The sequence below is a fragment of the Streptococcus sp. 596553 genome (assembly GCF_900411395.1).
Classification (GTDB): domain Bacteria; phylum Bacillota; class Bacilli; order Lactobacillales; family Streptococcaceae; genus Streptococcus; species Streptococcus mitis_BA.
The window spans coordinates 1-115,343 of sequence record NZ_OXCQ01000006.1 but is presented as its reverse complement, the minus strand read 5'-3'; the positions used below and the strand labels follow the sequence as shown (position 1 = coordinate 115,343).

At 39.0% G+C, this 115,343-nt stretch carries 77 protein-coding genes and 6 pseudogenes (1 of these 83 running past the window's edge); 7 read left to right on the top strand and 76 right to left on the bottom strand.

The window, feature by feature from the left end; all coding sequences use genetic code 11:
- The 10 genes and pseudogenes from DSY56_RS07365 to DSY56_RS07320 all read right to left on the bottom strand — a co-directional run.
- Positions 1 to 365, bottom strand: a pseudogene (locus DSY56_RS07365) (YSIRK-type signal peptide-containing protein); its annotated part reaches 2,450 nt to the left of the window's first position; the annotation flags it as partial.
- A gap of 595 nt (positions 366 to 960) precedes the next feature.
- Positions 961 to 1,395: a protein-export chaperone SecB gene (locus DSY56_RS07360; RefSeq protein ID WP_023937337.1), complete on the bottom strand. Its 435-nt coding sequence runs from the start codon at positions 1,393 to 1,395 to the stop codon at positions 961 to 963.
- The gene (locus DSY56_RS07355; RefSeq protein ID WP_112444764.1) at positions 1,395 to 1,739 is read right to left on the bottom strand and encodes a hypothetical protein; all 345 of its coding nucleotides are present in this window, start codon (positions 1,737 to 1,739) and stop codon (positions 1,395 to 1,397) included. Before DSY56_RS07355 ends, DSY56_RS07360 begins: the two co-directional genes overlap by 1 nt.
- A gap of 14 nt (positions 1,740 to 1,753) precedes the next feature.
- On the bottom strand, positions 1,754 to 2,341 hold the full coding sequence (locus DSY56_RS07350; protein ID WP_112444762.1) for a hypothetical protein: 588 nt from the start codon (positions 2,339 to 2,341) through the stop codon (positions 1,754 to 1,756).
- Positions 2,342 to 2,682: 341 nt separating this feature from the next.
- Positions 2,683 to 3,198, bottom strand: coding sequence for a hypothetical protein (locus DSY56_RS07345; protein WP_050242789.1), 516 nt, complete (start codon positions 3,196 to 3,198; stop codon positions 2,683 to 2,685).
- 728 nt (positions 3,199 to 3,926) lie between these two features.
- Positions 3,927 to 4,142, bottom strand: coding sequence for a hypothetical protein (locus DSY56_RS07340; protein WP_234990560.1), 216 nt, complete (start codon positions 4,140 to 4,142; stop codon positions 3,927 to 3,929).
- Positions 4,143 to 4,491: 349 nt separating this feature from the next.
- A complete protein-coding gene (locus DSY56_RS07335; RefSeq protein ID WP_112444758.1) occupies positions 4,492 to 6,372 on the bottom strand; it encodes a beta-N-acetylhexosaminidase in 1,881 nt (626 codons plus the stop codon).
- Entirely contained in the window at positions 6,366 to 7,235 is an 870-nt protein-coding gene (locus DSY56_RS07330; RefSeq protein WP_200832396.1) for an ROK family protein, read from the bottom strand. Before DSY56_RS07330 ends, DSY56_RS07335 begins: the two co-directional genes overlap by 7 nt.
- 83 nt (positions 7,236 to 7,318) lie before the next feature.
- Positions 7,319 to 9,964 (bottom strand): alpha-mannosidase, encoded by a 2,646-nt coding sequence (locus DSY56_RS07325; protein ID WP_112444754.1) that lies wholly within the window; start codon positions 9,962 to 9,964, stop codon positions 7,319 to 7,321.
- Positions 9,965 to 10,168: 204 nt separating this feature from the next.
- Positions 10,169 to 11,449, bottom strand: a complete 1,281-nt coding sequence (locus DSY56_RS07320; RefSeq protein ID WP_112444752.1) for a glycoside hydrolase family 125 protein — start codon at positions 11,447 to 11,449, stop codon at positions 10,169 to 10,171.
- Positions 11,450 to 11,619: 170 nt separating this feature from the next.
- Here DSY56_RS07320 and DSY56_RS07315 point away from each other — a divergent pair, with 170 nt between their 5' ends.
- Positions 11,620 to 13,716 carry a GH92 family glycosyl hydrolase gene (locus DSY56_RS07315; RefSeq protein ID WP_112444750.1) on the top strand — a complete coding sequence of 699 codons (2,097 nt, stop codon included), beginning with the start codon at positions 11,620 to 11,622 and terminating at the stop codon, positions 13,714 to 13,716.
- A 113-nt stretch (positions 13,717 to 13,829) separates the two neighbouring features.
- On the opposite strand, the gene DSY56_RS12035 is transcribed toward DSY56_RS07315, so the two are convergent.
- From DSY56_RS12035 to DSY56_RS07210, 20 genes and pseudogenes are all read right to left on the bottom strand, one after another.
- Positions 13,830 to 25,154: a DUF1542 domain-containing protein gene (locus tag DSY56_RS12035; RefSeq protein WP_200832390.1), complete on the bottom strand. Its 11,325-nt coding sequence runs from the start codon at positions 25,152 to 25,154 to the stop codon at positions 13,830 to 13,832.
- A gap of 704 nt (positions 25,155 to 25,858) precedes the next feature.
- Positions 25,859 to 26,203: pseudogene (locus DSY56_RS12385) on the bottom strand (hypothetical protein); the annotation flags it as partial.
- Positions 26,204 to 26,210: 7 nt separating this feature from the next.
- A pseudogene (locus tag DSY56_RS07295) lies at positions 26,211 to 26,585 on the bottom strand (hypothetical protein); the annotation flags it as partial.
- A 5-nt stretch (positions 26,586 to 26,590) separates the two neighbouring features.
- A pseudogene (locus DSY56_RS07290) lies at positions 26,591 to 26,938 on the bottom strand (hypothetical protein); the annotation flags it as partial.
- A 7-nt stretch (positions 26,939 to 26,945) separates the two neighbouring features.
- Positions 26,946 to 27,836, bottom strand: a complete 891-nt coding sequence (locus tag DSY56_RS07285) for an Rpn family recombination-promoting nuclease/putative transposase (RefSeq protein WP_112444740.1) — start codon at positions 27,834 to 27,836, stop codon at positions 26,946 to 26,948.
- 100 nt (positions 27,837 to 27,936) lie between these two features.
- The gene (locus tag DSY56_RS07280) at positions 27,937 to 29,625 is read right to left on the bottom strand and encodes an alpha-L-fucosidase (protein ID WP_112444738.1); all 1,689 of its coding nucleotides are present in this window, start codon (positions 29,623 to 29,625) and stop codon (positions 27,937 to 27,939) included.
- A gap of 1 nt (position 29,626) precedes the next feature.
- Positions 29,627 to 33,415 carry a sugar-binding domain-containing protein gene (locus DSY56_RS07275; protein WP_112444736.1) on the bottom strand — a complete coding sequence of 1,263 codons (3,789 nt, stop codon included), beginning with the start codon at positions 33,413 to 33,415 and terminating at the stop codon, positions 29,627 to 29,629.
- Between the two features lie 239 nt (positions 33,416 to 33,654).
- Positions 33,655 to 38,652 carry a ZmpA/ZmpB/ZmpC family metallo-endopeptidase gene (locus DSY56_RS07270; RefSeq protein ID WP_112444734.1) on the bottom strand — a complete coding sequence of 1,666 codons (4,998 nt, stop codon included), beginning with the start codon at positions 38,650 to 38,652 and terminating at the stop codon, positions 33,655 to 33,657.
- A gap of 201 nt (positions 38,653 to 38,853) precedes the next feature.
- Entirely contained in the window at positions 38,854 to 39,738 is an 885-nt protein-coding gene (locus DSY56_RS07265; RefSeq protein WP_049491234.1) for an SPFH domain-containing protein, read from the bottom strand.
- Between the two features lie 149 nt (positions 39,739 to 39,887).
- The gene (locus tag DSY56_RS07260) at positions 39,888 to 41,039 is read right to left on the bottom strand and encodes an iron-containing alcohol dehydrogenase (RefSeq protein ID WP_112444732.1); all 1,152 of its coding nucleotides are present in this window, start codon (positions 41,037 to 41,039) and stop codon (positions 39,888 to 39,890) included.
- A gap of 145 nt (positions 41,040 to 41,184) precedes the next feature.
- The gene (locus tag DSY56_RS07255; RefSeq protein WP_112444730.1) at positions 41,185 to 42,951 is read right to left on the bottom strand and encodes an L-fucose isomerase; all 1,767 of its coding nucleotides are present in this window, start codon (positions 42,949 to 42,951) and stop codon (positions 41,185 to 41,187) included.
- A 12-nt stretch (positions 42,952 to 42,963) separates the two neighbouring features.
- Complete coding sequence (locus DSY56_RS07250; protein WP_000076086.1) at positions 42,964 to 43,692, bottom strand: class II aldolase/adducin family protein; 729 nt, start codon at positions 43,690 to 43,692, stop codon at positions 42,964 to 42,966.
- 14 nt (positions 43,693 to 43,706) lie between these two features.
- Complete coding sequence (locus tag DSY56_RS07245; protein ID WP_112444728.1) at positions 43,707 to 46,724, bottom strand: glycoside hydrolase family 98 domain-containing protein; 3,018 nt, start codon at positions 46,722 to 46,724, stop codon at positions 43,707 to 43,709.
- A gap of 13 nt (positions 46,725 to 46,737) precedes the next feature.
- The gene (locus DSY56_RS07240) at positions 46,738 to 48,951 is read right to left on the bottom strand and encodes an alpha-galactosidase (RefSeq protein ID WP_112444726.1); all 2,214 of its coding nucleotides are present in this window, start codon (positions 48,949 to 48,951) and stop codon (positions 46,738 to 46,740) included.
- 21 nt (positions 48,952 to 48,972) lie between these two features.
- Positions 48,973 to 50,844: an alpha-N-acetylgalactosaminidase gene (locus tag DSY56_RS07235; RefSeq protein ID WP_112444724.1), complete on the bottom strand. Its 1,872-nt coding sequence runs from the start codon at positions 50,842 to 50,844 to the stop codon at positions 48,973 to 48,975.
- A 5-nt stretch (positions 50,845 to 50,849) separates the two neighbouring features.
- Complete coding sequence (locus DSY56_RS07230) at positions 50,850 to 52,169, bottom strand: alpha-L-fucosidase (RefSeq protein ID WP_049522237.1); 1,320 nt, start codon at positions 52,167 to 52,169, stop codon at positions 50,850 to 50,852.
- Entirely contained in the window at positions 52,166 to 53,005 is an 840-nt protein-coding gene (locus DSY56_RS07225) for a carbohydrate ABC transporter permease (protein ID WP_049522255.1), read from the bottom strand. Before DSY56_RS07225 ends, DSY56_RS07230 begins: the two co-directional genes overlap by 4 nt.
- Before the next feature lie 2 nt (positions 53,006 to 53,007).
- Positions 53,008 to 53,937 carry a carbohydrate ABC transporter permease gene (locus DSY56_RS07220; protein ID WP_078140508.1) on the bottom strand — a complete coding sequence of 310 codons (930 nt, stop codon included), beginning with the start codon at positions 53,935 to 53,937 and terminating at the stop codon, positions 53,008 to 53,010.
- 86 nt (positions 53,938 to 54,023) lie between these two features.
- Positions 54,024 to 55,316, bottom strand: coding sequence for an ABC transporter substrate-binding protein (locus tag DSY56_RS07215; RefSeq protein WP_050220529.1), 1,293 nt, complete (start codon positions 55,314 to 55,316; stop codon positions 54,024 to 54,026).
- A gap of 28 nt (positions 55,317 to 55,344) precedes the next feature.
- On the bottom strand, positions 55,345 to 56,748 hold the full coding sequence (locus DSY56_RS07210) for a rhamnulokinase (protein WP_200832388.1): 1,404 nt from the start codon (positions 56,746 to 56,748) through the stop codon (positions 55,345 to 55,347).
- A 175-nt stretch (positions 56,749 to 56,923) separates the two neighbouring features.
- On the opposite strand from DSY56_RS07210, the gene DSY56_RS07205 reads away from it, so the two are divergent.
- Positions 56,924 to 57,697 (top strand): DeoR/GlpR family DNA-binding transcription regulator, encoded by a 774-nt coding sequence (locus DSY56_RS07205; protein ID WP_112444720.1) that lies wholly within the window; start codon positions 56,924 to 56,926, stop codon positions 57,695 to 57,697.
- A 1,873-nt stretch (positions 57,698 to 59,570) separates the two neighbouring features.
- Here the strand turns inward: DSY56_RS07205 and adcA are convergent.
- The 16 genes and pseudogenes from adcA to DSY56_RS07115 form a co-directional block, all read right to left on the bottom strand.
- Positions 59,571 to 61,077, bottom strand: a pseudogene (gene adcA, locus DSY56_RS07195) (zinc ABC transporter substrate-binding lipoprotein AdcA).
- A gap of 9 nt (positions 61,078 to 61,086) precedes the next feature.
- Complete coding sequence (locus tag DSY56_RS07190) at positions 61,087 to 61,893, bottom strand: metal ABC transporter permease (RefSeq protein ID WP_000950030.1); 807 nt, start codon at positions 61,891 to 61,893, stop codon at positions 61,087 to 61,089.
- The gene (locus tag DSY56_RS07185; protein ID WP_001269496.1) at positions 61,886 to 62,590 is read right to left on the bottom strand and encodes a metal ABC transporter ATP-binding protein; all 705 of its coding nucleotides are present in this window, start codon (positions 62,588 to 62,590) and stop codon (positions 61,886 to 61,888) included. Before DSY56_RS07185 ends, DSY56_RS07190 begins: the two co-directional genes overlap by 8 nt.
- On the bottom strand, positions 62,590 to 63,030 hold the full coding sequence (gene adcR / locus DSY56_RS07180) for a zinc-dependent transcriptional regulator AdcR (RefSeq protein ID WP_001249314.1): 441 nt from the start codon (positions 63,028 to 63,030) through the stop codon (positions 62,590 to 62,592). The genes DSY56_RS07185 and adcR overlap by 1 nt, the downstream gene beginning before the upstream one ends.
- Positions 63,031 to 63,182: 152 nt before the next feature.
- Complete coding sequence (gene dltD, locus DSY56_RS07175; protein ID WP_112444716.1) at positions 63,183 to 64,451, bottom strand: D-alanyl-lipoteichoic acid biosynthesis protein DltD; 1,269 nt, start codon at positions 64,449 to 64,451, stop codon at positions 63,183 to 63,185.
- Entirely contained in the window at positions 64,444 to 64,683 is a 240-nt protein-coding gene (gene dltC / locus DSY56_RS07170) for a D-alanine--poly(phosphoribitol) ligase subunit DltC (RefSeq protein ID WP_050197725.1), read from the bottom strand. The genes dltD and dltC overlap by 8 nt, the downstream gene beginning before the upstream one ends.
- A 13-nt stretch (positions 64,684 to 64,696) precedes the next feature.
- Positions 64,697 to 65,941, bottom strand: coding sequence for a D-alanyl-lipoteichoic acid biosynthesis protein DltB (gene dltB / locus DSY56_RS07165; RefSeq protein WP_112444714.1), 1,245 nt, complete (start codon positions 65,939 to 65,941; stop codon positions 64,697 to 64,699).
- Positions 65,938 to 67,488 (bottom strand): D-alanine--poly(phosphoribitol) ligase subunit DltA, encoded by a 1,551-nt coding sequence (dltA, locus tag DSY56_RS07160; protein WP_112444712.1) that lies wholly within the window; start codon positions 67,486 to 67,488, stop codon positions 65,938 to 65,940. Before dltA ends, dltB begins: the two co-directional genes overlap by 4 nt.
- Positions 67,489 to 67,508: 20 nt before the next feature.
- On the bottom strand, positions 67,509 to 67,640 hold the full coding sequence (locus tag DSY56_RS07155) for a teichoic acid D-Ala incorporation-associated protein DltX (protein ID WP_000813667.1): 132 nt from the start codon (positions 67,638 to 67,640) through the stop codon (positions 67,509 to 67,511).
- A gap of 309 nt (positions 67,641 to 67,949) precedes the next feature.
- Positions 67,950 to 69,128: a ryptide export MFS transporter gene (locus DSY56_RS07145; protein WP_112444708.1), complete on the bottom strand. Its 1,179-nt coding sequence runs from the start codon at positions 69,126 to 69,128 to the stop codon at positions 67,950 to 67,952.
- A gap of 211 nt (positions 69,129 to 69,339) precedes the next feature.
- Complete coding sequence (locus DSY56_RS07140; protein ID WP_050073592.1) at positions 69,340 to 70,917, bottom strand: ATP-binding cassette domain-containing protein; 1,578 nt, start codon at positions 70,915 to 70,917, stop codon at positions 69,340 to 69,342.
- Positions 70,918 to 71,274: 357 nt separating this feature from the next.
- Positions 71,275 to 72,138, bottom strand: a complete 864-nt coding sequence (locus DSY56_RS07135) for a helix-turn-helix domain-containing protein (RefSeq protein WP_112444706.1) — start codon at positions 72,136 to 72,138, stop codon at positions 71,275 to 71,277.
- A gap of 362 nt (positions 72,139 to 72,500) precedes the next feature.
- Positions 72,501 to 73,205, bottom strand: coding sequence for an MIP/aquaporin family protein (locus DSY56_RS07130; RefSeq protein ID WP_112444704.1), 705 nt, complete (start codon positions 73,203 to 73,205; stop codon positions 72,501 to 72,503).
- Between the two features lie 69 nt (positions 73,206 to 73,274).
- Positions 73,275 to 75,101: a type 1 glycerol-3-phosphate oxidase gene (gene glpO, locus DSY56_RS07125; protein WP_112444702.1), complete on the bottom strand. Its 1,827-nt coding sequence runs from the start codon at positions 75,099 to 75,101 to the stop codon at positions 73,275 to 73,277.
- Positions 75,102 to 75,142: 41 nt separating this feature from the next.
- Positions 75,143 to 76,651, bottom strand: a complete 1,509-nt coding sequence (gene glpK / locus DSY56_RS07120; RefSeq protein ID WP_050256796.1) for a glycerol kinase GlpK — start codon at positions 76,649 to 76,651, stop codon at positions 75,143 to 75,145.
- A gap of 157 nt (positions 76,652 to 76,808) precedes the next feature.
- A complete protein-coding gene (locus DSY56_RS07115; protein WP_112444700.1) occupies positions 76,809 to 78,236 on the bottom strand; it encodes a helix-turn-helix domain-containing protein in 1,428 nt (475 codons plus the stop codon).
- Positions 78,237 to 78,400: 164 nt separating this feature from the next.
- Between DSY56_RS07115 and hslO the strand changes: the two genes are divergently transcribed.
- Both hslO and dusB read left to right on the top strand, forming a co-directional pair.
- Positions 78,401 to 79,273 (top strand): Hsp33 family molecular chaperone HslO, encoded by an 873-nt coding sequence (gene hslO, locus DSY56_RS07110; RefSeq protein ID WP_112444698.1) that lies wholly within the window; start codon positions 78,401 to 78,403, stop codon positions 79,271 to 79,273.
- Entirely contained in the window at positions 79,260 to 80,240 is a 981-nt protein-coding gene (dusB, locus tag DSY56_RS07105; RefSeq protein WP_000183308.1) for a tRNA dihydrouridine synthase DusB, read from the top strand. Before hslO ends, dusB begins: the two co-directional genes overlap by 14 nt.
- Positions 80,241 to 80,317: 77 nt before the next feature.
- Here the strand turns inward: dusB and DSY56_RS07100 are convergent, their stop codons facing one another.
- From DSY56_RS07100 to DSY56_RS06955, 28 genes are all read right to left on the bottom strand, one after another.
- The gene (locus DSY56_RS07100) at positions 80,318 to 82,762 is read right to left on the bottom strand and encodes an RICH domain-containing protein (RefSeq protein WP_112444696.1); all 2,445 of its coding nucleotides are present in this window, start codon (positions 82,760 to 82,762) and stop codon (positions 80,318 to 80,320) included.
- Between the two features lie 76 nt (positions 82,763 to 82,838).
- Positions 82,839 to 83,366: an isoprenylcysteine carboxyl methyltransferase family protein gene (locus tag DSY56_RS07095; protein WP_112444694.1), complete on the bottom strand. Its 528-nt coding sequence runs from the start codon at positions 83,364 to 83,366 to the stop codon at positions 82,839 to 82,841.
- Positions 83,367 to 83,533: 167 nt separating this feature from the next.
- Positions 83,534 to 84,877 carry a HAMP domain-containing sensor histidine kinase gene (locus DSY56_RS07090; RefSeq protein WP_112444692.1) on the bottom strand — a complete coding sequence of 448 codons (1,344 nt, stop codon included), beginning with the start codon at positions 84,875 to 84,877 and terminating at the stop codon, positions 83,534 to 83,536.
- Complete coding sequence (gene rr06 / locus DSY56_RS07085) at positions 84,874 to 85,527, bottom strand: two-component system response regulator RR06 (protein WP_050112022.1); 654 nt, start codon at positions 85,525 to 85,527, stop codon at positions 84,874 to 84,876. Before rr06 ends, DSY56_RS07090 begins: the two co-directional genes overlap by 4 nt.
- 523 nt (positions 85,528 to 86,050) lie before the next feature.
- Positions 86,051 to 88,483: an ATP-dependent Clp protease ATP-binding subunit gene (locus tag DSY56_RS07070; RefSeq protein ID WP_112444686.1), complete on the bottom strand. Its 2,433-nt coding sequence runs from the start codon at positions 88,481 to 88,483 to the stop codon at positions 86,051 to 86,053.
- Between the two features lies 1 nt (position 88,484).
- The gene (locus DSY56_RS07065) at positions 88,485 to 88,943 is read right to left on the bottom strand and encodes a CtsR family transcriptional regulator (RefSeq protein WP_112444684.1); all 459 of its coding nucleotides are present in this window, start codon (positions 88,941 to 88,943) and stop codon (positions 88,485 to 88,487) included.
- A 118-nt stretch (positions 88,944 to 89,061) separates the two neighbouring features.
- Positions 89,062 to 89,790 (bottom strand): ABC transporter ATP-binding protein, encoded by a 729-nt coding sequence (locus DSY56_RS07060; RefSeq protein ID WP_000136220.1) that lies wholly within the window; start codon positions 89,788 to 89,790, stop codon positions 89,062 to 89,064.
- Positions 89,790 to 90,797 carry an ABC transporter substrate-binding protein gene (locus DSY56_RS07055; RefSeq protein ID WP_112444682.1) on the bottom strand — a complete coding sequence of 336 codons (1,008 nt, stop codon included), beginning with the start codon at positions 90,795 to 90,797 and terminating at the stop codon, positions 89,790 to 89,792. The genes DSY56_RS07060 and DSY56_RS07055 overlap by 1 nt, the downstream gene beginning before the upstream one ends.
- A gap of 38 nt (positions 90,798 to 90,835) precedes the next feature.
- Positions 90,836 to 91,594 (bottom strand): ABC transporter permease, encoded by a 759-nt coding sequence (locus DSY56_RS07050; RefSeq protein ID WP_166736901.1) that lies wholly within the window; start codon positions 91,592 to 91,594, stop codon positions 90,836 to 90,838.
- On the bottom strand, positions 91,557 to 91,847 hold the full coding sequence (locus DSY56_RS07045) for a thiamine-binding protein (RefSeq protein ID WP_049513323.1): 291 nt from the start codon (positions 91,845 to 91,847) through the stop codon (positions 91,557 to 91,559). Before DSY56_RS07045 ends, DSY56_RS07050 begins: the two co-directional genes overlap by 38 nt.
- Before the next feature lie 253 nt (positions 91,848 to 92,100).
- Positions 92,101 to 93,219 carry a choline binding-anchored murein hydrolase CbpD gene (cbpD, locus tag DSY56_RS07040; protein WP_112444678.1) on the bottom strand — a complete coding sequence of 373 codons (1,119 nt, stop codon included), beginning with the start codon at positions 93,217 to 93,219 and terminating at the stop codon, positions 92,101 to 92,103.
- An 87-nt stretch (positions 93,220 to 93,306) separates the two neighbouring features.
- Entirely contained in the window at positions 93,307 to 93,573 is a 267-nt protein-coding gene (locus DSY56_RS07035; RefSeq protein WP_000128619.1) for a Veg family protein, read from the bottom strand.
- A gap of 1 nt (position 93,574) precedes the next feature.
- Complete coding sequence (gene dnaB / locus DSY56_RS07030; protein WP_112444677.1) at positions 93,575 to 94,927, bottom strand: replicative DNA helicase; 1,353 nt, start codon at positions 94,925 to 94,927, stop codon at positions 93,575 to 93,577.
- 43 nt (positions 94,928 to 94,970) lie between these two features.
- Entirely contained in the window at positions 94,971 to 95,423 is a 453-nt protein-coding gene (gene rplI / locus DSY56_RS07025; RefSeq protein WP_000864214.1) for a 50S ribosomal protein L9, read from the bottom strand.
- On the bottom strand, positions 95,420 to 97,393 hold the full coding sequence (locus DSY56_RS07020) for a DHH family phosphoesterase (RefSeq protein WP_112444676.1): 1,974 nt from the start codon (positions 97,391 to 97,393) through the stop codon (positions 95,420 to 95,422). Before DSY56_RS07020 ends, rplI begins: the two co-directional genes overlap by 4 nt.
- 203 nt (positions 97,394 to 97,596) lie before the next feature.
- Entirely contained in the window at positions 97,597 to 98,535 is a 939-nt protein-coding gene (locus tag DSY56_RS07015) for a DUF561 domain-containing protein (protein WP_050242825.1), read from the bottom strand.
- Positions 98,536 to 98,640: 105 nt separating this feature from the next.
- A complete protein-coding gene (locus tag DSY56_RS07010; protein ID WP_050242826.1) occupies positions 98,641 to 99,558 on the bottom strand; it encodes an MBL fold metallo-hydrolase in 918 nt (305 codons plus the stop codon).
- A 3-nt stretch (positions 99,559 to 99,561) separates the two neighbouring features.
- Positions 99,562 to 100,662, bottom strand: a complete 1,101-nt coding sequence (locus DSY56_RS07005) for an acyl-CoA dehydrogenase family protein (protein WP_112444674.1) — start codon at positions 100,660 to 100,662, stop codon at positions 99,562 to 99,564.
- Between the two features lie 35 nt (positions 100,663 to 100,697).
- Complete coding sequence (locus DSY56_RS07000) at positions 100,698 to 101,606, bottom strand: LysR family transcriptional regulator (protein WP_160109916.1); 909 nt, start codon at positions 101,604 to 101,606, stop codon at positions 100,698 to 100,700.
- Positions 101,607 to 101,903: 297 nt separating this feature from the next.
- Positions 101,904 to 102,557, bottom strand: coding sequence for a 3-oxoacid CoA-transferase subunit B (locus DSY56_RS06995; RefSeq protein WP_050242829.1), 654 nt, complete (start codon positions 102,555 to 102,557; stop codon positions 101,904 to 101,906).
- 1 nt (position 102,558) lies between these two features.
- A complete protein-coding gene (locus DSY56_RS06990) occupies positions 102,559 to 103,281 on the bottom strand; it encodes a CoA transferase subunit A (RefSeq protein WP_050242830.1) in 723 nt (240 codons plus the stop codon).
- Positions 103,282 to 103,297: 16 nt separating this feature from the next.
- Positions 103,298 to 104,077, bottom strand: coding sequence for an enoyl-CoA hydratase/isomerase family protein (locus tag DSY56_RS06985; protein ID WP_050242831.1), 780 nt, complete (start codon positions 104,075 to 104,077; stop codon positions 103,298 to 103,300).
- A 605-nt stretch (positions 104,078 to 104,682) separates the two neighbouring features.
- Complete coding sequence (locus DSY56_RS06980) at positions 104,683 to 105,861, bottom strand: acetyl-CoA C-acetyltransferase (RefSeq protein WP_050252602.1); 1,179 nt, start codon at positions 105,859 to 105,861, stop codon at positions 104,683 to 104,685.
- A gap of 17 nt (positions 105,862 to 105,878) precedes the next feature.
- On the bottom strand, positions 105,879 to 106,724 hold the full coding sequence (locus DSY56_RS06975) for a 3-hydroxybutyryl-CoA dehydrogenase (RefSeq protein ID WP_050242833.1): 846 nt from the start codon (positions 106,722 to 106,724) through the stop codon (positions 105,879 to 105,881).
- 81 nt (positions 106,725 to 106,805) lie between these two features.
- Positions 106,806 to 108,014, bottom strand: a complete 1,209-nt coding sequence (gene fadE, locus DSY56_RS06970) for an acyl-CoA dehydrogenase FadE (RefSeq protein WP_050242834.1) — start codon at positions 108,012 to 108,014, stop codon at positions 106,806 to 106,808.
- A gap of 524 nt (positions 108,015 to 108,538) precedes the next feature.
- Positions 108,539 to 109,087, bottom strand: coding sequence for a ribosome hibernation-promoting factor, HPF/YfiA family (gene hpf, locus DSY56_RS06965; protein WP_050073478.1), 549 nt, complete (start codon positions 109,085 to 109,087; stop codon positions 108,539 to 108,541).
- A gap of 79 nt (positions 109,088 to 109,166) precedes the next feature.
- Positions 109,167 to 109,829 carry a ComF family protein gene (locus DSY56_RS06960; RefSeq protein WP_112444672.1) on the bottom strand — a complete coding sequence of 221 codons (663 nt, stop codon included), beginning with the start codon at positions 109,827 to 109,829 and terminating at the stop codon, positions 109,167 to 109,169.
- Positions 109,826 to 111,124: a DEAD/DEAH box helicase gene (locus DSY56_RS06955; protein WP_112444670.1), complete on the bottom strand. Its 1,299-nt coding sequence runs from the start codon at positions 111,122 to 111,124 to the stop codon at positions 109,826 to 109,828. Before DSY56_RS06955 ends, DSY56_RS06960 begins: the two co-directional genes overlap by 4 nt.
- Before the next feature lie 56 nt (positions 111,125 to 111,180).
- Here DSY56_RS06955 and DSY56_RS06950 point away from each other — a divergent pair, with 56 nt between their 5' ends.
- The 3 genes and pseudogenes from DSY56_RS06950 (at position 111,181) to cysK (ending at position 113,028) form a co-directional block, all read left to right on the top strand.
- Entirely contained in the window at positions 111,181 to 111,816 is a 636-nt protein-coding gene (locus tag DSY56_RS06950; protein WP_112444668.1) for a YigZ family protein, read from the top strand.
- Positions 111,817 to 111,909: 93 nt separating this feature from the next.
- Positions 111,910 to 112,005 (top strand): annotated as a pseudogene (locus tag DSY56_RS12380) (PH domain-containing protein); the annotation flags it as partial.
- Positions 112,006 to 112,101: 96 nt separating this feature from the next.
- Positions 112,102 to 113,028, top strand: a complete 927-nt coding sequence (gene cysK, locus DSY56_RS06940; RefSeq protein ID WP_112444666.1) for a cysteine synthase A — start codon at positions 112,102 to 112,104, stop codon at positions 113,026 to 113,028.
- Positions 113,029 to 113,149: 121 nt separating this feature from the next.
- Here the strand turns inward: cysK and tsf are convergent, their stop codons facing one another.
- Positions 113,150 to 114,190 (bottom strand): translation elongation factor Ts, encoded by a 1,041-nt coding sequence (tsf, locus tag DSY56_RS06935; RefSeq protein ID WP_000808091.1) that lies wholly within the window; start codon positions 114,188 to 114,190, stop codon positions 113,150 to 113,152.
- Positions 114,191 to 114,269: 79 nt separating this feature from the next.
- The gene (gene rpsB / locus DSY56_RS06930) at positions 114,270 to 115,049 is read right to left on the bottom strand and encodes a 30S ribosomal protein S2 (RefSeq protein ID WP_014017378.1); all 780 of its coding nucleotides are present in this window, start codon (positions 115,047 to 115,049) and stop codon (positions 114,270 to 114,272) included.
- Positions 115,050 to 115,343: the final 294 nt, after the last annotated feature.

Genomic DNA, 115,343 nt, shown 5'->3' with positions numbered 1-115,343 from the left:
TCTACTTCTTCTGTTGCTGAAGCAGTAGCTGACTCCACTGATGTTGAGCTTGAGTCAGCAGGTGTTGGAGTAGTTGTTTCTTCTTGACCTTCCGGAGCAGTAGTCTCACTGCTACCAGAATTTCCATCCAACTGACTGACTACTGGAGTCGCCCCGTAGGTTCCATTCTGGACATCTGGGTCTTTCAGTGGTGAGCCTTGTCTTCCCTCATTAGTTGGGGTTACACCTTGCTCTGTGGCAGACACTGTCCCATTTCCTGGAAACATGAACAAGGCTGCTACTGCAACACTAGCAGCACCAAAACTAACCTTACGAATCGAAAACCGCAAGCGCTTTTCTCTATCTTCATTACCTTTATAAAACATATATCATTTTGCTCCTTTTCCGATAATTATCGGTTAATATATAATGGAAGGACAAATAAAAAGCCCCCCCCTAAAATATTTATGCATATTTTAGATTGGCTTAATTTATTATACTCTTTTTTATTTTATAAATCAAATGTTATTACCTAAGCTTGATATGATGCATCTTATCCAATTCTTCTGTTTCACGCGAAACACCCTGCGCCAGGCAAGGTGTTCTTGTTTTTATACTCAATGAAAATCAAAGAGCAAACTAAGAAGCTAGCCGCAGGTTACTCAAAACACTGTTTTGAGGTTGCAGATGGAAGCTGACGTGGTTTGAAGAGATTTTCGAAGAATATTAAACCCCAAATTATTCATATCTCACACTAACCAAACAATTCAAAAACCACCAGAAGAGCCTTAAAATACTGCCCTTCTGGTGATTTTCATTGATAGCTGAGTCTCGAAGAAGGTAGAGTTTAAATTGAAACTACTATCATACAAAACTCTTTGATCCTATTTATTTTTATCACAATTTTGATTTATAGTTCTCCGAATACCTTTTAAATGTGAAAGCATTTCATTGGAGCTTTGAAAAATACATACACTGTTTTTATTCGTATGTTAACTTGATAGAATCTTTGTCTTCAAGCATTTTTTTAATGTTAACGACAGGCAATATGAAGTTGGGGAACTCATTACCCCGAGTAATCATATCAGATACGATAGGCCGAATATAGGACCAAAGAATTGCTAAGCCATTCTCTTTAAGAAAAGTTTCAAAATCAATATCAAATTCTGTCTCATCATATATAAATGAAAATTCTCCAACAATATCTACAATAAGCTCAAAAGCAGAATCATCTGAATCTATATTTCCTTGCTTTGTTATCAAGTTAACATAAGCAAGGTTTTCAGATTTTCTTATTAAAATCTGTGCAGACAATTCAGGATGTAAATTAATAGTACTATTTGTTTGGTCAAAACTAGGATTTCTTCGGTATGATACTTCATTTAAAAAATAATCTTTAAATTGTAAAGAGGACATTAAGCTGCCACCTCACTATTTTCTTTTGTTGTAATTAAGTTTTCAGAATCTATTGGTAAATATGAAAAACATGACTTCTTGTTCTTTATATTATATTCAGGCATTGCATTTACTTTAGTTACAGAATTCAAATCATAAAACTCTTTTTGATTATTTAATTGAGAAGTAAAATGGATTTCATCTTTATATTTTTTAAGACTTCCTGATATATTCAAATCATAATCAAATTCATTGTTTACTGAATAAATTTTGTTGGCCTTAATATTTTCAACTAATTCTTGGAACATTGGAGAATCCATCAAAGAAAATTCTTCAGTTCCTAAAAAGTTTGACAATAAACTCATAAAAGCCTCCTTATTTATAAAATGTTTGTAATACAATTTAAATCACGGATACAAATTTCCTCTCCATTCTTTCCGTCAATTACTGGTAAAGATGGAATAGCAGTATATGTTTTGGACTGCACTGCTTCATAATTCTTCCCATGCTGAGACGCTAAATCAAGCAACAGCTCAATAATTAATCCTTGATTTTGGTTAAGAAGAGTAGCTCTATTTTTGGCTCCGCTACCTGAAATACCTGCAATCTCACGTTCAATTTGAATAGATGCCGCTTGTCGATATTCCTCTAATAACCTTTGGTTTTTTGGGTTATCTAAAATAAAAATCTTATCTATAGATTTTAGGGTGATTTCAGCATGAATTAACTCAGGCCTAACCCCAGGTTTGCTTAGTTCAAATGACTTATACTTTGCGACATAAGCAGAAGCAATCGTTTTACCAGTATCTTTGTCAAAAGGTAGAAAAAAGTAAATACCATTACCCAAGTCGTTCGGATGTCTCTGTTTATGAATACCAGGTTTATATTTCTCATAAGAAAACCCAGCAGATAGAATCTTTTCTTTTATTTTATTGGTGGTGCCGTGCCACCCACTATATTGTAGCATAGAACCTCCTGATGAAGCTACTAGCTTAATTATACTGTTAAAGCTTAGATAATTCAACTATTACGGGGTTTTTTGAAAAAATTCTAGCGATTTCCAGAATGTAACTGAGCATTAAGACAATAACTACCTCACCTTATCATGCCGAAATTATCGGATTTTATCAGAATTAAAACCCCATAAAATCGGGCTTTTTTGAAGAATAGAGTGAATTGGAACTAGAACAGTACACTTCGACTACTAAAACATTGCTAGAAATTAATTTGACTTTCCTAATCAATTTGTTCAAATCTTATTTCAATCTACTATAAAAAAACACAAGCCTAAGCCTGCGGAAACATTATCTATTCTAAATAGTCTTTTTCTGTTATGACTCTTAATCTAGTAGAATAATTCTGGAATGTTGAGAATTTAAAGCGTTTAGGATCTTCAAGTTTGTTTCTATCGTTCATTTCTAAAGCACGGTTATAGTCTATAATAGCTTTCACTAACTTATTGATTATAGCTTTATCATTATCCATTACTTTATAATAATCTTCGACTTTCCGAAGGCGAAAAGTGGTATTTAGTAAATAACTTTTATCTTCTAAAATCAATGTTTTACCAATATCTAATCCTTCAACATATCCTTCTTTTGCTGAATTTCTAAGCTTATACTTCAATTGATACTTTTTAGGAATGTAACTTCTAAATGGAATCAAGAAAGTTAGCCCCTGTATTTTGACAACAGTTACCGCAAATCCCCTTCCTTTATTCATTACTTCCTTCGTCTTAAAGTCATAGTCCATCGCTTGAATAAGGTCGTAATCCTTGCACATTTTTAAATCAATTTGACCTAATTTTAACTTTTTGCTTTTCATTTCTATTCCCTAGATAAAAAGCTCACTAAAAAGTGAGCAACATTTCCAATGAGATACTTCTGTTGACGAGCGCGTCTCTCCGCCCCCTCATTGCCTCACGAAAAGGCTAGACGAATCGAAAGGAGGTGAGTTTTCCTGTTTTCAATTCTACTTATTCTTACACATTTTTTTAATTTTGTCAAACAAAAAAACGCAAGCCTAAGCCTGCGGTGAGTGTAATCTATTTTGAAATTTTTAAATAAAAAAGGAGCATTTAAGCCCCTCCTTTGAAATAACGGATCCTTTGGCTGGTCGGTGTACCCAGCATCTCAGATACCCTTTTGCAAGGTGCGGCAGGAACCTTTCTGCCCTCAAATGTCTTTCGTTAATGTTATTCTAGCACTATCTAATTTTTTGTCAGGTTTTCTCAATCTACCAGACTTGATACGTATTAGCTACACGCTCAACAAATTTATACTCTTCGAAAATCTCTTCAAACCTCCTCAGCTTCCATCTGAAACCTCAAAACAGTGTTTTGAGCAACCTACAGCTAGCTTCCTAGTTTGCTCTTTGATTTTCATTGAGTATTAAAAAACTCTCTTATCTGAAACCATCACAAAAAACAATTGAGATACTAAGCCTACACAGACTGATTCCAATTGTTTTTTTAGATTGTTTAACAATCAATTTTACCATTCTTCATAGTCAAAACCATCATAATCTGGATATTGTTCTGGCGGCGTTCCAACTTAACGTACGAGATAAGCTTCTTCGCCCTCTGTCTCGATTTCTCTCAGCACTTGGCATTCAAAACGCCATTCATTACCGAAGTCGAAAATAAACTTAAATTTTTGTTTGACACTTAGGGTATCCAGATAGACATTTTCTGTGTAACGTTCTTCAACATCGTCACTAACAAAGCTAAGAAAGTAAGAATCTGCATGACTCCACGCAACATTATCCATGAAAAATGCATGAGCATGATCATTTGCAAAATCAAAACTCCATAAAATCACATCTGCTAGTTATGCTAACGTTTTTGTTTTTGGAATTTGTATATGTCGGTAGCAACCTTTTTAAAATTTGACGAAAATGACCCAGGCTTCTACAGATGCTGGCTTTTCAGCTTCTATTTCTTGTTTTACTAATTTTAAGTGTACCACAATACCTCCAATAGCTAATCGATAGGGGTGCTCCTAAGAGACATTCCCTCTCAGTCATTTTAACATAAGTTTGTCTAACTGTAGTATTTGAAACTAGATAATCCCTCTGTTTCACGCGAAACACCCTACGCCAAGCAAGGTGTTCTTATTTTTAAGTTGTATAAATGGTTGAAGCTGTCGCAATAGTATGCCATTGGTTGGCTGTTGTGGCTGCGAAGCCCTTGTCTGCGTAGAAGTCGTTAAATGGCAGAATTTCTACTTCCAGCTCGTCTATGCGGTCAAGCTGACCAGCCAGATAAGCCTCGATACGGCTTTCTGCTCGTTTGATGCGTTGCAAGAGTCCGCCCATACGGATATCGACCGTATCCAAGCCAAAGACCTTGTTTTCCTTCAGCCATTGATGGCTAAAGAGGGAATGGAAGTCTTCAATTTGGCTTCTGAGTTCTGGTAATTCTTGTCTTGCGATTTCTTGCAGACTTTCCTTATCGTTTACTTGATAGGCCTGACGAATGCGTCTTCCCACATCCACTTTGCTACTTAAAATAGCATTCAACTGGGCCTGAGTTTCAAAGAGGTAGGCATAGTTGCCAGCTTTTTCTTTAATATCAGCAAGCATCTCAGCAGCCTGAGCAAAGTGTGGTTTGTCCTGTTCAGGTGTCATGTGCCGGTCAAGGATCGGACAGAGAACATCCTGATAAAAGACATAGCGGTTGGGATTGATGCCACTGAGATTGCCTGGTAGGTCTGGCAAGAGGTTGGCTAGGTCAATCTGCATGAAATCCTCAACTGATAGACCTGTATTGGTCTGGAAGTGTGCAGACAAACAGTCTAGGTCATTGCGGTAGCTTAGTTCTGCCCAGATTTGCAAGCTTGGGAGAATAGAAAACTGGGCTGTTTCACCACCATTGTCCCCCCAACCAGTCACGATGACTTCTTTGATTTCATTGGCACGGCAGGCTTTATTGGCCTCAATAGCTACTAGACGGCTAAAATGGTTGTGAGGTGTAAAGCCAATCCACTTCCAAGCTCCCCCTGCAAAGGCAAGGTCATGACTAATCTTATGATGGTTGCGGAAATTGCGATTGTATTTTTCCTCGCTATCCTGGTAATAATCCCAGTAAACCAAAGTCACTCGGTCTTTGAGACGGTCTAGGTAGACACGCGTTTCCTCTGGAATTTCCACATCACGGTCGTACTGGCCATCTGCTGACATAAGTTTAAAGAACATATCGCTCCACATCTGGCAGTGGAAACCATATTTGTCAGCAATATCCAGCACGCGCTCCAAGTGTTGGCACATGAGGAGACTACGATCCACAACACCGTTCAATATCAAGTAACGTCCCAAGCCAACCAAGTGTGCTTCGTCCATCCCAATATTGACCTTGCGAGTTTGTAGTTTAGATAGAGTAGCAAACATGCCATCAATCAGGTTATAAACCTTTTCTTCGCCAATGAGGAGAATGTCCTCTACATCACGGAGCTCCTGGACTTCTTTGACACCCCATTTGACGAAGGCTGACAAGTGAGCCAAGGTCTGGATACATGGCACAAAGGTCATGTCAAACTGCTGGGCATAGGCTTCGATTTCCTGCAACTCCTCAGCCGAATAAGCTCCACGGAAATAGCCAAAGTAAGGCTGCCCTTCAATCTGGTAGGTATCTTCCATGTAGAGTTCAAAGGTTGAGTAGCCCATGAGAGCCAAGACCTCAATCATCTGCTTGGCAGAAGCCACATTCAGCACCGCATTTCGCGAACAGTCAGCCATATAAGCCAACTCTTCATAAGCCGCCTGCTCCTCAATTTCTACTTTGTCACCTTCTGCTAGAGCTGTTACCAACAAGGACAAGGCACGATAAAGTTGGTGGGGGTTGCGATAAGTTAATTGATAGCGACCACCCTCACCCTTGATAGAGATAGAGGCTTGGTCAGATTGAGCGACTGCTACCTCTACATCTGGTAGCGAAATGTGCTTTTGAAGCAACTCTATAGCTTGATGTTGTTTACTGCTAATTCCTGTAAATCTTACCATTGGTTTTCCTCCTGTAGCCAGTTGACAAGGGCACCGTAGAGATTGGCATCTGCATGATAGGTGCAGGCTTGGATAACGGGTGCGACCGTGTATTCTTCGTAGGTCTCAACAAAGTCATCTACAGCTTTTTTGACACCTTGGATAAAATCTGGATTTTGACTGATAGAGCCTCCCAGACTAATGACATCTGGGTCGATCAGATACTGGATATTAAGCAAACCTTGCGCCAGATTACGGTTCATGCGCTCAATGGCTTCTTGACAAAGGGTATTACCAGCTGCAGCCTCTTGGTAAATCTTGCGGCCGTCCCAGTCAGTCTGACCAGATTTTTCAATCACGTATCGCACCATATTTCCAGTTGATGCTAGTTGCGACCAGTTGTTGAGTTTTTCAGCAGGGGCAAGGGTGGTCATGTAGCCAAATTCTCCACCCAGGCCGTGGCGACCTCGATGAAGTCTACCATTGATAATCATGGCTCCGCCAATCCCTGTCCCAATCACGACACAGGCTGCATTTTCAAGCTCTGGATGAGCTAGTAGTTCACTGAGTCCAACGCAGTTGGCATCATTTTCCAGATGGACAGGAATCTGATAAGAACTAAGTGCTTCATACCAAGAAAATCCGTGGATGTAGGGCACCGCACTGAAGCCATCAATCACACCTGTCTCTTGATTGACCGCACCTGGAACGCTCATAGCAATCCCACTATAATCCTGTTCTGACAAGCGCTGGTCTAACCAAGTTAGTAAATCCTCCAAGTTTTCAGGCGTTGGAATGCTTGTCTTATTCAGTATTTTCCCATCAGGAGTCAGACTGGCAAACTTAATTCCAGTCCCTCCGATATCAATTGTTGCAATGGTCATTGTTTTTACCATAAAAAGGGGCGAATCAGCAGTTAGTTTTTACTTTTTCGCCCCTCCTTTCTTTTTATGTTTACTTTTTGAAATTAAATTTCTTCTTTTTTGATGAATTCTGTACGAATTTCTTGTGGAGCCAATAGTCCTGAATGAACTGGATATGGTCGTTCAAGTAGGTCAAGGAAGAGATGTTGACTTTCCGGTACACGTACATTTTCACTACACATATTGTAGTAACGAAGAACATAGCCTTCTTCATTTTCAGCTACCTTAAAGGCTGTTGGACAGATTTGCGGTATGCTGAGAACAGAATGGCTCAAGAGGCTACCAGTCGCAGCCACGCTCCCTTCCTGTCTAGCAAGCTGAAGGCTGGTAAACGGTGTCTGCAAGGCTTTAGCACGACGATAGGCTGAGAAGCGTTCTTGGGCTTGGTGGCATTCCAGCGCAAATTCGACTTCAAACTCACGCAAGCATTGTGCTTCTGGTGTTGGGAAGTAACCCCAGTCACCTAGCTCACCTGATGCACGCAAAATAGTCACTGCAATGGTGTCGTCTCCAAGGATTTCGTATTCATTCAATCCCTTGTTGGATACAGTCACACCTTTTTCATCATCATACAGACTAACAAAGGCTTGTTGGTGTTGAGGATTTTCAGGATTTTCCCATGAAGCAGCTGGTTTGTTTGGTCGTGTCACCACCTCATAGATGCTTTCAGAATCATTGCTTGGACGCGTGTTGTGAGTCTTGACCAAGAGACGGATACGGTGGTCTTTGGCAGTGTTAGTAAAGCGAGTCTTGAAGCGGATTTGTGGATTATCAACAAAGACAGTCAACTCAGTTTCAAGAGGAATGCTTGTCAATTCTTCTGAACGACCAGCTTCACGCTTCATAAACTCGATGATGCCTTTTTGCTCTTCTTCTAGTTTTTCATCGGCACTGACAGGCACGGTCAATTCATGTTTGAGCAAAATCTTAGCATAGCGAGCTGTGTTTTCCAAGACCTCGTAGCCCTTAAGCTCTGCATAGATTGGCTCTGTTCCTTTTGGTTGGAAATAGATATACTCGTTTCCGATGTCACCACGGTCTTCGAAGCGGATAAAATCTTCATAGGCTTCGTGAGTTGTCTTATCATAGACTGTGATGTTGTCATCCACACTCACCGTTACAAATGGCGTATCAATCACTCCGTTTTGGTAAATACCCTCACGGTGTTCTTGTTTTCCTTCCAGCAATTGGAAAGTTGTCCAAGAAAGTGGCGCTAGGTGAACTGGAATGGTCACGCGCACTTGTCGAGCAATACGAGCTTGGCGGAACTTGTCTTTTGGTAAATCGTACTCAAAATTAGCCCCAAGATCCTCGATTTTAGCCTCTACAGGACGACCATCCAAGTCCTCCACACGGTAGCTTGGCAAGGTAAGAGCAGCCATCTTCTTGTAGCCTTCCGTTGGGTGTAATTCCTTGAAATCACAAGTCGCCACATCAATCACTGTGCTGACAGTATCAACCTTATCATGCAAGCCTGTGTTAATAACCGTAAAGAGATAGTCACTCTGAGCTTCGTGAGTTGCAATTTTGCCCTTCCATTCGTTAAGAAGATTGGTCTTGACAAAGGTTCCGACTTGGTTGACCTTGGCAAAACGAGTTTCCATCTCACGGTGAACTTCGTCCACGCTACAGCCACAGATACTATCATGCGGCGCATTTTGCAAAAGAGTTTTCCAAGCATAGGTCAACTGGTCCTTGTGGTTATGACCCCCAGTGATAATCGTCAAGGGTTCTACAACTTGCTCTAGGAGGTTGCTATTTTCTTGGAAGGCTTGTTTGAGATAAATACGAGATGAAGAAGTGTTGGCAAGTGTGTACCAACCATCTGTTTCCTGACTAGTCAACTCACCTGTAACCGTTGATAAGTGTTCAGGAAGCGCACCTTCCACAGCTTGAACATATTCATCAAAAGAACTGTGAACAAAGGTCACATCTGGGAAGAGTTCATTTGCCACACGAATAGCTTCGCTCAGATTTCGCTGTACAGGCTGGTGGTCACATCCGTTCATCATCAACCATTGGTTGGTCGAAGCGTAATCACACACATCTGACAATTTTTGTTTCCAGAAGGTCAAGGCCTCGTCTTTATCAACTGGAATTTCATTCCCGTTACTGTACCAGTTGGCAAAGAGGATACCGAGGACACGACTTCCGTCCGCACCCTGCCAGTACATTTCTGAAAACTGTGATGTAAACTGCTCATCTTCGAGAACTTGGTTGTCAAATCCAATCGGCTTCACACCACGCCCAAAGGCTGCCACGCGAATGCCTGATTTTTGAAGGATTTGAGGTGCTTGCCCCATATTTCCAAAGGTATCTGGGAAGTAACCAATCTGGGTTGATTTGCCCCATTTTGCACATTCTGCTTGACCAATCAAGGTATTGCGGACGTTGGCTTCACTTGAAATCAAGTAGTCATCCTGCAAGATGTAAAATGGACCAATCTTCAATTTTCCTTCGTCAATGTAGCGTTGGACCTTGTCGCGATTTTCAGGGCGAATCTCCAAGTAGTCGTCAAGGACAATAGTTTGTCCATCCAAGTGGAAACTCTTGAACTCAGGGTCATTTTCAAAGAGATCAAAAAGATTGTCAAACAATTCCACCAACTGCATACGGTGGCTTTCAAAAGGCAAGTACCACTCACGGTCCCAGTGACTATGTGAGATGATATGTACGACAACATTTTCCATGAAGTAAAACCTCATTCTAAATTAAATTTTTAATGTTTTAAATGTAAATTTGTGATTCTGACAAGAATCGGTTGCACTAATACTCAATGAAAATCAAAGTGCAAACTAGGAAGCTAGCCACAGGCTGCTCAAAGCACAGCTTTGAGGTTGCAGATAAAGCTGACGTAGTTTGAAGAGATTTTCGAAGAATATAAATCACGCTCCTTAGCGAATATCTAGGTAATCCAAGACCAATTCACAGAACATCATGTTAGCCCAAGAGAACCATTCACGAGAGTAGAGAGTTGGGTCATCTACATGGAAGCTTTCATGCATCACACCTGTACCACCATCGCAAGCAACCAGCTGATCCAGCAAGAATTTCTTCTCTGCCTTATCTCTTGTTGTCAAACCTTGGATAGAAAGGGCGATTGGCCAGATATAGCGATAGAAGGTATGAGAACTTCCGAGACCACTAGCGTATTCTCCTTGGTAGAAGTAGGGATTTTCAGGGCTCAGAATGGTACGACGAGTTGCTTGATAAACCTCATCGTTGACATCGCAGTAGCCCAGATAAGGCGAAGCCAACAAACTTGGAACGTTTGGATCATCCATGATGCTAGCATTTCCTAGGCCATCCACTTCAAAAGCGTAAATCTTTTCACCCTTGCTGTTGGTGGTGTAGGCGTAGCTTTCTATTCCTTCTTGAATCTCAGTCTGGAGACGCTTGGCATTAGCAATAACACTCTCGCTATCAGCTAGGACTAGTTCTGCAAAGATTTCTTGCACATACCCCAAGACAACTACAGCAAACATATTTGACGGAATCAAGTAGCTATATTGACAACAATCATCACTTGGACGAAAAGCTGACCAGGTCATGCCTGTCACTGCAAAATCAGGGCCAAATCCATCATTTACCAGTGTATCTTCCTTACGATCGGTATCACGAACAAAACGATAAGGTGAGTTCTTGTGGTCTTGTTCTACCGTCCAAAGATGGAGAATTTCCTTAGTCGCTACGACAAAAGTCTCATCAAACTGACTAGTTTCGCCAGTCTCTTTCCAGAGGAGATAAGCCAACTGCAAAGGATAGCAAAGCGAGTCCACCTCGTACTTGCGTTCCCAAATCCAGCCATTAAGGTCTGTGTGGTCAGTCTCATGGTGCCCCTTCCAGTTTTCCTCAATGTTGAAGGAATTGGCATAAGGATCCTTGAGTACCAAGGTCATCTGACGTTTGACCAAACCTGCAATGGTCTGACGCAGGAGCGAATCTCTTTTAGCCACATGCAGGTAGGGTCTGAGTTGGGCTGTCGAATCTCGAAGCCACATAGCAGGAATATCCCCAGTCAAGACAAAGGTTGAACCATCTTCTAGGATTTCAACCGTATTGTCCAAGGTGTCGGTGTAGCAACGCTCGAAAACATCCACCCACTCTGGATGGTCCTTAGCCCGCTCTGCCACTTCATCTAGCCATTCTCTAACAATTTCTTTTGAATAAATCATCGTGCAGTATCCTCTTTCAAACAAGTTTCATTTTCAGTATATAGCTTTTGAGACAGAAAATACATACACAAATGATAGTCATTTTTCTACAAAATAGTTATCTTTGAAACTCCTTTTCTAAAGGCCCTCTTTTTCTGATATAATGTAGAAAAACAGCTAAAGGAAAGACTATGAAACCACTACTTGAAACCATCGATACCCGCTTTGGGACTGCCAGCAAGCATGCCTTTTCTCGGGGAAATACCCTGCCATACACAGGCGTTCCTTTTGGGATGAATTACTTTGTGCCCCAGACCAGTGACCAGGAGGGCTCTTGGTTTTTTGATCCACATCTGCCTATCTTTCAGGGGATTCGATTGACCCATCAACCAAGTCCTTGGATTGGGGACTACTCTTGGCTCCTTCTGACACCTGTCACCGGTCAACTGGGTGGAGACAGCCTCTTTCACCGCCAATCTTCCTATGACATAGATAAGGCCTCTTTCCAACCTCATTATCTGAAAATTTTCTCCCTGCGCTATCAGATTGAAACCCAGCTCACACCGACTTGCTATGGTGCTTCTATTCGTTTGGAGCAAAAACAAGGCAAAGCCCTCTCCCTCTATCTTCACGCAGGAGATGAACTGACCGTGGAGCAGGTAGATAAGCGAACTCTGGCCTTGAGACAAGAAGGAAAAACTGATACTAACAAAAATCCGCTAAAACTATTCACTGCCCTGCAAATGAATACGGATATTCTTGCTGTCAGCCAAGAAGGGGGAGACTGGCGAATTGACCTGGAAGATAGCCATGCAGAGATTCAACTAGGCACTTCTTTCATCTCCCCTTCTCAAGCACTGCTTAATCTACCTCAAGTAGATTTTGATAACTGTAAAGCAAATGCACAAGCGGACTGGGAAAATCTCCTCCATCGTTTTGACATTATAGAGACAGGAGAGGCTGACCGAACCTTCTTTGATCACTGCCTTTACAGACTCTTCCTCTTCCCACAGACTTTTTATGAGGTTAATGAATCAGGGCAAGCCAGCCACATAGATCTGGCTACTGGTTCTGTCAAGCCCGGTGTCCTCTTTAGCAACAATGGTTTCTGGGATACCTTCCGTACCACCTTCCCCCTCTTTGCCCTTGTCATACCGGAACACTATCGTCTCTTTTTAGAAGGTTTTCTCAATAGCTACCGCGATACTGGATTCCTTCCAAAATGGCTGGCCCCAGATGAACGTGGCATGATGCCAGGTACCCTGCTAGATGGCATTATCGCAGATAGCGCCTGCAAGAACATGGCTCCCGACTTGGAAGCAGAACTCCTCCAAGCCATGCTTGAAACAGCCAGCAAATCTGACCCTCTCGGCATCAATGGTCGCCACGGACTAACCCAATACCAAGAACTAGGCTACCTCTCTACTGACCACCACGAAAGCGTCAGCCATACTCTAGACTATGCCTATAGTGACTTTTGTATCGCCAGCTGTGCCGAAAAACTCGGAAAAACAAACATCGCAGAAACTTATAGAACTGCGTCACAAAATTACCGCCATCTATTTGATGCTGAGACAGGTTATATGCGAGCGCGAGACAATCGAGGCAACTTCCGCCCTGACTTCTCTCCTTATAGTTGGGGACGTGATTATGCCGAATGTTCAGCCATCCAAGCAACTTTAGGCGTTCTCCACGACATCCCAGACTTAAGCCAACTTATGGGTGGAAAAGAAGCCTTCAGCAACTATCTTTTGAAAACCTGTCAGGAGGCTCCCCTCTTTGAGACAATAGGCTATGGTTACGAGATTCACGAAATGAGCGAGATGGCTACTGCTCCTTTTGGGCAACTCGCCATTTCCAACCAGCCGAGCTTCCACATTCCTTATCTCTTCCGTTACAGCAACTACCCTGACTACACTGCCCTTCTTATCAAGACGCTCCGTCAGAAAGCTTTTCACCCAAGCTGGCAAGCCTATCCTGGCGATGAAGACAATGGTAGTCTCTCGGCCTGGTACATCTGGTCGGCCCTCGGATTTTATCCGACCTGTCCAGGCAAACCAAGCTATGACCTCGGAATTCCTCTCTTTGACCACCTCCGTATCTACCTAGCTAAAGAAAATAAATGGCTAGATATTCATACTGAGCAAAACCACAGCCATTTTAACTTTGTCAAAGAGTGCCGACTGGATAAGGTGCCCGTATCTAGCATTCAACACCGAGACCTCTTGAAAGCTGAGCAACTGACCTTCACCCTCAGCTGGTTGCCAAGTCATCCGTCCACTTCCTGAAATACAAAAATCTCCTAGCAGACTTTCCTGCTAGGAGATTTTCTTATGAGAGGTACTTATTTAAGCTTTGAAAATCGGATTTATTATTTGATGTTTATCAAACAATCTACCAATTAAGCTTCTTCGTCTTCTTTACGACGACGGCCTGCAAGACCAAGACCAAGTAATGCACTTGCGGCTGCTGCTACCATAGCTACAGTAGAATCTGCTGTACCTGTATTTGGCAATTCTTTAGCTGCTTTACGCGTGTTTGTTGCTGCTTCTTGGCTAGCATTAGCTGCTGCTTGAGTAGTAGCTGGAGCTGATGTTTGAGCAGCTTGGTCCTTAGCTGGAGTTGCATGATCAGTTGCTGGAGCAACTTTCGCCATGAAGTCTTCAATACGTTTAACCATTGCATCCACTTCATCTTGGTTTGCTTTCGGATCTGCAAATACTTTCTTAGCGTCTGCCAATAAGTCAGTCGCTTCTTTTGCAGTTTCTGCATCAAGCTTAGCTGATTCTTGGATGAACAATTCATCTAATTGATGGATAGCACCTTCTAACTTAGCTTTATCCACTTTTGCGTCAGTGTTAGCAGCTCCGTTATTACCTCCACCATTTGATGGTACATATGAACGTTGTTTGAATGCGTCATCTCTTGGAATTGCTAATACTTGGCCTTCTTTTGTAACGATTGTTACATTTCCAGCTTTATCAATGTTAATAGCTAATTCTTTCTTACCATCTTTTTCGACTGTTGCATTACCATCTTTGTCGATTGTAATTTTCACTTTAGAATCTTTAGATGTGTAAACTGTGTTTCCATCTTTATCTGTTGATTTAATGTAAGCATCAAGATCGAATTCTTCTACATTTGTGATAGCACCTAGAACCTTGAATTGGAATTTCGCTTTTTCTTCTGGAGTAATATTAGCAAGGTTTGCTACCGTTACTTTACTCAAGTCGAAATCAAGATTATTACCACCGTTTTTAGCTTTCGCTTCTTCTGCATTCTTCACTAGTTGTTCTTTAGAAATTGTTGCTATCGAACCGTCTGGTAATGTTACTGTTGCATTTCCTTGGTCGTCCACTACTACAGTTGATCCTGGGTTGACTGCTTCAATTGATTTCTTAACAGCGTCTTTTTCGTCTTTTGTTAAGTTTTCTTTATTTCCAACTAATGTACGGATAGCTGGTGTTTTCACTTTAGCAGTCTTAGCTTCATCAGCTAATTTTTCTGCTGGGATGACTAAATCTGAAGCTGGAATGTTAAGAACTGTTCCGTCACCTTTGGTTACTGTTGCGTTTCCTTCGTCATCTACGACTACGGTTGAACCTGGGTTGACTGCTTCAACAGCTTTCTTAACAGCTTCTTTCTCTTTGTCTGTAAGTTTAGTTGAATCTGCTACTACAGTCTTAGCTGCTGGTGTGTTCGCATCGTTACCGCCATTAGCTTTGTTAGCATCGTCTTCAACTTTAACTAAGTCTGTTGATGGGATAACTGAAACATTGCCATCTTTGACTACTGTTGCATTTCCTTTATCATCTACTACAACTTCAGCACCTGAATTTGCTGCTTTAACTTTGTCTGCGATTGCTTTCTTCTCAGCTTCAGTTAAGGCATTTGGATTTGCGACTTTTGTCTTAGAGGCTGGTGTAACTGCATTGTCTTTAGCTTTTCCATCGTTCACATCTTTTGCAGATTTTGTTAAATCTGATGCTGGAATAACTGCTGTATTTCCGTTTGGAAGAGTTACTGTTGCGTTTCCTTGGTCGTCTACGACTACAGTTGAACCTGGATTGACGGCTGCTACTTTAGCTGCAATTGCATCTTTCTCATCTTTTGTTAATGAGTCTGGATTTGCGACTTTTGTCTTAGAAGCTGGTTTAACAATGTCATTTCCTGCTTTTGGTGCCTTTTCTGCATCTGACGACTTAGTTAAGTCCGCCGCTGGAATAACCGCTGTCTTACCATTTACTGTTACTGTTGCGTTTCCTTGGTCGTCCACTACAACTTCAGCACCTGGATTTACTGCTTTAACTTTAGCAACAATTGCTTCTTTCTCATCTTTTGTTAATGAGTCTGGATTTGCTACTACAGTCTTATCGGCTGGTTTAACGATGTCGTTTCCTGCGTTTGGTTTAGCTGCGTCTGCTGCTGATTTAGTTAAGTCTGATGCTGGAATGACAACTGGTTTTCCATCTTTAGGTGTAACTGTTGCATTTCCTTGGTCGTCTACTACTACAGTCGCATCTGGATTTACTGCTTTAACTTTAGCTGCAATTGCATCTTTCTCATCTTTTGTTAATGAGTCTGGATTTGCTACTACAGTCTTATCTGCTGGTTTAACTACGTCGTTTCCTGCGTTTGGCTCTTTAGCTGAATCTGCTGTCTTAGTTAAGTCTGATGCTGGAATGACTGCTACTTTACCATCTTTAGTTGTTACTGTTGCGTTTCCTTGGTCGTCTACTACTACAGTTGCTCCTGGATTTACAGCTTTAACTTTGTCTTCGATTGCTTTCTTAGATGCTTCTAAGTCATTTGGATCCAAGACTGTCTTATCTGCTGGTGTGTTGACATCGTTTCCTGCGTTTGGCTTAGCGGCTTCTGCTGCTGTTTTCACCAAATCTTTCGCTGGGATAACCACTGTCTTACCATCTTTAGTTGTTACAGTTGCATTTCCTTGGTCATCAACAACTACAGTTTTAGCTTCTGGATTTACTTCTGCTACTTTAGCTATGATTGCATCTTGCTCGTCTTTTGTTAATGATTCTGGATCTTCTACAACTGTCTTGTCAGCTGGTTTAACTACGTCGTTACCTGCGTTTGGTTCTTTAGCTGAATCTGCTGTCTTAGTTAATGCCGCCGCTGGAATGACCGCTGTCTTACCATTTACTGTTACTGTTGCGTTTCCTTGGTCATCTACTGCTACAGTTGCACCCGGGTTAACTTCTGCTACTTTAGCTGCGATTGCTTTTTTCTCATCTTCCGTTAATGGTTTAGTAGAATCAACCGCTACTTTATCAGCTGGTGTATTGACATTGTTTCCTGCATTTGGTTTAGCTGCTTCTTCTGCTGTTTTCACTAAATCAGTAGCTGGAATTGTTGCAACTTCTCCATCTTTAGTTGTTACCGTTGCATTTCCTTTATCGTCAAATGCCACCTTAGCTTCTGGATTTACTGCTTTGATTGCTTCTGTAATCTTAGCTTTATCTTCGTCTGATAAATGATCTGGATCGCTTACAACTACTTTGTCAGCTGGTGTGTTAACTTTGTTTCCTGCATTTGGTTGTTTAGCTTCTTCTTGACTTGTTACTAAATCTGCCGCTGGAATTGTTGCTGTAGCTGTATTACCATCTTTATCTACTACAGTTACTGTAACATTTCCTTTATCATCTACGAAAATCGCTTTCGCATCTGGATTTACTGCTTTAATCTTAGCTTCAATCGCTTTTTTCTCTTCTGGAGATAATGGTTTAGTTGGATCTGCTACTACTACTTTATCCGCTGGTTTGTTAATGTTATTTCCAGCTTTTGCATTTTTAGCTTCTTCTGCTGTTTTCACTAAATCTTTTGCTGGAATTACAAAGCTTCTACCATCTTCTGTAGTTATCGTTGCATTTCCATTGTCATCAACAACCACCGTTGAACCTGGATTCACTTCCTCAACAGCTTTCTTAATAGCTTCTTTATCCAAGTTAGCTGGATCTGTTACTAACACTTTGTCAACAGGTTTCTTAATTAAATCTTGTTTCTCAGGTTTTAATAGATCTGCTTTTGGTTTCGCTAAGGCTTCTACAGGGATTGTTGCGATGTCTCCATTTGCATTCTTAACAGTCGCATTTCCTTTTGCATCAAATACTACTGTTGCTCCTGGGTTTACTTCTAAGATATTTTTCTCAATTTCTTGAATATCTTCCGCTGTTAATTTATCTCTATCTTTCACTAACACTCTGTCTGCTGGTGAATTGATTTTATTTCCTGCATTCACTTTAGCTTTATCAGCGTCAGTCTTCGTTAAATCAGCTACTGGAATTGTTGCAGTCTTACCGTCTGGTGTTGTTACTGTCGCATTTCCATTTTCATCTACGAATATTGTTGCTCCTGGATTTATACGTTGAACTTTAGCAGCGATTTTTGCTTTAACATCATCCGTAATTTGTCCATCTTTAACAAACACTCGATCTGCTGGTTTGTTGATAAGGTTACCTGCTTTTGCATCGCTTAATACTTCATCATTAGTTTTCACTAAATCATCCGCTGCGATTACAGCTGTCTTACCATCTTTAGTTGTTACTGTCGCATTTCCTTTTTCATCAACTACTACAGTTGCATCTGGGTTAACTTCTTCAACTTTAGCTTTAATAGCTTTACGGTCTTCATCAGTTAATGCATCTTTATCAGCAACTACTGTTTGATCGATAGGTTTCTTAACTGGGTTTTGTTTAGCTGGATCCAATAGATCTTTTTCAGCATTTGATTTCACTAAGTCACTTACAGGGATTGTCGCTGTAGCCATAGTACCGTCTTGATTTGGTACTGTTACTGTTGCGTTTCCTGCTTCGTCAAATACGACTTTAGTTCCTTCAGGATTTACCGCCTGAATTGCTGCAGTAATCTTAGCTTTTTCAGCATCAGTTAATTCAGCTGGATTTGCTACTACTGTTCTTTCAGCTGGAGTATTTACTTTGTTTCCTGCTGATGGAGTTTCTTTAGCTGCTGGATCTTTCAATAAGTCTTCAACTGGGATTGTTGCTGTCTTACCGTCTGGTGTTGTTACTGTTGCGTTTCCTTGGTCATCAACAAAGACAGTCGCACCTGGGTTTACTGCTTCAACCGCTTTTTGGATTTTAGCTTTAACTTCATCTTTATTCGGTCCAACTAAATCTGCCGCCGCTGCCGCTACTTTATCCGCTGGCTTGTTGATGTTATTTCCTGCTTTTGCACCATCAACTTCTTGTGGAGATTTCACTAAGTCTTCTTTGGCGATTACTACAGTTTTTCCTTCTGGAGTTGTAACTGTTGCATTTCCTTCGTCATCAACTACGATAGTTGTCTTCGGATCTCTATTTACCTTAGCGATTTCTGCTTTGATTGCATCTTTTTCAGCTGGAGTTAATTTACCTGCTTTCTTAACAAGTGTTTTATCTGCTGGTTTCTTAACTTCATCTTGCTTGTCTGGCTTAGTTAAGTCAGCTGCATCTTTTGCTAAATCAGATGCTGGAATTGTTGCTACAGCTCCATCTTTCGTTGTTACTGTTGCGTTTCCTTTGTCGTCAAATGCAACTGTTGCACCTGGGTTAACTTTAAGAATTTCTGCTCTAATCTTATCTTCATCAGCCTTGATATTAGCAGGATCTGTTACAACCACTTTCGTTGCTGGAGTGTTTACTTTGTTTCCTGCATTTGGTTGAGTTGTATCTTTGATAAGATCTTCAACAGGGATTGTCGCTGTTTTACCATCTGGAGTTGTTACAGTCACATTTCCTTGGTCGTCTACGAATACTTTTGAACCTTCTGGGTTCACTGCTTCTACAGCCGCTTTGATTTTAGCTTTAACGTCTGCTTTCTTCGCATCATCAGCTAAATCAGCTTTTGTTGCTGCTACTTTATCTGCTGGTTTGTTGACGTTGTTTCCTGCTTTTTCATCTTTAGCTTCTTCTGGAGATTTCACTAAGTCAGTTACTGGAATTGTTGCTGTTTGACCGTCTGGTGTAACTACTGTTGCATTTCCTTTTGCATCAACTACTACTGTTGCATCTGGGTTTACTGCTTGAACTTTAGCCTTGATTGCTGCGATATTTTCAGGAGTTAAGGCATCTTTAGCAGCAACTACTTTGTCTACTGGTTTGTTGATGTTATTTCCTGCTTTAGCAGTTTCTTTGTCAGCTTCTTTCTTCACTAAGTCAGCTTTTGGAATCACTACAGTTTTACCTTCTGGTGTTGTTACTGTTGCGTTTCCTTTGTCATCAACTACTACAGTAGAATCTGGATTTACTGCTTCTACAGCTGCTTTAATAGCATCTTTAGCGGCACTTAAATCTGCATTTGGATCATCTACTAAAGCTGGATCCACTACTACTTTGTCTGCTGGTTTGTTGACAGCATCTTGTTTCGCTGGGTCAGCTAAGTCAGCTTTAGCTTTTACTAAATCGCTCGCTGGGATTGTTGCCACAGCTCCGTCTTTCGTTGTTACTGTTGCATTTCCTTTTTCATCTACAACAACTGTTGCATCTGGATTTACTGCTTGAATTTTAGCTTTAATAGCGTCTGTAACTTCTTGTGGTAATGGTGCATCTGTACTGTCCACCACTACTCTATCAGCTGGAGTGTTTACTTGGTTTCCACCGTTAACATTCTCTTTATCCGCATCTGATTTGACTAAATCTGCCACTGGAATTGTTGCAGTTTTACCATCTTTAGTTGTTACAGTCGCATTTCCTTGGTCATCGACTACTACTGTAGCATCTGGGTTCACTGCTTCAACTGCTGCTTTAATTCTAGCAAGTTCAGGGTCTGTTAATTGCTTACTGTTATCAACACGTACTCTGTCAGCTGGGTTGTTGATGTTGTTACCAGCTTTGGCAGTTGATGTTTCATTAGGTTTTTTAATTAAATCATCTGCGTCAATAACTGCTGTTTTACCTTCTGGTGTTGTTACAACTGCGTTTCCTTGGTCGTCAACTACTACAACTGCACCTGGATTTACAGCTTCAACTTTTGCTTTAATTTCAGCTTTTACTTTATCAAGTTTTTCTTTATTTGCTTCACCTTGTAATGCTGCAATATCTTCTACAACTGTTTGAGCATTCGGTTTATTGATGTCATCGCCACCGTTTGCTTTCTTAGCATCTTCTTCTGTCTTGAATAAGTCACCTGCTGGAATTGTCGCAATTGTTCCGTCTTTAAGAACTACTGTTGCATTTCCTTCATCGTCATATTTAACAGCTTTAACTTTTTCGTCGCCACCATTTAATTTTTTCAGTTTTTCAGTTACTTCAGCTTGTGCTGCCGGGTCTGTCGCTAGTCCAACTTTTTTATCTGCTGGCTTACGAACACCTGCATTACCTGAATCAGGATTTGCTGCATCAGCTAAAGTACGCACCAATTCTTTGGCTGTAAATCCTGCTGTATTTCCTTCTGGTGTTGAAACCGTTACTGTACCATTGTCATCAATTGTCACAACAGCATTAGGATTTACTTCACGAACAGCTTTTTTGATGTTTTCTTTATCTGCATCTGTCAAACTTTCAGGATTTCCAACAATCACTTTATCCGTTGGACGGTTGATGTTGTTGCCACCACCTGCAGTATCTAAAGCATTTACATCTTTTGTTAGGTCTGTTTGTTTTAATGTTTCAGGTGCTTGCTTCCCTGGTAAGGTTACTTCAGCACTTCCATCATCCTTAACAACTACCGTCGTTCCAGGAGGGTTTACTGCTTTAATAGCATCTTCTAGTTTTTTCCGTTCATCCTCATTTAAGGCTGTTGGATTTTCAGCAATTACCTTGTTCGCTGGTAAACGAGCAGAGTTGATGGCTTTAATCGCTGCTTCTGCTGATTTCTTAGCGTTATCAACATCGGCATTTTTCTTAGCACCATCGATTGCCTCTTCCGAAGCTTTCTTAACAGCATCTACCTCAGCTTGAAGTTTTGCTCTAGCTTCTTCAGTCAAGGCTGCGTCTTGAGCAATTTCTTGCTTTTTAGCAGCGGCTGTAGTTTCTACCGCTGTTTTAGCTGCTGGTTTTTTAGCAGCAGGTTTAGTAACACCCTCTACCTGTGTTTTTCCAGTATCGCCTGCTGTATCGATTTTACCTTGCTCTTGTGTAGCTGCTTCAGGCGTTTCTGCATTATCATTTTTCGCCTTAATTTCAGCTTTTTTAGCATCAGCAAGTTTTTTAGCTTCTGCCTTCGCTTCTGCCTTTTCTTCCTCTGTTAGGTCAGTTCGGGCATCCATTTCTGCTTCTTTAGCTTTTAAGGCTTCATCGATTTTGTCTAATGCTGCTTGTTTACCGATTGGGTTGATTTTAGCAACTTCTTTGGTTCCTTCAGCTTGTTTATCGTTTACAGCTTGTTGCGCTGCTGTTGCCGCATCTGCTGTTTCTGCTGTTGCTGGTTGTTTTTCGATTTCATCAAGGGCTGCTGCTGCCTTGTCTTCAGCAGCTTTTTTAGCTTTTTCCTTCTCGGCTTGTGTTAAGCTATCATTGTTCTCAATAGCATCCTTCTTAGCTTCCAAAGTCTTAGCGATTTCTTCTTTAGCTTTTTCTTTACCGATTGGATTTACTTTTGCTACAGCACCAGTACCTTCATCTTTACCTGCAGTTACATCTGTTGCATTTGTAGCATCAGCGATTTTGTCTAATGCTGCTGCTTTATCTTTTTCTACATCAGCAATAGCTTTATCTTGTTCAGCTTTTGATAATGCAGTATTTTCCTTAATAGCTTTGATTTTATTAGCAGCTTCAGTTGTTACCGCATCAATAGCTGGTTGTTTATCTAATTTCACAACTTTCTCTACAGGAATTGTATCTTTAGAATCATCTTGATAAGTTACTACTAAGTTCGTACCCTCTTGAACAAGATCTTTTACAACCTTCTTAGCATTTTCAGCTTCTACTGCTTTTCCTTTTTTATCTTCTAAGTTCTTATCTTCATTTTTCTTAGAGTATTCTAATGGAAGATTTTCTTTAATATTAGCTAACTCATCTGCTGGAATATTATCAATGTTTGATACCACCGGTTTCTCAGCATCAGCCAACTCTCTAATGTCATATTTTTTCGTTTGAGATTTTAATACAATACTGAATGAACCTGGGTCAGTTTCATATGAAGAACCTTTAGCAACATTACGAATTTCTTTTCCATCTGTGTCAGTTGCAGTTGCATAACGAGTTACTAGACGATATTCATCATTATCACCTTTAGGGAATTTAGCCGCGTCAAGTTTAGGTGTCTCTTTCGTTACCTTACCACCAATTTTCACAATTGCAGGATTTTCAGCTGTCGCTACTGTTTCTGCAGTAATTGGCGTTAAAGTCATATCATATTCGTTATCTAAAACTGCAGGATTCGCAGTTGCACTTAAATCATTGTTTCCACCTTTTTTAACTGTTGCAGATTTAATCTTACCTAAATCATCTGTATATTTAATATCGATATTGATATCTTCATTAGCATAAATATAGACATCTTTTTTACCATTTGCAGTTGTAGAGTAAGGGATTGTTACTTCTGGAGCATTGTTCGTACGTGCAAAATCAGTCAATGGTCTAGTATCTGTTGAACCATCTTTATAAGTTACAACTAGATTGTTATCAACTTTTTTAATGCTTGTGATACGTTCTTCTTGATTTTCTACAGCTTGACCTTTTTTATCAGCTAGACGAGCATCGATGTTATTTTTAGAGTATTCAATCTTAATCTTATCTTTGATTTTATTAAATTCTGCTTCACTCACATCTGACGCGTCATCCACTGCTACTTTATCAGCTTCTGCTGGTGTTTGAATGTCATACTTTTGAGTTTGTGGTTTCAATACAACTTCAAATGCTCCTGGGTCTGTTTGGAACGAATTACCTCGAGCAGTATTTTTAATTATTGCATTATCTAAGTCAGCCGCTGTTGCATATCGCTTACCTAACACTAAACCTTTAGTTCTGGCTGTTTCTAATTGTTTATTTGTTAGCTTACCTCCAGGCATTCCTGAATAACTAATAATTGCCGGTGAATCTTCTGTTGCTGTTGTTTCAGCATCGATAAAGTTCGCAGTGTATCCCCACTCAACATCTACTTTATTTTCTTCACCTTCTACTCTATTAAATGCATTATTCCCGCCTTGAACTACTGCAGCACTCTTGATCTTACCTGAGTCATCTTTGAATTTAATATCAAATGAATTTTCTTCTCCTCCATAAACATAAACCTGCTTTGTTGCAGCATCAGAGAATGGAATTTCGACTGTTGGTGCGTTATTGGTACGTGCCACATCAGAAATTGAAGCTGTGTCTGTTGAATCATCGTTATAGGTTACAGTGATAGTTTGTCCATTTACGTCAATACTTTTCACTACAGAAGCTTGATTATCTAAATCTTGACCTTTTTTAGATTCAAATCTAGCATCTTGGCTTGTTTTAGAATATCCAATTTTGATTTGGTCTTTAATTTTCTGAATATCAGTTTCCGTTAAGTTGTTAATATCTGAAACAGCAATTTTATTCGCATTGTTTTCTGGTTGTTGGATGTTGTATTTATATGTTTGAGATTTAACAACCATTTTGAAGTAACCTGGATTAGATGAGTTTGTACCACCTGATATTTTGTCTCCATCTTCATCAACAATATGTAAATATCTATCCCCTAATACTGCATTTTGATTTTCTTGTTTAGTATATCCAACTTTCGGATTTGTTTTAAATGTCTCATTTGGTTTTCCTGTTACACGTACTGTTACTGGTCCTGTTGTTGGACTTGTAATTGAACTGTACGACCATCCGAAACCATCTGTTTCTACTGGTTTAATAGGCGAAGATATAGGTCTTCCATCTAAATACTGACCACTTCCTTTTTTAACTGTCACTTCTTTTAGTTTTTTACCAGTTGTTGAATTTACAGAAATCTCAATGTCTGTATCTTCTTCGTTATAAGCATAGACTTCTTTTGTCTTATCATTAGAAAATTCTATAGTATAACTTAAATTCCCTGAAGTTACCGTTGTAGGTGCATGAGTTGTAGCTGTCGCTTCTGTACGGAAAGCATTCTCTTTATCAATCTCTTTATCGTTACGTGGGTCGTTTAAACCTGTGTTTTCGATTGCGTTAGATTCTGATTTTTTCTCAGTGTTTTCTGCTTTTTTACCTACAGTTGGTTGTCCGTTAGTAGTATCTACTTTCGGAGCGTCTTTTGAATCTTTTGGTTTGTTTTTTAATTTTGAGCTTACTGTAGTGACAAGGTTTCTGTAAGCTACGTTCAATTCATCTTGACTAGTTGCAGAAGCGAGTACAGACTCAGCAGAAGCCAATTCACCATTCAAAAGAGCAAGGCTCTCCTCTGTTTTATTAGCATACGTACCTGCAGAAAGTTTTGATTTAACTTCTGAAATGTAGTTTTCAAGTTGCTTTTTGTCCAAAGCTGGAGTTGTTACTTCTGGTGCAGCTGGTTTTGCTGGTTCTTCTACGACTGGTTGTGCTGCTGGAGTTGATTGGGCATCAGAAGCTGGTGCTACTACCGAAGCACTTTCTGCTTCTTGTGGTCCCTCATGTTCAGAGGCTAGCCCTGGAGCTGCTAGAGATGTCTCTTGTTTGCTTAACTCATTAGCTGATACAGCTCCATTTCCCAAGAACATGAACAGGGCAGCAACTGCTACACTGGCTGCTCCAAAACTATATTTACGGATTGAGTAACGTGTGACTTTTTCACGGTGCGAGCGTTCAACACGACTCATAGGCGATTTCTTCTCCACTTATTGTGTTCTCCTTAAAAATATTTTTTATGTCCATATCTACATGCAAAGATTCCTCGCCATGGACGAGGTTTTGCATGTGATACTTTACTTCTTCATTGTACATGATAAGTGATATATATGCAAACTAAATGCTCATCAAATTTACTTAAAAAAAAAAACATTTTCAGACAATTTTTACAATTCGTTCGTTTTTATAACCAAAATTATGAATTTTTTAACTTTAAAATCAGGAAAATGCTTTAATTTTCTATATATTGTTATATTTCCTTGAAAACTAAAATTCGGAAATGAATTTGGATAAAATCTTTTTATTTTGAAAAGCAGATAACTTTGATACCTAAAAGGAACTATTCTACTATTTTTAAACAAAACATTCGTAAAATAAATATACAAAAATTTTTAGGTTTTTAGCTTTTTTTCTTCCAAAAAAGAGAACCTATCAGTTAAATGCCCAGATTCTCTAATAGCTTTCTAGCAGAGCCCAACAGAACCAGACCCTATCTCTCATATGCACTATTCTCTTAAAATTCAAAGGCTAAACACGCCAGAGTCGCCTCACCGTAGAAATATGACTGACTTCCACATCCTAATTACGACCTAAAAGTGTTAGCATTCTCTGGCTGGTCTGCCTGTTGCAACTAACAACTAAAGCTAAAATAAAACATGCTACCTCATTCTGGCAACATGTCATCTGTTCCTATTTACAGCAATGCCTCAAACTCAGCGACAGTCATGCCTAATTGCTGACTGGCAATCTCAGGTGTCAGAAGACCTTGACGAACTAGATTTGCTAACATCGCGAAACCACCTTCAGCTCGACCACGCTCCTCCGCTTGTTCCAAGGCATAGTCCTGTGCTAACAAGGCTTGTTCTTCACGCATACGTAGTTGACTAAACATTTTCCTGTCCTCCTCGGACCAGCTCTTGTAGTCTAGCAGTTGGTCTGCTTGGCTGATAGCTCGCTCAGGTTGTTGGGTAAAGGGCTTGTTGCCGAAAAACTCTAACCACGGCTTGCGAACCTCATCTTTGCTGGTTTCTCTGTATTTTTAGGTCTTATTTATTACGGTCTTTCAGCAACGCTTCAAACTCCGCGACTGACATACCCAGTTGCTGACTCGCAACCTCCGAAGTCAGAAGACCTTGACGAACCATATCTAGGAAAGCAAAGACTCTTCCTTCAACTTTCCCACGCTCCAATCCTCTTTCTTCAGCTTGTTCCAAGGCATAGTCGTGTGCTAACAAGGCTTGTTCTTCGCGCATACGTAGTTGACTAAACATTTTCCTGTCCTCCTCGGACCAGCTTTTATAGTCTAGCAGTTGGTCTGCTTGGCTGATGGCTCGCTCGGGTTCCTGAGTAAAGGGTTTATTACCGAAAAACTCCAACCATGGCTTGCGAATGCTATCCTTGCTGGTTTCTCTGTATTTTTTAGGTCTTATTTATGATGGTTCTTCAATAGCGCTTCAAACTCTGCTACTGACATACCCAGTTGCTGACTCGCAACCTCCGAAGTCAGAAGACCTTGACGAACTAGATTTGCTAACATAACAAAACCACCTTCCGCCCTAGCTGTTTCTAAGGCATAGTCCTGCGCTAACAAGGCTTGTTCTTCGCGCATACGTAGTTGACTAAACATCTTCCTATCCTCCTCGGACCAGCTCTTGTAGTCCAGCAGTTGGTCTGCCTGGCTGATGGCTCGCTCGGGTTCCTGAGTAAAGGGCTTATTACCAAAAAACTCCAACCATGGTTTACAAACCTCGTCTTTGCTGGTTTCTCTATATTTTTAGGTCTTATTTATTACGGTCTTTCAATAGTGACTCAAACTCAGCAACTGACATACCTAATTGCTCACTCGCAAATTCGGAAGTTAAAACATGTTGATGTACTAAATCAAGAAAGGTAGATATTTTCCCACGTTCTAAGCCTTTTTCTTCAGCTTGTTCCAAGGCATAGTCATGAGCCAATAATGCTTGTTCTTCACGCCTGCGTTGTTCACTAAACATTCTCCTGTCCTCCTCGGACCAGCTTTTGTAGTCCAGCAGTTGATCTGCTTGGCTGATGGCTCGCTCAGGTTGCTGGGTAAAGGGCTTATTCCCGAAAAACTCCAACCACGGCTTGCGAATCTTGTCTTTGCTGGTTTCTCTATATTTTTTTAATTCCAAGAATGCCATCTTGACCAGATGGTTTTCTTGACCGTTATTAGTGATGGTTAAAACCTCACCTGTCGTGTCCTCTCGCATACTAAAACTGTGAAAAGCCAGGTCATCTGAGAAATAATTACTATCCACGATAGCAATAGCATATACTGGTGCAATATGTTTATAACTCTGGTGGGTGTCACCTTCACGCTGGCGAATTTTTTCTAGGTTTTGATTGACCTGACTGCATAGGTAAGCCCACAGGCGATTGATGAAAAAATTCTGATGATGTACTTGTATTTCGATGATAACTTGAGTGCCATTATCTAGTTCAGCTAAAACATCTATACTGGTGTAGAAATCCTGCGCTGAATAAGGCAGGGAAGGCAAGACGTGAATGTTGCTTCCCTCCAAAATGGTCACATTTTTTGCTGGTAAATCCAACATATCGCGAATAAATTGACAAGTGATTTCTGGGTTGCTAAAGATTTTCTTAGCAACCAAGTCATTGGTTGGGCTGATGCCCGGATGTCTTAAAGTCATCTATTTCCTCCTTCTATTATACCATATTTTTAAATCTAATTTTGCTAGATTCGATGGTTCTATCTATTTATTCGGAAAAGAAATGAATTGTAAAGATATTTTATCTCGTTTCAACTAAAATATGAGCTTGATCAACCAACTGTCCATCAACAGTCAGATTCAGATAGAAATCCAAGGTCTTATCAGCAGCAAAATACAGGGTTGGTAGGCACAAATCTTTTTTGCTTTCCCCTGTTTGGAATTGAAGGGTCTGAATCTCGTCCTGATAGGCGACACCATGGACACCTGTCCCCGGTTGAATCGAAATCTTAGCCTCTAAAGGAGTATTACTTTCGCTACGTTCAATCCTAAAATGAAGAGTCTCTCCCTTTGCTACAGCTAGACTTTTTTCTGCAAATGCTAGCCCCTGAACAACTTCTTTTTTTGATAATCCAGGAGTTTTATAGAGGGAAATCTTGGTCAATACAGGCATAGATTGTGCCTCGGTAATTATCACGCGCACCTTCTGTGCCTCTACTAGCGGACCTCGCAAGAGACGCTTATGACCAACGGTAAAGCCCATGCCAAATTCTTGCCAGACACCATCCACCTCTACTTGCACATGAAAAGCAGCGATTCGTTGCCCCAGCTTCAAATCTTCTCTTAACTCAAGCACATCGAAAGTTTTAGGCGCCCCTAAGTCTAGTTCTAGCTGGATGGGCAAGTCTGCAGCGCTTGCCCAAGAGCTAGTTTCAAGGCCGTCTGTCAAATGGCGACAAGCAAAGTCTGCGGAAAGAGCAGGACCAGATACCTCAGCTCCCAGAGCCAAATCTTCTTTATAGAGCTCATTGCGATAGGCCGCAAATTCATAGAGGCGTTCAATATCCTTTGCATCAAAGAGCCCATCTTTATTCGGCGGAATATTAAGCAAGAGTGGAGTTCCCCGACCCACCGAGTGAAAGTAGATTTCGATCAACTCCTCAAGTGACTTAGGATCCTGCTCTTCATGGTAAAACCACCCCGGCCGGATGGAAACATCTGCCTCACCGATTGAAAAAATAGTGCCTGAAGAATCTCCATGCTGAAGATAATCCAGCTCTGCTTCTGTTCCTAGTTTGTCAGGATTCACCTTTTGCCACAGTGGATCACCTGCATACCCTCGTTCATTGCCAATCCAGCGGATACTAGTGCCTTCTGTTGAAAAAATTAAGCAATCTCCCTGCAGTTCACGAATGGTTTCAAACCATTTTTCAAATTCATAATTGACCTTTTGAGCGCCCTCTCCTCTGGCACCATCCATCCAGACCTCAGCAAATTTTCCTGCATTACCATAAGCAGGATTTGATAAAATCTCCTTCAGCTGAGCCAGATAATAGGCATTATAGTCCGCTTCTCGGTCCACATGATAGAGGGGGCTTTGGGCGTCCCACGGCGATAGGTAGACCCCCATATCCATATCAAACTCTGTGGCAGCTTGGGATACTTCAAGGAGCAAGTCCCCCTCTCCATTCCTCCAAGGACTGGCCTTGATCGAATAATCTGTGTGAGCTGTCGGATAGAGGACAAAGCCATCGTGGTGCTTGACCACCAAAATCAACTTCTTAAAGCCCGTTTCCTTGAGCACTCGAACCCACTCACGCGCATCTAACTGTGTCGGGTTAAAGCGTTCAGGATCCTCCTGACCTGTCCCCCATTCCTGATCATAAAAGGTATTTGGGCCAAAATGGATAAAGGCTGCTAGTTCATCCTCTAAATAAGCTAGCTGGGCTTGACTAGGCAAGGGCCCATGCGGTTTTATTTCTCTTACCATACTACTTCCTATCTACACTTTTCTTTACTTTTTTGGCATGTACTTGCAATTCTGTTAGCGCTAGGGGACTGGTCAAACCTTCAAATCGAAGACGAAGGGCGTAAGTTTCCACCTTATCAAATTCAAAACGAAGCTCTTCATCCTTGTCGCTTGACACTTTTCGGATGCCTGATACAGGTTGCCAATTCTCCTCTTGCTTGAGCAGTGAATCCTTATCCAAATGATTTGGAGTCCGAGGCAAGCTAGGCTCATTCCCTACATAATAATCGATAAAGGTCGGCTCAACGGCCACATATTCTTGATTTTCAACATAATACAAGGTCAGGTTATCCACAAATCGCGGTTTTAAAATGCCTGCGTCTCCAAAAAGAATGCCCACGCTGGCTTGCTCTGACTTGGCAATCCAAGTATTGGCTGTCGATTTTTTCCGAGCAATGACCTTGTCATTGAGGTAAGAGGCTGGGTGATTTGGCTCTGAGTGGGAAGCAAAGACCAGAGGCAGGTTAGATCCTGTCCACTGATTGGAAATAACTTCTCCATCTACACTGGCATCTGTCACATGAATAGTGACTGTTGCTGGCAACTCACAGCCCGCTACTTGTCCTGTGAGTACACATTCTCCTACCTGAGCATAGATTTGAGGCTTGAGTTCATCCCAAGTAACCTTGGCCGTATCTCGTCTGCCATCTGATAAGACTAGCTTGACCCGGTCTGGTAAGTGTGGAGCTTCCTTGACAAGCGTCCAGACCCTTTCAGGCTCAATAGCACAGATCCCTTGGACACAAATCTGAGCAGAAGCCTTTATATCCAGCCCCTCAAGATGACCAGATACCGTAAATTCATGAAAGTTTTCCAGATCTTTTTCCGAGATTGCCTCCCAAACAACCTTTACTCGTTTTGCACCGCCAAACTCATAGTCCACCAAAACTGAAGATGGAAGCTGTGGATAAGTTCCCTTATTTGTATACAAGCGAAGTGGTCGTACAGAAACTGCTTGCCCTAGTGAGGTATGTTCTGCCACCTGCAAATGAGTTTGATAGGCCTTCCCTTGATAAAAGGCGCGAATAGCCAAGTCCCCTGCAGACAAGCAATGAAGCACTCCCTGCTTGATAATGGCGTGGGCACTGCCACTCGTCTCCCAAATCACTTCACTATTCCCCACCTTGTTCACAGGGTTATCCACAGTTTGTGGATAAAGTCCAATAGCTGAGGAATCCCCTTCTTGTAATCCTGCCTGCTTGTCCACTCGAATCTCAAATAAGCGCTGGTTTTTCACTGGCTGGCAATCAAAAGCCTCTCCCACTAAGAGATCAAAACTTGCTGTCTCTAGTCCTCTGGCACTAGCCTTTACTCTCACTAGACCCACCTGCTCCAAGCTCTGAACTAAAACAACACCCCTGCCATGAAAGGCTTTCCTCTTAAACCGACCATTTTTCTGAGCCTTGTAACGTTCACGACTGGCCTGCCTACCATTATCCACACCTACAATGCGAGCAGGGCCTTCAATTTCAAAATGAAGTTGATTGGAAGCAGTCGGCACCCAATTTCCATCCTTGTCCAATACATCAAAATAGAGATAGAGGAGGTCTTGCCCATCTGGCTCCAGTTGTGATTTCTCGGCATGTAACCCGATTTTGGTTGGCTTACCTGCAGTCACCACCCTATCTTCTGCCACAAGCTGACCTTGACGGTCATAGGCCACAGCACGCAATTCTCCCAGTTGATAAGGCAAACGCCATTCGAGATAGAGCTGGTCAGAACTTGCTCCCTCTTGGTATTTTCTGCCATCTGAAGTCCATTTTTCCTGAAAAGTCTTTCTGCCTTGGGATTTTCCATTAAGAAATAGCTCTACATAACGGGCATTTGAATACACTCTAACAGGGATACCCCCATACTTATCCACAACTTGTTGATAACTCTTGTGGATTTCCCAATTCCAGTGAGGTAAGATATGAACCATGGGATGCTGATTTACGTCCAACCACTGACTTTGGTAGAGATAATAGTCATTTTTAGGAATCCCTGCTGTGTCCACAATCCCAAAATAGGAACTCTTGACAGGCGTGTCATTTTGATTGTGCCAAGGAGTCGGCTCACCTATATAATCCACTCCTGTCCAGATAAACTGACCTGCGTAGTCTAGCCGATTTCTATCTTCTATCCAAGAAGCCGTCGCTGTCTTCCCCCAAGGGACTCGATCATTGCCATAGTCTGACTGTTCAAAATTCCGCACGCGACGATTATCCCCAACCCATTCCTTACCTGGGCGAAAATAGCTGTCACGCGTCCTTGTAGCCGATGAGGTTTCAGATCCGTAAAGTCGCCACTTGGGATGTCTTTTGCGAATCCCATCAATATTGTCTTCCGAGTAATTCAAGCCTACCACATCCAGCAAATCAGCAATCTTTTCATGACCTCCAGAACCATCGCCAAATCGGAACTGGTCCATTCCCATGGTTACAAAACGGCTATCATCAACCTCCTTGACCCTTTCTAGCAAGCGTTTAATAGTTTTCAATGAATGGGCATCGCCATTTGCTTCGCTGACTTCATTTCCCAAGGACCACATAAAAATCGCTGGATTGTTCTTGCCACGCTCAATCATAGTGCGCAAGTCGTAATCTGACCAGAAATCGCCTGCTTTCGCTTCTGGATGAGTCGCTTCTTCCTCAAAAAAGCGACCATAGTCATATTCTTTCTTGCCTCCATACCAGGTATCAAATGCTTCTTCTTGAATAAGTAGCCCCATTTTAGCAGCCACATCTAGCAAGATACTACTAGCTGGATTATGGGTGATTCGAATCGCATTGACGCCCATTTCCTTCATCTGGCGCAATCGTCTCTCGGCAGCTGACCTGTTTTCCACAGCTCCCAGAGATCCATAGTCATGGTGCAGACAAACTCCATGAATCTTCAACCAGCGACCATTTAGAAAGAAGCCCTTATCCGCTTGCCAATCTATATAGCGGTAACCAAAGCTCTCCTCTTCTTCATCAACCAAAATGCCATTTTTATAAAGGCGAGTCTTCAACTGATAGAGATGAGGATGGTCAATATCCCAAAGCAAAGGTTGGAAAATTGATATGGCTTGTTGGAAAGAATATTTGTCCCCAGACTCAATCACTACAGAGTCTGTCGCCTGCCAGTCTGACAGTTGCTGTCCATCATACCAAATACTCTGTTCCAAATATACTGACACAAACTGAGGCCCAGCATTTGAAACCTTGCTTTCAAGCTGGGTTTCCACCCAAGATTGCCTTTGCTCCTTTAGCTTAGGACTTGCTATCGTAATCCCATACAAATCCAGATGAACTGCATCTGTAATCAACAATTTTACTTCTCGGTAGATACCACTACCCGAATACCAACGACTGCTAGGTTGCTGATTTTCCACAAAAACCGCAAGCTGGTTGGCAGTCCCATCGTTTCTTAGATAAGGCGTGATGTCATAAGAAAAAGGTGTATAGCCATTGGGATAATAGCCCAGCACTTGCCCGTTGATATAGACTTGGGCATTCATGTAAACTCCATCAAAGAGCAAACGCACCGAAACAAGGCTAGCATCTTCCTCCAAGTAAAACTGCGTCCGGTACCATGCCTGACCCCCATTTAGCTGGCCACCCTCATTCTGCGCTGGCGAATAATGGTCAAAATCATTGTAAATACTCCAGTCATGTGGTACTTGAATCGCCTGCCAATTTTTCCTCTGAAAATCCAGTGCCAAGGCCTCTTCTTTCCCCACCTCCTGGCTAAAATACCAGTGATTTCGTAAAACTTCTTCTCTTCTCATACAAGCATTCCTCTTTAAACGATTCAATTTACTTGACTATAGCACAAAACAAAAGCGCTTTCAAGTTTTCCTCCATCACTCCCTAAATACTCAGAAAAGATTCTATAATTTGTGGAGAAGTCTGAAAATCACTCCATGTTCATATAAACTGTCATTTTCAAGAAACAAGGTCAAATCTGACAGGAATCCCAAAAAAACACCCCTCTGAATATTCATTCCAGAGAGATGTTCCTTTTGTCTTAGCTATTGTAAATCGATTGTCTAAAGTCATCTGAATCTTTGAGATAAGCTTTATAAATCGCTTTTTTCAGTTTTTGAACGGGTGTTTCGATAAAGCTATAGGTGCGAGCAGTTGTATTGCCTGCTTTTATTTGAGCAAGTTCAGCTAAAACAGCTTTATTCATAAGCTCTTGTAATTTTTCTTTACTATCAATCACTTCTTCTTTTCCGTTGTAATTTATAGTAATTGGTTTTAACTTACCTAATTTCTCAACACGCTCAGTTATTTGCTCTTTTTTGAAAGCTGCGTAAGATTTTCCTAAAATGTTATCGAAAATATATTTATCAGATAGCGGTTTGCCTTCTTCTTCAGCTTCTTCTTTAAACTGATTTGATACATAAGGTACAAATCCCTCATAATATCCTAGAGCACCCATAAGTTCAAAGGCTTGTTTTCTGAATGTAATATCCCCACTCATACCTTTAGGATTTTCACTAACTCCGAAAATAGTATCAAACATGTTTACTAAATAATATCCATTAGCTGAAACATTACCTGTTGCTTTGAATCCATTGATAATATAACGATTAACTAAAATATTATTATCGATTAGACTATTAATATCCGTTAATTGTTTTGCTTCATCTAAAGTGATTTCTGAGATTTTTTCACTGTTGTGCGTAGCTTGAACTGCTGGATTTGCATATGTTACAGGCGTTCTAGTCCCCGTTGACGGAATCGGTGTTATCTTTTTGAAATATTTAGTTTTATCTTCTGCTGAAAGCTTCCTTGTTGCTTCCGCTTCTAAATAATCTAGACTATATAGTACATCAAAACTTCCATGCATATAAGATTTTAAATCTGCATCCGTCTTAAATCTATCTGGCGTTTTGTTGTAGAAACCATTTTTATTAGTTTCATCGTAAACAAAGTTTAAGTTAAAATATGTATCTTTTTCTGGTGTATAAGAATTCTCAAAGATTCCTCGAGCATAAAACTCCGCAGCTGTACCATCTCGACGACCATGATTATTGAATAACACTGTCCCATCTAACAAGTGGGTCATTTCGTGAGAATAAGTAGCTGCACCTCTATCGTCTAACACCCTATCTGTAAAGTAACGTACACCTACACCATTTGCCTCTGCTCCTACTCTTTGAGATGGTGAATACATTCCTAGAGGCGTCATAAAATCTTTAACACCTTTATCAGCTGTTGATCCAAATTCTTCAGACCAAGTAGTTGTTATATCTGCATTTGTATTTGATGTATATTTTTTCATCGTATCTACAATCACTCTACTTGTAACTAATTTAGAACGATTTTCTTCTTTTGTAATTCTGTATAAAGTATCAACGTATGTAGCCTGTCTTGTTGCAGCTAATTCCATCAATTCTTTAACCTTTTCTAATTCTTTTTTATACTTATCTTTATCTGTTTTTTCTAATGAAGTATCCATATATGTTCCGATATTACCATAAGTTACCGTTGCTATATTAGTTAAAACATAGACACTTGGCTCTTTAATATTTACCAAACCTAATAATGTTGCTACATTTTGTTGTCTTCTACTTTCAATTTTGCGTTCTTCAGCCCCATATTTTTTAGGATCAGTAGTTAATTTTGTATATAAGTCTACCTTTTCATCAGGTTTTTCTTTCGATGATTTTTCAACTATGATAGCTTTAGTCGCTTTCTTCAACCACGTATCCCCATCCATATCAGTAAATGTCATTCTATTGTAGTCTAAGAAATCTAATAGCGTAGTCTTATTTGTTATTTTACTAAAGTATTTCGCAAATGTTTTTGGACTATTAGTTAATCTTAATTCATCATAACTCATAGAACCAAGGTGTTTTAACCAATCTAGAGAAGTAACCTCTTTCTTACCAAATGAACTTGGATTATAAGCTAGAATATCACGAATATTAGTATCTCCAAAATCAATATTATAAAATCTATTTATATAAGATAGTCCTAATAATATTTTTTCTTTATTAGCTTCAATATCTTGTTCTATTTTTTCTTTATTTTCTTGTGTATTACCCATTATACTTAATGTGTGTGCCGCAACTTTTTTCAAACTAGCTTCTAAATCTGTTTTAGTTTCCTCTAATGTTTCCTTAATTGATAACTTTTCAAGATATTCTTTTCGTAGAATTTCTTTTACTTCATCATCACTTATCTGCGGCTTAGTTTTTTGTAATTCTTTTCGTTTTAAAAATAAATCTCGATTTATTTCTATATCTGATGGAGCTAACTGCGCTTTTAACTTCTCATTTGTCAACAAGTCTACAGACTTCATTTCTCTACTAGCTTCCGTCACATCCACTGCATTTTCTAACTCGCTATTTTCTGGGAGTAAATGAGGTTTCTCTTCTTTAGTACCAACCAAGATTACTTTTTGTCGCATAGCTTTAGTTGTTTCAGTTTTCTCAGTTGGATTTGTTAACTCTCCTGTCTCCGGATTAACTTCATAAGTTTTAGTGACGGTTGTTTCCCCTTGTTCACCTGCATCCTCAACCTCTTCTTTTCCTTTTGGAAGTTTAGGGTTATCTTTTCTCAACTCAGTGATTTCTATCGGTGACACTATCTTTTCTACATTTCCAACTTTTACTATTTTGTCTTTAGCTGGAGTGTTTTCTGTTGTAGTTGCTTCTGAGATAGCTCCTGTTTCTTGATTTACTGTGTATTTTGTAGTTGATACTGAGCTACCATTCTCCCCTGGTGTTTCTTCTTTTTGATTATAGTTCAACGTTGAATCTGCTTTATAAACTGTCTTAAAAGGAATTTCTTGTGATTGAACTGTTGGTTTTGTTCCTACTGCCGTTATTTTCGCTTGCATTGGCTTAGCGACTTTTGTCGTTACATCTGGCTCCGTCAAGTCTCCTGTTTGTTCATTTACTTTGTAAACTTTTATTGTTGTCGTTTCTTCATCTTGACCTTGTTCTCTAACTACTTTAACCCCTTTATCAAGTGACTCATCCGCAACAAACTGTTCACCTCTTTTGGTTGTTGAGGTTGTTTCTTCTACATTTCCAACCTTAACAACTCTATCTACTGGATGTTTTTCTATCTTTGTTGAAGTATTTTCTACTATTTTCCCAGTACTTTCATCAAAACTGTAAGAAGTAGTTGTCACTTCCTTACCATTTTCACCTGCTACTTCTACTCGTTGCTCTTTGTAATTTAAAGCTGGTGAAGCTTTATATGTTGTATTATATTCCAATACTTTTTCTTTAGTTACTGGACTTGAGACAGTTGGTTTCTTCTGAGAATCTGACTGATCTTGAGGAGCTAAGGGGTCAGGCTGAACAGCTGATTCTGGTTCGTTTCCTTGACTTGGCTTGACCTCTGGAGATGAAGGCGTTTGTTCTGCTTGTTTTTGGGTTTCTTGTGGGGCAGACTCACCAACATCTTTTACCCCCTCAACTGGATTCTCCAGCTGGTTCTCCTCACCCTTTTGTTCCGCAGGAGATTGATCTTCTTCGCGTCCTGATTCCACGGCTGGGCTTGCTGGTTCAGAATCTTTGGTCTCAGCAGTTTCTTTAGATGGTTGCTTAGACTCAGTACCTTGTGGGGCATGAGTTTGATTTTCCTCACCCCCTGATTCCACGGCTGGGCTTGCTGGCTCAGAATCTTTTCTCTCAGCAGTTTCTTTAGATGGTGGCTGGGACTCAGTACCTTGTTGGACAAGAGTTTGATTTTCCTCACCCCCTGATTCCACGGCTGGGGTTGCTGGTTCTGGTTGCTTCGGCTCGGCTTCGGGTTTGTCAGGTGTTTGTTTCTCGCCCAGTGTTGCTTCGGCTCCTGGTCTTGGTTGTCCTATTCCATCAGCTGGTTTTGTCTCTGTTTCATTCTCTACTATTGGAGTTTTTTCAGGTTGAACTGGTCTACCTTCCTCAGATTTTGGTGCAACTTCTTCCTTAGTCCCAACTGCAACCACCTTGTCCACCGGCTCTTTTGTAACTATATTTTCTATAACTTTACTAGATTTTTCCCCGTTAACGATAGTGACTTCCGTATAGATGGTGCGTTCACCAACAACACCTTCTTGAACAACTTTAGTTTGCCCTTTAGCTAAGGTTGCATCTTCTTGTTCTATCGTTTGGAAAGCAACCTCCTCTGTAGTGACTAGCAATTCTGGTTTCTCTACTGTGGCATTTAACACACCTTCCTCAGGACTTGTTTTATAATCACTATTATCTTCTGCTTTCGGTTGTTCTACTTGGGGATTTCCTGCAACTTCTTCCTTAGTCCCTATAGACACAACTTCATCAGGAGCTTCAACAATTTTCTCAACTGCGTAGGATGGTTGAGGAGATTGCACAAGGTCTTCAGTCGAGCTAAAATGAGATGAAGTCTGTGGTACAATCTTCTTAGATTGAGGTTCTGACCTGTCCTCCTTTTGAGATAATGCTGCCGACTCTACCTTATCAACAGAAAATTCCTTGTTACTACTATCTCTTACCAAATAATATCCCGTAAATTCGTATCCTTGGACTCTTTCAGGGCTTGGTAGAAACTGACCTTCTACCCTTTTAACAAGGACTGGTTGCAATTCTACCAGATTTTCGAAAGCAGAGATGGATGCTCCCCAGCCACCAACAGCAAAGACTGTCACAAGGAAGTAAGACGCTCCCCTTTTTCTCTTGATTAAAGTGAAGGAAAGCAATAATAATCCTGCTCCCAAGATAAACATCCCATCATTAGAAAAAAGACCTGTTTCTGGTAATCTTGCAGCTAATTTTCGATAGATAAAGTAGTATTCTTTTCCCTCTTTTACCTCAATCTTATTTTCTTCAAACCATTGCAACTCAGATTTCAGCTTTTCAGATAAATCCTGCTCATCCAAATAATGACTTGAAATTAGTGTTGAAGTCGTTTCGGTAGCCTGTGCAGATTGAGCACCCATACCAGCAAAAAATAAACTCGTTCCTAGCAAGACCGAACAAGCTCCTATTGTATATTTCCTCAAAGAAAAACGCTGCTTTCTCTCAAATTGAAATTCTTTCATCCCATATCCTATCATTCATTATTACTGTATATTTAGTATATCAGAAATAGTTTGTATTCACAAATCTTTCTAGTTATTCCCTTATCATTCCAAATTAAGGGGGACAACATACAATAATTTTAGTTAAATGTATATCAATGTTCTTTGCTTTTCTTAACAAAAGTAATGTAAAAAGAGCCTGTTACCAAGCTCTTTAATCTATTATTTCTTCTCAGCACGGAGGGCTGACAAGATTTGTGTACGGATATCATCCACACCATTTGGCGTATTTGGTAAAAAGATAGTTTGATTTCCTTTAGAAGCAAAGGTATTCAAGGTGTCCAAATACTGGTTGGTCAAGAGGATGGACATGATTTGCTCTTCTGTCATGCCAACATTAGCTTCCTTGAGTTCGGTGATAGACTCTGCCAACCCATCCACAATCGCCTTACGTTGTTGGGCAATCCCCACACCATGAAGGCGATCCTTTTCTGCTTCGGCTTCAGCTGCAGTGACAATTTTAATCTTGTCAGCTTCCGCCAATTCTTGCGCTGCGACCCGCTTGCGTTGCGCCGCATTGATTTCATTCATGGATTGCTTAACTTCTGCATCTGGTTCAACCTTGGTTATCAAGGTTTTCACGATAATATAACCATAAGTAGTCATTTCTTCTGCTACTTGGTGTTGGACTTCAAGGGCAATCTCATCTTTTTTCTCAAATAATTCATCCAAAGTTAATTTTGGAACAGAAGAGCGAAGGGCGTCTTCGATATAAGATTTAATCTGAGATTCTGGACGCATGAGTTTATAGTAGGCATCTGTCACGCTCTGCTCATTGACACGGTACTGAGTCGCCACATTCATCATAACAAACACATTGTCCTTGGTCTTAGTCTCAACCACAATATCACTTTGCAATAAGCGCAACTGAATCCGCGCTGCAATCGAGTCAATCCCAAAAGGCAATCGAATATGAATACCGCTATTGGCAACCTTTTGGTATTTCCCAAAGCGTTCAATAATCGCCACCGACTGCTGACGAACCACATAAATTGTACTCAGTGTAACTATCAGCAATAGGAGCACACAAACCACTACAAAAATCATCAAAAATGTTGTTATCATCGCGACGACCTCCATCATTATTTTTTCCTGTATTATAGCACATTTAAAGAAGGCTGTGCAGTTTTTACTGCGATTTTTCCTGAAATGTCAATAATTAGAGGTGAATTGTCACATTGTCGTCTAATCTCTTGCTAAAACAACTCTTTATAAAAGGCAATCGTTTCTTCTAAGGTTGGCATAAATGGATTTCCTGGTGCGCAGGCATCAATCAAGGCATTCTTAGAAAGGTATTCAAAGTCGAAATCTTTTTCTTCAATACCAAGTTCAGTTAATTTCTTAGGAATACCTACTGTCTCAGAAAGCTTCTCAATCTCAGCAATTGCGTAATCGGCACACTCTTCATCTGATTTACCTTCTACATGAAGTCCCAAGGCTTTAGCAACATTGCGGAAAGCTTCTGGTACACGTTTAGCATTTTCACGTTCTATAACTGGTAGCAACATGGCACAGCAAACACCGTGTGGCAAATTATATACTGCGCCGAGTTGGTGAGCCATTGAGTGAACATAGCCAAGACCAGCATTATTAAAGCTCATACCACCAAGGAAGATGGCATTGACCATACCTTCACGCGCTTCAATATCGTGTCCATTTGCTACGGCACGAGGAAGATATTCTTTGATAAGCTCAATTGCTCCGATAGATAATTTCTTGGTCACATCATAAGCACCAGGTGTTACCAAAGCTTCAACAGCGTGAGTCAGAGCATCCATACCAGTAGCTGCAGTCAAGCCTTTAGGTTTGGAAAGCATCAATTCAGGGTCATTAACAGAGATAAGGGCAAGGCTATTCTTGTCAACCATTACCATCTTAACCTTGCGTTCTTCGTCGGTAATCACATAGTTAATGGTAATTTCTGCTGATGTACCTGCAGTAGTATTGATTGCCACAACTGGCAAGCCTTTTTTAGCAGACTTATGAAGCCCTTCATAATCCTGTGGTTTTCCACCATTTGTAGCCATGATAGAGATACAACTAGCTGCATCCTGTGGAGAACCCCCACCAAGACTGATGATAAAATCACATCCATGTTCTTCCAAAGCAGCTACCCCATCTGTGACATTCTTACAAGTAGGGTTTGGCTCTACATCGCTAAAGATGACATATTCGATTCCTTCTGTATCCAGTGGTTTTAAAACCTTAGGTAAAATATCACTGCCTTCAATGAACTTGTCTGTCACCAAAAGCGCCTTTTTATAGCCAAGTTCCTTGATATAAGGACCCACTTCATTTACAACACCTTTACCAATAAGGTTGACTGCCGGAACATAAAATGTAGCCATATAATTTTCCTCCTGCGCCTTTGCGCTATCTATTCAACATCATTATATTACTTTTTGTATTCGTTTTCAATTATTTGTGAATTATTTAACAAATCTTTTTAAAAGGATAGGAGGGACGCAAGCTCACCTCCTATATAAGCAAGTTTTATTTATGTAGTGGTCCCAACAACTGACATGCACGATAGTCTGCTGATTCTAGATCCTCTGTTCCAAATAAGGACCAATTTTTAGGTCTAAAGATATCTTCCTCAGGTACATTATGCATATTGACAGGAATTCTCAACATAGAAGCCAAGGTAATCAAGTCTGCTCCAATGTGTCCATATGTTATGGCTCCGTGATTAGCTCCCCAATTATTCATGACGTCATAGACAGACTTGAAAGCACCTTTTCCTGTCAAACGTGGAGCAAACCAAGTAGTTGGCCATCCTGGATCTGTACGATTATCTAAAGTATGGTGAACATCTTCAGGAAGTTCAAGTGTGTAACCTTCTGCAATTTGTAGCACTGGACCAACCCCTTTTAGAAGATTGAGACGTACCATTGTTACTGGCATATCCCCCTTCGTCAAGAAACGAGTTGAGAATCCTCCTCCACGGAAGTATTCGCGGTTTGCTGGTGGGAAGTCTGTATTTTCAAGCATAGCCTGCACTTCACTTTCATCCAACTCCCAGAATGGTTTCATAACAGGTTTGCCATCTCGAGTAGCTTGACCTGTACCATCTAATGTACAAGAGCCAGAGTTAATCAAATGTAAGAAACCATCTGCGGCATTACCTTCTAGAGTATGCCCTGTTACACGTTTAACAGCCTCTGGACTCCAATAAGTACGCACATCAGCAAAGATTTGTGGAGTATTTGTTAATAGATAATTAAAGAGCATAGACACACCATTTAGTGAATCATTCTCTGTCGCAAATACAAATGGTTTTCGAATACCATTCCAGTCAAACTGAGTATTGAGGAAAGTTTCCATAAAGTCCCCATTGGGGAAATGGTCTGTCCACTGGCGTTGACCTTGGAAACCAGCTACTAAAGCATGGTGACCAACTGCTTCTTCCTCAAAACCAAGCTCTGCTAAACGAGGATTTCCCTGCATAAGATCTCGACCAATCATGAACATTTTTACAACAAATTCCCATTGTTTTTCTTTTTCTTCTTTAGAAAGAATCAAATCTTCACGATTTCGGTCAACTCCTTCTTTGATATGTTCTTTTACCCAAACCATAGCACGTTCAAACTCTTCAGGGTCATAAATACCACGGTCAATACGGCGCGTGAACTCCGTCATATCTACCGATTCATTTCGCATTCCTAAGTATTCTTGGAAGAAATCTGGATTCACAATAGAACCACCAATCCCCATTGATACACTACCCATTGATAGGTAAGCAGTGTCTCGCATCAAGCCAGTTGCAAGAGCTGCACGCGCATAACGTAAAAGTTTTTCTTTGACATCTCCTGGAATATCTGTATCATTAGCTTCCTGAACATCTCTTCCATAAATCCCAAACGCTGGAATACCTTTTTGAGCATGTGAAGCTAGAACAGCTGCAAGATAGACAGCCCCTGGACGTTCTGTCCCATTAAATCCCCAAATAGCATGAGGAATATCTGGAGACATATCCATAGTTTCACTACCATAACACCAGCATGGTGTGACTGTAATTGTTGCACAAACATTTGATTTTTTGAACAATTCATGTGAAGCTGCAGCCTCTGGAACACGACCAATAGTAGATGGAGAAATCACGCATTCCACAGGTTCTCCATCTGGATATTTCAATGTACTTGAAATAAGATCTGCCACACTTTTAGCCATGTTCATTGTTTGCACTTCAAGTGATTCGCGTACACCTTGACGACGACCATCAATAGTCGGACGAATACCAATACGTGGATGTTGAATCATAATACTTTCCTCTTATTTTTCTGTTTCTTTTATACTACCATCGCCATTATATTTACGGTAGCCTGGGTGACGACCTGTAACCTTATAATTTTCTCGCATTGAGAATAGACGTTCTAAAGTCGGACGAGCAATTTCTTGTTCTTCAATACCTTTTGTAGACAGTAACATTCTTCCGTGGAAGGTTGTTTTTGCTACTAATTCTAAAGTTTCCATACGGTAGTATGCTGTAATGACATCGCTTCCGACAGTCAGAGCTCCATGATTTTCTAATAGCATGACATCATGATCTGGTAGATAAGGTGTAATTGCTTCTGGCACTTCCATTGTAGACGGAACTCCAAATGGAGTTATAGGAATTGCCCCAACCACAATCGCGCTCTCAATTAGTGAATAAGTATCTAAAGGAATATGTGCAAGAGCAAATCCTGTTGCAATCGGTGGATGCGCGTGAACAACCGCACGGACATCCTCACGTTCTTCGTAACAACGAATATGCATTTTAATTTCACTAGAAGGGCGGTAATTACCTTCTGCTTCTAAAATCTCTCCTTTGAGATTTAACTTCACCAGCTTTTCTGGAGTAATGAAACTTTTGCTGATGCCAGTAGGAGTTGCAATAATGATATCCTCATCTAATCGAACAGATACATTCCCATCGTTTGCAGCAACCCAACCAAGTTGCCACATCTTATGACAAACATCACAAATCTGTTCACGAATTAATTTTTCATCTTGAGACATAAACTCACTCCTTTCTAAAAATGAAGTTCGAATTCAAGATTTCCGTTACTGTTAATGGTAATAGTAACTGTATGATTTTCCTGATCAAAATTGAGAGATGGCTGATCATAGGAATTATTTGTTCCTGTTAATGAATGAATAGTAGGAAGTTTATCTATACCTCTTAATACTATCTTTGTAACCCTTTTCTCTCCAAACTGAGTATCTTTGATATAATGTTCATCAATCCACTTAATCGCACCTTTTTTGGTCAATTGTGGTAGTTTCCTTGCCTGATTTGCATCTTGAGCATTAGACCAAAGTGAATCTTTATTTGTTCTAAAATTATTTAAATTCACTTTCAAGCCATTATTTATTTTCTCAAAAATACCATAAGTATGAGGCTCAAATTCAACATCCATTTCCAAAGAATTAAATTTTAATTTTCCAGTCTGTTTAACATTCTCATTTACCTTATAATTATAGACAAACCATCTATTATCTAATTTCTGAGCAAAGATATCTCCTTCATAATTCGTAGGATACAGCTTATTCAAGTATTCTTTTCTAGCCTGAGTAGAGCTAAATTCTGGGGAAGTGATCTCCTTAATCTGAATACGATTACCAGAAACAGACTCTTTCAATTTATCTGTTTTTAAAATACCTGGAATAGCTGGAATAACATTATAACGACCAGTCATGTATAATGGAGTTTGTTCTCTATCAGTATTTACGTTTACAAAGAACTTACCATTTCCTTTATTTGAATAGTCTCCATGTATGAATACTTTTGTATCCTCAAGTACCTTTTCTTTAGATGGTGCTGGATGTGCTATTACATATCTAAAAAATTCTTTTATTACTTCGCTAAAGAGTAAGCTTTCTTTATTATTTACACCATAGGTATAAGCTGGATGTTCAAAATTATAAACTACACCTCCATTAAGGTAAACCCCTAAAGCCTCTTCTCCTAGCATAGACTCTGGTTCAGTCAACCATTGTCTATCTCCTTGACTTTTTCCGATATTACCAGTTGCAAACAGTTTCCATTTACCTGTCTCATACCACTTCCAAGTATCCATCAAACCACCCCATTGATAAGTATGATTTGATAGCCAAAGTCCCTTCATATAACTTTCTGTAGTTGAATCATTTCCCTCGGCAGCAGGTGTATTTTTGAACATGAAAATAAGGTTCTTCCAGTACTTATCAACAGATTTCTGAAATGCTATCTTACCGTTTTTTCCAAATGCTTTTTCTATTGCAGAACCATTATTTTGTTCAGCCCATATAAAATATCCTCCATTTTTAGCTGATACTTTTAAGTAATCTGCCGCCTTATTTTCAATATCATTTGCCCAAATCCAATAATTCTCTGTACTGAAAATACCATGCAAATTTGGATATTTTTGATACATTTTATCAATCCAGCTGGTACTTAACCAATGTGCCGAAGTATAATAAGGCATATTACCAGCAGTGTAAACCGTCAGAATAACTGGAATTGGTTCATTTTTTCCAGTCTTAGGATTTACATATTTCGCTGCTTCTTCTAACATATGTTCATAAAAATCTCTAGCAGCTCCATCTCTTTTAGGAAGATCATCTGGATGTAACTGTATAACAGTATATGGTTTTAAGTCATCTGGTATATTCTCCCACTTCCCTGTTAATGTATCTCCTCCCCAAAAAGTATATTTCCCTTGGTTAAACTCTTCTCCGTTAGCATATAAAGGCATCATAAGTAACGGATGTTCATTATTAATTTCACGACGTTTATCAACTTCTGACCAATCATTAGGATTCTTAAATTTACCATTTGCCATAAACATGGCTCCACCTAAAACCAATTCGTCAGCCCATGTATGTTTTCCTGAATATGATTTAAGTTCTATCGTCTGTGTATCTTTTGGAATTTCAACATCAACCAGAAATGCCGATGTATCATACTTAATTCCTTTCGGATATTTTGAATCTGATGAGTAAATGACTTTACCATCCGCAACAACTTCAAACTTTTGAATATCTGCGTAATCTGAATTTAAATGATTGGCGCTCCTATCAATTCCGACATAGGAAATAAATCTTGTAACATTAGCACCCGAAACATCATATTTTATACTAGACGGGTTACTTGCTACAGTTCCCAATCCTTTATTAAATTCTATTTCCTTCCCGTCAATTAATAATTTTATTTTATTATTTGCACCGTTATTACCAGGTGTAAACGGTTTATCTTTCTGAACTGTTTTTGATTTATCGTCATCACCATGAGTAGCATCAACCCATTCTAAATCAGAAAGATATACTCCTCCATTAATTCCTTTATTAAGAAGATCTGGAGTTATAGTTTGAGTACTAACAGTTTTAATAAGTTTAGCATCAGCAAATACAACTTCATCACCCCATGTATGTTCTCCTGAGAATGATTTTAAGGATATTTTTTTAGCGTTTTGTGGAATTGTCACACTAATAAATTGTGCCTGGGTATTATATCTGAATCCATCTGGATTAGTTACATTACTGGAATAAACTACTTCTCCATCTATTTCTATTTCTATTTTATCCACTACTGCGTGGTCTGCTCTAGAACTATTAGCACTTTGATCAATTCCTATATAAGTTTCAAATTTTTCAAATCCTTGACCACTAATATCATAGCTGATTACAGACGGAGAATCTGCGACTGTCCCTATTCCTTTATCAAAATACTTAACTTTATTGTCAGAAGTAAGCAATGAAATTTTAGTATGTTCTCCTTTATTTCCTGTTGTAAATGGAGCATCTTTTTGTACTGTTTTTGTTTTATCTACATCACCATGAGTTGCAGAAGACCAATCCATATCTGAAAGATATGTCATCTCCGTATCAGTTTCTTGATCTTTAGTAATTGGTTTTCTTAAGTTATTCACTGTTACTCTAGCAGTTTCAGTACTAGCTCTGTCATTAGAATTACTTTGGACTACATCTGCATAAACCAATTTACTTCCTAAAAAACTTGTTAAAACAGCCGTAGCTATTAAAATCTGTTTTGCTATTTTTTTATTTTCCATTTTTATTTCCTCATTATTTACATACAACTTCCTCAATAACAAATAATTTTGTAAGATATTCTGGAACACATAGTGCTAAATTACTTAAACTGAATTTTATTCCAGCATTCATTAATTCATCTCCATAAAAGAACTCATCAAATCCAGAGACGGAATAGCATTTATCTTTATCTAAACCACTAAAATAAACTCTTGTATAACCTGGGTTCAACTTACTATTCAATTGAGCATACAGTAAAATCGACTGGCATTTATTCTTTGAAACAACTTGCCAACTAGCAGAATCACAACTAAAAGGACTGTTTATCCTATAAAAATCCCCATATTGAAACAATGAACGATATTTTTTATAAAACTGAATTTGTTCTCTCACTTGTTCTTTTTCTTCTACCGACAATCTCGTAACATCTAATTCATAACCGAAAGAACTAAAATAAGCTACATTTGTCCTAGTGTCCAAACTCGTTTGTCTTCCACTTTGTTCATTTGGAGAAATAGAAACATGGGCTGTCATCATTGATGGAGAATATCCATAAGAAGTTCCATGCTGAATTTTCAATCTTTCTATCGGGTCCGTATCATCACTCGTCCACGCTTGCGGTGCATAATACATAAGTCCTAAATCAAAACGTCCACCACCTGAAGAACAAGATTCAAATAGAACTGAAGGGAACTTAGTTATTAAACGATCTAACAACTGATAAAGACCTAAGATATATCGATGACCAAATTCCATCTGCTGTTCAGAATCAAGTTCAATACTATAAATATCTGTTATATGACGATTCATATCCCATTTGATATAATCCAGATTTGTTTCGATTATGATTTTAGAAATAGAATCAAAAAGGTAATCAACAACTTCCTGTCTCGTCAAATCCAACACATATTGATTTCTTCCTACTGACTTCTCTCTGTCTAACAAATGGATAGTCCAATCGGCATGATTCTTGTACAAATCACTATCAATAGAAATCATTTCAGGCTCAAACCACAAACCAAATTGTAAACCTATTTTGTGAATTTCATCTGCAAGAAATCCAATACCTTCAGGAAGGCGACTTCTATCTGTTACCCAGTCACCCAGAGAACTTTTGTCATCTTTCCTATGACCAAACCAACCATCATCCAGTACAAATAATTCTATCCCTAAATCTTTAGCAGCCTTTGCTAAATCTAAAATTTTTTCTGTACTCAAGTCAAAATAAAATGTTTCCCAACTATTGAGTATTATAGGACGACTAGCTTGAGAAAAATTAGGATTAACTAAATGATGTCGATAAAAATCTGATAGTTGTTGGCTCATCTGATTCATCCCTTGATCAGAATAGGTCACAATTGCTTCTGGTGTCACAAAACTTTCGGCAGGATTTAATAAAAAACGAAATTCTACTGGATTTATTCCTACCGTTACTCTAGCTGTGTCAAAATGGTCAACTTCAATCATATTTTGAAAATTTCCAGAATAGATAAAGTTAAAACCATAAACCTCACCACTATGCTCGGTAGTTTCCCTCCTTGATAGCATAAAGAAAGGATTTTGCTGAGGACTTGATGAGTATCTCAAGCTATCTATTGCTTGAATACCTGGTCTAAGCGAAGTTCTATATAACTGACGTTCCCTCAGCCATGCTCCAGAAAATTGAATAAAGTCATATTGACTATCAGGTAGATCTAGCTGTAAGCTCATTGCTTTCAAAAGAGTCAACTTATTATTGCTATTATTTAAAAATTCCGTATTTCTAACTAAGACATTGTATTCCGGAAAAATTGTGTAATTTAGTCTAACAGTTAAATCTAATATGGAATCTGTTAAAATAATCGTTAATGTTTCCGCACACTGACCAATATCATCAAATGTTGAAGGTAGAGAGTTAAGACGATTTTTCCCTTTTTCAAGTTCAAAACCTTGATATTTTAGTGTCGTTATCCTACTACCATTCATTCCTTGAACTTGAAAGGCTGGATGCCGAAAATCTCCTTTCCCGTATGAAGAATATTCATTTTGTATCATAGACTGTTGAATATCCTCAAATTCTTCAGAAAAAGATACTTCAAATCCTCTTTTTTCATAGGCCATCAATTGGTTATAATTTTCCTTGACATGAATCTTTTTCCCAAAATATAGATGTTGAAGTTCCCCATTTTCTAAAATTCTAAAAATATAACTACTATCTTTCATTTCCAAATGAAAAACGGTCTCGTCCTTATTAATATAAATCGTCATCTCTACCTCACAATTTTTTCTTTACTTCTTCAGTATCACGATAGAGTACGGTGCCAATTCTATCTCATCTTCTTGAATAGTAAAATCTCCAATTACTCTGGTAAAATTCTCTATCGAAAGATTCTCTATTTTTATTTTTTGTTTAATCTGAGCAGGATTTCTCAGAGAGAGAATTTCAGTAGAAGTCTTCTGATTGTGACACTTATAACCATAAATTTCAAATTTTTCAGGACTTCCTCCTATTTTTTTACTATATTTTAGTGTTTGATAATTCTCCTCTATCCATTTGACGGCACGAGCATTGGCTTTCCAGCGTTCTTCATCAAACATATCAAAAGAATAGTGAAACTCCCAAAAAGCGTTCCCTCTTGTTGAAATAAATAATAGATAAGCTTCAAAATCTGGTATTGATGCAAACATTTGATGATCCATGTACCAGGTATTTGCACTGACAGCATAGATTGGTTCATGATTATAAAGCGACCACATAGGTAACTGTATCTCACGTTTTTCCAAAAATTCTTGATACTGACTATCTCGGTAAGTAATCATACGATTGATATCATTACCTGCATTCTCTGTAAACCCTACATCTTGAGATATTTGAATCCATAAACTATTGACCCACTGTAAAAACCATGGACTAGGATTTACATAAGAAGTCAAGTTTAACCAACAATCTTTTCCTCCTCGCTCCTTTCTTAGATCTATCAACAGTTGAATTAAGAACTCATAAACCGCTGTCATGGTATACATACCATGCGACCCACTCTTATCAGGTTTGTCAGGTTGAAGTAACCAGCCATCAATTTTCCAATAGCTGATATCGAATTCTTTTTGATATTCCAACATCTTTTTCTTCATTTGATTGAGATAGTTAAAATCAGCGACGTTTACATCATTTGAAGTATAATTTTTAGAGCCAATCCTTAACTCTGGATGTGCTTCCAACCAATCACTCATAATGATTTCCGTCCCATTATAACCACCTCTGGGACCAATCCATAATCCTAGGCTTGAACCAAATCCATTTACAAGATGTTTAATATTTCTCAAACCATTTGGGAATTTATGATTGAATTCCCAAACTGATTGATAGTTTGTCCAACCATCATCAACAACATAAGCATCTAAATGGACTCCATGATTTTCAAATCCATCTCTAATCTCAGAAAAACTTTTTAGAATACCTGCTTCTGTAATGTCGGTCATATGGTCATACCAGGAATTATACTGTTTACGGAAATAACTAGGTTGAGCTATTCCTTCCACATATTCAAAAAATGCCTCTTGAATCTCTTCTTTTTTATAGGAACCTGCTCCCCCAACAATACAAGGCCACAAAATTTTCTCTTGATTAATAACCGTTCCTAAGTAATACCTTGATACATAATGTCTACAATCTACCTTGTTTTCAGACATGGGAAATTCCATTCCTAAGAATAAAGAATTAGCATAAACAGGTTGTCCCAATTCTACATAATAACCGGAAAAATTTGCCATTTCCTTAATACAATCTTGTCTTTTAGGATAGAAAATATGGTCTTCTGTTTCAAACTCAAAACTCTCTACCTCTACAGATTTAATAACTTCAGTAGAAGATTCTAAAACTAATTGTTTCGAAAGAACATCATCCCTCGATTCAAAGATTAAACGTAAACGAATGGAAGGATAAACAAAAGAAACCTCAATCCGCTTATCTCCCTCTTCCCTAACGATTGCTGAAAAATGATTTGAAGAAAGTTTTATACCATTCTCCAATGTAATGGTAAATTCCTCTTTCGAAACATTTTTTATCATTACTCCTGCCCGTTTGTTTACGATATCAGTAGTATAAAATCGACCATCTACCCAAAAGAAATTACGTCTTACATTTTTATTTTCAATTTTCATATAAACTACTCTCTCAACTCAATTTTTATTACGCTATCAATCAAGTCTGGTAATGGATAGGTAAAATGAGGAACTTCTCCAAACTGTGCAAAACAAATTCCTTTATAGGCATTGGTCGTCCAGCTTTCTGAAATTTTCACCTCACTTCCATCATGAAGAAAGCTCATTCTTTTTACGTTTTCTTTACTAATACCAAGAAGAGCTAACGGACCTATAGGTTGTTCAAATACATGAGCATAAACCGTATTTCCGTTACGAGTATAGTATCCCCAATCTGGTTTTGGTAAATTTTCATCTCCACTACATCCATAAATTGCCTCACCATTTCGAGACATCCATTGATGAAAATCATCTAATATTTTCTTACTTGGATCATTAATTCTTCCCAAAGCATCTGGGCCTACATTAAGAATCATATTCCCGTTTTTACTAACACATTCAACTAACTTTCTTATCAAAGTTTGACTAGACTTATATAGATAATCAGTAGGATTATAAGCCCAATTGTTATTCATAGTTAGACAAAGTTCCCAAGGAACAGGCTCACCTTTAAAGTTTCGAATACCTTCGTGAGGAACAATTTGCTCTGGACTAACAAAATCTCCAGCATAAGAGGTAATTTCATCTGTAACAATACTTCCGAATCCTTCACCTGATGTTTCTAATCTATTATCTACGATAACGTTTGGCTGATAATGACGAACCATGTCTATTAATTTTGAAGCTCCCCATTTTTCACCTACCATGTCTTCATAAGAATAATCAAACCATAATATGTCAATCTGACCATAACCAGTTACAATTTCTTTAACTTGATTGTGCAAATACTCCAAATAACGGTCAAAGTTAATTTTCTCATCTCGATAGGCTTCATTTCCTCTCATTGGATGATTTAGATCAGCATATTTAGGAAAATCAGGATGATACCAGTCAATCAAACTAAAATATAACCCTACTTTTAAACCTTCAGCTCGAACGGCATCTACAAATTCTTTAACTAAATCTCTACCTGCAGGTGTATTTGTTGATTTATAATCTGTAAATTTTGAATCAAACAAACAAAATCCATCATGATGTTTAGCTGTTAAAACCATATATTTCATCCCTGCAGCTTTTGCTTGTTTAGCCCATTCTCTAGGGTTATATTCCTTAGGATCAAAAGCTCGAAAATATGGTTCATAATCTTCAATAGATAATTTCTGATGACTACGAATCCATTCTCCTTTTCCTGGAATAGAATATAAACCCCAATGAATGAACATCCCAAATCTTGCTTCTCTAAACCACTGAGTTCTACTATTGATAGTTTCAAGTGTATGTTTCATCCTTTTACTGCTCCTCCTCCTAAAGCTTCAATAAAGTATTTACTTGTAAATGCAAATAGAATGATTGGTGGTAATACGATTACAACAATCGCTGAAAAGAGACCATTATAATTAGTATTAAAACTTGTAGTAAATTGACCTAGTAATGCTGGTACTGTTAATTCATTTTTATCAATCACCAACATAGATGCCCAATAATATTCATTCCAGTTATTAATAAAGGCAAGTACTGCTGCTGTTAAAATTCCAGGTCTAGCAATTGGCAACATCACTTTCCAAAAAGTTTGAGCATATGTCGCACCATCAATCTCTGCCGCCTCCTCCAATTCTTTTGGAATAATTTCAAAATAGTTCTTTATAATGAAGAAACTCATAGCAATTCCACTACAAGAGTAGACTAGAATTAGAGCAACTGGGGTATTATAGATCCCCAACGCATTTACTAATCTATAAACTGGAAAAGTCATAGCTGTTGCTGGAATAAATAGAGTAGAATACAGCATAGAAGTCACTAACTTCTTCCCTCTAAATTCCATCCTAGCAATAACATATGAAGACATGGAAATCATAACAATGCTAATAATAACTGATATAGACACTACTTTAAAGCTATTCCAAAAGTAAGTGAAAACATGAAGTTTTGTAAAAACATTTATATAACCATCAAGAGTAAAGTCAGTTGGTAAACTAATACCTGGATTTTTCATAGGATCTGCTTTTAATGATGATAAAAATATCCACGCAATAGGGAAAATGGAAATTAAAATGGTAAGGAGCATATAACCATATATAAGAACTTTACCTTTTTTACTAATACCATTTATATGTGTATTCATAATCATTTCCCACCTTTCAGTCTTTTTCTTTCTCTGAATAAAATATTAATACAAACGATAATCAACATTCCACCTAAGATTTGTATAACTCCAATTGTATTTGCACGAGCATACTGAGTTCGTGAGCTAGCCACCGCTAATTCTCTAATAACAAAACTGATACTTTTTGTTCCTGCAGCACCATTTGTCAAAAAGAATACTTCGTTATAGAGCAAAAATCCTGAAGTTGCAGCCATAATTGAAACAGTTTTAATTGTCCCCTTAATCATCGGAATCGTAATATACCACTCTTTCCTCCAACCAGTAATATTGTCTAAAATAGCAGCTTCTTGAACTTCTTCTGGAATAGCAAAAATTTGCCCAAGAATCATAATGGTTGATGCTCCTGCAAAGAAGATATAAGCGCCAGTCATAGCTGCTATATTTAATCCTGGAGTCAACAGTACTGAATCTTTAAACGATGGATTAAATAAATGAATAATTTGGTTAACAACGCCATAGTTTGGATTATAGATTTGAAGAAAAATCAATCCCATAGCAGCACTAGAAATGATACTAGGTACAATATAAAGATTTCTAGATATCTTCCATCCTTTTAATTTCTTAGATAATGTAATTGCAACAGATAAAGCTAAAGGAACTTGAATAATAACACCAATTACAGCCCAACGAACAGAATTAATTAGAGCTTCTGTAAAAAATGGGTATTCTTTAAAAACATACCTATAATTTTCAAATAATTTATCAAATCCAAGAAACTCAGGGGTGTTTAAATTTGTATAATCCCATTTAGCAAATGAAGTTAAAAAGATTGTTACTACAGAATAAAAATAAAATAGAAAGAAACAAATCAACGTTGGCAAAAGAAATAAAAAGATAAATCGTCTTTTTTGATTCTTCCTATTTTGTAGGCTCATAACTTTTTGTGCCATAAACAAACTCCTTTTTTCAACTATATGAGTAAAATCAAGCTCAGTTGGCAGTGCCAACTGAGCTTCGTTTCCACTCCCTAAAACAATTAACCAATCAATGATTTCAACACATCTTGAGTAGATTTCACTTTTTGATCAACATCTACATTTTCAGCAGCACTTTCTGTCAATGCATTAATAATAGCTGTGTGTACATCGCCACCCCAAACATCACTTACAGTTGGAACAACTACTTTTGCATTCTTAACTTGAGTGATTGCTTGTCCTAAAATTTTAGTAGTAGCTTCTGAACTCTTTTCTGAAAGTTCTTTTACATTTACATTTTCATCAGAAGGATTTGCTCCTACTTTTTCAAAAATTACTTTTTGTACATCATCGCTAGTCATATATTTCAAAAACTCAAGAGCTAGTTTTTGTTTAGCTTCAGACATCTTACTTGAGATAGTGATACCACCTCCAGAAGAACTAATTGCTACACCTGCAGGATAGATTCCAGGTGCAAGACTTGGGTTCTTAGACATCTCACCAGAAGCCCACACACCATTAAAGAAGACTGCAGATTTACCTTCTTGGAAGTCTTTAGAATAAGCATTAGCATCGCCACCAGCATTCTTAGAACCATTAGCTTGAATTTCTTTCATAACCATTTTCAAAGCATCTGCAAATTCTTTAGATTCGATTCCTTCTTTTGTTAATGGTTTGTCTAATAATTTACGCCCATTTTCTGTGGTTCCTAAGACTGTATTAAACAAGCGAATAGATGGTTCTCCAGCACCAAATGCATACACTCCATCTTGCTTTCTCACAGTAGCCATTGCTTGTGTAAAATCTTCCCAAGTATTCCACTGATCAGGTGTTTTAGCACCTGCTTTTGCAAATATATCCTTGTTGTACCATAAGCCCATTGTAAATAACTGTTCGTGAACTGTATAAATTTTTCCATCTTTTTGGTTTTGTTTATAGTTCAAACCAACATTTTTTTCAAGCTTATTTGAATCGATATATGGTTTCAAATCTAAAACAAGTTTTTGTTCAATTGCAGCTAATGATACTGCATTACCTGCTAGGTCAATCACATCTGGAAATTCACCACTAGCAACCTTGTTATTCATTACATCCTTCAAATCACCATTTATAGGAATTGGTTTAAATTCTACACCACTATCTTTATGTTCTTCTGCAAATTTATCATATAAATCTCGCATAGTTTTAGCTACAGGCCATTCATCTTCACTATGATGATACCCATGATAAAATTCTAATACTTCTTTACCAGAAGAACTTCCACCGCTTGCATCCTTAGATGTTCCACAAGCTGCTAAACCAAGGGTAGCTACTAACCCGATAACAGCGCATTTCAAAAGACTTTTTTTGTTCATGACAAAACCTCCGTTTTTTTATTTTTGTTTATGATAGCTGAGGATAATAATATTGTGTATCAGCAATATTTGTCATAATATCCTTTAACCCTGTATCCTCGTTTATTTTACCTTGACTTAATAGCTGTATACAAATATTCCCTACAGCTGTAGCTTCAGTCGAACCTGTAAGAACCTCTTTACCAGTTCTATCAGCAATCATTTGATTAAAGTAACTGGCTCTAGCGCCTCCTCCAATCACATATATCCTCTTATAAACCTTATGAGTTAGTTTCTCTAGTAACTCTATTGTTTCCTTATACGTTTCAGCTAGGCTTTCATAAACTATCTTAAATAGTTGTCCATCTGTCCACTCTCTAGTCTCATGATGATAAGCTAGATATTCTGTTAAAGTTTTGTACATATCAGATTCTGTTGCAAATTTAGTTGATTCAGTATCAATCAAAGGAAGATCTTCTTTTTCTTTCTCCACCATTGTTTTTATATCACCAAAAGAATATGCTTTCCCTCTTCGTTCAAATGAACGTCTTAGCTCCTCTATGATCCACAACCCTGTACAATTCTTCAAAAAAGTAATCACTCCATCTTTGCCTACCTCATTTGTAAATCCATAGCTGAAAGATTCGGTATTAAGAATCGGTGAAGTAAGTTCCACTCCAACTAAAGACCAAGTACCTGATGAAATAAATAAACTACCTTCTGTCTTAGGAACTGAGACAATCGCACTGGCTGTATCATGGCTACAAACATTCACAACAGGAATATCTCCTAAACCATACTCCTCTTTTATCCTTCCAAGGACATTTCCCTCTGAAACAATTTCAGGAAGTAAAGATGAATCCAATTCAAATAGTTTTAAGATATTCTGATTCCAATTTTGACTCCTCGGATCAAAGAGTTGCGTTGTTGAAGCAATACTTTTTTCTGTAGCAAACTTACCTGTCAAGAGATAATTAAACAAATCTGGCATTAAAAGAATCTTATTGGTCTTATAGAAAGAGTCAGGAAATTCTTGTCGTACCTTAAAAAGTTGGAACAAGGTGTTAATCTCCATAAGCTGATTTCCTGTCTCTGAATACAGTTTTTCTAATTCAGTAATTTCAGATATTTCCTTTAACACTCCCTTTGTTCTTTCATCACGATAATGAACAGGTTGTGATAACAGCTTACCTTCATTATCAATAAGTCCAAAATCAACACCCCATGTATCAATACCGATAGATAAAATCTTGTAACTAGTATTAGCCAAGTGGATGCTTTCAAGAATTTTAGCTAGTAGAAAGTCAACATCCCAAGATAAATGCCCTTTTACTCTAATAGGTAGATTAGAAAAGCGATTTATTTCTTCCATTACTAGTTTATTTTCAGAAAGGTAACCAACTATTGCTCTTCCAGAAGTCGCACCTAAATCTATTGCTAAAACCGCTTCCATTTTTCTTCTCTCTTCGTCCTTGATTAACTTTATTATAATCCCCACATTTTATTTTTTCAATATGTGAACGCTTACTTGAATAATGTTCATATATTTACTCCATAAACATAAAAATAATTCAAATTCCTCCAATTTGTGCTATAATATAGTTGAAATGATAAATTAGGAGGAGCTTATGATAAAAGATGAACGTGTACTTGAATTGATTGAAATTATCAAAAAGAAAAAAAGAATTGCCGTAAAAGAGCTGGCAGAAATCACTTTCTCCAGCACAAGTACCTTACGTCGTGATTTAATTTTCTTAGAAAATCAAGGTCTTATCAAAAGAAAACACGGATACGTGACCCTGTCCTCTATGAACACAATTGAACTTTCTCATCAAATACGTGAAGGAGAAAGTACTAGGCAAAAAAGACTAATCGCTAGTCTCGCTAAAGACTTTATTCGGTCAGGCATGTGTATTTATCTTGATTCCAGTACGACTGTCTACGAACTCTGTCCTCATCTCGCCGAACTAGATAATCTAATTATTTTTACAAATGGTTTGCATACTGCACAAACCTTATCTGAAACTGTTAGAGATAGTTCTAAAATTTTTATTACTTCTGGAGAAGTAAAACATCAATCTTGTTCAGTTATTAACTATGATAAAGAAAATTCTTTATTAGATCACTTTAATATCGATTTAGCATTTTGTTCAGCAAGAGGTATTGATGACCAATATGTTTATGAAGCTTCTCTCAGCCAAGCTATTTCAAAAAAGAATATTATTGACAAAGCCCATGAAACCATCTTACTGATTGATAGTTCTAAATTTTACAAGACTGGATTTTTTAAAATTAATCCCTTCTCCAAATACACAACCTTTATTTCTGACACCTTGCCAGATCAAAAATTATTAGACGCAGTAGAATTATTTGATGGAGAATGGGTTTCTGATATTCAATGAAAATCAAATAGGAAACTAGTCTCAGCTTGCTCAAAGTACAGATTTGAAAATTGATCAAGTCAGCTCGAAACACTGTTTTGATGTTGTAGATAGAACTGATGAAGTCAGTCACATATATACGGAAAGACGAAGCTGACATGATGTGAAGAGATTTTCGAAGAATATTCGTTCTGTCTGCTGACTGATTTACAAATACTCACCACATGACATTATTTTCTCAGCAACCCTAAAAACAGAAGCTGGGCAAAAACTCAATTTCAGGAGAAAATGGAGTAAACCTTCTCACAATAAAACGCATAAAATCAAGGTTTTGCACACCTGATATTATGCGTTTTTCTGATTTTAAAGACTTTGTCGCTTAGACCCTATATTTCAAGAATTAAGTGACCTTGATGATCTAAATTTGTTGTGGTATACTATTTTTGTCATCGGTTACCGATTACGTTCCTATGGGTTCGTGAGAGGAGGTGAAACTAATGAGCCTTATCATAGAGCTCGCTCTTACTATTATAGCGGACGTCATCGCAGGAATTATCTTGTATTTCGTCTGCAGATGGCTAGATAGTAAGGACTAGACCGAGTGACTAGCCTATCAACACCCGTTAAATCACTAAGATACGTCAAAAAAGCCCTTAACTACGGCAATAGTTAAGGGCTTTGGTGTTCTAATGAACCTTATCAATTAACTATATTCTAGCATATAATCTACAATAGTTCAAGCATTAAGTGAGGTTGATGATCTAAATTTAGTGTGGTATAATACTTTTGTCATCGGTTACCGATTACGTTCCTATGGGTTCGTGAGAGGAGGTGAAACTAATGAGCCTTATACCAGAGCTTGCTCTTACTATTATAGCAGATGTTATAGCTGGAATTATCTTGTATTTCGTCTGCAAATGGCTAGATGGTAAGAAGTAGACCGACTGACTAGCCTATAAACACCCGTTAAATCTCTAAGATACGTCAAAAAAGCCCTTAACTATGGCAGTAGTTAGGGGCTTTGGTGTTCTAATGAACCTTATACACTAACTACATTCTAGCATATAAGTCCTAATATTTCAAGCATTAAGCAATGTTGATGATCTAAATTTAATGTGATATACTATTTTTGTCATCGGTTACCGATTACGTTCCTTACGGTTCGTGAGAGGAGGTGAAACTAATGAACCTTGCCCCAGAGCTCGTTCTTACTATTGTAACGGACGTCATAGCAGGAATTATCTTGTATTTCGTCTGCAAATGGCTAGATGGTAAGAAGTAGACCGAATGACTAGCCTGTAAACACCCGTTAAATCGCTAAGATACGTCAAAAAATCCCTTAACTACGGCCATAGTTAAGGGATTTGGTGTTCTAATGAACCTTACCCGATAAAATTATTCTAACACACAAGCGCTAAGATTTCAAGAGTTTTATTTATTATTTAAAGTTCCTTAGTTCTGAAAGGTATTTGATTTTTCATCAATTCATTTAAAAATACTATACAAATTTCTTACATTTTCCATAAGTGTGATATAATGGACTCAATAAGATAACTTGTGAAGGATAAACGCTGGGTCCCAGAATGGGGTAGACTGAAAGGTTGAGCATTCCTATGTGCCTGGGGTTATCTTTTTATTTTGATTTTTTAAGGCTCTCTACAAAGTTTAGAGGGTCTTTTTCTATTCCTGTAGAATATACCAAAACACCCCTTAACTATGGCAGTAGTTAGGGGGTAGTATTCTAATGAACCTTATCCGATAAAATCATTCTAACATATAAGCCCAGATATTTCAAGAGCTTTATTTATTGTTTAAAATTCTGAAAGGTCTATAATGAAGTTAGCCATCTAGTATCAAAAAACCGACTAGCTCCTATGAACTAATCGGTTTCTCATCAATGCGCCAACATTTCTTGGGCGATTTCTTGTCCAGATAGGTTATCTGGGTAATAGGTTGGCCAGTTATCCATTTCTTCAAAGAGGGCTTCTTGGCTTGTGCCTCCAAAGAAAATATGGAAATGTTCTGCCTTAACTGGGGCGATATTGTGGTCACTAAACTGAACATACTTGAACTGTCCAGCGTCCGCATCTGTGGCTTCAAAGAGGAAGCGCACGCCACGATTTCCTTTCTTATAAGTCAAGATTTTCTTTCCAACATACTTATAAGTGTATTTCTTACTTTGTCCACCTTGAACAAATTCCATAGTATTATCAGTAATGTTGATCTTAGTGACATCTGTCTGATAGCCTTTTGTATAGTAAGCCTTGTACTCAGCCTGAGTCATCTTACCAGTCAACTTAGCCTTGTAGTCAAAGACTTGATCAAACGTGCCATCTTCAAGGAAAGGATAAACTGATTGCCAGTTACCTGCATAGTCACTCAAGGTGCGGTCCTTGACAGCTGCATCCTCAAAGTAACCATTTTGAACTGTCTTAGTATCCTCTGCCTTTTCAGGTTCGATAGCTGGACCTTCTTGGTCTGTTGTTTGTTTCAAAGCCTTGAGGTTTTTCTCCATGATAGAGATGTAATTTTCTCCAGCCTTGGTGTCCTCTTCTGTCAGACTTTCTAAAGGATTAAGGACATCTGTTTTGACACCTGCCTCTTTTGAAAGTGTATTAGCAAGGGCTTGTGAAGCATTTTCCTCAAAGTAGATATAAGCAATTTTATTTTTCTTGACGTACTCTGTCAATTCTGCCAGACGTGCAGCTGATGGCTCTGCATCTGGAGAAAGTCCTGAGATAGCGACTTGTTTGAGCCCATAGTCTAAAGCGAGATAGTTAAAGGCTGCGTGTTGCGTTACAAAGCTCTTTTGTTTGGCTTGAGACAAGCCTTCTGCATAAGCCTTATCCAAGGCTTGTAATTTTTCGATATAGGCAGATGCGTTCTTTTCAAAGGTCTCTTTTTTATCAGGATAATCTGCTGACAAGCTATCACGGATGTGCTCTACAAGTTTAATGGCACGAACTGGTGATAACCAAACATGGGGATCGTACTCATGGTGATGGCCTTCTTCTCCATGGTCATGGTCTCCCTCTTCTTCCTCACCACCTGGCAAAAGCAACATATCACCTGTCGCCTTGATGGTTTTGACTTTTTTCTTATCCAAGGTATCTAGCAATTTAGGAACCCATGTTTCCATGTTTTCATTTTCATAAACGAAGGTATCTGCATCTTGGATTTTGGCAACTGCCTTGGCAGACGGTTCATATTCATGGGGTTCTGTCCCAGCACCGATGAGGAGTTCTACATTAGCAGTATCTCCTGCGACTTGCTTAGTAAATTCATAGACAGGGTAAAAGGTTGTCACAATATTTAGTTTGCCATCTGCCTGCTTTTGATTGGAACAAGCCACTAAAAAACAAGGCACATAGACTGGCTAGCAATAAGCTAATTTTTTTCACATTAGTCTCCTATTTGATAAAACGTCTTACTAAACTAATCAGTAAGAAGACAGTTACAAAAATAATAGTAATACTTGCGCTTGCAGGTGTTTCTGCATAGTAGGAAATGTAGAGTCCTGCCACCATTCCCAAAAATCCAATAGCACTGGCTAGCAGCATAACCGATTTAAAGTTTTTCCCCAGACGCAGGGCAATACTAGCTGGCAAGACCATAATGGTCGATACCAGAAGAGCTCCCGCAGCAGGAATCATAAGGGCAATGGCCACCCCCGTCACCATGTTAAAAAGAATGGACATGGTACGAACTGGCAAGCCATCCACAAAGGCCGTATCCTCATCAAAGGTCAAGATATACATAGGACGAAGGAAGAGGAAGGTCAAAATCAAAACAACCGCCGCAATGACAAAGAGGGAAATGACCTGCTCCTCACTAATAGTCACAATCGAACCAAAAAGATACTGGTCCAAACTCATTGAGCTAGAGCTTTTACCCTTGCTCATGACAATCAGAGAAACAGCCAGTCCTGTTGACATGAGGATAGCTGTCCCGATTTCCATAAAGCTCTTGTAAACCGTACGGAGATACTCCAGAAAGACCGCCGCAATCAAGACAATAGCAATAGTTGAAATAGTCGGAGAAATCCCTAGTACCAGACCAAAAGCTACACCCGAAAGCGAGACGTGGCTGAGGGTATCACTCATCAAACTCTGACGGCGCAAGATAAGGAAGGTTCCCAATACTGGCGAGAAAAGACTCATAGCAATAACCGCCAGAAAGGCACGCTGCATAAAGTCATAAGATAACAAACTAAGCATGGCCCACCTCCTGATCATTCTCATGAACGTTGAAACAACGCCATGGCGAGTCTTGGTTACGGACTAGATGAATATTGCGGTCCGCATAGTCCTTAACTTCTTCAGGGTCATGGGTAATCATCAAAACAGCCTTGCCATGATGATGGGCGCTATGGTGCATGAGTTCGTAAAATTCATTTTTACTTCCTGCATCCATCCCCGTTGTCGGTTCATCTAGGATAAACACATCTGGGTCAGAAGCAAACATACGCGCAATCACCGCTCGCTGCTTTTGCCCCCCAGATAGAGACCCCAAGCGTTTGTCTCGGTGTTCCCACATACCAACTGAGTCCAGACTAGCCTTGATATGCTCCTCATCATGAGCATTCAAGCGACGGAACCAACCCTTTCGCGGATAGCGACCCGACTTGACAAACTCATAAACCGTACTTGGAAAACCCGCATTAAAACTGGCAATCTGTTGAGGAAGATAGGCTATTCTCAATTTCTTACCCTGCGTATTTGTCTTTGAAATAGTCACCTTGCCAATGCGTGGTTGGAGGATTCCAAGACTAGCCTTGATGAGTGTCGTTTTAGCTGCCCCATTCTCCCCTGTCAAGGTAACAAATTCCCCACTATCAACACTATAATTGATATGTTCAAGAACAGGTTCCTTATCATAATAGAAGGACAAATCCTCTACCGTAATATATCTCATTATTTGATTTCTCCTACTAAAGCAGTCAAAAACCGCTGGATCACTTTTTGTTCATTTGGAGTAAACTGAGTCGCCACTTGTTCATAGGTTAAAAGCGTATGCTCATGGTGATGGTGGTGCTCCTCAGCAATTGGACGAGCCAAGTCAGTCAACTGATAAAAAATCACACGCGCATCCTTAGGATCTTTAGACGTTTCCAACATCCCTTCCTTGACCAAAGACTTAATGGCCTTGGTAACTGCCGCCTGACTGACATTGAGACGACGGGCCAATTCTGAATTGGTTAAAGATTCCTCCGACAAAAGCATGAGAATGTGCTCCTGGGTATTGGTCAGGGCCACCTCACTAGTGCAATGACCTATTAGGATTTCATGTTGGTTTTCCGCCTGTAAAATCACCTCATTCAAAAAGCCATCGATATCCTTCGCTAGCTGTCTCATATCTGACTCCTTTCCTTTTGGACTTCTCTTTTTTAAGAGAAAAATACTATTCTTTGACATTTTATTTACCAGTTAATTATATCACAAGCAAAAAAAGAGTCAAGAAAAAACGTGAAAATAGGCTTCATTCTTGAACTCTTCTATATCATGATCTATTGAAATTCTTTGACATCTCCATCGTATGTCGCCCAATCTTTGCTGAAAAAGCGCTCATTCAAGTGGTAAGTCGGAGCTGGTGTGGGATTGGATAGGAAAGGATCAACTGCCTTGTCAAAAGCCAACCAACCCAACCAACCAAGGTGAATGGTATCCTTCATAAAGAAAGGCTCCCCGCCGTCCTTAGAAAAATCTGCTATATTGGTAAAACCTTGACTTTCTAATTGGTAGCGAATCTTCTGCACCGTTTGTTGGTACATATCCTCTCGTAAACCAGCGTAGTCCATCCATTTTTTATTAACAGGTGGAATGATAAAAATCGGGTTTACCCTAGATTTAGAAAACTGTGTTAAAACCAACTGCAAGTCATTATACTCTGGCGACTTGAGATAGGTAAAGCTTTTCTGAGAGTCCTTTAATTTCTTCAGATCCTTCTTAATCTGCGTATTATAGAAATAATTTTCCATTCCCAGATCATTATTGGAAGTATTCTTTTCAGCATCTGCTTTAACGACATCTTCTATAGCTTGATAAGAAAACTGGTCTGGCAAGGTCTTTAAATACTTAACTACATGCTTATCATAATTGACATAGCCTCTAACTGAAAACTGCCCAAAAAAGGAAGCTTGGCGTTCATTAAACCGAGCCAATAATTCAATCATTTCATTGTCTGCCGTCGACAATTCTTCTTTACTTGCCAACTTCTGAACCAAATCCTTCATAGCTACGTTAGGAAACTGCTGTAGTAAGCGAGTCGCCGCATATTGGCTAGCCTGATCTCCAGATTGATGTTCCAGAAAACTGGTCAACTGGTCTCCATTAAAATACTGCTGAAAAGCTGCTGGCTCATAACCATATTTACTGAACCACTGGGGTGAGATAACATACACAACTTGTTTATTCTCTAGCTGTGGCAACATCTGTTGCATTCCAAAATACTGGTTAAGCGATGCAGCTCCCCTCTGTCCTAAAAGATACGGACGGTAGGAGCGATTATACTTCTCAGCCAAGACTGCAGGATGAGCACCGTCAAAACGAAGCCATTCACTAGAGCCAAAGAAGGGAACAAAACGTATGTTCGGATCAGATAGTGCTCTGACCTTTTGACTTCGCTCCTTAAAACTATCGATAGTAGTAGCCACTGCTGAACGCTTTTCAGCTCCTAGATTATGACGCATCTCAGTAGGATAAAAGAAAATGAGCAGAAAAACCAACAAACCAGCTATCAAGACCGGTCCGAAGATCATCCATAAGCGTTTAAGCATTTTGTAGCTCCATAATACCAGCTATGATTTTATTGGCTGTATTCCAGTCGTCGCGACCAAACTCTGTTACAGGGACACGAATGTCAAAACGGTTCTCAATCTCTACAATCAACTCAACCGTTCCCATACTATCCAAGACACCTGCATCAAAAAGATCTTCATCCATCATGTCAGAAACATCTTCCATAAACAACTCATCAATAATTTCGATAACTTCTGATTTGATATCCATATTTTATTTCCTTTTATTTTTTAAACCATAAATCATTCAAAAATCCAGAAAAGATTAAGAATGACAGCATGACGACATGGAAGGTGACAACCATGCCAAGCAACTGAATCCAGCGATTCTCAGGTAGAGCAGCTTTCCCTGCTTTTTTCCGTTCCTTATTAAGCGTTTTTTTCTTACGAATCCAAGCGTCATTGATAACCAGTCCAATCCCATGAAAGAGTCCATAGGCGATATAGTACCAAGTCACTCCATGCCAAAATCCCATAATCAGCATATTGACAATGTAGGCCACGCTTGAGGTTACATTGCGATTTTTAAAGACCTTCTTTCTGGTCAATACCATGACCATTCGCATAAAGACAAAGTCACGGAACCAGAAAGAGAGACTCATATGCCAGCGATTCCAAAATTCCTTTAAATCCCTTGATAAAAAAGGTTTGTTAAAATTGATGGGACTACGAATTCCCATCAAATTTGAAATGGCTAAGGCAAACATAGAATAACCTGCAAAGTCAAAGAAAAGTTCCAGACCAAAGGTATACATAACCGCTAAAGCATAGATGTTAAAGAAGCCACCTGACTGCAGGGCTAGATTCTTCAAAGGGGGCAACAAGGTCTCTCCTAAAACATGAGCCAGGATAAACTTATACAAAAAGCCCCACATGATATAGCGAACAGATTCATCCAGCATATCCATCAACTCATCCCGCTCAGGAATGGCCTGATAATTTTCATTAAATCGCTTAAAGCGATCGATTGGGCCACTTGAAAAAGTCGGCATGAAGAGAAGGAAACGAAGGAATTCCCAGAGGGTAAAATCCTTAATCACTCCATCTCTCAGCTCGATGATAATCCCAACCGAACGAAAGGTCAGGTAAGAAATTCCCAAAAATCCAAGCAAAGACTGCGTTCCATTGATAGCTGGTTGCACCTTGACAAAGATAATCGGAAGGAGGGATAGAAAGCTAACTAGGTAGAAGACCCACTTGCCATCCTTACTTTTTCGATAATGCTTGTAGAAAAGCAGGAGCAATATTTCCCAGCAAAGGTAAATACCCAAGGCAACTAGTTGATTGGTCTTCCCACCTACCAACATGGTGACAATAAAGAAGAGACTTACCAGCACTTCATACCAGGCAAAGCGTTTCTTGAAAAAGAGACCGATAAAGATGGGCAAGGTTGCAGCAATCACATAGACAAAATACTGAGGATTCCCATATGGCTCTAAATGAGGAAGCTGTTGAAAGAACTCCATCATCTCTTGTTCACCTCGTTGATCAATCCTTTGATGTCAATCTTTCCATTTGGAGTCAGTGGCAAACTGTCTCGGTAAAGGAATTTAGACGGCATCATGTAGGACATCATGATGTCTGTTAAATCTTCCTTGATAGCCTTGGTAATATCGATATCACGCTCAAACTGCTCACGCACACCATCTTTTAAGATGACATAGGCCAACAAATTTTGTACCTTGTGTTCCTTATTATAGCGCGGTACTGCAACAGCAGACTCGATAAAGCGAGACTTATTGAGGTTTTGAGAGACATCTTCTAACTCAATGCGGTAACCGTTAAACTTAATCTGGAAGTCCATGCGTCCGCCGTAGAGAAGCAAGCCTTCATCTGTCATAGTTCCCACATCTCCTGTATGATAGGCTGGCAGACCTTCAAACTCAAAGAAAGCTTCCGCTGTTTTTTCAGGATTGTTCATATAGCCTTTTGAAACAGCTGGCCCAGAAACAATGATTTCTCCCTGTTGACCATTTGGTAGTTTATTTCCTTCCTCGTCAATGATAAAGGTTGGAGAATCAGCCTTGGTATAGCCGATTGGTAGACGTTTGAGAGTCACCAACATCTCGTCTGTCACAGCAACTGCTGACAAGGCTACTGTCGCTTCTGTTGGACCGTAGGCATTGATAATACGAGCATTTGGGAAACGTTCGCGCAGTTTTTGAGCCGTTTTAACCGTCAATTCTTCACCATCAAAGTAGAAATGCGTGATACCAGGCATTTTCTCGCTATTAAAGTCTTCTGACAACATGGCCATATCTGCAAAAGAAGGGGTTGATGTCCAGATAGCGATTGGCAATGAAAAGATGGTCGCAAAGAGTTGCTTAAAGTTCTGAGTAATGGCTGAAGGAAGGGCAAAAAGCGTACCACCCAGTGCCAAGGTCGGCGCCCAGTACATGACAGACAGGTCAAATGAGTAAGGTGGCTGAGCCAGCATTTGTGGACGACTTGGCGTCGCAAATTCCTTGTCCGTAATCATCCAATTGGTAAAGCTGAGGAGGTTATCATGTGAAATCTGCACTCCCTTAGGCTTACCAGTCGTACCAGAAGTAAAGATGATGTAGTAATTATCATCACCCTTGACTGGATGCGTGATCTCATAGCTATTTCCTTGAGCAAAGGCTTCCTTAACCTGAGCTAGAGTCATCATTGGTGTAGAAACCTGCTCCAATGGGAAGTCTGAGATCGCAATAATCAAACTTGGCTCCGCTACTTCTAAAATAGCTGAAACTCGCTCCAAGGCCGAATGGCTATCAATTGGAATGTAGGCGTGACCTGACTTAGTCAAGGCTACAAAAGTTGCCAACATTTCATATTCTTGGCCACCAAAAACAACCACAGGAGACTTTTCAAGCAAGCCTAGTTGGTCAATGGCTGTAGCCAAACTATCCGAATCAGCCTTCAAATCGCCATAAGTGTGTTCCTGCCCCAAAACATTGTAAACAGGATAGCTAGGCTGGGTCTGAGCAAAATGCTCTATGGTTTCAATCATATCTACTATTGGTTTATGTGACACAATAGGAATTCTCCTTCAAGTTAAAATTCATTATAGATAAAGCTTCCTTGACCCTGACCAAGATAGCTAAAGAAGTACAGCAGCCCCAGAAAGATAAGAAAATACAAGGCTGTCCGACCAAGAAAGAGGTACAATTCTTTTCTCTGTTTCATAAAGAAAAACCATTCATTTCTGTAATTTTTCGCTAAAATAAGAGTGATTCTTACTAGCTTATTTTTCTACCATTGTACCACTTTATATAGTATTTTTTCAATTGTTTACCGTAGATTTTCATTATATTTAAGCTAATTTTAAAATTATGCAGTTTTTCTATGTATATTTCAAATAGAGTGATCCTGGGCAAAAACTCAATTTCAGTAGAAAATGAGGTAAATCTTTCCATAATAAAACGCACAATATCAAGTTTTCAACACCTGATACTATGCGCTTTTCTAATTTCTCAAGACTTTTTAACCAGTCTCTTATTTAAAATAATCTCGTCTGATATAAATTAAAATAGCTTCTATCATCAGACAAATGGCTGATAGCCAAAAACTGATGCTAATACCAAAACTCTCAGTAATATAGCTCATTAGCAAAACAAATACTGAAAATGCTAATGTCGAAATCACTTCAAGAACAGAATAGACATTAACCAAATGATTTTCCTCTACTGTTTCCTGAAGAAATACCCTTTCAGGAACTTCTTTTAGCTGCGATAACATACCAACTAAAGCTGAAAATAATAAAAACATCTGTGCATTTGGAAAATATAGAATAGTCAGTGTCACTATTGCCATGGCTACAAGAGGAAAAAGAATACTTTCCCATTTAGCAGCAAGGAACTTTTCAGATAGCCTAAAAGCAATTAAGCCACTAATTATAATACCAATAGAGTATGCTGTATTAGAATATCCCCAGTAACTTTCCGTTTTATTTAATAACTCAGTTACAAAAACAAGTATAATGGAAGAAACCCAAATCGTATTTGAAAAAATTTCCAATAAATTTGCTGATACAAAAAGTCTTAATCTAGGATCTCTAGCAACTAACTTCCAACCTTTGAGCAAAATTTCAAGATTAGTTTCTGACTCTAACACCTCCACTTCAGCGTTAGGCAGAAATAACATCAGAAAGCTAGAAATGATATACAACATTAAAATGATAAACGTGGTAGGTAAAAGACCAATTGTTGCAAATAAGAGTCCACCTAATCCCCAACCCACCAATTGAACAGCTTCACCACTCATTGATAAGGCTGAATTAGCCTTACCCAAATCGGTCGCATAGCGTGGCACAATAGCATAGGAAACAGGTGCGGCAAAACCATCTAATATTGAAATTGCCACAACAAATAGATAGGTCACCAAAGGCGCTACTGATTGCATTACGGTAAACATTCCTACCAGTATCGCCAATAATATAGTCTTTCCAAATTGAGATAAAGATAAAACCCTATTTAGCGCTAACCTTTTAGTAATCAACGGAACTAAAAGACTTGCAACAAAAGAGGATATCCCTATTAAAATGGGAACTAGTGATGTGGCAATTACTGATTTTGAAATAATGTATATGTTAGCAATGATTGTTACTCTAAAGAAAATATCTGCTAAATTTGCAAACAATTGAGAGACTAACAACTTGACAAATGAATTAGACATGTAGCGCTCCTATAACATAAAAATATTTAACTGATAAATGGTATAGTAGACTTTGTTTGATAACTATTTGACACAAGATTAGGTGGTCAGAAATTGAATTTTTAACATTCCAACTTAGCCATAGTTTTTAGTTTTCACATCTTTAAATCAGCTAAAACAATCCATAATATAGCATATATATTATAACTAGCAAGATGCCGAACAAGTCTATTTATTTTATTCTATATTTTCCCAAATCAATTACTTGATTATAAACTGTTTCTGAATCAATATGATGAGCAACTTCAATCAAAATGATAGGCAACTGCAAAAGTAACTGGCGCACTTGATATGCATTGTCCTTGTCTAAGGATGATGTAACCTCATCCGCCAACACAATGTCTTTTTGTCGAAGCAGACAGCGAACTAATTCAAGTCGTAAACGTTGTCCGCCTGAAATGTTTTCTCCATTATTTATCAGTTGATAATCCAAGATATTGGTGATTTCATTCGTTAATCCAACTTGTTCTAGGCAACAGAGTAATTCTTTATCTGAAATCTCCTGTCCTAATGTTAAATTTTCTCGGATTGTCCCATGTCTGAAAAATGGATTCTGAGAGATATAAGCGACATTCCCTTGATAATGAGTAAATTCTCGACCTGATTTATCACGTACGATAATTCTACCACTATTCGGACTTATCTTTCCTGCTACCAACTGTAGGAGAGTTGACTTTCCGGTACCACTAGCTCCCTTTATTAAAACTTTACTTGGCTTAGTTAATCTAAGTGACAAATCATAAAAGAGCACTTGCTCTCCAACCTGTTTTGAAACGCCCTCCAAAACTAGCTCAGCTAAAGATTCGACTGTCGGATATGATGTTTCTAAACAAGATTCTTCCAATAATGAAAATATTTTTTCTTTCACTGTTTGCGATCGCTGTATATCAGATATGCTATACATAATTCTTTGAATAGGTCCGCTAAGATTCATTGTAGCTATATACATAGAGACCAAACTAGCTGTTGTTAACTCTATACCGCTCTTTTGTAATAAAAGACCAAGTGCAAGAGGTAGTACCTGACTAAGGAATTCTAAAGGACCATTGAAAAAATAAACGACATTGCTAGTCCATTCATTTTTCCAACGAGCATTCTCGTAACACTCGTTGTTTTTTCTCATCTTAGCAAAGTTTTCTTTACTAGCGCCATAAAAATATATCGTATCTGCTCCCTTAAAAAAATCTCCTACAGATAGATGAAAAGCTTTTTGCATTTCCGAAAAATTTGCACCACTTTTCATTAAACGATTATTCATTACCCATTGAGGTAATGGTCGAAGAAAAGAGAACACGATAAAAACAATACCAAGCCAAAAATTTTGCACCAAAATAAAAACAATCGTTGTACAAAGTATAAAAACTCTTCCAACTATCATATCCAAGGGTAAAAAGAAGCGATTATAGAGCAGTTCCATATCTTGTGTAACAATTGAAACTTTTTCATCATATACAAAGTTTTCTTTCAAAAATAATTTCTTAATAAGCTGATCTTTTAAACGAATTTGAAGATGACGTTGCAGATTATTACTAACAAAATTTGCTAGCAACATCGTGCTATAAAAAAACAGGTGTAAACACAGACCGTATAAAACAAAGTATGAAATTGTACCAATTGTAAGTTGCTCTTCACGAATATTCAATAGCTTATCCAATAACAATGGCTTTATTAGAGCCATTCCGCTATTCAAAAGCACTCCTATTAAAAAATAGATAAAAATATTAGTTTTAATGTATTTTAGAAATTTCATAAATAAGCCTATCTAAAAGAAAGCGAATAGATATAAAAGCCTCAGTCTAAAAGTTATAAACAAATTAACTCCAACTGAGACTATACAATAATTTAATTAACCTATATATGATGCTGTTTATTAAGAGTGGTTATTGTTACTATTGAAAAATAATTCTCCTGTTTCACTTTTCTTTCTTAAAATATATGGAGATAGAACTTGCATATTAAATACCTCAAAATTCATAATTATGGTGACAACTTCGAAAAATCCTATCGCTCAAATACAATGAACTGATAAAACAACCGTAATTGAAATTTCTAAAGACAATTCTACCAAAATATTATTTCGAGATAGTTCCTTTCCCATATCTGCACACTACCCTTTATCTGCTAAAATTTTTTCTAAGTGCCTTTCATAATTCTTTGCCAAATGGTTACTTCCCGCTAATTTCATTGCTCCAATACACTTCCTCATTTCAATAATTGCTTTACAATCCATCTCTTTGTTGTATCGATACAGATGCTGTGCATACTGAAACACCAACCGTTCATAAATTTCTATCTCGGTGAAAAAGCATTGATTCAGTTGCTTTTCAAAATATAAAGCATCAAGAAATTTTCCTCTTTCAATACATGTGATATATCCGTTTAATAGCATAGATGAAATCAATCGTCTATTATTAGGAATTTCTTTATAAAAATCAGAACGTCTAGACATCTCTCTAGCCAAAAGCATGAAGACATCGTGTTTTAGGACATCTAACGTATTTGAAAAAATCAATAATTCATAGTATCCCCAATATTCAACACTAAATAGATAATCAGTTAGATAAGATAAATCATCACCAGAATAATAAGCTTCTCCCGATAAATCTTGTAAACGAATTTTTAATAAAATAATGTTAAGCTTATGAAATTTCTCTTGTTTAGAATCTGACTCCATCTGAGAATAAAGTAGTTTTTTCAACCCATCAACATCATGATTTGATACAAAATGCCTAACCTTTGATAATAGTTCGTTCAGTTCATCACGATGAAAATCATGAACAGCATACATAAATTCATCAATAGGCATGTTAATTTCATCCAAAATAGCCATAAATTTTGAAATGGTTAAATCAGTCTCTCCCTTTTCAAAACGTGAGAGCTGTGATGTTGATATACCAGCTTTTTCGACATCTTTTAAGCGAAACCCTCTAGATTCTCGAAACTTTTTAAAAATTTCTCCAAATTTTTTCATAATATCTCTCCAACAAGCATATATGGGAACAGTTTTTGATTTTTAATATTTTAGCATAAAATAGAAGAAAATAAAAGTGAGGTATTTCACATGAAAAAGCAAAAACTATTGTCTTTATTCTTCCTACTTTTTGAAGGAATTATTATTATCGTTGTTGGCTAGTACTAAGAAATTAGTTACTAAAATACTTACATCTTCAATCGAAAAAAGAGACTGGAGAAAAAGTCTTAAAAATCAGAAAAACGCATAATATCAGGTATTGAAAACTTGATACTATGCGTTTTATTGTGAGAAGATTTACTTCATTTTTTCCTGAAATTGAGTTTTCGCCCAAGCTCTAGCAATAATAGTTATTTTCTAAACTAGAAAAGGGAAAATACAAGAACAGCCAATGCTGCACCAATAACAGGTCCCACAACAGGAATCCAGGCATAAGACCAGTCTCCGTCTCCCTTGTTTGGAATTGGTAAAATGCTGTGCATGATACGAGGTCCAAGGTCACGAGCTGGGTTCAAGGCATAACCTGTTGTCCCACCTAGTGATAGACCGATACCGACAATCAAAGTCCCTACTGCAAAGGTTCCGATACCTGCCTGAAAATCGTAAAGACCCAAAGCAAAGATTGTTAATACCAATACAAAAGTTCCAAGGATTTCACTGATCAAGTTTGATACAGTATCTTTGATGGCTGGTCCAGTACTGAAGGTGGCTAGGATATTGCCTGCATTTTCTTCTGCCTCATAATGCGGTTTGAATTGCAACCAAACCAAAATCTGACCGAGCATAGCCCCTGCAAACTGAGCTAGGATGTAAGGGAAAACGGAAGTCCAAGGCAAGTCACCTTTTAAAGCTACACCGATGGTCACAGCTGGGTTTAAATGAGCTGGACTGAGCTTGCCAGATACAAAGACTGCAACCGCAACTGCAATCCCCCAACCCATAGTAATCACAATCCAACCTGAGCTGTTGCTCTTGGTTTTTGGAAGAACCACACCTGCAACAACACCATTTCCTAGAAGAATCAGGATTAAAGTTCCCAAAAATTCTCCAAATAATTCATTCATCATCTTTTTGTCTCCATTAAAAAGAAGGGACGGGCGACAAGGAGTCCTGCCCTCCACCTCTTTTATTTTTTCTTAATTTTTTAATTCTGCTAAATCGTTGTTAGCGAGAGCAGCTTCGACATCCGCACGGTAAGCTGCTTTTTCCTCTTCTGTCCAGTCATAGAATCGTCCCATTTCATCCAAAACTGGCTCAACGATGCTATCCAAACTATCACGCATAAAGAGCATATGGTTGGTACGACGAAGAAGGAAGTCAACTGGGCTCAGAGCCAACTCGTTGCGCATTGCATAGTGAAGTGATAAAGTATCTGCCAAGCTAAGTCCTGGCGCTTGTTCCAAACTATGAGCAAGAGCAAAGACTTTCGGTGCATTTGAACCGTAGAGATTTGCTAGGTAATGAGCTTCCTTGCTATCCAAACCACGTGACACTCCAAGTTGCGCAAAGGCTTCGATTTCTGAGTCCACATTTGCTGGGTTCAATTCCCCACCTGAAACAGGGTAAGTCTTAGAATTGATGAGTTTAAAGCTACGGTCAAATTCTGCTTTGAGGATGTCAACCACGCGCTCCATAGCTCCTTCAGCCATCTTACGGTAGTCTGTGATTTTACCACCAGCAAGAGTCAAAAGGCCATTATCATCACGGTCCAAGCTCGAACCACGAGAAACTGCAGATGGATCCAAATGTTTCTCAGAGGTACTGCTTTCAAGCTTGCTGACAGCAGCCTCGACGTCTTCACGAGTTTTTTCTTTAGAGAGGTAAGACTCAACAGTCGCGATCAAGTTGTTAAAGCTTTCATCACTGATAGTTCCGTTATTCCCTCCATTGTAGTCAGAAGCGCTATTGCCTGCGATCAATGGACGAAGACCTGCCCAGCTACTTTCAATGTCAGCAACTGTAATATTTGCTTCTGGGAAGCGGTTGTTGACAATGCCAAGTAGATAATCTACATCTTCCTGAGTCACTTTCGGATGTTCCAAATCACCTGTGTAGTCTGTATCAGTTGTACCGAAGTAAGTCTTGTTTTCACGTGGGAGAACAAAGACCATACGACCGTCACCCAAGCCTGTGTCAAAGTAAACTGGCTGTGAAACCTTGATCTTGCTTGAATCCACTACCAGGTGAACTCCCTTAGTTGGACGCATTTGTGAGAATTGGGTTCCCATATTAGACAAATTGCGTACTCTGTCGCTCCAAGGACCTGTTGTGTTAATCACCAGACGGGCCTTGATTTCAAAGGCTTGGTCTGTCAAGAGATCACGGGCTACAACACCTGTAATCTTGCCGTTTTCGTCAAAGAGGAAGCCTTCTGCCTTCACGTGGTTGGCAATGAGGGCACCGTCTTGGTTGGCACGTTTGATGTTTTCAATCACGAGACGCGCATCGTTGTTACGGAAGTCAAGGTAAACCCCGCCTCCTACCAAGCCTTCTTTCTTCAAGTTTGGCTGGCGTTCCAAGACTTCTTCCTTGCTCAAAACCTTGTTGGCAGCTGGTGTGTTGTTAACTCCTGCCAAGAGGTCGTACAAGTCCATAGCTACTTTAAGACGGAAGAGGCTAAAGGTCGCTCCATCCTCGTCGTAAACTGGCAAGAGCATTGGGTCCGGTTTTGGAATGTGTGGAGCAATTTGTTGAACCACTGCACGTTCTGAAACCGTATCTGAGACCACTTCTACGTCAAATTGCTTAAGGTAACGAAGTCCTCCGTGAACCAATTTAGTTGAACGGCTAGATGTCCCTTCTGCGAAGTCTTGCATTTCAATCAAACCAGTCTCAAGACCACTGGCTGCCGCCTGCAAGGCTACACCAGCCCCTGTGATTCCTCCACCGATAATCAAGAGGTCCAGGGTGCGTTCCTGCATTTTTTTAATTGATAATTCTCGTGTTTTCTTTGAAAATTCCATATTTACACACTTTCTAAATAAATTGCTTTATTCTGCCAGTATTAGTCGTCTACTTCCGCAAAGACTTGCGTTGCTTTTACAGCCTTCTTCCAGCCCTTGTAGAGTTGTTCCTTGCGCGATTCGTTCATAGATGGCTCAAAGAGTTCTCCTGTCTCGTTCAAGAGTTTCAACTCATCCAAGTCTTTCCAGTAGCCTACTGACAAACCTGCTAGGAAGGCTGCTCCTAGAGCTGTTGTTTCCAAGTTTTTGGCGCGTGCGATGTCAATTCCTAAAATATCAGCTTGGAACTGCATGAGGAAGTTATTCATGGCTGCACCACCGTCTACTTTCAAAACTTGGATAGCTGTCTGAGCATCCACTTGCATGGTGTCGATGATGTCACGCACTTGATAAGCAATAGATTGCAAAGTTGCCTTGATAAAGTCTTCTTTACTTGTTCCACGAGTCAATCCAAAGACAGAACCGCGAGCGTTTTGGTTCCAGTATGGTGCTCCTAGTCCTGTAAAGGCTGGAACGACATAAACTTCATCATCATTGTGAGAATCACGAGCGTATTTTTCAGATTCTGGTGAATTTTCAACCATGCGAAGTCCATCACGAAGCCACTGAATAGCACTTCCTGCGATGAAGATAGAACCTTCCAAGGCATAGTAAACCTTGCCGTTGATTCCGTAACCAATGGTTGTTAAGAGGTTGTTTTCAGATAACTGCATTTCTTCACCAGTATTCATGATGATGAAAGAACCTGTTCCGTAAGTATTTTTAACCATACCTGGTTCAAAGGCCAACTGTCCAAAGAGGGCTGCTTGTTGGTCACCAGCCATACCTGAGATTGGCACTTGTCCACCGTAGAAATGGAATGGGGCTGTCTTACCGTAAATTTCAGAGTTAGAACGAACTTCCGGAAGCATAGCCTTTGGAATATTGAGGATTTCCAAAATCTCATCATCCCATTTGAGTTCTTTAATGTTATAAAGCATGGTACGAGCTGCATTTGAGTAGTCCGTCACGTGAGCCGCACCGTCAGTCAATTTCCAAACCAACCAAGTATCGATGGTACCAAAGAGCAATTCCCCTTTTTCTGCTCGCTCTTGAGCGCCTTCTACATGATCCAAAATCCAACGAACCTTGGTAGCAGAGAAGTAAGCATCGATGATCAAACCAGTCTTTTCATGGAATTTTTCCACATAACCTTGGCTTTTCAGTTGTTCAGCCAGAGGAGCAGTTTGGCGTGATTGCCAAACGATAGCGTTGTAGATAGGAAGTCCTGTTTTCTTATCCCAGACAACCGTTGTTTCACGTTGGTTGGTAATCCCGATTGCTTCGATTTGATTTGGCTTGACACCACTTTCGATGAAAGCACCTGCAATAACTGACTGAACAGAGTTCCAAATTTCATTGGCATTGTGCTCAACCCAACCTGCCTGAGGGAAAATCTGAGTGAACTCTTTTTGACTCGAGCTAACTTTTTCTCCTTTTTTGTTGAAAATAATGGCACGAGAACTTGTAGTTCCCTGGTCAATGGCCATAATGTATTTTTCTTGTGACATGTGCTGTCCTCCTGATAAAGATCTTGAGGTGTTTCCTCTTTACACTTACTAGTATACAAAATAAAGCGCTTTCTTGTTCATCAACTTTTTTTAATTTTAAAAAAAATGTGAGGAGATTGTGTGAATTTCACAAAAAGACCTGGAACCACCAAGCCTTTTAGGTAAACAATAACTGACGAATCCCTGCCAAATCTTCCATATCCAAGTCGTTTTTTAAATAATAAACTGGGGTCTGTTCCTTCTTATGAATAGGGTTATTGGTAACCAGCAAATCATAATGCCGAGTTCGGTCATAGTCTTCAATGGTGATAAAACGATTGTATTCCAAATACCGTTTTAAAATGGCTGCCATCCTTGAAAAGACAAGAAAACCAGATGTCAAATCCAGACCAATCCGCATATGCTGGCCACCATTTTCAGCCATATATTCGATTAACTGGAGCCATTCCCAGAGAATCTTCTTATCCAAATCCGTCCCCTGCTGAAAGGCAGGTAGAGCATGAAAAATCTCCTCTGCCGTTCCCCTAAAATCATGTTCCATCAGGAAATATGGATGACGATTCTCTAACTGATACTTGTAGCGGTCCTGTAAGATATAACCCTTATAGAGATAGACTTGAGCACAAAGCTGACTGAGTTCATAGGTGACATGGTCCTCTGTATAACCGCCCAGCAACTCCTCTTTCTTCATTTCTTGAATCAATTGCGTCAGTAAATCTGCCAACTGCCCTCCAAAACCAAGGATATATTCCATTGTATGAAGAGGAAGAATGCGATGGGATAGGAGGAAAGAGAAGAAAATCATCATCTCACCATCCTCAGTTCCTAGGGGAAGGTGTTGCCCAGCAAAAAAGGACGGAGCCTTTCTAAGCAAACGAAGGTAGAAAATATTGTCAAAATACCCTCGCATTTTTTCTTCTATGACTTGGAACTGACAGGCATTAACCCGAAGACGTTGTTGACTGATATGAGCCCAGAGAACCAAGTCCAACTTCTGCCCCGAAGACAAACTTGCACCGCAGATCTCTTCTAAACTGGCAATCTCCTGTTTTCTCTCTGGTTTCTGCATGTGACCTTCCCACTCCTGACTGGACCAGACCTTGCGAAAAAGACAGAAATAGAAATAGCGAATCTGATGCTCTGGACCTCGCCAACGTCCATTTTGGATAGATAAGTCAAATTCTGACAAAATCTGATTTAAGCTAGCTAAGTGGCGACCAAGCGTAGCCTCACTAATCATCAATTCTTGAGCCAGCTGATGAGCTAAAAACTGTTGGTGGTAGAGAAGATAGACCAAAATCTGGTATTTAACAGCATTCTCCAAAAACAAGCTCCGAATATCTCTCCCCTTGGTAGCTGCACCAATCGACAAACGCAGATTTTCATCTTGTAAGTGGATTGTCAGCTCTAAATCACTGTCCAAAGCCTTGTCATTGAGCAGGGTGACATATTTGGTTAGGGTTGCTTTTGAAAATCCTGTTTCCTCCATTACAGCCTTGACGGTCGTCTGAGACTCTTGTAATAGAAAGGAAAGGATTGAAAATTGGCCAGATTCGGCCTTTTCCATCAAATCTCCTAAATACATTTGTTACCCCTTTCATTTTCTATCTTAAGCATAGCATAAATCTTACAAATGCTGAAATAATCTGTTTCTCTTTTTATTTTCATGCTGATTTCTTGGTCCATTATCCTGAAAATCAGTAAACACACGGCTCCCCCTTTGGGCATTTTTATGCTAAAATAGTAGCTATGGATAAAATTATTAAAACTATATCAGAAAGCGGAGCCTTTCGTGCTTTTGTCCTTGATAGCACAGAAACCGTCCGCACTGCTCAAGAAAAACACAAAACCCAAGCTAGCTCAACTGTAGCGCTTGGTCGAACTCTTATCGCTAGCCAGATTCTCGCAGCCAATGAAAAAGGAAATACCAAACTAACAGTTAAGGTGCTGGGTTCTAGCTCTCTAGGGGCTATTATCACCGTCGCTGATACCAAGGGGAACGTCAAAGGTTACGTTCAAAATCCTGGTGTTGACATCAAAAAGACTGCAACTGGTGAAGTCCTAGTCGGACCTTTTGTTGGAAATGGTCAATTTCTCGTTATCACAGACTACGGCATTGGAAATCCTTATACTTCCTTGACCCCACTCATCTCTGGAGAGATTGGAGAAGACCTTGCTTTCTACCTGACTGAAAGCCAACAAACCCCTTCAGCAGTCGGTCTCAATGTCCTTTTGGACGAGGAAGATGAGGTCAAGGTTGCAGGTGGTTTCCTAGTTCAAGTCTTGCCGGGAGCCAAGGAAGAAGAGATTGCTCGCTTTGAAAAACGCATCCAAGAAATGCCAGCTATCTCGACCCTTCTCGAAAGTGAAGACCATATCGAAGCCCTCCTCAAGGCTATCTACGGTGACGAGGCCTACAAGCGTCTTTCTGAAGAAGAAATTCGTTTCCAATGTGACTGTAGCCATGAACGCTTTATGAACGCTCTTGCTAGCCTTCCAAGCTCAGACTTACAGGAAATGAAAGAGGAAGACCACGGAGCAGAAATCACTTGTCAATTCTGCCAAACTACTTACAACTTTGATGAAAACGACCTGGAGGAACTCATTCGTGACAAATCTTAATACACCTTTTATGATTGGTAATGTTGAGATTCCCAATCGTACCGTTTTAGCACCCATGGCTGGCGTGACAAACTCAGCCTTTCGTACTATTGCAAAAGAGCTCGGAGCTGGACTCGTTGTCATGGAAATGGTCTCTGACAAGGGAATCCAATACAACAACGAAAAAACCCTGCACATGCTTCATATCGATGAAGGCGAAAACCCTGTTTCTATCCAACTTTTTGGTAGTGATGAAGACAGCCTAGCACGCGCAGCAGAATTCATCCAAGAAAACACCAAAACCGATATCGTCGATATCAACATGGGCTGCCCAGTTAATAAAATCGTGAAGAACGAAGCTGGCGCTATGTGGCTCAAGGATCCAGATAAGATTTACTCTATCATCAACAAGGTCCAATCTGTCCTTGATATTCCACTTACTGTCAAAATGCGTACCGGCTGGGCTGACCCATCTCTCGCAGTAGAAAATGCCCTCGCTGCTGAAGCAGCAGGTGTTTCTGCCCTTGCTATGCATGGCCGTACCCGTGAGCAAATGTATACAGGTCACGCAGACCTTGAGACTCTCCATAAAGTTGCTCAAGCTTTGACCAAGATTCCATTCATCGCCAACGGTGACATTCGTACGGTCCAAGAAGCCAAACAACGCATCGAAGAAGTCGGTGCTGACGCAGTCATGATTGGCCGAGCTGCTATGGGAAATCCTTACCTCTTCAACCAAATCAACCACTACTTTGAAACAGGAGAGATCCTCCCTGATTTGACCTTTGAAGACAAGATGAAAATCGCCTACGAACATTTGAAACGCTTAATTAACCTCAAAGGAGAAAACGTCGCAGTTCGTGAATTCCGCGGCCTCGCTCCTCACTACCTCCGTGGAACATCTGGTGCTGCCAAACTCCGTGGAGCCATTTCACAAGCTAGCACTCTAGCAGAGATTGAGGCTCTTTTGCAATTGGATAAAGCTTAATAGACCAAAACCCGTAACTCTCTTAAAGTTTACGGGTTTTTCTTGGATTTATATAAGCAATCAATGTCTATATGAAATTAGTCATTCTCCGTCTTTTTTCCTTTTAATAGATAAACACCTACTAGAGATATTAGACCTAAGAATTCCATAAGCAACGTTGACATTGTTCCAGTTGATGGGAGTGCTTGCTTATCTTTTTTATCTGAATTTGAACGATTTTCACTCATTTGATTTGCTTTATCAGCAAGAAGAACCATTTCCTTATCATCAGATTGAGTTTTTCCTTCCCTATTTTCCTCTGGCTCAGTAGCCATTTGTTTTTTAGGAAGTGTTTTAATCGCAAACAAGCTGAAATGACTCGTTTTGAAAACGACTTGCCCATTTTCAACTGTTGATGGGAGCAACTCCAACTCTCCATTTTCTTTCACATGGTAAACTTGAATCTCAGACTCAATATTACCAATTGCAAGACGAACTACTCTCTCTCCATTGACATGGGTTTCTTTTCCATCTTTTAAAAGGGAAATATCAAATATGCGCACTGCTCCTTGCCCTGTTTGACGGATAACATTATCAATCATTTCTTTTGTTGTTACCTCTTTAAGATTGACAGAGTCTGCTTCTGTAGCAGTTTCAAACATAACAGTAATCTTGGTATTTCCATTTTGAGTTGTAAATACCTTTTGAACAGTAGATGTCGGTTGAGATGAGAGAGTAGGAGAAAGACTGTTAGATCTTGTAGGAGATGAAGAATTTGTCTCGTTTCCTGATGGTTTACTTGGGGTAGATGGTTCTACTTCTTGCTCTTTTTCTGGAGATTTTGGTTTAGTGGAAGCACTAGAACTTCCTGAAGAGCTAGTGGAACCGGAGTGACTTCCTGTGGTTGAACCTGATGGGTTCTGCTCTTTTTCAGCAGGTTTGCTTGGAGCAGGTCGCTCTGGTTTTTCTGGAGATTTTGGTTTAGTGGAAGCACTAGAACTTCCTGAAGAGCTGGTGGAACCGGAGTGACTTCCTGCAGTGCTTCCTGATGGATTCTGCTCCTTTTCCGCAGGTTTGCTTGGAGTAGGTTCCTCTGGTTTTTCTGGAGATTTTGGTTTAGTGGAAGCACTAGAACTTCCTGAAGAGCTGGTGGAACCGGAGTGACTTCCTGCAGTGCTTCCTGACGGGGTCTGCTCTTTTTCAGCAGGTTTGCTTGGAGCAGGTTCTTCTGGTTTTTCTGGAGTTTCTGGTTTAGTGGAGGATCCTGAATTTGACGAAGAAGATAAGCCCTTTTTAAAGTTAGACAAAGCTTCATCTAGTTTTGATTGACTTTCTGTAACCAGATTCTGTAGTTGGGCTTTTTGGGTTGATTCATCTAATTTATGCAAATACGTTTTTTCAATATCTTTTAGCTTTTTAATTAGCTCTACAGTATTGATATGTTGCTCTTTTTCTAAATTTTTCTTGATATCATCCAATAAACCTGTTAGATGTTTAGTGACCGCTTCCTTTGCCTTATTTCGCTCTAAGCTGATTTCTCTATTTTGATGAGTAGCTATCAGTTCATCAATTGCCTGTTTAGATTTTTCTATCAGAGCTTTCAATTCTTCTTTACTCGAAGCACTCTCAAATTGCGTACTATATTCGGATAAAGTCTTTTGAGACGCCAACAAGAGGTCTCCAAACCAAAAAGCAGCTGGATTTAATTTTGTTAAACGACTTTTTCTATAATTATCCAAAGTTGTTTTAGCTGTTTCTTTAGCTTCTTTAAGATTTGTCTCCGTAGTTTTTTCAGTAGAAACTATATTTCCTCCTTGATTTTCTACTTTTGGTGGAGTTGGATTATTATGTTCTTTTCCAGAAGGTGAATCAGAATCTAATCCTTGATTCGCAGGCTTAGTCGTATCACCTCTACCATTAGAAGAATTAGAATTTCCTGATGGTTTACTTTGTTGATTTGATAAACTATTCTTAAAGTCCTCTACCAACTTATCTAGCTTATTTTTACCCTCTTGTTCTAACCTTTTTATAGCTTGGCTATCAATACCTTCATCAAATCTTCGTTTATATTCTTCTACAATATCCTTAGCTTCTTGAATAAGCTTGTCAAACTGAGGATCTTTTTCATCAACCAATTTTTCAAGTCCTATTAAAATCTGATCTAAATACTTAGGAAACTCAGTTTTAGCTTTTTCAACTACTTCATCATGTTCTTTATTACGTATTTCCAAACTTTCTTGATGAAAGTTATTCGCTATCTCATCTAGTACTGAATAGTCCATCTCCTGTTCAATCCGCTTTCTGTACTCAGCTTTTTTATCTTCAGGTAAAGCTGTCTCTCCCAACTCTTTTATCAACTGCTGTCTATATTCCTTCAACCTATCTTGCCCACTAGATGTAACCGTGGGGGTATTCCCACCACCAACCCCTTCTGCATGGACTACTCCTCCTAAGAACAGACTAGCAACCACTACACTAGCTACTCCAATACTAAATTTACGAATTGAATAACGTACTTTTCTTTCACTTTTTGATGCAAACATAATTATTTCCTCCAATATTTTTCTTAACACTACTATATCATTTCAATATGAACTGTATATGAATTGAATCTTGTATTTATCTCTTTATACTTCCATTTGGGATTATAACTTCATGTAATAACTTTTCCTCTTCAGCTATTCGTCGATACAAAATAACTGCATAAACTGGAAAAACTAAAACAAAAGTCATATAGGCATGACTCAGCAAGGTCAAGCCAATCAACTCAGGAAGGATATTTAAAAAGTAATTGGGATGTTTTACTGTCCTAAATAAGACATGATCCACAAACTTATGATTCGGTGCTAACATCAACTTGACTGTCCAAATATCCCCAAGCAGATGAATAACAAGTAGCAACATCAACATAGAAAATATCAGGAGCACCAAACCCACAACACTCATCATATTGAAAGACGGTCGATAGACTAGGGCTTCCATAAAACAAGCCAGATAAAAAACAATATGAACCAAGGTAAGACGTTTGGTATTTTTAATGCCAAATTCTCGCCCGCCATCCCTACGAAGCCGTTTTTCATTTTCAATTGATTTCTTTAGGAACAACAAGCGAATTAAAAATACACAGATAATGATTATTGCTATCATCACAATCCCCTTTCTTTACCACTACTGTAACATCTCTATGTTAACCCAATATGAATTGAAAAAGAAAAAGAACGAAAACTGATTCCGTTCTTTGATTTACTCTATCACTACCATTCAAACTATACTTCTTCAAATCATCCTCAAGTAAGAAAAGAGTCTTACTAAAGCTAACTATCTGGTAACAAGCAGATTTTAAATTCCATCCCTTGTTCATAAGGCAAGAAACTATAGGACATACGATGACTTTCTAAGATATTCTTAACAATATAAAGACCCAATCCTGATCCTGTTTCTCTGTCTGTTACAATTTGTGAATGGTAAAAAATATCAAATAAATGTTCTAACTCTTCCTGATTCAAAGGAGCACATGTATTCCTAATAGAAAGATAACCATCTTGCTCAGAAATAGTCACAATGCCAGATTGATCTGAGTACTTAATAGCATTACTGATAAGATTTGTCAAGACTTTATCCAAAGCCTTCAAGCTCATCCTTACTTTTGTATCAGTAGTCAACTGATTATCAATCACAAGATTTTTAGAAAATGCCAATTCCTGGTATCGAGACAAAACATCTGTCAAAACGGTATTTACCATTAAAATCTCACTGCACTCTGTCCATTCTTGAAATTTAGAAGATTCCAACACTTCCTCTAGCAAGAAACTCATCTGATCTATTTTATCAATACTCTTTTCAAGATACTTAGGATGATCCTTATAATCCCCCACATTGTATTGCATATTTTCTAAGATAATCCTGAGAGTAGCTAGAGGTGTCTTTAATTCATGCGATGCTCCACGGACAAAGGAAACCTTTTGATTTTGCAATTTTACAATTTGCTCATTGCGATTTTCCAACTCATGAATAACTTTCAACAAGTGCTCATACACATCATTAATCTGTTTTCCAACTTCACCAACTTCATCTTTTCTGCTTTCATCAAAACGAATATTGTCATCCAAATCTTGCATCTTACTAGTCACTTCTGAAATGTAAAAAAGAGGATTGAGCAAGCGTTTCGTATAAAAATAAGAAAAAACAAAGGAAAAAGCAATTGTAACCAAAAATGTATAGGGGAGATACAAAAGCAAAATATTCTTTGCTTCTTTGTAGATATCCACTCCCTGCACAAACTGCACCGTTACCTGTTTACCATCTGCTGTACTAACAGGCTTATCTAACATTACGATATAATTTGATAGCTCTCCATCTTTAATATCTAAGTCATGCACAAGAGGGAGCCGCTTATCTAAGATATCTCTTTTAAGGTGAGCAGATATAGTCAAGGACTTTGAATAAGACTGGAGTAAGCTTGGAATTTCATCAGCTGTCTTAGTCTTTAAATACTCCGTAAACACTCTTGCACTCTCATTAAACTTTTCCCCCTCCAATTGAATATAATAAAAAGGAAAGGTCAAATAAATAGCTATATGAATGACTAGACCAACACCACCTAGAATTGCAAAACTTCTTAAAAAAGACTTGGTTAATAATTTAGGATTTTTTATCATAAGCTAATCTTATACCCAACATTTTTCACAGTCACAATGCAATCTAAAGCTAATTTTTTGCGAAGAGTACGAATATAGACATCAACGACCCTATCACAAGGTAAATCAGCTACATCTTTTGAAATTTCTTCCAATATCTGCTCTCTACTTAAAACTTGATTTTTATGTTGAATCAAACACTTTAGTACCAATAATTCCTTTGGTTTGAGATCAATTTCTTCATTTTTATAATGTGCTTTGTAAGAGGTAAAATCCACTGTTGCATCCTGATATTGCCAAAGATCCTCTATGACGTAGTAACGTCTGATAAGCGCTTTAATACGCTTGGCAAGCAGTACCAAAGAAAAAGGCTTTGTCACATGATCATCAGCATAGAGATCAAATACCTGTGACTGAGTAGTTTCATCTCCTAGAGCACTCAAGACGATGACAGGAATATCGTGCTCTTGATTGATTTCTTTTAACACTTCAAAACCACTCTTCCTAGGCATCATTAAATCCAGTACCATGAGATGGATAGGGAGATCCTGAAATTTTTCCAAGGCCTCTTGTCCATCCTTAGCCATAATGACGTGATAACCCTCTTCTGTCAGAAATGCTGCAATTCCTTCTCTAATCATTTCCTCGTCATCTGCAACTAAAATGTTCATCTTTCTCCCTTTCTACTACCGGAACTTCACACATCTATTCCCTGTATGTTATTTGAAAATTTCCTACCAGCCTATCATCTATGATAATGGAATGGATTTCATTTATCCGCTACTTGTTGTCAACAACAACGTCAATACAAGAAAATCATTCATCTTGCAGCTTAGTTTGATTTTTCAAATACCAGCTAGAACGGATTTGACAGGCAAAAAAGAAACAGGTCTCTTTTGAAAGGATAAAAATTTCAGATAAGACTGCTCTTTTTCTACTACACACGCTCTAAGACAAATACGATGGAGGGTAATAAACATATGAATTTTGGGTTGAATAGTGAAAACCACGGATCCTTTAGAAGCTATAGGTTTTAGTTTCATACTCTTCGAAAATCTCTTCAAACCACGTCAGCTCTATCTGCAACCTCAAAACAGTGTTTTGAGCAACCTGCGGCTAGCTTCCTAATTTGCTCTTTGATTTTCATTAAGTATCACTCCACTATGAGTTATGGTCGCTGATACTTTTATTCTTTTATGCAATATCAAATTTTAACCGGCCTGCTTTAACACCAATCTTAAGTGTGCTACCTGCCTCTAATTCTCCCTTGAGAAGAAGTTCTGCCAACTTGTCCTCCACTTCTGTTTGCAGGATTCTGCGAAGTGGACGAGCTCCCATCTCTGGGTCATATCCTTGATTTGCCAACAATTTCAGTGCTGAAGCTTGTAATTTCAAATCAATGCCTTTTTCAGCCAAACTTGCCACTAAAGGTTTAACCATAATCTTCACCACTTCCTGCATATGGTCGCTAGACAGGCTATGGAAGACCACCTTTTCATCAATGCGGTTGATGAATTCCGGTCTATAAGCCTTTTTCAGCTCTTCGAACATGCGTTTTTCCATATTTTCCTGGTCAAAACGAATGTCCTTTGCCCCAAAACCAACTGTCTTGTCATCACGAAGGGCTGTCGCACCGAGGTTTGACGTCATAATGATAATAGTATTTGAAAAGTCAACCTTGCGTCCCTTACTATCGGTCAAGACACCATCATCCAAAACCTGCAAGAGAACATTAAAGATGTCTGGATGGGCCTTCTCTACCTCGTCAAAGAGGAGAACGGAGTATGGTTTGTTGCGAACCTTCTCTGTCAACTCCCCACCTTCTTCATAACCCACATAGCCCGGAGGAGCTCCATTGAGACGGCTGGCTGCGAATTTCTCCATATACTCACTCATATCAAAGCGGATAAGGGCTGATTCGTCATCAAAAAGAACTTCTGCTAGAGCCTTAGCCAATTCGGTCTTCCCGACACCTGTGGGTCCTAGGAACATAAAGGAACCAATCGGACGCTTGTGACTGCGAATCCCTGACTGGTTGCGGCGAATCGCACGGCTAATGCTTGAAACAGCTTGATCTTGACCAATGACACGTTTGTGTAGTTCAGCTTCCAAATTCAAGTATTTCTTCGCATCAGTCTGAGTCAGTTTTTGAACTGGAATACCTGATAAACGACTCAAGGTGGTCAAAATATCAGACTCTGTCACCAAGTCTTTGTAAACAAGCACTTCCTCTTCTTTTGCAATTAGCTGAGCTGCCTGTTTCCACTTACCATCCATCAAGGCCTTGTCAGCTGGACTCAAACCTGAATCGTCTGCTTTTACATGCTTTGCCTTATTTTGCACTGTTGCTGCTGCCTCATCCAAGAGATCGATAGCAGAGTCTGGCAAGTGACGACTAGTCAAGTAACGATAAGCCATCTTAACCGCTGTTTCAACCGCTTCATCTGTGATTTGCACACGGTGATGTTTCTCATAAGTCGCCTTCAAGCCTTGCAAAATGGTCATGCTGTCTGCTACACTTGGCTCTTCAATCGTTACTTTAGCGAAACGACGAGAAAGGGCAGCATCTTTTTCGATATGTTTTTGGTATTCTTCCTGAGTAGTCGCACCAACCGTTCTCAAAGTTCCACGGGCCAAGGCTGGTTTCAAGATATTGGCCGCATCCAGAGTTGAGTCAATCCCGCTTCCAGAACCCATGATGGTGTGGAGTTCGTCGATAAAGAGGATGACTTGGCCATCTTCTTCAATATCCTTGATGATATTATTCATACGTTCTTCAAAGTCACCACGGAAACGTGTACCTGCAACGACATTCATCAAATCCAGCTCTAACACGCGCATCTTGGCCATTTCAGCTGGTACATCGCAACTAGCAATACGCTGGGCAAGTCCAAACGCCAGAGCTGTTTTCCCGACACCAGCATCCCCAACCAAGACAGGGTTGTTCTTAGTCTTCCGGCTCAAGATTTGAATCATACGCGAGATTTCCTTATCCCGACCGATGACTGGTTCTAACTTGCCAGAACGCGCTTGCTCTGTCAAATCATGCGTATAGTCCTCGAGACCACCACTCGGAGTCTGGGGCATGCCCATCATATTGGCCATAGAATTTTGCTTGTCAGCCACTGTACGATGGCGTTGGCGTAGAGCCTTGAGGTCTTCACGAGTCCAGCCTGCACGTTCTTCTAAATTTCGACGAAGGGCAGCAATCTTGACCTGATCTTTCTTGTCTTCATAAGAAAAACCAGCCCTCTCCAAGATACGAGTCGCCAAGGCATTGCCATCATGCAAAATCGCATAGAGGACGTGCTCTGTCCCTAGCACCTTAGCATGGACCACTGACGCTACATACTCTGCTTCATCAAAAAGGACCTGCAAGCGATGGGAGAACGGCAATTCCGTAAAGGTTTCATCCTGGCTATAGTCCGTTTCAGTCAGTTCCAAAGCGACCTCTTCTAAACGGTCCATCTCATATGGATAATCATTTAAAGTCGCCCCTGCCACACTATAACTGTGATTGGACATGGCAATCAACAAGTGCCAAGACTCTAGATAATGAGCTCCAAAATGGCCAGCAACCATGTAGGCACTTTCGATACATTCATTCAATGCTTTTGAATAGTTCATCTTACTTCCCTTTTCTATCTACCTCTTGTATGACCTGTCGTAGCATGTTTGCTCGAACAACTGGAGCTTCTTCTCCTAGAACACGATCCAAAGCTACTGATACTAGCAAATTCATCTCCTGCTTGGTCATCAATTCCTGCTCAACCAAAAGCTGTAGAATATCCTCATAAATTTCTTGACTGACCTGCTCACCAATTGAGTAAAGCAGCTCCCTGAGCATTTCATGATGACTAGAAAACTCAATCCGTCCTATACGAATATAGCCTCCGCCACCACGCTTACTTTCAACCAAGTAGCCTCTACTTTCGGTAAAGCGTGTCTTGATCACATAGTTAATCTGACTAGGGACAACCTGAAAGGTATCAGCCAACTGACTCCGTTGCAACTCCACAATACCAGATTGATCTAAAATCGCCTTGATGTAGGCCTCAATATGATCCGATGTATTTTTAAATCTCATTACAAACCCACCTCTCTCTTTAAACCTTGACTATCTTTGACTATTATACCGAAATTTTCTTATTTTTAAAAGAAAAAGGGCGTTGGTAAAGGATAATCTTCACCAACTCCCTATTTTTCTACTTATCTAAGCCTAATTCTGCCAAGATTTGACGTTTGTAGGCAATCTTTTGGACTTCCTTGTCCTCATCTTCAGACCAATCTAGTTTAATTTCTGAAACAATCTGCCCAGGGCGATTTTTCAAGATATAGATGCGGTCGCTGAGACTGAGGGCCTCCTCGATACTATGCGTGATAATCAGGGTCGTCAGCTGCAACTGCTTGTGAATCTCAAGGTACCAAGCGTGGAGTTCCATCTTGGTCATCTCATCCAAGGCGCTAAAGGCCTCATCTAAGAGAAAGAGCTTGTGCCCGAAAAGGTAGGTTCGGAGTAAGGCTACACGCTGGCGCATCCCACCACTAAGTTCATGAGGGTATTTATCTCTTACAGCTGTCAACTGGAAGGTCGCAAGAATTTCATCTGCGCGGGCAATGGCTTCCGCCTTATCCACCTTTTGAATCAAGAGGGGCAGAATAATATTACCAAGCACCGTCTTATGCTCCAAGAGCAAATCCTTTTGCAACATATAACTCACGCGCCCCTTGGGATTTTCTTCACCATCAAGGACAATTCTCCCTGACTGAACTTCTAAAATCCCAGCGATTAGGTTAAAGAGGGTGGTCTTCCCTACACCACTTGGACCTAGAATGGAAACCACTTCACCTGAAGTTACCTGTAGGTTGATATCCTCTAAAATCCTCTCCTGACCATAGGCATAACTGACGTGTTCTAGTCTTATTTCTGTCATTATTTCACAAATTCGTTGGTGAAGCCTTTGTCTGTCAAGTCTTCTTTGAGGATACCATTTTCTTTATCCCATTTGTAGAAGGCATTCCAGCGAGCTGCATCAAATTGACCCCATTTTTCCTTGTCGCTTGCGTATTCTTTTGACAAGTATTTTTGAGATTCGATGACAAAGTCACGTTTTTCTTTGAGCTCAGGAGCATTCTTGATGAGAATATCTGCAGCTTCTTCTGGATGCTCCATAGCGTATTGGTAGCCTTTTTTGATGGCTTGGATGACTTTACGAGCTTCTTCTTTATTATCTTTCAGATAGTCGTTGTTTGCGATGATAACTGGTGAGTAGTAGTCAAATTCTTTAACGTAGTCTTTCAAGTACATGAAATTAGCATCTACACCTTGAGATTTGGCAAGGATACCATCCCATCCATAGTAGATCCAAGCAGCATCAAAGACGCCATTGGCAATCGGTGTGATCGAGTTTGAGTCGTTGTTTGGTACTTTTTCGACCTTCTCAAAATCTCCGCCTTGTGATTCTACCAAGGTTTTCAACATAGCAAGTTCAGTTGGGTCATTCCAAGTTCCGTATTTCTTACCAACCAAGTCCTTTGGACTAGCTACATTATCAGATTTTCGAGAGATAATTCCAGATGTATTGTGTTCTACGATAGCTGCAACGGCAGTAATTCCTGCCCCTTTTTCCAATTTTTTAGCCATGTAGTCTTGGAAATAAACTGCAAATGGTGCCTTTCCGTTGATAACCAAGTCAGAAGAACTTTCTTCTGGTGGCAATTTCAAATCAACATCCACTCCAGCTTCTTTGAAATAACCTTTTTCCTTGGCAACATAAAGCCCTGTGTGGTTGGTATTTGGTGTCCAGTCTAGGATAAAGTCAACCTTCTTAAGTTCTGCTTCTTTGTTGTCCTTAGAAGCAGTTCCTTGACCACAGGCCACAAGCACAACAGCTACAAGAGCTGTTACAAGCGTTAAAAACACTTTCCATGTTTTCTTCATTTTGATTTCCTCTTTTCTTTTTCAGAAACATTCTTATTCTACGAACGTTTCCATTTAATAACATATTTTTCACTAATATCGACCAACTTCATACCCAGAAGACTGATAATCGATACCAGAATAATAATAGCAAACATGGTATCATACTGAAACAGTTTCTTGGACTGAATCATGTAGACACCTAGTCCTTCAAATCCTCCCAACCACTCAGATACCACGGTTGTGATAAAGGCATAGGAGACACTGACCCTCAGACCTGCATAAAAGTAAGGCAGACTGACTGGAATTTTAAAATGCCACAGGATTTGCCAAGGCTTGGCCCGCATCAGACTAAACAAGGTCAACATATCCTTGTCACAATGCCTAAAACCGTCCAAAATACTAACGATGATAGGAAAAGTTGTCGTCAAAATAATCAAGACAATCTTGGGCAGAATCCCATAACCTAGCCACAAGACCAAGATAGGAGCTATAGCAATGGTCGGAATGGTCTGAACGACCACCATCATAGGGTAAATCAAGTCATTGAGCCAAGTCAAACTGTCCATGAGCACAGCCATGAGACAGGCAATCAAGACTCCCAAAATTAGACCTAGCAAAGCCACTCTCAAGGTCGCCCAGCTATGGTACCAGAGAAATTCTCTATCACGAACAAAGGCCTGAAGAATTTCAAAAGGTGTCGGCAGGATAAACTTGGGGAGAAGTTTAAGAAAACCTGCTAACTGCCAGATTGACAAGACCCCCAGAAAGCCCAATAGACTAATGTGTCGTCTCAGTATACTTTTCAAGTTTCTCATCAATACTTAAAATCTCTCCTACATTTATTTTGACATTGGCAAAGACATTATCTGCCTCCTGCCCTGCCACTTCCAGCGCTTCTTTGAGAATGCGCATGAGCTCATCAAACTCCCCTTCCAAGACCGTTTCAAATGGTGTCACCACTATGGTCACTTCTTGAGCTTGTAGATAAGCAATGACTTGATCGATAACAGCAATCCGATCAATCCCCTGTGCTAGGGGTAAAACTTGCAAGGCGATGCTTGCTTTCATAAAAACCTCCTCTTCTCGTTTTCCTTTGACAAAAAGAAAAACCTTTACCATATATGGAAAAGGTCAAGAATAGACTAAGTATCGTTCCCTCCGCTGGCATTACCCAGATCAGGTGCGGTCGAAGTTTAACACTTCCTCTCAGACTGTACACAGACTCCCATATATTATATGGATATATGATAGCGCAAATTAAGAAAAATGTCAAGGAAACTGCTTACAGAAAAGAGCAGGAAACATTTCCTACTCCAATTTTCTATACTCGTTCTCCATCACTGTTTACTCTGTAGCCATCCACCGCCGTATTAACAGCTAAGACACCTGAAGAGTAAGAATAATACCACTTACCAGAAACTTGATACCAGCCTGTTTTCATTGCCCCTGAACTATCCAGATAATACCACGAGCCATTTTCCTTTAACCAGCCTGTCTGCATTTCACCAGATGATTTCAAATAATACCAGCTAGAACCATCTTTCAACCATCCCGTTGATTTAGACCCATTTGATTTAAAATGATACCAACTACCATTTATTTTCTTCCAACCGACAGTCGATCCATTATTTGAGCTATAATTAGAGCTATTCCCTGATTGGTTCTGATAATTTTGTGAAGAAGTCACTCCCTCTAGCTGGATATAACGACGACTTCCGTTATAAGCTGTATAACTCAACCACTTGTATCCATCTTTTTCGAGAATTTGATCATAATGAACCTTCTCCCCAGGATAATAGTAATCAATCGCAGTTGCGCTAGCTAGTGGCTGATTTTTGATAGCAGACTTAGACTTGAAATAATGTGTTCCTCCTGTTGAAACTGAGGTTTGACTATTCCCAACACTGCCACCAGCTAAATCTTTAAAATGAATAAATCCTGTCATCGTATTTGCTTTTATAATTCGTTTATTATAGGCTTCTGTATAACCATAGTTATATTCCTCGATCTCAATCTGATCTCCCATTACATTTGACACCCAGGCAACATGCCCATAAGTTCCTGCAGTAGACCAAGCAATAGAGCCAATCGCTGGTCTATTATCGACACGATAACCTTCACGACGAGCACGATAGCCCCATTCATTCGCATTTCCATAAGCCCTTGGAATCTCAAAACCATTGACATTACTCAAACGAAAGGCTGCAAAAGAAGTACACTGACGAGAATACATGCGCCACTGATCAATCTCCTGGCTCCCATTTTTATAATAAACAGGATAATCATCTCCACGCGCAATCGATCCATTTCCTCCAGAATAGGCATATACACTATCACTCGCTGCTAACATCAATCCTACTACTAAAAAAGGAACAACCTTTTTAGCTGATTTTCTGAAAGAAAACCTTGTCTCTGTTACTTTAAACGGTAAAATTTTCATTCTTCCTCCTTGAAAATAATATAAATCGAAGATTACCTTCACTTAAACTATTCGGAGAAAAAAGAAAAAGTGAGAAAATTTCTCACTTTAGTCCAGATAATGAATTAGATTTTTTTCTGTAAGGATATCTGAGTAAGTAAAGGATTCAACGTAAACATTAGCCTGTTTATCTCCTTCCACATTCCCAAATTCCACAATAAATAGGGATGGATAAACTTCAATTAACTTACCCAATCTATTTTTTTGACGCTTACGCCCATTTTCCAAGGTCATTTCAATTACATGACCCTCATGTGCCTTGATTTCCTCTTTGATTTTTTTCATCTTAGCTACATCTGTAAATGCATCTGTCATTTTATGCCTCCCTTTTTGAGATACTTGAAAATTTATTGTATTCTTTTTGGAAAATCAATTCCACTGTTCCACGAGCTCCACTACGGTTTTTCTCGATAATAACTTCCACCTTATTATTTGGGATACCGTCCTCTTCTTCACCACCACGCTCATAGTAATCGTCACGATAGAGAAAAGCTACGATATCAGCATCTTGCTCAATAGACCCAGATTCACGAATATCAGACAAGACTGGTCTTTTATCCTGACGTTGTTCTACACCACGAGAAAGCTGACTTAGAGCAATTACTGGAACTTTCAGTTCTTTTGCTAGGATTTTCAACTGACGTGAAATTTCTGAAACTTCTTGTTGGCGGTTTTCTCGCCCAGTTCCCGTGATAAGCTGCAAGTAATCTATCAAAATCAAACCAAGATTACCCGTTTCTTGAGCAAGTTTGCGTGAGCGAGAACGAATTTCCGTGATTCGAATCCCTGGCGTATCATCGATATAGATACTCGCGTTGGCTAGATTCCCTTGAGCAATGGTATACTTTTGCCATTCCTCATCAGTCAATTGCCCCGTACGGATAGAATGGGATTCCACCAAACCTTCTGCCGCCAACATACGATCCACTAGACTTTCCGCACCCATTTCCAGTGAAAAAATAGCAACCGTTTTGTCCAACTTGGTCCCAATATTCTGAGCAATATTCAAGGCAAAGGCTGTCTTACCAACCGCCGGACGAGCTGCTAAGATAATCAACTCCTCCTCATGAAGACCAGTCGTCATATGATCTAAATCACGATAGCCTGTCGCAATACCTGTAATATCAGTCGTTTGCTGCGAGCGAGCTTCCAGATTTCCAAAGTTGATATTCAACACATCTCGAATGTTCTTAAATCCACTTCGATTAGCATTTTCACTGACATCAATCAGGCCTTTTTCTGCCTGAGCAATGATTTCATCAGCTGGTTGCGAAGCCTCGTAAGCTTGATTGACAGACTCTGTCAACTTGGAGATTAATCGCCGTAGCATTGCTTTTTCTGCAACAATCTTAGCATAGTACTCCGCATTAGCAGAAGTTGGCACAGAATTGACAATCTCAACCAAGTAAGACAAGCCACCAATATTCTGTAAATCACCTTGATTATCAAGAATGGTACGAACCGTTGTTGCATCTATAGCATCGCCACGATCGGATAAATCAACCATAGCTTGGAAAATCAAACGATGGGCATACTTAAAAAAGTCCCGAGACTCAATGTATTCTCGCACAAAAACAAGTTTACTCTCATCAATAAAGATAGCCCCCAAAACAGATTGCTCAGCTAAGATATCTTGAGGTTGTACTCGTAACTCTTCTACTTCTGCCATCAGACTTCCCTTCCTTTTACAATCTTGTCAAGAAGGTGTAAACTTATCCTTCTTTCACACGAAGATTGATTACACTTGTAATATCTTGATAGATTTTCACTGGTACATCGATTAAACCAACCGCTCGAATCGGAGCTTGTACTTGGATATGACGTTTATCAATCTTAATTCCAAATTGCTTTTGCAATTCTTCTGCAATCTTCTTATTGGTAATCGAACCAAAGGTACGACCATCTGGACCAACTTTTTCAACAAATTCTACAACAGTTTCTTCTGCTTCAAGTTGGGCTTTAATTGCTTTTGCTTCTGCAATCATTTCAGCGTGAGCTTTTTCTTCAGATTTTTGTTTACCACGAAGCTCACCTACCGCTTGAGCAGTCGCTTCTTTGGCTAGGTTCTTTTTGATAAGAAAGTTTTGCGCATACCCTGTTGGTACTTCCTTAATTTCGCCTTTTTTACCTTTTCCTTTAACATCTGCTAAAAAGATTACTTTCATTCTTCTTTCTCCTTTTCCTTTATTTCATTTAATACAATTTCTGTCAGTTTTTCACCTGCTTCTGACAAGGTTAAATCTTTAATTTGAGCTGCTGCCAAATTAAAGTGACCTCCACCGCCTAACTCTTCCATAATCCGTTGTACATTCAGCTTACTACGACTTCGAGCTGAGATGGAGATAAATCCTTGTGTATTCTTCGCAAGAACAAAACTCGCTTCAATACCTGACATAGCTAACATGGCATCTGCTGCCTTACTAATAACAACTGTATCATAGCATTTCGAGTCCTTAGCCTCTGCTATCAATACATCTGAACCTAATTTACGCCCCTGTAAAATCAGTTCATTGACCTCACGATATTCTTCAAAATCTGTCGCAGCGATTTCTTGGATAGCAATACTATCACTTCCGCGCGTTCTGAGATAGCTAGCAACATCAAATGTCCGACTAGTCACTCGTGAGGTGAAATTTTTAGTATCCAGCATCATACCAGCCATCAAGACACTGGCTTGCATACGACTCAAACGATTTTTCTTAGAATTCTGGAACTGAATCAATTCTGTTACTAACTCACTGGCACTGCTTGCACCACTTTCGATATAAGTGATAACTGCATTGTCTGGGAAATCCTGATCCCTTCGATGGTGGTCAATGACGATGGTTTGGGTAAATAAATCATAAAATTCTTTTGATAAAGTCAAAGCTGTCTTTGAATGGTCTACAAGAATCAACAAAGAACGATTGGTCACCATCGCCATTGCCTCCTTAACAGACAACAACTTCGTAACTCCTTCTTTTTCTAAGAATGAAACAGCTCGTTCAATATCTGGAGACATTTGTTCTTCATCATAAAGAGCATAGCTATTTTCAATCACATTGCTAGCGAACAACTGCATACCTACAGCAGAGCCCAAGGCATCCATATCTAAATTTCTATGCCCAACTACAAACACTTGATCCACACTACGAATCTTATCAGATATGGCTGTCATCATTGATCGAGTACGGGTACGAGTGCGCTTGATGGACGCAGCCGACCCACCGCCAAAGTAGACTGGATTTTTCGTTTCATCATTCTCCTTGACAACCACCTGGTCGCCACCACGTACTTCAGCCAAGTTCAAGTTGAGCAAAGCAACTTTCCCTATCTCATCATGATTTCCATCGCCATAAGAAAATCCCATACTTAAGGTCAAGGGCAACTGTCTCTGTTTCGACTCTTCTCTGAAAGCATCAATAACAGAAAATTTATCATTCATCAAGCCCTCAAGCACCGTGTAGTCAGTAAATAGATAAAATCGATCCATACTTACCCGACGAGAAAACATCATGTATTTTTCTGAAAACTCTGATATAAAATTAGCTACAAAACTATTGATTTGACTAATATCTGACTCAGAAGTTGCATCCTCCAAATCATCATAATTATCCACAGATACAATTCCAATCACTGGTCGGCTTGTTACTAATTCATCTGTTATGGCTTGCTCCCTGGATACATCTACAAAATACAAAACACCGGAAGAAGCATCCATATGAACAGCATAACGCTTCTCACCCAGCTTAGCATAAGTAGACGGATTTCCTACTGAAGCCTTGATAATCGTTTGAACAGCTTCCAAATCAAAATCACCATCTTCCTTGGTCAAAATCAATTCAGCATAGGGATTAAACCACTCAACCTCTCCAGAAGATAAATTCAATTTCATAACACCTACAGGCATCTGTTCCAATAGAGCTGTCAAACTTTCTTCCGCTTGGTGGTTTACATACTGTATCTGTTCTACATCACTCCTTGTATAATGCACTCTCAGTTTCTTAAATAAAAAAACATAGCCTCCTACAAAAAGAAACAAAATGAAAACCGTCAACAGATTATTATTAACAAAAATAATGAAAGTGGATAAGACTCCAAACGCAATCAATCCTACTAGAATAGGAAAAATTGGACTTACATAAAATTTTTTCATTCCAAACCTCTTGGCACCCATTATACCATAATAACCCTCAAAAAGCGACTTTTAAAGAAGTTTATGGCTATTAGCATTAACAGTTTAGCTGTGAGTTTATACATTCAGTCTCTATTTCTTCTTGATTTGAACATAAAAAATAGAGGAAGAAGTAGTCATCCTCTATTTTCTTCATTAACGATAGTTTCTTTAACTAAAAGAGACTATTCTCCAACTTCTATCTGAAGACCTTTCAATCTTTCTTGGGCTTGGCTTACAATAGACTCTATAATAAACTTACAAGGTTTGATTTCTTTGACTAACCCCGCAATCTGACCACTCATCATTGAACCATTTTCTGTATCTCCTTCATAAACCGCTTTAGAAAGAGATCCGATAGTAATTTCCTCTAATTCCTCACGGTTAGTTCCTTTTTGCTCTAATTCAATATAATGATCAGTCATGGCATTTCGGATGCAACGAACTGGTGCCCCAGCAATCCGTCCAGTAACAGCAGTTGCCGTGTCATTTGCCTCCAAAACTGCTTCTTTGTACTCTGTAGCAATCGGACACTCATCTGAAGCTAGAAAAACAGTTCCCATCTGCACACCTGCTGCTCCTAAAGCAATGGCTGCAGCTAGTCCTCTACCATCCGCAATTCCTCCTGCTGCGATAACAGGAATCGTAACAGCATCTACAATTTGCGGGATAAGAGCCATAGTGTTACTTTCTCCGATGTGACCACCTGCTTCTGAACCTTCTGCAATAACAGCATCAACTCCGAGTTCTTGCATTTTTTGAGCATGTTTCACACTAGCAATAACTGGAATAACCTTAATTCCAGCTTCCTTCAAATAAGGCATGACATGTTTTGGTGTTCCCGCCCCAGTTGTAACAACAGGCACTTTTTCTTCGATAATAACTGTAACAATATCTTTGATATTCTTCATCATCAACATAATATTGACACCAAAAGGCTTATCTGTCAACTTTCTTAACTCACGAATTTCTTCACGTAACTGTTCTCCAGTCATCCCACCAGAGGCAATAATTCCCAATCCCCCAGCTTCTGATACAGCTGCAGCTAATTGATAATGAGAAATTTGAGCCATAGCTCCTTGAAAAATTGGATATTTAATTTGTAAAAGTTTTGTAATAGACATGTGAATACTCCTTTATTTTCTGTTGCTTCTTGTTGGCGTATGGGTAGTCATCCCACCTGATCCAAGTCAACAAGAAAATGAAATCATTTGTCTCCTTATATACGACTATCCTAAAAAAATTGGTTTGCGATCTTGCCTATCTGTAAAAGGAATTATTGGAGGTCGAGAGCGTGGCACATAATCTACAAATTCTTTACCTTCTTTATCAAACTGGGCGACTGCTAAAAATTGATCATGATAAAAGAAAAATTTATAGTCATTTTCAAAAGCTTGACGGAGCCACTTCTCTTTTGCCAAGATTGATTTCATAGGGTAATCATCCACTGCAGGAACCCACAGAGAATTCCGATGAACATGTGTCAACATCAAATCTCCCATATGAATCATCGTATCCTTTCCTTGTTTCAATAGAATAATACTATGACCATTACTATGACCACTCGTACGAATCATTTGAATTTCTGGAATCACATTAATGTATTCTGAAAAAGTTGTTACTTGCTTTTCAATTGGTTCCCAGTTTTCTCTAAGATAAGTGCCTTTTGTCCGATTATTAGGATTTCGCATTTCATACCATTCGACATCGTTTACAATGATTTTTGCTTTGGGATACTTGGATACCAAGTCTCCAGAGACATCTCTATAGGTTAAACCACCTGAATGATCATGATGCATATGAGTCATGAGAACAACATCAATCTGACTAGTAGTCAATCCTAAGAGTTCCAAACTCTCCTCAACCCTGCTCTCTGATAAAATACCTAAATTTCGTCTTTGTTTTTCTGATAATTTAGCTGTATCAAAACTAGTATCAATAAGGTAATTTTTCTCCTTATATTGAATCAAAATTGGATCTGTTAGCTCAGCCATCATATTATCCTCATTGGTTGGATAATAGCGCGACCATACAACTTTAGGAACAGGGCCAAAAAGTGTTCCTGCATCAGTTAATTTATCTGCACCACGTAGCCAAGTCAACTTCATATCATGGAACTGGTATTCCTGTAGTGTGAGATTTGTCATTCTTTACTCCTTTAGCCACTGACAGGCAATTCGCTTGCGAATCGAATCTCCTGATTTACCATACATTTCAAGCGTTTTAGCATCTTTTAAATACCGATCAATGGGAATATCTTCCACAGTATGCAAGGGGCTCATCAACCGAATAATATCCTCAGAAATCTCCAAGGCAACTTTTGTTGTATAAAGTTTAATCTGACATACAAACAAAAGTGCATCTCCCATGTTATCTTGATACGAATTAAAATACGCTTTTGCTGAACACAATTTTGTATACAAGTCTGCAAACTGATACTGATAAACAGTTGCATCTAGTAAACGATTGCCAAACCCACGTTTAACTTTCACAAAAGACAATCCTTTTTCAAATGCACCTTCAGCAACTCCGAGGGAGACTGCACTAAGACCAAGCTGTAATTTTTGAAGAATATCATTCAATTGTTCATCACCTGATAAGCTCAAACCCAATAATCTGTCTTGCGTCAGAAGCACATTGTCAAAGGCAACAGAACTGATGGGTAACCCCTTTAGACCTGGTTTGCTAATGTCATCACCAATAACAACACCTGGGTCTCTTGTATCGACTATGAAAAAACCAAAAGAATCTTTTCCCCCATCTGCTTCTATCTTCGCAAGTATCAATAAAATATCAGCAAATCGACAATTAGACACAATTGATTTTTTACCTGATAAACGCCAACCAGTAGCTGTTTTCGCAGCAGTAGTTTCAATTACTGACAAACTTTCCATGGATTTTCCTTCAGAGAATCCCAAGCCTACTAATCTCTCACCTTTTACTAATGATTCAAGATAGTGAGACTGCTGGTCTATGGTTCCAAAACGCATAAAAGGGTAGATTCCATAGTAAGCTTGAGTCAATAAAATTGTAGAAAATGCTGGAAAATACTTTGCAATCAGACGAATAAGAGTTAGAAAAGGTACAGTCGACCCATCAAGCTGACTATCTACACAAGAGGAAAAAATATTATATTTATCAATAAATTTAGAGAGCAATTCTTTCGGAAATTGATTTTCATCCTCTCTGTTCCTCAAATAGGGTAAAAGTAAATTCCGTAACTCTTGCTCCAAGGCATTATTATCAATCATCATCTTCACCTCAAAATCATCATCTTCACCTCAATTTAATTATCAGCAACAGGTTGGTAATAATCCCTCAATAGCTCTTCGTAAACATATGATTCAACCTCACTATAGGAAGATTTATATGGTCTACAAAACCAAATATTAAATGGAATCGGATCTTTAAAAGTCACTGCTTTAAAGCGACTACTATCTACTAGATGGCTAATCGGTTTAGGTAAAATCGCGATTAAGTCCGTTTGGTAAGTTGACTCAACCAAAAAGTCCCATGTAGAGGAAAGATAAGCAAATTTAGGAGAAATTCCCTGTGAAGCGAATTTTTCAGTAACCAAATCATAAGTAGTAAAGGACTTATTAAAGGTTGCTATCTCATAGTCAGATATATCTGACCATTCCAACAATCCTTTATCTGAAAGTGGATGATTTTTATCCATATAAGCAACATACTCATCCAGTTGGATAACATGCTGATCAAACTTCTTTGTATCCAACAAAGTAGGCTCAATCAAAAATGCTAGGCTCAAATCTCCTTCCGTCATTTTTTGACGAATTTCTTTTCCCCCTCCTTCTGTCACTTGTATATGGATATGAGGGTTATTTTTGAAAAATTGTGGAAGCAAACTAGCAAAATACACACGTAAAATCAAGGATGGAATTCCAAGGTTTATTGTCCCTTTTTGTTTTTGCGCTTCACTATGAATCATGGAAAGCATTTCTTCATGACGATTCACAATCTCAGTAGCAAACCGATAAATCTTTCTTCCAGCTCCAGTGAGACTTTCTAATCTCCCATTTTTTCTATGAAATAACTGAACCCCTTCAGTCGCTTCAAAATTTGTTACAAACTGACTTAAGGCAGACTGACTGATGTGGATTTTTTTCGCAGCAATGGAAAGATTACATCCACATTCTATAATATTGATAAAATAATTCATTTGAATAATATCCACTGGCCAATCACCTCTCTTTCCTTCGCTACTATAGATACTATCTTTTTCACCAAACTTATACGCAAACAGGAAACTCTAAACTAACACAAGCTCAGTTCTATCTCCGTTATTTATACAAGCTACCCAATAATTAAATCTTATAGCAAATCATATAATTTAGAAATCTTTCAACCTCTTTTCATTAGGTATAGTCTGTTAGATAACTATTGCACTCTCATTTATAAATCGCTTACAAAAGTTATCAATATATATCATACCACACTATGAAAAAAATAGCTTCCTAACGATTGCTCATTATCAAATAGGCATGATTTTCAAATCATCTGAAACAATAACATCTCCGTCTGTCTTTTCAAGGACTTCCTCTAAAGTCACACCAGGAGCTAATTCCTTCAATAAGAATTTACCATCTTGGATTCCAAAAACAGCTAAATCAGTAATAATCAAATCCAATACTCCTTTAGCTGATAAAGGAAGGGTACACTCTTTCAACAATTTTGATTGACCATCCCCTGTCGTATGTTGAATCGCACCAATAACACGTTTTGCTCCAACCAGTAAGTCCATAGCACCACCCATACCTGGAGCAAACTTACCTGGAATAATCCAGTTTGCGATACTACCGTCTTGGCTCACTTCAAGTGCACCTAATACTGTAGCATCCACATGACCTCCACGAATAATCGCAAAAGATGTTTGCAAATCAAACAAGGCGGCTCCTGGCAACAAGGTGATTGGGGCACCTCCCGAATTTGCCAAGTTTGCATTGTATCCATCTTTGGTAGGGGTTTCCCCAAAACGAAGAGCTCCATTTTCTGCTTGAAGAATGACATTAACTCCCTCAGGGATATAATCGGCAGATGCATTTGGAATACCAAATCCCAGATTCACAACATCCCCATCTTTAAACTCAAGCGCCACACGTCTTGCAATAATTTCTTTTGCCTTCATTTTAGTTTACCCCCGCAAGTTTCTTAGTCTCTGTCCACAAATCACCCATCATTTTATGATGCTCTTCTGGAGACAATCCCTGAACAACATAATCGACAAGGATACCTGGGATGTAAATATCATTAGGATCAATTTCTCCCACTTCTAACAACTCATTAGTTTCTACAATGACTGTATTAGCTGCCAAAGCTAGCTGAAGTGAAATATTTTTTGTCGTACCGTCCAAGTATAAGTTTCCATACTTGTCTGCCTTCGTAGCCTTAATCAAAGCTACATCAATCTTCAATGGATCATAAATTAAATATTCTTTTCCATTGCGAGTAACCTTCTCCTGATCTTTTTCCAAAATAGTACCTACACCTGTTGGTGTCAATACTGCTCCTAGACCAGCTCCAGCTGCATGTAATCGTTCAACAACAGTTCCCATTGGAGTAAATTCAACTTCCATATTTCCACTGAAATACTCATGTTGAGCTGCTGCAGACGTTCCTACGTGAGCTGCAATGTATTTTTTAACTTGGTGATTTTCACAAAGACGCCCCACACCGACTTCCTTACCAGGTTGAGATGTTACGACTGATACCAATGTCAAATCTTGCTGGTTTTGAGAAACCAATTCTTCAATCAATTCAAGTGGTTCCCCTACTCCAAGAAAACCTGAAATTCCTACTTTATCTCCTGAGTGAATCAAGGAAATTGCATCCGATAATGTTACAACTTGCATCTTCTATCTCCTCTTTCTATTTACGCTGAAACTCAGCTTTGCGTTTCTCAACAAAAGCGCGCATTCCTTCTACCTTATCTTCTGTTGAGAAGAGGAGAGCTTCAGCTTCTGTTTCTAATCGAATCGCATTTTTCAGTGGGAGTTCTGATCCAACTTGAATAATATGCTTGGCTTTTTCAACTGCCAAAGGAGCGTTTTTCATAATAGAGACTGCCAATTCCTCAGCTGCTGTCAACAATTCCTCGGCTGCCACCAATTTATTCAAGATGCCTAATTCATAGGCTTCTTGACCTTTAACCATTCTAGCAGTAAAAATTAGTTCTTTTGTCTTGCTGGTACCAATTAAGCGAGACATTCTTTGTGTTCCAGCAAATCCTGGAATAATACCTAGGCCTACCTCTGGAAATCCTACAGTGGTCTTTTCGTAACCAATACGAATATCTGTTGATAGAGCTAATTCCAAACCACCTCCTAAAGCATAACCGTTTAGAACTGCAATAGTTGGTTGCGTTAGTTCAGATAGACGGGTAAACGTATCATTAGCATAGGTCATATAATCATGTGCTTGGATAGGAGACATTTGATCCATCTCTTTGATATCCGCTCCTGCAACAAATGCTTTTTCACCTTGTCCAGTCACAATCACAACACGAATATCATCACTTGCTTCAATTTCGTCTAAAACATGATTTAAGTCAGTCAAAACTTCTGAACTTAAAGCATTCAAAGCTGCTGGACGATTTATTGTAAGGTAACCAATCCCATTCTTCTGCTCTAATAAAACTGTTTTACTCATTATTCTGCTCCTACTTAATTTTTTTTGAGTACAGAGTACAGTGTCAACAAATACCGATACCAAATGTAAGAGCTTACATTTTTATGATAACTCATTTAAATCAATCCGTCTACTTAATCTTAGTTTATAATCCTATAAGTACAACTTATAGTTTAATTTTGCTTCAAATAATCCCCATCAAATGAACGATAACAATCACATAAATACATATATGACCATTAAAAAAATAGTTCATTTCAACAATATCAACTACCTTAAGTCTAGGAAAATATATAGCGAAGTGAATCTGGACTAGTGCAATATCGTTTCTAAACTAATTGATTTGAATTCAAAAATTAAATTGTTAAATTCTTGTTTCACTTTAATATATAAGTTACTTCTTAAACGCCTTTTCCTAACAGCTCTACTACAATTCTTATCCAGCAGACTTAGATCTTAATTTAATCTATGTTCCATGGCTGCTACTAACTTACACTATCAAAAATACCTTATCACGCAGCATCATGAAGAGCATGCGTGATAAGGTATAAGAATTATCAGTTTCCAAATAAAACTCTATTTAATAATGGTATATTAAAAGAAAGACACACGACATAAATAGTTCATTAGCGTTCAACGATAAGAGCTGTGCCCATACCGCCTCCAATACATAGAGTCGCTAATCCAGTTTTGGCATCGCGCTTCATCATCTCATGTACAAGAGTCACTAGGATACGACAACCTGAGGCTCCGATTGGATGACCAAGAGCAATAGCACCACCGTTAACATTGACAATATCTGTATTGAAACCAAGCGTTTTACCAACCGCACAAGCCTGGGCGGCAAAAGCTTCATTTGACTCAATCAAGTCAAGATCATCAACTGTCAAATTGCCTTTTTCAAGAGCCTTGCGTGTCGCATAAATCGGTCCACATCCCATAATCTTAGGATCCAAACCTGCGCTTGCATAAGAACGAATGCGAGCAATCACTGGAAGTCCTAATTCTTCAGCTTTGTCAGCACTCATGACCAAGACAGCTGCTGCTCCATCATTGATACCAGAAGCATTCCCCGCCGTAACAGAGCCGTCTTTTTTGAAAACAGGGCGTAGCTTAGACAAGCTCTCCAAACTAGCATCTTTTCTAGGAAATTCATCTGTATCAAAGACAACCGGATCCCCTTTACGTTGAGGAATGACCACTGGAACGATTTCTTCTTTGAAACGTCCAGATTCTATAGCCGCCACTGCTCTTTTTTGTGATTCTAAAGCAAGAGCATCTTGATCATCTCTGCTAATACCATATTCTTCAGCCACATTCTCAGCTGTAATCCCCATATGATATTCGTTGAAGGCATCAGACAACCCATCTTTAATCATGGTATCAACAACGTTAGAGTCTCCCATACGTCCTCCCCAGCGGAAGTTTGGCAATACGTATGGAGCTTGACTCATATTTTCTGCCCCACCAGCTACGATGATATCAGCATCCCCACACTGAATAGCTTGAGCAGCCAATTGTACTGCCTTCAAACCTGAACCACAAACCTTATTGATAGTAAAAGCTGGTGTAAATTCAGGGAGTCCTGCATGAATACTCATTTGGCGAGCCACATTTTGACCTAAACCTGCACCTAGGACATTCCCCATGATCACTTCATCTACCTGCTCTGGTTTAATATTCGCTTTTTCCAAAACACTCTTAATTACCAAAGAGCCCAATTCGACAGCTGAAATATTCTTCAAGCTTCCTCCAAAGGAACCTAAAGGAGTACGTACCGCCGATACAATAACTACATCTTTCATGACTACCTCCATTTTTTCTAGTAAGTAAAGAATCCTTCTTTTGACTTACGTCCCAATTTTCCAGCCTCTACCATTTTCTTCAAAAGAGGAGCAGGACGGTATTTCTGATCGCCAAATCCTTGGTTCAAAACACCCATAATTGCAAGGCAAACATCCAATCCAATCAAATCGGCCAAAGCTAAGGGACCAATAGGATGATTAGCACCTAGTTTCATTGCCTCATCTATTTCTTCAGCACTAGCAACTCCTTCTCCTAAGATATAAATAGCTTCATTGATCATAGGAATCAATACACGATTTACTACAAATCCATAAGAATCTTTAACATCAACAGGAGTTTTTCCAATTTTCTTTGTAAGTTCACGGATTTCTGCCACTACTTCATCCGAAGTCTGCAAAGCTTTAATCACTTCAACTAATTTCATCACTGGAGCAGGATTAAAAAAGTGCATTCCAATCACACGTTCTTGGTTCTTAGTTGCGGCTGCAATATCTGTGATAGATAGAGAGGAAGTATTTGATGCTAGAATTGTTTTAGAATCTGTGATTTCGTCCAATTGTTTAAATATACTGAGTTTAATATCACGATTTTCAGTCGCAGCCTCGATAACCAATTGTACATTTTTCGCATCTTCATATGAAGTAGAAGGAATTAAATTGGCAACCACTTTGTCTTTCTCATCTGCAGATAGACGTCCTTTTTCAACCGAACGTTCCAACTGTTTTGTTATGTTATTCAATCCTCGTTGAACAAATTCTTCTTTGATATCATTCAAATAAACCGTAAATCCAGCTTGAGCAAATACTTGAGCAATACCACTTCCCATCTGACCAGAGCCAATTATCATTACATTTGAGATCATTTTTTCTCCTTTTTATTCTAAGTAAATCACATTATGAAGCAAGGACGATTGAAAACAAACCCTTCAATCGTCCTAGTTCTATTAAACAAATGCACCCAATCCAGTAATTTCACGACCTACAATCAAAGCATTGACTTCGTGCGAACCTTCATAAGTATAGATTGATTCCGCATCTGCAAAGAATCGTGCCACATCTGTTTCCAAAGTAATACCATTACCACCACATGTTTCACGCGCAAGAGCTACTGTTTCACGCATTACTAAAGAGTTATGCATTTTCGCTAGAGCAGAATTGAGCATCAACTCATTACCCTCTTCCTGCATTTCAGCAATACGAGTTGAATATGCAAGAGCTGCTACAGCATTGGCTTGCATTCTAGCTAATTTTTCTTGAACAATTTGGAATTTGGCAATCGGACGTTTAAACTGTTGACGGTCTTTTGCATATTTAAGAGCTGCCACATATGAACCACATGTTACTCCCATAGCAATGTGCGCTACATCGGCACGAGTAAATGTTAAAATACGTGCTACATCTCCAAATCCATTGATGTTAACCAAACGATCTGAGTCTGGAACTTCTACATTCTTCATTGTAATATGACCATTGCGGATACAACGCAGTGCAATCTTATGTGGAATAGGCTCTGCATGGTAGCCAGGAGCACCTTTACGGACAATAAAACATTTCACCTTACCGTCTGCCACATCACGAGCAAATACAGGAACAACATCTGCTGTATCTGAGCCACCAACCCAACGCTTTTCTCCGTTCAAAATCCACTTATCTCCAACACGCTCAGCAGTTGTTGATAGACCACCAGCAATATCAGATCCAGAAAGCGGTTCTGTTAAGGCAAAACATCCTTGCCAGTCAAATGAAGCCAACTTAGGAAGAAATTCTTTCTGTTGTCTTTCATCCCCACCCAATAAAATAGTGTTATAGCAAAGTCCTCCATGAACTGTATAGAAAGTTGCGATTGAAGCATCGAAGCGAGCTAGTTCTAGATATAAAAAGGTAATATACAATTCAGATGGTTTATAACTTCCTTCACGCCCTTCAAACAATTTTGGATTGTTCATGATTTGAGCACCCTTAGCGACAGCGTAAAATTCCTCAAATGGGAAATCAGGTTTTTCCCAGTATTCGTTGATAACTGGACGTAGATGTTTTTCAATCAAACGACGAGTTTCTTGTAGTACTTCAGCTTCCCCTAATGTTAAACCATCAGCGTAATGAAAGAGATCCTCAGGATATAGTTCACGTAAAATTTCTTGTTTTGTTGCCATAGTTATGACTCCTTCTTTTATTTTAAGAACGCTTACATTTTATTGCTCGCTATTTGTTGACAAGTCCATTCTATCGCTTCAACCAGTATTTTGTCTACTTAATAAAAATGAATAGAGCTATAAGTTGAATTTATAGATAGTTCTTCCACTTACTTTTTGAAAATTTATCCATAGAGACAAGCCATCTCTCTTATATAATCAATAACTGTTTTCTTCCAAACTTCCATTCTACAATCTACATACCCTCTAATGTCTCAGTAATTATTTAGATATCTATTACTCCTCATAGCTACTTGTATTACAAAAGACAAAATAGATAAAAAATACTTAAACTAGACATAATCGCTTTATATAGTGAAATAAAATCTAAACAAATTGACTAGGAAATTCAATCCAGTTACTAGCAATATTTTAACACCTAATACGTTCAACTCTAATTTCAATTAGCTACACAAACTCCCTCTTTCTTGAAATATAAAAAGTGATTTACCCGAAAGTAAACCACTTTTTATATTTCATTTTTCTTAAGATTCTTTAACTTCTAACAAACCAATTTCGCCATCCTCACGACGATAAATCACATTAGTTGTTTGATCTTCAACATCCACATAGATAAAGAAATCATGTCCCAACAAATCCATCTGTAGAATAGCTTCTTCCAAATCCATTGGTTTTAAATCAATTTGTTTTGAACGAACAACTTTAGACTGGACAACATTTGAATCTTCCACCAAAGCATCTGTAAATAATTGACTAGTTGCTACCTTATTTTTATTTTTACGCTCGATTTTTGTTTTATTTTTACGAATCTGACGTTCAATTTTATCAGTTACAAGGTCAATTGAACCATACATATCTTGAGACACATCTTCTGCGCGGAGAGTAATAGATCCAAGCGGAATCGTTACTTCCACTTTAGCCGTTTTTTCACGATAAACTTTTAAGTTAATTCGGGCATCCAACTCTTGTTCTGGCTGAAAGTACTTTTCGATCTTTTCGAGTTTAGAAACTACATAATCACGAATTGCTTCTGTTACTTCTAGGTTTTCACCACGGATACTATATTTAATCATATGAGTACCTTCTTTCTAAACATTTTTGTTTTTATGATTTTATTATAACGCTTTCATTCTATTTTTGCAAATTTTTTCCTCATCTTACAAGGGAAAATGTTTTTACATCCTTAGCATCAGCTTCTTCCAACATTCTCTTAACACGATTTATAGTTGCTCCTGTAGTATAGATATCATCTATAAGTAGGATTTTTTTAGGAATAGTGACTCCACTTTTAATAAAGAAAGGAAGTTCTGTCCCCAAGCGCTCTGAACGATTTTTAGAAGAACTGGCTCTCTCTTCTCTTTTCCCTAGTAAATCCAGATACGAAAAACCTGCTGCCTCTACCAAGCCCTCAACCTGATTAAATCCTCTGTCAAGCAATCTTTCAGGGCTTAGGGGAATTACGACAAATCTATACTCTTTGTACTTTTTTAACTCCGCACTTAAAAATGAAGCGAAAACTTTTCTTAACAGGAAGTCTCCATCAAACTTATACCGACTGAAAAAATCCTTCATAGCTTGATCGTAAGTAAAAATCGCTCTATGACTGACTTCAACTCCTTCTTTACACCAAAGTTGACAATCTTGACATTTTGTTGACAAACCTGTTTTCATACAATTTGGACAATTCTCTTCCCCAATTCTTTCAAAAGTAAAATCACAGTCTGAACAAAGACAAGAATCATCATTCCTCAGAAGTAATAGACTACTAAAAGTTAAAACAGTCTTCATAATCTGCCCACATAACAAGCACTTCATAGACCAGCCTCCTTATTCATCATCTGAATTTCCTTAATCGCCTTCTTGATTGAAGCATTTAACCCATCATGGAAGAAAAGCAAATCTCCTGTCGGTCTATCCATGCTTCGTCCAACTCGTCCACCAATCTGAATCAAGCTTGACTTAGTAAACAGACGATGATTAGCCTCTACTACGAAAACATCCACACAAGGGAAGGTAACTCCACGCTCCAAGATCGTCGTACTGATAAGTATTGTCAGTTCTCCATCTCGAAATGCTTGTACCTGCTCTAATCTATCCTCTGTTACAGAAGATACAAAACCAATTTTCTCATTTGGAAATTGCTCCTGTAAGATTTCTTTTAACTGCTCCCCTTTCTTAATTTCTGAAGCAAAAATGAGTAACGGATAAGCTGTCTTTCTCTGTTTCTCAATATAAGTCTTTAACTTTGGTGACAAACGATTCCTATCTAAGTAGCGATTAAAATCCGATAACCAAATTGATTTTGGAATAATCAACGGATTTCCATGAAATCGTCTCGGTAAGCTCAGTCTTTTTAGTTCTCCTAAACGGACCTTTTTATCTAACTCATCGGTCGAAGTCGCTGTTAAAAAGATTCTCAATCCATTCTCCTTTACACTATTCTTGACAGCGTGGTAAAGCGTGGGATTGTCAACATAAGGAAAAGCATCTACTTCATCTACTATCAGCAAATCAAAAGCTTGATAAAATTTCAATAACTGATGGGTCGTCGCAACAACTAGTGGTGTTCGAAAATACGGCTTTGATTCTCCATGTAGGAGGGCTATCTCGCAAGAAAAATCCTTTTGCAGGCGCTTGTATAGCTCCAAACAAACATCTATGCGAGGACTAGCCAAACATACTGAACCACCCCTATTAATCACCTTAGCCACAACTTGATAAATCATTTCTGTCTTTCCAGCCCCTGTTACCGCATGTACTAAGGTTGGCTCGTGCTTGTCTACTGCTTGAAGCAGTCCCTCTGACACCTTCTCTTGAAAAGGAGTTAATTGACCACGCCATTTAAGAATATCTTGCTTCGGAAAATCCTCCTGCGGAAAATAGTATAAAGCTTGATCACTCCTGACTCGCTTCATCAGCAAGCACTCTCGACAATAGTAAGCACCGATGGGCAAATACCATTCTTCTAGAATAGTACTATTACAACGTTGACAGAAAATCTTCCCCTTTTCCTTTCTCATTGCTGGAAGTTTCTCCGCCAACTGACGCTCCTCTTCTGTTAATTCATTCTCCGTAAACAAACGACCGAGATAATTTGGATTTACTTTCATACTTCTTTATTCGTAAAAACCTAGCGCTTTAGATGATTTTTTAGTACAATTAAATCATGGAATTTAGAACAATTAAAGAGGACGGTCAAGTCCAAGAAGAAATCAAAAAATCCCGCTTTATCTGTCATGCCAAGCGTGTTTATAGCGAAGAAGAGGCTCGTGACTTCATTACTGCTATCAAAAAAGAACACTACAAAGCTACGCATAACTGCTCTGCATTTATTATTGGGGAACGTAGTGAAATCAAACGTACAAGTGATGATGGCGAGCCTAGTGGCACTGCTGGTGTTCCCATGCTTGGGGTACTAGAAAATCACAATCTCACCAATGTCTGTGTGGTCGTGACACGCTACTTTGGTGGTATTAAACTAGGCGCTGGAGGACTAATTCGTGCGTACGCAGGCAGTGTTGCCTTAGCCGTCAAAGAAATTGGCATCATTGAAATAAAGGAACAAGCTGGCATTGCTATTCAAATATCTTACGCTCAGTACCAAGAGTACAGTAACTTCCTTAAAGAACATAATCTCATGGAGCTAGATACAAATTTTACAGATCAAGTCGATACGATGATTTATGTTGATAAAGAAGAAAAAGAAACTATTAAAGCTGCACTGGTGGAGTTTTTTAATGGAAAAGTCACTTTAACTGATCAAGGTTTACGCGAAGTTGAGGTTCCTGTAAACCTAGTGTAAACAATAGATAATACAGTGTTTCACTGATATTTTCACCGCTACTTTAATTAGCAACATAAAAAGGTTCTTGCCAAGAGTTACTAGAAAATGAAGCAATTCAAAAAGAAAACTGATAACTTTCTTCTTTACACCTATTTACTAAAATTAACTTATCACAATCGCTTAAAAATTAATGGCTTAGACCTGTGATATAAAAAAATCCTATCACTTCGATAGGATTTCTATATTTTACAAATGGTATAGATAGCGTTATACTAGATATATCTTATACAAAGAGGTATTCATATGTCTATTTATAACAACATTACTGAACTAATCGGTCAAACTCCGATTGTTAAACTAAACAACATTGTGCCAGAAGGTGCTGCAGATGTCTATGTAAAACTTGAAGCATTTAACCCTGGTTCTTCTGTAAAAGACCGTATTGCTCTTAGCATGATTGAAAAAGCTGAACAAGACGGTATTCTGAAACCTGGTTCTACTATTGTTGAAGCAACAAGTGGAAACACTGGTATTGGACTTTCATGGGTAGGGGCTGCTAAAGGGTATAAAGTTGTTATCGTTATGCCTGAAACTATGAGTGTGGAACGACGTAAGATTATCCAAGCTTATGGTGCTGAACTCGTCCTAACTCCTGGTAGCGAGGGAATGAAAGGTGCTATTGCTAAGGCTCAAGAAATCGCTGCTGAACGTGATGGTTTCCTTCCTCTTCAATTTGACAACCCAGCTAATCCAGAAGTACACGAAAGAACAACAGGAGCTGAGATACTAGCTGCTTTCGGTAAAGATGGATTAGATGCCTTTGTTGCTGGGGTTGGTACCGGTGGAACAATTTCTGGTGTTTCTCATGCACTCAAATCAGCAAATTCAAATATTCAAGTTTATGCAGTGGAAGCTGATGAATCTGCTATTCTATCTGGTGAAAAACCTGGTCCTCACAAAATTCAAGGTATCTCAGCTGGATTTATTCCTGATACACTTGATACAAACGCCTATGATGGTATTGTTCGTGTAACATCAGATGATGCTCTTGCACTCGGACGTGAAATTGGTGGAAAAGAAGGCTTCCTTGTAGGGATTTCTTCAGCTGCAGCTATCTACGGAGCCATCGAAATTGCCAAAAAATTAGGTTCAGGTAAAAAAGTCCTTGCTCTAGCACCAGATAACGGTGAACGTTATCTCTCTACAGCACTCTATGAATTTGAAGTTTAGTCTCCTAAATACAATTGGCCCTTATTATAGGGCTTTTTATTTTTACCTTGAAAATAGGAAGTTCTCCCTATAAGGATCGACTGCATAGAAAAAAGGAAGCAAATTTACTTCCTTTCTATAATTAGTTATTCAAGGCTGCTGCCATTGTAGCTGCAACTTCAGCTTCAAAGTCGTTTGCAGCTTTCTCAATACCTTCACCAACTTCAAAGCGAGCGAACTCAACTACTGAAGCGTTAACTGATTCAAGATATGCTTCAACTGTCTTGCTGTCATCCATGATGTAAACTTGTGCAAGAAGTGTGTAAGCTTGGTCAACTTTAGTATTGTCAAGCATGAAGCGATCCATTTTACCTGGGATGATTTTGTCCCAGATTTTTTCTGGTTTGCCTTCTGCAGCCAACTCAGCTTTGATGTCAGCTTCAGCTTGAGCAATAACATCATCAGTCAATTGAGCTTTTGATCCATATTTCAAGTGTGGGAGAGCTGGTTTGTTAACCATTGCACGGCTTTCGTTATCTTGGTCGATAACGTGGTTCAATTGTGCCAACTCATCTTTAACAAATTGCTCATCCAATTCTTTGTATGAAAGAACTGTTGGTTTCATAGCAGCAATGTGCATTGAAATTTGTTTAGCAAGTGCTTCGTCTCCACCTTCGATTACAGAGATAACACCGATACGTCCACCGTTGTGTTGGTATGCTCCGAAGTGTTGTGCATCTGTTTTTTCAATCAAAGCAAAGCGACGGAATGAGATTTTTTCTCCGATAGTCGCTGTTGCAGATACGTATGCAGCTTCAAGAGTTTCACCTGAAGGCATAGTCAAAGCAAGTGCTTCCTCATTATTAGCTGGTTTTCCTTCAACGATTGCTTTAGCTGTTGCGTTTACCAACTCAACAAATTGAGCGTTTTTCGCAACGAAGTCAGTTTCAGCATTTACTTCAACAACTGCTGCAATGTTACCGTCAACATAAACACCAGTCAAACCTTCTGCAGCAACACGGTCAGCTTTCTTAGCTGCTTTTGCCATACCTTTTTCGCGAAGCAATTCAATCGCTTTTTCGATATCGCCTTCCACTTCAACCAATGCTTTTTTAGCGTCCATAACACCAGCACCAGATTTTTCACGCAACTCTTTAACAAGTTTAGCTGTAATTTCTGCCATTTTGATTCTCCTATATTTTTTAAAAATAGGAGAGCAGGGCTAAGCCCCGCCCTCCTAGGTAATTACTATTTATTATGAATTAAGCGTTGTCGCCTTCTACAACTTCAACGATTTCTTCAATTGAATCTGCTTGAGTTTCTGAAGCTGCAAATTCTGCTTCAACTGCTGCTGCATCCTCACCTTGACGTCCTTCGATGATAGCGTCAGCCAATTTAGCTGTGATCAATTTAACAGCGCGGATAGCGTCATCGTTAGCTGGGATGATTACATCGATATCATCTGGATCAGTGTTTGTGTCAACCATCGCTACAACTGGGATTCCCAATTTTTTAGCTTCTTTAACTGCAATTTGCTCTTTATGTGGGTCAACTACGTACATCACATCTGGGATACGAGGCATATCTTCGATACCACCCAAGAATTTTTCAAGACGCGCACGTTGTTTGTTAAGAAGTGCAACTTCTTTCTTAGGAAGAACTTCGAAAGTTCCATCTTCTTCCATACGTTTGATTTCTTTCAAACGAGCGATACGTTTTTGGATTGTTCCCCAGTTTGTAAGAGTTCCACCCAACCAACGGTGGTTGATGAAGTATTGACCTGAACGTACTGCTTCTTCAGCAACTGCATCAGCTGCTTGTTTCTTAGTACCAACGAACAATACAACTGCATCGTTAGCTGCCGCATCACGCATGAAGTCGTATGCTTGGTCAGCGTATTTTACAGTTTGTTGCAAGTCGATAACGTGGATTCCGTTACGCTCTGTAAAGATGTATTTAGCCATCTTAGGGTTCCAGCGACGAGTTTGGTGACCAAAGTGTACACCAGCCTCAAGAAGTTGTTTCATTGAAATTACTGCCATGAGTATTTCTCCTTTTTGTTTTTTTCCTCTTCTTGACTTCAACTCGCAAAACGACCCAAGAGCAACTGCTTCACAATTCATCAAGAATGAGTATTATCGTTCACACGACAATTTTCATTTTACCATACTTTTCCAATATTTTCAAGCTATTTTGATATAATTTTTAAGGCTCTATAATATTTGTAGTGGGTAAATCCCCTATAGATATTATGGAGCCTATTTTGTTGTAGAAAAAAAGTCCCATATGACCTATAATGAAAAGCGACAAAACAACTCATTAGAAAGAATCATATG

What these genes read in the sequence shown, in the direction of transcription:
- DSY56_RS06980 (WP_050252602.1), bottom strand. Translation starts at nt 105,861, where the DNA reads ATGAAAGATGTAGTTATTGTATCGGCGGTACGTACTCCTTTAGGTTCC.
- glpK (WP_050256796.1), bottom strand. Translation starts at nt 76,651, where the DNA reads ATGTCACAAGAAAAATACATTATGGCCATTGACCAGGGAACTACAAGT.
- fadE (WP_050242834.1), bottom strand. Translation starts at nt 108,014, where the DNA reads ATGGCAACAAAACAAGAAATTTTACGTGAACTATATCCTGAGGATCTC.
- DSY56_RS07185 (WP_001269496.1), bottom strand. Translation starts at nt 62,590, where the DNA reads ATGAGATATATTACGGTAGAGGATTTGTCCTTCTATTATGATAAGGAA.
- DSY56_RS07345 (WP_050242789.1), bottom strand. Translation starts at nt 3,198, where the DNA reads ATGAAAAGCAAAAAGTTAAAATTAGGTCAAATTGATTTAAAAATGTGC.
- cbpD (WP_112444678.1), bottom strand. Translation starts at nt 93,219, where the DNA reads ATGAAAATTTTACCGTTTAAAGTAACAGAGACAAGGTTTTCTTTCAGA.
- DSY56_RS07010 (WP_050242826.1), bottom strand. Translation starts at nt 99,558, where the DNA reads ATGACAAATCTCACACTACAGGAATACCAGTTCCATGATATGAAGTTG.
- DSY56_RS07270 (WP_112444734.1), bottom strand. Translation starts at nt 38,652, where the DNA reads ATGAAAGAATTTCAATTTGAGAGAAAGCAGCGTTTTTCTTTGAGGAAA.
- DSY56_RS06950 (WP_112444668.1), top strand. Translation starts at nt 111,181, where the DNA reads ATGGAATTTAGAACAATTAAAGAGGACGGTCAAGTCCAAGAAGAAATC.
- adcR (WP_001249314.1), bottom strand. Translation starts at nt 63,030, where the DNA reads ATGAGACAGCTAGCGAAGGATATCGATGGCTTTTTGAATGAGGTGATT.
- DSY56_RS06960 (WP_112444672.1), bottom strand. Translation starts at nt 109,829, where the DNA reads ATGAAGTGCTTGTTATGTGGGCAGATTATGAAGACTGTTTTAACTTTT.
- DSY56_RS07095 (WP_112444694.1), bottom strand. Translation starts at nt 83,366, where the DNA reads ATGATAGCAATAATCATTATCTGTGTATTTTTAATTCGCTTGTTGTTC.
- DSY56_RS07205 (WP_112444720.1), top strand. Translation starts at nt 56,924, where the DNA reads ATGATAAAAGATGAACGTGTACTTGAATTGATTGAAATTATCAAAAAG.
- rplI (WP_000864214.1), bottom strand. Translation starts at nt 95,423, where the DNA reads ATGAAAGTAATCTTTTTAGCAGATGTTAAAGGAAAAGGTAAAAAAGGC.
- DSY56_RS07190 (WP_000950030.1), bottom strand. Translation starts at nt 61,893, where the DNA reads ATGCTTAGTTTGTTATCTTATGACTTTATGCAGCGTGCCTTTCTGGCG.
- DSY56_RS07245 (WP_112444728.1), bottom strand. Translation starts at nt 46,724, where the DNA reads ATGGAAAATAAAAAAATAGCAAAACAGATTTTAATAGCTACGGCTGTT.
- DSY56_RS07050 (WP_166736901.1), bottom strand. Translation starts at nt 91,594, where the DNA reads ATGAGAAACTTGAAAAGTATACTGAGACGACACATTAGTCTATTGGGC.
- DSY56_RS07130 (WP_112444704.1), bottom strand. Translation starts at nt 73,205, where the DNA reads ATGATGAATGAATTATTTGGAGAATTTTTGGGAACTTTAATCCTGATT.
- hslO (WP_112444698.1), top strand. Translation starts at nt 78,401, where the DNA reads ATGGATAAAATTATTAAAACTATATCAGAAAGCGGAGCCTTTCGTGCT.
- DSY56_RS07100 (WP_112444696.1), bottom strand. Translation starts at nt 82,762, where the DNA reads ATGTTTGCATCAAAAAGTGAAAGAAAAGTACGTTATTCAATTCGTAAA.
- DSY56_RS07035 (WP_000128619.1), bottom strand. Translation starts at nt 93,573, where the DNA reads ATGACAGATGCATTTACAGATGTAGCTAAGATGAAAAAAATCAAAGAG.
- dnaB (WP_112444677.1), bottom strand. Translation starts at nt 94,927, where the DNA reads ATGGCAGAAGTAGAAGAGTTACGAGTACAACCTCAAGATATCTTAGCT.
- DSY56_RS07275 (WP_112444736.1), bottom strand. Translation starts at nt 33,415, where the DNA reads ATGAGAAGAGAAGAAGTTTTACGAAATCACTGGTATTTTAGCCAGGAG.
- DSY56_RS07320 (WP_112444752.1), bottom strand. Translation starts at nt 11,449, where the DNA reads ATGATTTATTCAAAAGAAATTGTTAGAGAATGGCTAGATGAAGTGGCA.
- DSY56_RS07145 (WP_112444708.1), bottom strand. Translation starts at nt 69,128, where the DNA reads ATGTCTAATTCATTTGTCAAGTTGTTAGTCTCTCAATTGTTTGCAAAT.
- DSY56_RS07155 (WP_000813667.1), bottom strand. Translation starts at nt 67,640, where the DNA reads ATGAAACAGAGAAAAGAATTGTACCTCTTTCTTGGTCGGACAGCCTTG.
- DSY56_RS07285 (WP_112444740.1), bottom strand. Translation starts at nt 27,836, where the DNA reads ATGACTTTAAGACATCCGGGCATCAGCCCAACCAATGACTTGGTTGCT.
- dltB (WP_112444714.1), bottom strand. Translation starts at nt 65,941, where the DNA reads ATGATGGAGTTCTTTCAACAGCTTCCTCATTTAGAGCCATATGGGAAT.
- glpO (WP_112444702.1), bottom strand. Translation starts at nt 75,101, where the DNA reads ATGGAATTTTCAAAGAAAACACGAGAATTATCAATTAAAAAAATGCAG.
- DSY56_RS07090 (WP_112444692.1), bottom strand. Translation starts at nt 84,877, where the DNA reads ATGATAAAAAATCCTAAATTATTAACCAAGTCTTTTTTAAGAAGTTTT.
- DSY56_RS07135 (WP_112444706.1), bottom strand. Translation starts at nt 72,138, where the DNA reads ATGAAAAAATTTGGAGAAATTTTTAAAAAGTTTCGAGAATCTAGAGGG.
- DSY56_RS07005 (WP_112444674.1), bottom strand. Translation starts at nt 100,662, where the DNA reads ATGATTGATAATAATGCCTTGGAGCAAGAGTTACGGAATTTACTTTTA.
- rr06 (WP_050112022.1), bottom strand. Translation starts at nt 85,527, where the DNA reads ATGAACATTTTAGTTGCAGATGACGAGGAAATGATTAGAGAAGGAATT.
- DSY56_RS07240 (WP_112444726.1), bottom strand. Translation starts at nt 48,951, where the DNA reads ATGACGATTTATATTAATAAGGACGAGACCGTTTTTCATTTGGAAATG.
- DSY56_RS07210 (WP_200832388.1), bottom strand. Translation starts at nt 56,748, where the DNA reads ATGGAAGCGGTTTTAGCAATAGATTTAGGTGCGACTTCTGGAAGAGCA.
- DSY56_RS07115 (WP_112444700.1), bottom strand. Translation starts at nt 78,236, where the DNA reads ATGTATTTAGGAGATTTGATGGAAAAGGCCGAATCTGGCCAATTTTCA.
- tsf (WP_000808091.1), bottom strand. Translation starts at nt 114,190, where the DNA reads ATGGCAGAAATTACAGCTAAACTTGTTAAAGAGTTGCGTGAAAAATCT.
- DSY56_RS06995 (WP_050242829.1), bottom strand. Translation starts at nt 102,557, where the DNA reads ATGAAGGCAAAAGAAATTATTGCAAGACGTGTGGCGCTTGAGTTTAAA.
- DSY56_RS07260 (WP_112444732.1), bottom strand. Translation starts at nt 41,039, where the DNA reads ATGGCTACATTTTATGTTCCGGCAGTCAACCTTATTGGTAAAGGTGTT.
- DSY56_RS07215 (WP_050220529.1), bottom strand. Translation starts at nt 55,316, where the DNA reads ATGAACAAAAAAAGTCTTTTGAAATGCGCTGTTATCGGGTTAGTAGCT.
- dltD (WP_112444716.1), bottom strand. Translation starts at nt 64,451, where the DNA reads ATGCTTAAACGCTTATGGATGATCTTCGGACCGGTCTTGATAGCTGGT.
- hpf (WP_050073478.1), bottom strand. Translation starts at nt 109,087, where the DNA reads ATGATTAAATATAGTATCCGTGGTGAAAACCTAGAAGTAACAGAAGCA.
- DSY56_RS07055 (WP_112444682.1), bottom strand. Translation starts at nt 90,797, where the DNA reads ATGAAGAAAACATGGAAAGTGTTTTTAACGCTTGTAACAGCTCTTGTA.
- DSY56_RS07060 (WP_000136220.1), bottom strand. Translation starts at nt 89,790, where the DNA reads ATGACAGAAATAAGACTAGAACACGTCAGTTATGCCTATGGTCAGGAG.
- DSY56_RS07250 (WP_000076086.1), bottom strand. Translation starts at nt 43,692, where the DNA reads ATGTCTCAAGATGAAAAATTAATTCGTGAACAGATTTGTGATGTTTGT.
- DSY56_RS07045 (WP_049513323.1), bottom strand. Translation starts at nt 91,847, where the DNA reads ATGAAAGCAAGCATCGCCTTGCAAGTTTTACCCCTAGCACAGGGGATT.
- DSY56_RS06955 (WP_112444670.1), bottom strand. Translation starts at nt 111,124, where the DNA reads ATGAAAGTAAATCCAAATTATCTCGGTCGTTTGTTTACGGAGAATGAA.
- DSY56_RS07330 (WP_200832396.1), bottom strand. Translation starts at nt 7,235, where the DNA reads ATGACCATTGCAACAATTGATATCGGAGGGACTGGAATTAAGTTTGCC.
- DSY56_RS07360 (WP_023937337.1), bottom strand. Translation starts at nt 1,395, where the DNA reads ATGTCCTCTTTACAATTTAAAGATTATTTTTTAAATGAAGTATCATAC.
- DSY56_RS07280 (WP_112444738.1), bottom strand. Translation starts at nt 29,625, where the DNA reads ATGGTAAGAGAAATAAAACCGCATGGGCCCTTGCCTAGTCAAGCCCAG.
- DSY56_RS07225 (WP_049522255.1), bottom strand. Translation starts at nt 53,005, where the DNA reads ATGAATACACATATAAATGGTATTAGTAAAAAAGGTAAAGTTCTTATA.
- DSY56_RS07070 (WP_112444686.1), bottom strand. Translation starts at nt 88,483, where the DNA reads ATGAACTATTCAAAAGCATTGAATGAATGTATCGAAAGTGCCTACATG.
- DSY56_RS07315 (WP_112444750.1), top strand. Translation starts at nt 11,620, where the DNA reads ATGAAACCACTACTTGAAACCATCGATACCCGCTTTGGGACTGCCAGC.
- DSY56_RS06985 (WP_050242831.1), bottom strand. Translation starts at nt 104,077, where the DNA reads ATGAGTAAAACAGTTTTATTAGAGCAGAAGAATGGGATTGGTTACCTT.
- DSY56_RS07325 (WP_112444754.1), bottom strand. Translation starts at nt 9,964, where the DNA reads ATGGAAAATGTTGTCGTACATATCATCTCACATAGTCACTGGGACCGT.
- DSY56_RS07220 (WP_078140508.1), bottom strand. Translation starts at nt 53,937, where the DNA reads ATGGCACAAAAAGTTATGAGCCTACAAAATAGGAAGAATCAAAAAAGA.
- DSY56_RS07350 (WP_112444762.1), bottom strand. Translation starts at nt 2,341, where the DNA reads ATGCTACAATATAGTGGGTGGCACGGCACCACCAATAAAATAAAAGAA.
- DSY56_RS07235 (WP_112444724.1), bottom strand. Translation starts at nt 50,844, where the DNA reads ATGAAAATTGAAAATAAAAATGTAAGACGTAATTTCTTTTGGGTAGAT.
- DSY56_RS07335 (WP_112444758.1), bottom strand. Translation starts at nt 6,372, where the DNA reads ATGGTAAGATTTACAGGAATTAGCAGTAAACAACATCAAGCTATAGAG.
- DSY56_RS07015 (WP_050242825.1), bottom strand. Translation starts at nt 98,535, where the DNA reads ATGTCTATTACAAAACTTTTACAAATTAAATATCCAATTTTTCAAGGA.
- DSY56_RS07020 (WP_112444676.1), bottom strand. Translation starts at nt 97,393, where the DNA reads ATGAAAAAATTTTATGTAAGTCCAATTTTTCCTATTCTAGTAGGATTG.
- DSY56_RS06990 (WP_050242830.1), bottom strand. Translation starts at nt 103,281, where the DNA reads ATGCAAGTTGTAACATTATCGGATGCAATTTCCTTGATTCACTCAGGA.
- DSY56_RS07230 (WP_049522237.1), bottom strand. Translation starts at nt 52,169, where the DNA reads ATGAAACATACACTTGAAACTATCAATAGTAGAACTCAGTGGTTTAGA.
- DSY56_RS07265 (WP_049491234.1), bottom strand. Translation starts at nt 39,738, where the DNA reads ATGATTTTTGTAGTGGTTTGTGTGCTCCTATTGCTGATAGTTACACTG.
- DSY56_RS06975 (WP_050242833.1), bottom strand. Translation starts at nt 106,724, where the DNA reads ATGATCTCAAATGTAATGATAATTGGCTCTGGTCAGATGGGAAGTGGT.
- dltC (WP_050197725.1), bottom strand. Translation starts at nt 64,683, where the DNA reads ATGGATATCAAATCAGAAGTTATCGAAATTATTGATGAGTTGTTTATG.
- DSY56_RS07065 (WP_112444684.1), bottom strand. Translation starts at nt 88,943, where the DNA reads ATGAGATTTAAAAATACATCGGATCATATTGAGGCCTACATCAAGGCG.
- cysK (WP_112444666.1), top strand. Translation starts at nt 112,102, where the DNA reads ATGTCTATTTATAACAACATTACTGAACTAATCGGTCAAACTCCGATT.
- rpsB (WP_014017378.1), bottom strand. Translation starts at nt 115,049, where the DNA reads ATGGCAGTAATTTCAATGAAACAACTTCTTGAGGCTGGTGTACACTTT.
- DSY56_RS07140 (WP_050073592.1), bottom strand. Translation starts at nt 70,917, where the DNA reads ATGAAATTTCTAAAATACATTAAAACTAATATTTTTATCTATTTTTTA.
- DSY56_RS07355 (WP_112444764.1), bottom strand. Translation starts at nt 1,739, where the DNA reads ATGAGTTTATTGTCAAACTTTTTAGGAACTGAAGAATTTTCTTTGATG.
- DSY56_RS07340 (WP_234990560.1), bottom strand. Translation starts at nt 4,142, where the DNA reads ATGGATAATGTTGCGTGGAGTCATGCAGATTCTTACTTTCTTAGCTTT.
- DSY56_RS07255 (WP_112444730.1), bottom strand. Translation starts at nt 42,951, where the DNA reads ATGATTCAACATCCACGTATTGGTATTCGTCCGACTATTGATGGTCGT.